Source organism: Cupriavidus oxalaticus (assembly GCF_004768545.1).
GTDB lineage: Bacteria > Pseudomonadota > Gammaproteobacteria > Burkholderiales > Burkholderiaceae > Cupriavidus > Cupriavidus oxalaticus_A.
This window is the reverse complement of sequence record NZ_CP038635.1, coordinates 791,976-903,833: the sequence shown is the minus strand read 5'-3', so window position 1 is coordinate 903,833 and position 111,858 is coordinate 791,976. Positions and strand designations below refer to the sequence as shown.

Here is a 111,858-nt window from a genome sequence, read left to right as displayed (position 1 = left end):
CCCGCATCTGTATCTGTAACCCGATGGCCTTCCGCGCCACGATGCCGCCATGGAATCCACCCCGCTCTACCGCCAGGTTGCCGGCCACTACCGCCGCGCCATCGAAGCCGGCACCCTGACCGCCGGCGACCGCATGCCCTCCGTGCGCGCGCTGATGGGACTGCACGGCGTCAGCCTGTCCACGGCGCTGCAGGCCTGCCGCCAGCTGGAGAGCGACGGCCTGCTCGAAGCCCGACCGCGCGCCGGCTATTTTGTTTCGGCGCCCCAGCGCGCGCCGCTCGCGCCGCTGACCGAGCCCGACGCAGCGCTGCCCGATCCCGCGCAGTACGTCGGCATCCACCAGCGCATTTCGGGGCTGCTGGCGCGCAGCCAGCACCAGCATGTCCATACCAACCTGGGCGGCGCCTACTGCGCGCCCTCGCTGTATCCCGCCGATGCGCTGCGCAGCGCCGCAGCGCGCGCCCTGCGCCGGCATCCGATGCTGTTCGCCGAGGCGGTCGAGCCGGAGGGCCATGCGCCGCTGCGCGGCGCCATCGCGCGCCAGGCGCTGCACGCGCGGATGCAGCTGGCGCCGGAGGAGATCGTCATCACGCACGGCTGTACCGAGGCGCTCAACCTGGCGCTGCGCGCGGTGGCCGGCCCGGGCGACGTGATCGCGGTGGAATCGCCCACCTACTACGGGCTGCTGCAGATCCTCGAAAGCCTCGGCATGCGCGCGCTGGAAATCCCGTGCAGCCCGCAGACCGGGATGTCGCTCGAAGCGCTCGAACTGGCGGCACAGCACTACGACAATATCCGCGCGGTGGCGGTGGTGCCCAACCTGCAGAACCCGCTCGGCTGCATCATGCCCGACGCGCACAAGGCGCGGCTGGTGCAGTGGTGCGAGGCGCGCGGCATCGCGCTGATCGAGGACGACTGCTTCTCCGCCACCGCCGACGGCGATACGCAGCCGGCGGCGGCCAAGGCCTGGGATAGCAGCGGCAACGTGATCCACTGCGCTTCGCTGCACAAGGTGCTGGCGCCGGGCATGCGGCTCGGCTGGATCGCCGCCGGCAAATGGCAGCCGCGCGTGGAAATGCTCAAGTTCGGGCTGTCGCGGCCCAACGAGATGCTGTCGCAGATGGCGGCGGCGGACTTCCTCGCCAGCGGCGCGCATGAACGGCACCTGCGCCGCCTGCGCACGCGGCTGCAGCTGCAGCGCGAATGGTTCGCCCAGGCGGTGGCGACCAGCTTCCCGGCCGGCACGCGGCTGGGCTCGCCGCGCGGCGGCATGCACCTGTGGGTGGAGATGCCCGCGCAGGTCTCGTCCGAGGCGGTTTTCGACCAGGCGCTGCAGGCCGGCATCCGCGTCATGCCCGGGGTGATGTTCTCCAACGCCGGGCGCTTCGACCATTGCCTGCGCATCAACTGCGGCACGCCGCGATCGGCGCAGATCGAGCGCGCGCTGGCCACACTCGCCGGCGTGGTCCAGAAGCTGGCGGGCTGAGCATCCGCTGCCGCTACGCATTTTTGCAGCACCGGCCCGATCCGCCCTTCCCGATCGACCGGCTTTTTTGCGCCGGTTTGTCCCCATTTGCCGCCGCCTCGCCTATCCTAGTGCGCTGGCGCGGCGGCCATGGCCCGGCTGGTCCCCGGTAACTTGCGAGCTCCGCCGCCAGACGGGAACAAGAACAAAGGAGAGTGGCCTTGAGCAGTCCATCCGCGGCATCGCGCAACCGCCCTGCCGGCACCGAGCCGGGCAACAGCTTCGACGATTACCAGACACTGTTCCAGCTCGCCCCGGTGTCACTGTGGCTGGAAGACTTCAGCGACGTGCGGGTGCACTTCGAACAGTTGCGCCGCGACGGGGTCACCGACCTGCGCGCCTACCTGCGCGCCAATCCGCACCAGGTGGCGCAATGCTCGTCGCTGATCCGCGTGATCGACGTCAACCAGCGCACGCTCGACCTGTTCCGCGCGGCCGACCTCGATGACCTCATCGCCAATCTCGAGACGGTCTTCCGCGACGACATGTTCGACCAGCATGTGGAAGAACTCGGCCAGCTCTGGGACGGCGGCAACCGCTTTGCCAGCCAGACCGTCAACTACACGCTGGACGGCGAACGCCTCGACATCCGGCTCGAAGCCACGGTGATGCCCGGCCATGAAGGCAGCTGGGAGCGCGTACTGCTGTCGATCGAGGACATCACCGCGCGCGTGCGCACCGAACGCGAGCTGCGCCGCAGCGAGCAATACGCCGTTGGCCTGTTCGAACACTCGCCGGTATCGCTGTGGGTGGAAGACTTCAGCGCGGTCAAGATGCTGCTCGATGAAGTGCGCGCAGCCGGCATCACCGACTTCCGCACTTTCCTCAACGTGCATCCAGACTTCGTCTCGCGCTGCATGCAGGAGATCCGCGTGCTCGACGTCAACCGGCAGACGCTGCTGATGTTTGGCGCCGAGTCCAAGGAGATCCTGCTGTCGCGCCTCGGCGACGTGTTCCGCGACGACATGCGCATCCACTTTGCCGAGCAGCTGATCGACCTCTGGCACGAGAAGCTGTGGCAGCAGCGCGAAGTCATCAACTACGCGCTCGATGGCCGCCAGGTCGACGTCTTCATGCAGTGGTCGGTCTTCCCCGGCTGCGAGGCCGACTGGGACCAGGTGCTGGTGTCGCTGACCGACATCACCGCGCGCAAGAAGGCCGAGGCCTATGTCGAATTCCTGGGCAAGCACGACGTGCTGACCAAGCTCTACAACCGCGCCTACTATGAAGACGAACTGGCTCGGCTCGGCCGCAAGGGACCATGGCCGGTCAGCGTGGTGGCGGTGGATTTGAACGGACTGAAGGTGGTCAACGACCAGTTCGGCCACGGGGACGGCGACGGCCTGCTGCGCCGCACCGGCGAGGTGCTGAAGAAAGCGGTGGGCGAGCAGGCCTGCGTGGCGCGCATCGGCGGCGACGAATTCATGGTGCTGCTGCCCGGCCGCGACGAGCGCGGCGCCGCCACGGTGGTCGAGCAGATCGAGAAGGTGGTCGAGCTGAACAACACCTTCTATCCCGGCGTGCGCCTGAGCTTCTCTATCGGCCACGCCACCTGCGTGCAGGGCGAGCGCCTGACCGACTCGGTCAAGGTGGCCGACAGCCGCATGTACGAAGCCAAGCGCGCGCACTACGAGGCGCTGGGCAACGAGCGCCGCCGCGAGAACTGAAGCAGCCCAGCGCAAAAGAGCCGGCTTGCGCCGGCTCTTTTGCTGATGACATCGCGTACTACAGGAAGATGACCAGGGCCACGCCCCCCACGATCAGGCCGAACTTGGCCACGTAGTACAGCTGGCGGTTCCACGCCTTGAAGCGGCGGCGATATTGCCCGCCCAGCCAGACAAAGCGGAACAGCTTGTTGATCATGCCGGTCTGGTCGTGCTCGTCATTGGGCGAGCTGGCCGCGGTCATGACCTTGCGGCCCATCCAGTGGTTGAACCTGGCGGCCCAGCCATAGCGCATCGGCCGCTCGATATCGCAGAACAGGATCAGCCGGTTGGCGTCGCTGCGGTTCTCGGCCCAGTGCAGGTAGGTTTCGTCGAACACCACGCCCTCGCCGTCGCGCCAGCTGTGGCGCTCGCCGTCGACCTCGATGAAGCAGCGGTCATCGTTGGGCGTGGCCAGGCCCAGGTGGTAGCGCAGCGAGCCCGCGAACGGGTCGCGGTGCGGATTGAGCTTGCCGCCCGGGGGCAGCTCGGCGAACATCGCGGCCTTCACGCTCGGCAGCTCGCGCAGCAGCGCCACGGTCTTGGGGCACAGCACTTCGGCGGACGGGTGCTGGGCCTCGTACCACTTCAGGTAGAAACGCTTCCAGCCGTACTTGAAGAAGGAATTGAAGCCGGCGTCGTCGTTCTTGTCCGCGGCCTTGATCTTGCGCATCGCGGCCAGCGCCAGGCCTTCGTCGCGGATCTCCGGCCACGCGGCGCGCAGCTTCTCCAGGTCGGGGAAATTTTTGACCGGAATATACGGCGTGCGCGGCACGCCCGAGAACGCGTACATAAAGCAGTTGATCGGCGCGACCAGCGCCGAATGGTCCAGCAGCTGGCGCCAGATCTTCAGCCTTACCTTGCCGCGGAAGTGCACATACAGGATGGCACCGAGGTAGCCCGCGACGATTATCCACTTGATCACCCGAAATCCTCCTGGTTGGCCGCCCTGGCGCGCATGATGACGGGCGCAGCGGGCAGTTGGGCGAAAACCGGCATTTTACCGAAATGGCCGCCACAGCGCAGCCAGTGGCGGCTGCAGCACATCGCAACGGAGCGGCTGTCAGGACTCGCGATCCGGGCCGCCGCGCGACTGGCGCGCGATCCGATCGATCAGCGCCTGGGCATCTTCGGGCATGCCCTGCAGCGTCAGCAGGCGGGCGTTAAGCACCAGGTTTTCCAGCACCAGCTTGGCGGTCGAGGCCCACATCGTGGCCAGCAGCGCTTCCATCGGCATGCCGGAGGCTTCCAGCTGCTCGGAGCGCTCGGCGATCAGCCGGCATGCCAGCTGGCGCAGCGCGCGGTCATCGAACGGCAGGTCGGCGTAGTCGATCGGGTCTTCCTTCTCGACCTCGGCCATCAATTGCAGCAGGGTGTCTTCTGTCATGGGCAGACTCCTGGCACAGCATGAACGCGATGGGCATCGCCAGTCACGCGGCGACGAACTACGTGCCATCGCGCTCGACCTGATCGGCGTAGCCATTGCCATAGCCTACCATCGCATGGCCTGTCGGGCCACGATGCCTGCCCGCCACCCGCGTGGGATTGTGCCTTCCGCTCGGCGCCACAGACGCGAGCAAATGCAGCGCGCCGGGGCCTGTGGACCGGCCGCGGCGGCGAGCGTGGCGCTATGTTCAGAGCGCCGGCGGCTGGCGGCGGAAGCCGACGCCGAAACGGTTCCACGCATTGATCATCGAGATCAGCAGCGTCAGGTCGGCAATTTCCTTTTCCGAGAACTGCTCGCGCACCGCGTTGTAGTCGGCGTCGGGCGCCTGGCTTTGCGGCAGCAGCGTCAGCGCCTCGGTCCAGGCCAGCGCGGCACGCTCGCGCGCGCTGAACCAGCTCACTTCGCGCCATGCCGGCAGCAGGCTCAGGCGGCGATCGCTCTCGCCGTGCTTGCGCGCGTCGGTCACATGCATATCCAGGCAGAAGGCACAGCCGTTGATCTGCGACGCACGGATCTTCACCAGTTCCTTCAGGCTGTTTTCCAGCCCGCAGCGGGCAATGTAGATCTCTACGCCGACCATGGCCTTGTAGGCATCAGGGGCCACGTCTTGCCAGTTCATACGTTCTTCCATGTCGATTCTCCAGGGATCCGGTTGAGTGATTGGCGGGCGCTGGCCCGCTGGACTCAAAGATAGCCGCCGCGATTGGCTCCGTACACAGCCAATTTCCGGCAAAATCGGTAGACCAATTCCACGCAACGACCATGGAGCTCCATCTCGCGCTGGACCACGCCGGCGACCTGACCGCGCAGATCGTCCACCAGATCCGCGACGCCATCCAGTCGGGGCGCCTGGAGGCCGGCGCACGCATGCCGCCCACGCGGCTGCTCGGCACGCAGCTGGGCGTCGCGCGCAAGACCGTGACCACGGCCTACGAGCGGCTGGTGGCGGAGGGCTGGCTGCACGCCCGCGTCGGCGATGGCACCTATGTCGCCGAGGGACTGGCGCGCAAGCCGGTGCGCATCGCCGCCGCGCCGGTGCTGCCGCCGGCAGTTCTGCGCTGGATGGCGGCCGAGGCGCCCTTCCTCGGGCCGGCCGGCGGCGCGCGCTACGCCTTCCAGCCAGGCCAGGCCGACACCGCGCGCTTTCCGCACGAAGCCTGGTCGCGCTGCGTGCGCGCGGCACTCGCGGCGGAGCGGCAACGCGCGCCCGGGCCCGCGGATCCCAGTGGCGAGATGCCGCTGCGGCAGGCCATTGCCACTCATATTGCCTTCACCCGCGGCGTGCAGGGCGCTCCCACCGATATCCTGGTCACCGCCGGCGCGCAGCAGGGCATCGACCTGGCCGCGCGGCTGCTGCTTGGGCCGGGCGCCGTGGTAGCCATGGAGAATCCCGGCTACCCGATGGCCCGCGCGTTGTTCCAGGGGCTGGGCGCGCGCGTGGTGCCGGTACCGGTGGACGGCGAAGGACTGGTGGTGGAGGCGCTGCCCGGCGAGGCGACGCTGGTCTTCGTCACGCCGTCGCACCAGTCGCCGCTGGGCGTGCCGATGAGCCTGGCGCGGCGGCAGGCGCTGCTCGACTGGGCCGCGCGCCGCCACGCGGTGATCCTGGAGGACGACTACGACAGCGAGTTCCGCTATGGCGGGCAGGCGCTGGACGCACTGCAGACGCTGGACCGCCACGGCCGCGTGGTGTACCTGGGGACGTTTTCCAAGACGCTGCTGGCCAACCTGCGCTGCGGCTATCTGGTGGTGCCGCCATGGCTGATGCCGGCGGCACGCAAGGTCAAGCACCTGATGGACTGGTACACCCCGACGCTGATCCAGCAGGCGCTGGCGCGCTTCATGTCGGAGGGACACCTGCTGCGCCATATCCGGCGCTCTCACGCGCGCCATGCGCAGCGGCGCGCGCGGCTGCTGGCGCGGCTGCACGGCGACCTGTCACCGTGGCTCGAAGCCCTGCCGGCAATGGCCGGGTTTCACCTGGCGGCGCGGCTGCGCGTGCCAATGGCTTCCGACGCGCTGGTGGCGATGGCACGGCTCGCGGACCTGGAACTGGCCACCCTCGACCCCTTCTACGCCACGCCGCCACCGACCTGCGCCGGCCTGCTGCTCGGCTTCGGCGCCATCGACCTGCTCGACATCGATCCGGCGCTCGACCGGCTGGCAATGGTACTCTCTGCCTTGGCCCCCGAGCCGGCGCGCGTCGTGTGACGCTGCCGCCATCCAGCAAAAGTGCCGGCCTCAGGGTACGCACCGAATGCGTAGTAGCGCACGCGCAGTCATACTGGCGTTCGCAAGCTTCCGTTGAACAAATCGGACCGGAAGCAGTCTTATTCGCACTTCCAACCACACCAGAGTCGCGTTCATGACCAAGCGTTTGTTGTCCGCCATGCGTCAGTACGCATGGTTTTCAGGGGTGAAGCATCATGTCGTGCAGGGCGTCGAAGCCCTGGCGGAGTTGCTCAAGTCCCCTTCCGCCGCGGCGCGTGCCGTCGCGGCCGTGATCGCCGAAACCGAACACGGCGTGCAGGTCTGGGTCTCGTATCTCGGCAAGCCGCTGGACCCGCACACCAACTACGTGCTGTGGCCGAACCGCGCCCTGCGGCCGGCACGGCGCCGCATCCAGCCCTCCCCCATCGAGCAGTTGCAGATGCGGCGACGGCGCGACGAATAGCCCGAACAGCCGCGCCCTCCGCTGCATCGACGCAGCGCCCCGCCGGTATCCCGGCGCCGGGCGCTGGCGGCGCTCAGGCGTCCGCCCAGCGGCGCAGCAGGTTGTGATAGACGCCGGTCAGGCCGATAACGGCTTCATGCGACTGACCGAGTTCCTGCGCGGTCTGGCGGATGCGCCCGTCCATCTCGAACAGCAGCGCACGCTGGCCGTCGTCGCGCACCATGCTCTGGATCCAGAAGAACGACGACACCCGCGCGCCGCGCGTGACCGGCGTCACGTGGTGGATGCTGGTGGCCGGGTACAGCACCATATGCCCGGCGGGCAGCTTCACGCGCTGCTGGCCGTAGGTGTCCTCGATCACCAGTTCGCCACCGTCGTACTGGTCCGGTCCGGTCAGGAACAGCGTTGCCGACAGGTCGCTGCGGATGCGGAAGCTGGTGCCGCGCAGGTAGCGGATCGCGTTGTCGACATGGTTGGCAAAGGTGTGCCCGCCCTCGTAGCGGTTGAACAGCGGCGGATATACCTTCAGCGGCAGTGCCGCCGAGAAGAACAACGCGTTGTTGCCCAGCGCATCCTGGATCAGGTCGCCAACCTGGCGCGCCGCGGGCGAGCCTTCGGGCAGCTGCAGGTTGCGCTTGGCCAGCGCCGACTGGTAGCCCGAGGTTTCATTGCCATCGGTCCACGGCGCGGCGTCGATGATCTGCCGCACCTGCGCCACCTGGTCCTTGGAAAGTACGTCTGGAATCTGCAGCAACATGGTGGCGACAACCTCTGGGCAAGAATGGGGAAAGCGCGCACGCCGGACGGACGCGTCGTGAACGCGTATTGTATGTGAACCCTGATGCCGCTCGAACAAGAATCATTATTGTTTGAGCTTGCGCAGGCGCCGGTTCCACTACAATGGTTTTTGTGTTCCCGTCATCGCCAAGGAGAAGACATGTCCGAACCGCTACACGACGAAGCGCTGGTCAATCTCTACCTGGAACGCATTTCAGCCCTGTCGGTGAGCGCCTTCGATGGTGCCGATGTCGGCGCCGAGCTCGATGCCGTGATGCGCGAAGCGGTGGCCAAGTGCCAGGCAGCAGGCGGTCCGCAGGCACAAGGCACGCTGGCGGTGCTGGCCAAGCGATTGCGGGAGCGCGCCGATGCAGCCGAGCGCGAAGACCAGTCGCTGGTGCGCAATACCTTCCTGCAGGCGGCGCAACGATTGCCGGCCTGACGACGAGCAAGCACCGAGCGCGATCATCGCGGAGGTTCGTAGTTCAGTTCGGAGCTGGGAATGAATCAGGCCGGACGGCCTTGAGAACAACACCTTGAAGAATTGCGGCGGACACCGCGAAAGGTGTTGGTTGCGGGGGCAGGACTTGAACCTGCGACCTTCGGGTTATGAGCCCGACGAGCTGCCAACTGCTCCACCCCGCGTCTGAAGAAATAAATTATGCAGCATTCGCGCGGATCTGGCAAGTCTTTTCTTGACCGGCTGCAAAAATCGCCAGCGTGCTCACACGCGATGCCTGGCGGTGTCACCACATCCAGCGTAGGAATGCCGGCCCGGATCAAAAATGATCCAGGTCAACGGCCACAGATCATGCCGTGATATATGCCATTGCGAACCGCGCAACGGCGCGCAAGTGGCGCGCGGGGGCATCACTCGGGCGGCGGCCCGAGCAGGCGGTCCACCAGCGCATAGCCAGCACCGAACGCCGCCACTTCCGCCGCATGGCGCGTAGCGAACTGTTGCGAGCCGCTCACCAGCACTTCGGTATCGCCCGCATCGGCGGGATCGACGCCTTCCTGGGCCACGCGCACTTCATAGCCCCATCGACCGATGCTTCCCTGGCCCTGCGGCGACACCTGGACGTAGACATCCATGTCGCGGTACTGCTCGACGCGCCAGTCGTTTTCCATGCCCATTGCTCCGGTTTGGCTTGTACTGCCCTTGAGTCGAGCCTAGGAGGCGGCAAGGACGCGCGCAAGCCGTGGCGCAGCAAAAACGCTGGCGGCGCGGGGACTACAAGCGATGCGAAAGACAGGGAGAGAGAGGCAGGAAAACAAAAAGGGCTTCCGTTTCCGGAAGCCCTTTTCTTACTGCATAGGTGGCGCGGCTGGCAGGATTCGAACCCACGACCCCTTGGTTCGTAGCCAAGTACTCTATCCAACTGAGCTACAGCCGCACTCGAGAAAAGAGATTATATCTGAGATTTCAGATTTGTGAACCCCCTTCTGCACTTTTTTCTCATCTTTTTGCGAGCGTGGGTCTGTCCGCAGCGTTTTTCTATAATGAGAACCCGAAGATGTGATCCGGACCATGAACAAGGCATTTGTCAAAGAGTCCTCTGGCGACGAGGACGACGACCTCCCCGAAGGCGCAACGCCGCTGCCACCCGGCACCAAGAACTACATCACCGCCGAAGGCTACCACCGCCTGCGCAATGAGCTGATGCAGCTGATCGACGTCGACCGGCCCGATGTGGTGCAGATCGTCTCGTGGGCGGCATCCAATGGCGACCGCTCCGAGAACGGCGACTATCTCTACGGCAAGAAGCGCCTGCGCGAGATCGACCGCCGCATCCGCTTCCTGACGCGCCGCCTGGACAAGGCCGAGGTGGTCGATCCCTCATTGCAGGGCGACAACGACCAGATCTTCTTCGGCGCCACCGTCACCTACGCCAACCGCGCCGGCGAAGAGACCACCATCACTATCGTGGGCATGGATGAAGTGGACCTGGACAGCAACTGCGTGAGCTGGATCTCGCCGATCGCCAAGGCACTGATCAAGGCGCGCGAAGGCGACACCGTGCCACTGCGCACGCCGGCCGGGATCGAGCAGATCGATATCCTGGAAGTGAGCTACCCGTCAAAGAAACAATAAGTGGGCATGTGCCCTGGCGCGGCGTGCGGCCGCAGACTGTACAAGTAGCACGGCAACAAGGCCGCACAACGACGCCAGGGCCGTCCTGAAACGCCCGCCTAGCCGTCGTTGCGGTCGCGGAAGATGCGGATGACGTCGGGGTTGCGGCGCAGCCCGCGCATCACGTTGGCCAGGTGCAGGCGGTTCTGCACCTGGATAATGAACTGCATGTAGGTGGCTTCCTGGTGGCTGCCGTCCTGCTGCTCCATCGCCACGTGCGCGACGTTGGCATCGGCGGCGGTCAGGTCCGCGGCGACGCGGGCGACGATGCCCTTGACGTTGCGCACCATCACTTTGATCGACACGTCGAAGGCACGCGTGGTTTTCTTGGCCCACATCACGTCGATCCAGTGCTCCGGATCCTTGCTGTGCAGGCGCTTGGCGATCTTGCAGTCCTGCACGTGGATCTGCAGCCCTTCGCCCTTGCCCAGGTAGCCCACGATCGAATCGCCGGGGATCGGACGGCAGCACGCCGAGAAGATTATCGACATGCCCTCGTCGCCGGTGATCGGCACCGCGGGCGCCTCTTCGCCGGCAAAGGTCTGCACCGCCGCCAGCAGCGCGCTGTCGACGTCGCCGGACAGCTCCTGCAGCAGGATCTCCATGCGCTTGGCCACCACCGCCGGCACGCGCCGGCCCAGCGCCAGGTCGGCGAAGATGTCTTCGCGCTGCTTGTTGCCGGTCCACTGGATCATGCGGTCCCACACCGACTGCGGCACCGCCTTCAGCTCGATGCCGAGCTGGCGCGCGGATTGTTCCAGCAACCGCTCGCCGAGCTGGATCGCTTCGTCCAGCTTGGTGGTCTTCAGGTAATGGCGAATCGCCGCGCGCGCCTTGCCGGTGCGCACGAACGACAGCCACGCCGGATTCGGCTTGGAGTACGGCGCCGTCACCACCTCGACGATATCGCCGCTCTTGAGTTCGGTGCGCAGCGGCAGCAGCTCGTTGTTGATCTTGACCGCGACGCACTGGTTGCCCAGGTCGCTGTGCACCGCGTAGGCAAAGTCCAGCGCGGTGGCGCCGCGCGGCAGCGCGCGGATATGGCCCTTGGGCGTGAACACGTAGACCGCATCCGGGAACAGGTCGATCTTGACGTGCTCGAGGAATTCCTGCGAATCGCCGGTCTGGCTCTGGATATCGAGCAGCGACTGCAGCCACTGGTGCGCCTGCTGCTGGATATCGTTGGCGTGGTCGGCCTGGTGCTTGTACATCCAGTGCGCGGCCACGCCGGCCTCGGCGATCTGGTGCATGTCGCGCGTGCGGATCTGGAACTCGACCGGCGTGCCGAACGGGCCCACCAGCGTGGTGTGCAGCGACTGGTAGCCGTTGATCTTGGGGATCGCGATATAGTCCTTGAACTTGCCGGGCATCGGCTTGTACAGACCGTGCAGCGCGCCCATCGCCATGTAGCAGTGCATCTGCGTTTCCACCACCACGCGGAAACCATACACGTCGAGCACCTGCGAGAACGACAGCTGCTTGTCGTGCATCTTGCGGTAGATGCTGTACAGCGTTTTCTCGCGGCCGGACAGTTCGGCCACGATGCCGGCATCGGCCAGCCCCTTCTGCGCCGCCTCGAGAATGCGCTTGACCACCTCGCGCCGGTTGCCGCGCGCGGCCTTGACCGCTTTTTCAAGCGTGGCGTAACGGAACGGCGAGCCGACCTTGAACGACAGTTCCTGCAGTTCGCGGTAGATGGTGTTGAGACCGAGACGGTGCGCGATCGGCGCATAGATCTCCATGGTCTCCAGCGCGATGCGGCGGCGCTTCTCCGGCGGCACGAAGTCGAGCGTGCGCATGTTGTGCGTACGGTCGGCCAGCTTCACCAGGATCACGCGCACGTCGCGCGCCATCGCCAGCAGCATCTTGCGGAAGCTTTCCGCCTGCGCCTGCTCGCGGCTCTGGAATTCGAGCTTGTCCAGCTTGGTCAGGCCATCGACCAGTTCGGCGACCTTGGGGCCGAATTTCTCGGCCAGTTCGCTCTTGGTGATGCCCTGGTCTTCCATCACGTCGTGCAGCAGCGCCGCCATGATGGACTGCACATCCAGCTTCCAGTCCGCGCACAGCTCCGCCACCGCCACCGGATGGGTGATGTAGGGCTCGCCGCTCTGGCGGTACTGGCCCAGGTGGGCCTCGTCGGAAAACTGGAAGGCTTCGCGTACGCGCGCCAGGTCGGGCGCCTTCAGGTACGCGAGCTTTTCCATCAGCCGGGTGATGGAAATGACCTGCTGGCGCGGCGGTACCGCCGGCTGCGAGGTCGGCCCGAAGAAGTGCCGGTATGACTGCGCCAGCACTGCATCGATAAACAGGCTGTCCGCCACCGGAGGCGTCGCTTCCTGCACTGCGGCCAGCTCATCCTGCAGCGCGGGCGCCCTCGCCTTGCCCGGCGCCAGCGCGGGCGCGACGGCACGCTCCCCGACGACATCGTCGCCGAGCGGATCGGGAAGATTGGGAGCGCCGGTGCGCGCGTTCACGGAAGACTGGCCCGGGATGGTGCGCTTACGCGCCGTGGGCGGTGCCGCATCGCCGTGCGCGCCCGCCGCGGGCGTCGACGGAGAGGAAGGCTGGGAGGGCGGTTGCGGCGAAGGCATGGCGGCGGCCCCTGGAATCCGGCTGGAGAGCCTGGAAATATGCTGGCACGTTGCGAGGATGAGCCATGGGCCGGCCGCTCGATCGGGTCGATCAGGTCGGGACCTTCTTCAGCATCTCGATGCCGACCTGGCCCGACGCGATCTCGCGCAGTGCCACCACGGTCGGCTTGTCCTTGGCCTCGACCTTGGGCGTGTGGCCCTGCACCAGCTGGCGCGCACGGTACGTGGCCGCCAGGGCGAGCTCGAAACGATTCGGGATGTGTTTCAGACAATCTTCGACGGTAATACGCGCCATATCAAATCCACCTTGGGACAAAACCTTGTGTTGGGTTGCTATTTTACAGCACGCGGCGGAAAACGCCGGCGGCGCCTGCGCTCGCGTGCCTCGGCTCAGTGGATGCCGAGCTCGATGAACAGCTCCGCGTGCCGTGCCTTTTGCGACGAAAAGCGCAGACGGGTGGCCCGAACCACGTTGCGCAGCTCTTCCAGCGCATCGTCGAAGACCTCGTTGATGATGACGTAGTCCGACTCCGACGCATGCGACATCTCGCTGCCCGCCGCCAGCAGCCGGCGCACGATCACGTTGGGCTCGTCCTGGCCGCGCTTCTTCAGGCGCTCTTCCAGCGCGGTCAGCGACGGCGGCAGGATAAAGATCTCGACCGCGTTGGAGAAGCGCTGGTGCACCTGCTGCGCGCCCTGCCAGTCGATCTCGAGCAGCACGTCGTTGCCTTGCGCCATCTGCTGCTCGATCCACACGCGCGAGGTCGCGTAGTAGTTGCCATGGACCTCGGCCCACTCCAGGAAATCGCCGCGGTCGCGCGCGGCGCGGAAGGCGTCGACGGTGACGAAGTGGTATTCGCGACCGTCCTGCTCGCCCGGGCGCGGCGCGCGCGTGGTGTGCGAGATCGACAGCCGGATGGCCGGGTCCTGCGCCAGCAGCGCGTTGACCAGCGTCGACTTGCCGGCTCCCGACGGCGCCACCACCATGAACAGGTTGCCCGGGTAGACGGTGTCGATGGGAGGATGCGGCGCGGTTTGAGACGTTTGGCTCATGATGATGATTCGGTGACTTCGGGGTGATTCTGGTTTTTTACTGCGTTATTCGAGGTTCTGGACCTGCTCGCGCATCTGCTCGATCAGCAGCTTGAGCTCCATCGAGGCATCGGCCAGTTCCTTGGCGGCGGCCTTGGAACCGAGCGTGTTGGCCTCGCGATTGAGCTCCTGCATCATGAAGTCGAGTCGCTTGCCGACCTGCCCACCCTTCTTCAGGATATGGCGGGTCTCGTTCAGGTGTGCCTGCAGCCGCGACAGCTCTTCCGCGATGTCGATGCGGATGCCGTAGACGGTGGCTTCCTGGCGGATGCGCTCGGCAATCTCGTCGCGGCTCATCGACGGCATGCCGGTGGGCGCGGCCAGGTTGAACGCTTCCTGCAGGCGCTCGGTCAGCTTCTGCTGGTGGTGCGCGATCAGCTGCGGGATCGCCGGCGTCAGGCGCTCGACGATCGCCAGCATGGCATCGACGCGCTCCATCAGCGCCGACTTGAGCGCCTCGCCCTCGCGGCGGCGCGCTTCCAGCAGCTGATCCAGTGCCTCGCGCGCGGCGCCGGTCACGGCTTCGCGCAGCGCGTCCTGCGACAGCTCGGGCTCGACCAGCACGCCCGGCCAGCGCAGGATCTCGCCCATGCGCAGCGTGCCGGCGCTGGGGAAGGTGCCGGCCACGGTGGTCTCCAGCGCGCGGATCTGCGACAGCAGGCTGTCGTTGAGCGCCAGCGTGGCGCCGCCCGAATCGGTGCGCTGCAGGTTGATGCGGCATTCCAGCTTGCCGCGCGACAGCTCGGCCATCAGCATCTCGCGCAGCGCCGGCTCAAAGGCGCGGCACTCTTCCGGGGCCCGGAACAACAGGTCGAGGAAACGCGAATTGACAGTGCGGAATTCCACCGAAACGGAGGCGGTGCGACCGCTCGGCTCGCCCTGTGCGTTGGTCAGTGGCGCCTGGCGCGTCGCCAGGCCATAGCCTGTCATGCTGTGGATCATTGGATGTTCTCGTGAGTGGAGGCGGCCCCGGGGGCGCTGGCGGCCCGCGGGCACCCTCCCCGAGCCTCCCGCAACCGGACCGGGAGCGCTCTCAAAACGTTGAAAGGAGGGCAACAATGCCCGTATTTGTGTTCTTTACAAGTGACCGATTAGCCCGGACAATCCGTTGGCAAATCTGCGGAGTCATCCGCGGAGGCAAATCCGGCCCCTATTCCCATGACAGAGTCCAAGGGCACGACACAACCGAAGAGTGCACCGCTGCCCGTCGGCACGCTGTTGTCCAACTATCGTATTGTAAAGAAGTTGGCCAGCGGGGGGTTCAGTTTCGTCTACCTGGCCACCGATGAAACCGGCGCGCCGGTCGCGATCAAGGAGTACCTGCCGTCGTCGCTGGCGCGGCGCAACCCGGGCGAACTGATCCCCGTGGTGCCCGAGGAAAACGCCGCGGCATTCCGCCTCGGCCTCAAGTACTTCTTTGAAGAAGGCCGCTCGCTGGCCCGCATTTCCCATCCGAGCGTGGTGCGCGTGGTGAATTTCTTCCGCGAGAACGCCACGGTCTACATGGTGATGAACTACGAGCTGGGCAAGACGCTGCAGGAGCACGTGCTGGCGGCCCGGCAGCAGGGCCGCGCCAAGGTGCTGCGCGAGCATTTCATGCGCAAGGTCTTCCACGACCTGATGAGCGGCCTGCGTGAAGTGCATATCCACAAGCTGCTGCACCTGGACATCAAGCCCGGCAACATCTACCTGCGCGAGGACGAGTCGCCGATCCTGCTGGATTTCGGCGCCGCGCGGCAGACGCTGACCATGGAAGCGGCGCGCTTCCAGCCGATGTACACGCCCGGCTTCGCCGCGCCCGAACTGTACGGCAAGCATTCCGACCTGGGGCCCTGGACCGATATCTACAGCCTGGGCGCCACGCTCTATGCCTGCATGGCCGGCATGCCGCCGCAGGAAGCCAACCAGCGCGAGAAGGAAGACCGCATGGGCGAGGCGCTGGTGCGGCTGCGCAGCAGCTATACCAACGGCCTGGTCGACCTGGTCGAATGGTGCCTGCGGCTGGTGCCGTCGGAGCGGCCGCAGAGCGTATTCAGGCTGCAGAAGGAACTGCGCGAGCAGACCAACGCGCTGAGCGGGCAGGCGCTGCTGGCGCCGCCGCCGGCCCCCGTCGAGCGCCCTGCCCCCGCTTCGCGCTTCCTTACGCTGCTGCGCCGCCGCGACGAGCCGGGCTCCGGCGCGAGCGTAGAATAAATCACAAATCGCGCCCATCGGGGCGCGGTGACCTTACTGAATTTCCGAAGCCAACATGCGATTCTCTGTCTACCAGGAAAGCAGGAAAGGCGGCCGCCGCGTCAACCAGGACCGCATGGGCTATTGCTTCACGCGCGACGCGCTGCTGATGGTGCTGGCCGACGGGCTCGGCGGCCATGCGCACGGTGAAGTCGCAGCGCAGCAGGCGCTGCAGACGCTGGCGCGGCAGTTCCAGGCCCAGGCCCGCCCGGCGATACGAAACCCCGCGGAGTTCCTGCAGGACACTATCATGCTGGCGCATCGCGAGATCCACCGCTATGCGGAAGCCAATCGCATGGCCGACGTGCCGCGCACCACGGTGGTCTGCTGCCTGGTCCAGCACGGCCAGGTCTACTGGGCCCATGCCGGCGATTCGCGCTACTACCTGTTGCGCAAGGGCCGGCTGCTGACGCGCACGCGCGACCATTCCAAGATCGAGAACCTGCTGCAGCAGGAACGCGTGCTGCCGATGCACGTGGCCAACCACCCCGAGCGCAACAAGCTCTACAACTGCCTGGGCTCGCCCAACCTGCCGCTGATCGACCTGGGCGGCCCGGTGCGGCTGGAGCCCGGCGATGTCGCCCTGCTCTGCTCCGACGGCCTGTGGGGGCCGCTGGACGACCAGGCGCTGGTCGACAAGCTGTCGCGGCTGTCGGTGGTGCAGGCGGTGCCGGCGCTGATCGAGCAGGCGCTGCAGAACGCCGGCGAAGGTGCCGACAACACCACCGGCATCGCCATGATGTGGGAGCTGGACAACAACACCACCGGGCCGGATTCGGTGATGACCGATACGCTGCCGCTGAACGCGTTCACCACGTCGATCCTGGACCGCACCGGCACGGACAGCGACCTGCTGTCCGAGGAAGAGATCGAGCGCTCGATCGCCGAGATCCGCGCCGCCATCGACAAGACCAGCAACCTGATGCGCTGACCCGGTTCGCGGGCGGCCTTTGCCCTTCACCGCGCGCCGGTATGCAGCGCGCGCGGGCCGGCGGCGGTAGAATCGCGGTCTCTCCCCCGATTCCGACCCGAACATTCCATGCGACCCAGCGGCCGCGCAGCCGATGCGCTGCGTTCCATCAGCCTTACCCGCCACTACACCCGCCACGCCGAGGGCTCAGTCCTCTGTGCCTTTGGCGATACCAAGGTGCTGTGCACCGCCAGCGTGCTCGCCAAGGTGCCGCCGCACAAGAAAGGCAGCGGCGAAGGCTGGGTGACGGCCGAGTACGGCATGCTGCCCCGCGCCACCCACACGCGCTCGGACCGCGAGGCCGCGCGCGGCAAGCAGACCGGCCGCACGCAGGAAATCCAGCGCCTGATCGGCCGTGCCATGCGCTCGGTGTTCGACCTGGCGGCGCTGGGCGAATACACCATCCACCTCGACTGCGACGTGCTGCAGGCCGACGGCGGCACCCGCACCGCGGCCATCACCGGCGCCTTCGTCGCCGCGCACGACGCGGTCGCCACCATGCTGCGCGATGGCCTGATTGCCGCCAGCCCGATCCGCGACCACGTGGCCGCGGTCTCGGTCGGCATGGTCGACGGCGTGCCGGTGCTCGACCTCGACTACGCCGAGGACAGCAGCTGCGACACCGACATGAACGTGGTCATGACCGGCAGCGGCGGCTTTGTGGAGGTGCAGGGCACTGCCGAAGGCGCGCCATTCAGCCGCGCCGACCTCGACGCCATGACGCGCCTGGCCGAAGCCGGCATCGCCCGCCTGGTGCGGCACCAGCGCGAAGCGCTCGGCCTGGCCTGAAGCGGGATCCGACCATGCAACGACTGGTACTGGCCTCCAACAATCCCGGCAAGCTGCGCGAGTTCGGCACGCTGCTGGCACCGCTCGGCTTCGACGTGGTGCCGCAGGGCGAACTGGGCATCCCGGAGGCCGAGGAGCCCTTCGTCACCTTTGTCGAGAATGCCCTGGCCAAGGCACGCCACGCCAGCCGGCTGTCCGGGCTGCCCGCGCTGGCCGATGACTCCGGCATCAGTGCGCGCGCGCTCGGCGGCGCGCCCGGCGTCTATTCGGCGCGCTATGCGCAGATGGCCGGCAAGCCCAGGTCGGATGCGGCCAACAACGCTTACCTGGTGTCGCAACTGGCCGGCAAGCTGGACCGCCATGCGCACTACTACTGCGTGCTGGTGTTCGTGCGCCATGCCGAGGATCCCTGCCCGCTGATCGCCGAAGGCGTGTGGCATGGCGAGGTCGTCGACGCGCCCCGCGGCGCGGGCGGCTTTGGCTACGATCCGCATTTCCTGCTGCCGGGGCTGGGCAGGACTGCCGCCGAGCTGTCGGCGGAAGAGAAGAACGCCGTCAGCCACCGCGCGCAAGCTCTGCGCGCACTGGTGGCCAGGCTGCAAGCCGACGCCGCGCAGCGCAACGGCCGATGATCCCGATCGTACCGGCCGGCAGCGCGCCGTCCGCCGCCTCCCCCGTCGACAGCAAGCAGCTGTGGCTCAAGCCCGGGCAGATCAGCCTGCCGGGGTCGCCGCCGCTGTCGCTGTACGTGCATATCCCGTGGTGCGTGCGAAAGTGCCCGTATTGCGATTTCAATTCGCACGCGGCGCCGGGCGCCGACAACCACGAGATCCCGGAAGAGATCTACCTGGACGCATTGCGCGCGGACCTCGAGCAATCGCTGCCGCTGGTGTGGGGCCGCCCTGTCCATACCGTCTTTATCGGCGGCGGCACGCCCAGCCTGCTGTCGGCCGCTGGCATGGACCGGCTGCTGTCCGATATCCGCGCCTTGCTGCCGCTCGATGCCGACGCCGAGATCACGATGGAAGCCAACCCCGGCACCTTCGAGTCCGACAAGTTTGCCAGCTACCGCGCCAGCGGCATCAACCGGCTGTCGATCGGCATCCAGAGCTTCAACGACCGGCACCTGCAGGCGCTCGGGCGCATCCATGGCGGCGCCGAGGCGCGCAAGGCGATCGATATCGCGCAGGCGAGCTTCGACAACATCAACCTCGACGTGATGTACGCCCTGCCCGGGCAGACGCTGGAAGAATGCCGGCAGGACCTGGAGACCGCGCTGTCGTACGGCACCACGCACCTGTCGCTGTATCACCTGACGCTGGAGCCGAACACGCTGTTCGCCAAGTTCCCGCCCGCGCTGCCGGACGACGACAGCGCGTACGAAATGCAGGACCTGATCGAGGCACGCACGGCCGAGGCGGGCTATCGCCACTACGAGACCTCGGCCTATGCCAGGCCGCATCGCGAGGCGCGCCATAACCTCAACTACTGGCGTTTCGGCGATTACCTCGGCATCGGCGCGGGCGCGCACGGCAAGCTGTCGTTCCCGCACCGCATCCTGCGCCAGATGCGGCACAAGCATCCCGCTACCTACATGGAGCAGGCGCTTGCCGGCAATGCCGTGCAGGAGGCGCGCGATGTTAGCGCCGACGAGTTGCCGTTCGAGTTCATGCTCAATGCGTTGCGTCTGACCGATGGCGTGCCGGCATCGAGCTTCCACGACTACACCGGGCTGCCGCTGCACACCATCAGCAAGCAACTCGCCGAAGCCGAGAAGAAGGGACTGCTGGAAGCGGACCTGACCACCATCCGGCCGACGGAGCTGGGGCGGCGCTTCCTGAATGACCTGCAGGAAATGTTCCTGAAGGACTGAGTTGTGGACGCTGCGGCGTCCCGGTAAGTCTCAACGAGAAAGGCCACGCAAGCGCGTGGCCTTCTGCTTTCCGACCGCCGTCAGCGTCAGTACGGCGTCGCCATATCGTTGGCCACGCGTGCGCGCATGCCCACTTGCAGGTTGCCCAGGTTCGACTGGGTCACCGTCGCGACGCGGCCGTCGTCCAGGCGCACGTTGACGCGATACGCGGTCTGCGTATTGCTGCCCGCACGCTTCTCGATCTGGTTGCCCGCTACCGCGCCGACCACGGCACCGCCGATGGTGGCCGCGGTCTGCCCGCGCCCGCCGCCGATCTGATGGCCCAGCAGGCCGCCGGCGGCACCGCCGATGACCGTGCCCAGCAGGCCAGAGCTGCCTTGCGTGGAGGTGATCGGCTCGATCGATTCCACACGGCCGTAGTACACCGAGCCGGCAGGCGCCTGCGTGGTGTTGGGGGTCTGGTAGCCCGGGGGCGGCGCCGTGTTGTAGCCGGTATTGCTGTAACCGCCGTTGTACGGCGCAGCACAACCGGCCAGCACCGCCACCGCGGTAGCTGCCGGCAGGATCAGCCATTTCTTGCTTTGCATTCGCATTTTGAGTTCTCCTCTGTTGCCAGTCGAAGCAGGGATTGCAGCACACACCGGCAGCAAACACCGGCGGCACACGCCGCGACCCCGTGCACTCCAATATGAGCAGCAGTCCCATGTGAAGGTTCCGCGGTGTCAGACAGACGCCGACAGCCGAGGCCAGCGGTGTGGCAGGAAGTTTACGCATGCCGCCTCGCCGCGCTGCAAGAGCACCCCGTTGCCCGCGTGGCCTTGTATAATGCGCGGCCTGACCTTCAGGTCGATGGCAACGCGGCGCCGAGGGACCCGCCCTTTCGCGCTACAATGCCCGCACTTTCCGGAAGCGTGGCCGAGTGGTTTAAGGCAGCAGTCTTGAAAACTGCCGATGGGGTGACCCATCCGTGAGTTCGAATCTCACCGCTTCCGCCAGACAGCAAGACGGCCCGCACCAGGCAACCGGTGCGGGCCCTTCTTATTTGGAAGTGGATTCGGGACTCTGCGTCAGCAACCGGTAGGCTTCCGCCTCAGAAATCTTCAGCCGGTACTTCTGAGCCAGCACGCGCGCAAAGGCGTGTGCCGAGTCCGGGTGACAGTACCGCAACTGCTCCCGGTACGCCTCCACTTCATAGCGCAGCCGCCAGCGTCGGCTGGCGAGATACAGCACGCCCATCAGCCCCCAGCTGCGCCAGAACTGGCGCACGTGGACCTTCTCGTGCTCGATCAGCGCGTCGCTGGCGCCGGGCCGCAGCAGGATCAGCGGCCCGGGCGTAAAGCCGTCAAACCCGCGCGGGATCAGCCAGCGGGTTTCGACGACGAGGCATAGCGGCGAGCGGCAGTAGCGGAGCATGTGTCAAGCATAGCCCGGATGCCCGCACTCTGCCGTGCGTTGCGCTCAGGCCGCCGCGCGCAGCGTCGCCGGCGCGGGAACCGCCGGCAGCGCCAGCGCCGACTGGCCGCGCGAGCGGCCGGAACTGAGGTAGCCCGCGATCGATTCCTGCGTCACTTCGCCCAGGTAGTCGCCGTCCGCGCCCATCACCGGCAGCCAGCTGGTGTTGTGCTGGTACATGCGCGACAGCACGATGCGCAGGTGCTCGTCGAACGCAGCGGTGACCGCGAACGGGCGCATCACGTCGCTGCACACGCCCTTGCCCGGGCGCGCGTCGCGGCGCGTGACATAGCCCAGCGCGCGCTGCGCATCGTCCACCACCGGCAGGTGGCGCACGTCGGCATCATCCATCACGCCCAGCGCCTCGGCCAGCGGCATGTCGGGGCGGCAGCTCGGCGGCATGGTGGCGGCGTCGCCGGCGCGCACCAGCAGCAGGCGCTTGAGCGTATTGTCGTGGCCGACAAAGGCCTGCACGAACTCATCGGCCGGGTGCGCCAGCAGCGCGTCGGGGTGGTCGAACTGCACCAGCTTGCCGCGGCGGAACACCGCCACCTTGTCGGCCAGCTTGATCGCCTCGTCGATATCGTGCGAGACCATGATCACGGTCTTGCCGAGCTGGCGCTGCATCTGCAGGAATTCGTTCTGGATGCTCTCGCGGTTGATCGGGTCGACCGCTCCGAACGGCTCGTCCATCAGCAACACCGGCGCATCGGCCGCCAGCGCTCGGATCACGCCGATGCGCTGCTGCTGCCCGCCAGACAGCTCGCGCGGGTAGCGGCCGAGCATCAGGTTGGGATCGAGCTGCACCATCGCCATCAGCTCGCGCGCGCGCTCGCGGCACTGCTTCTTGTCCCAGCCGAGCAGGCGCGGCACGACCATGATGTTCTCTTCGATGGTCATGTTGGGGAACAGGCCGATCTGCTGGATCACGTAGCCGATCTTGCGGCGCAGGGTCACGCCGTCGATGCCGCGCGTGTCCTCGCCCTCGATGCGCACCGTGCCGGAAGTGGGCTCGATCAGCCGGTTGATCATCTTCAGCGTGGTGGTCTTGCCGCAGCCCGACGGGCCCAGGAAGACGCAGATCTCGCCGCGCGGCACCGTCAGCGACACGGCGTCGACGGCACGCACTTCGGTGCCGTCTTTCTGCTGGAAGGACTTGGTGAGTTGGTCGAGTTCGATCATAGACGGATCCCCTTCGGCGTCAGCGCCCGCTGCAACCACTGCAGGAAAGCGTCCGCCACGATGGCAAGCAGGCTGACCAGGACCGCGCCCACGGCCAGCTTGCTCATGTTGCTCTGGCTGATCGCTTGCAGGATCAGCACCCCAAGGCCACCCGCGCCGATGATGGCGGCAATGGTGGCAACCCCGATATTCATCACCACGGCGGTACGCACGCCGCCGAGGATCACCGGCACCGCCAGCGGCAGGTCGACCAGCCGCATCCGTTGCCAGGTGGTCATGCCGATGCCGCGACCCGCTTCCTGGATGCCGGGGTCGACATTGGCCAGCGCGGTGTAGGTGTTGCGCATGATGGGCAGCAGCGAGTACAGGAACACCGCCGTCACCGCCGGCACGTAGCCGAGCGCATGGCCGAAGCGCGCGAAGATCGGGATCATCAGTCCGAACAGCGCGATCGACGGCAGCGTCAGCACGATGGTGGCCAGCGCCAGCAGCGGCGTGGCCAGCGCGCGGAAGCGCGTGATCACGATGCCCAGCGGCACCCCGATCAGGATCGCCAGCCCTACCGCCGAGCCGACCAGCGCGAGATGCTCGCCGGTCATTTTCAGCAGCGTGGGCCAGCTGTGCTGCAGGTAACCAAATATGTCCATTCGCAGGTCCATGCGGCCCTCCTCAGATCAGTCCGTGGCTGCGCAGGAAGTCCTCCGCGACCTTGTCCACCGGCTGCTGGCCGATGTCCACCTTGTAGTTCATGTCGGTCATGCTCTGGTTGTCGAGCTTGGCAGCGAGTGCATTGAGCAGGCCGGCTAGTTCCGGATGCTTGTCGAGCACCGGCTTGCGTACCACCGGCACCGCGTTGTAAGGAGGGAAGAAATGCAGATCGTCTTCCAGCAGCACGAGGTCGAAGCCCTTGACGCGGCCATCGGTGGCATAGACCAGGCCCAGCTCGACCTGGTTGTTCTTCAGCGCGGTGTAGACCAGGCCGGGGTCGAGCTGGATCACGTCGCGGCGCGAGAACGGCAGCTTGTACAGGTCCTTGAGCGGCTCCAGGCCATCCGGGCGGGCTGCGAATTCCATGTCGACCGCGAACGGATGGGTGGCGTCGGCGCCGGCCTTGCGCATCTGCTCGGCAAACGCCGACAGCGTAGTCACGCCTTTGCCGGCGCGTTCCTTCGGCATCGCCAGCGCGTAGGTGTTGTTGATGCCCGAGGCATCCAGCCACACCAGGCCGCGTGCGCCGTCCATCTGCCTGACGCGCTCATAGCTTTCCTTCGCGCCCAGCTTTTCCTGGACCTTGTTGAACACGATCAGCGCGGTGCCGGTGTAGTCCCAGACCACGTCGAGCTGGTTGCTCTCCATGGCCTGGCGCATCAGCGTGCTGCCCAGCCCGGCGGTCAGCTCGGTGGTGAGGCCCTTGGCGCGCAGGTACTTAGACGTCATCGACGACAGCAGCAGCTGCTCGGTAAAGTTCTTGCCGCCCACGCGGATCGGTGCTGCGGCAGCATCGGCGGCGTGCGCATCGGGCGCCGTTGCCAGCGCCAGCCCTGCCGCGAACGCGGTAACAGCCGCCACCAGCATCGCGGCGCGCCGCGCGCGGCGGCGGATAAATTGCATTGGATCTTTCATGTCGGCCCCTTTGTTCAGCGCACCAGCCCGCGGCGGCGCAGATACACCTGGCCGGCAGCGGCGAACAACGCGTCCAGTGCCAGTGCCAGCAGCGCGGTGGCGGCCGCGCCCAGCAGCAGCAGCGACTGGTTGTTCAGGTAGATGCCCGGGAAGATCAGTTCGCCCAGGCTGTTGGCACCGATCAGGAACGACAGCGGCACCGTGCCGACGTTGATCACCAGCGCAATGCGGATGCCGGCCAGCATCACCGGCAGCGCGTTGGGCAGTTCCACGCGCACCAGCCGCTGCACCGGGGTCATGCCGATGCCGCGCGCCGCTTCCAGCAGCGTGGGCGAAACGTTGCGCAGCCCCTCGTAGGTGTTGCGCACGATCGGCAGCAGCGAAGCCAGCCACAGCGCCAGGATCGCCGGGCGCTCGCCGATGCCGAGCACTGCCAGCGCGAGTGCCAGCACCGCCAGCGACGGCACCGTGTTGCCGACGTTGAAGACCTGCATCAGCCGGTCGGCCCAGCGGCGCATGCACGGGCGGCTCAGCGCGATGCCGGCCGGGATGCCGGTGGCTAGCGCCAGCGTCATCGAGATCGCGACCAGGCGCAGGTGGTCGGCAACGTCGTAAATCAGGCGTTCCTGATATTTCCGAATCACATCGACGCCGATCCACGCGACCAGTGCGGCGATCGCGGCAAGCGTCAGTCCTGCCCAGGCGAAAGACCGGGCCGATTCCTTTGACATACTCTCCCCTTTTCCGGCCGGAAAAGAGCGCAAGACGCCACTTCCAGATCGCGGAAAACAATATGGGCTGGTGGTTGCGGAGATGTAGGCGCCACCCGCCCGGTTCAGATTGCATTGCCGCCATGACCGGCACGATTGCCGGCGGACGGTCTGTGGGCCTTCCGCGTTGGCGGGGAGCCCGATTGACGGGATGCCGGCATGCGGCCGGACATTCCCTGAAGCGGCGCAACCGGCGACGCTTCAAGCGTGGCGACCAGTTGGCCTGTGGCAGCGCAGGTATTGAGGTTTTTCGACGCGCCGCCGATCCATCGGCCGTTGACTGGCAAGGGCTGGCGCGGAATCGGCCACCTTGCAACTCACATCAACGGATGACAATGAGAGCGCTATTATAGCGATCTTCTTTTATTTTGTCATCTTTCCGCCTTCCGGCGCCAAATTTGCGGCAATTTTATGCTTTTGGGAGGCGTTCAGGGCACCGGTTTTCCCGGGCTTGCGGCGCCGGGTGCGCCGTTCCAATTTTGATAGCGACTCCTTCGCGCTATGCCTATGAGTAGAACAATCTGTTCCCTTCCCGCCCTCTACTCTTTCCCAGCCAAACCACTAAATTGACGGGGTAGCAGAAACGACGGGACCGCGCGGCACCATCGCCGCGCCTCCCGCCCACAGGAGAAAGACATGGACACCCGTACCCCCTTCACCACCGTTCCCGCCACCGCCGCGGAAAGCGTGCAACGCTCGCGCACCGTGGACCGCGTCGTGCGGGGCATCGCCACGTCCGACGGCGCCGGCGTCAAGCTGACCCGCGTGCTGACACAGAACCTGCAGCGCCGGCTGGACCCGTTCCTGATGCTCGATGCCTTCGGCACCGACAGCAAGGACGACTACATCGGCGGCTTCCCCGATCACCCGCACCGCGGCTTCGAGACCATCACCTACATGCTGGCCGGCCGCATGCGCCATCGCGACAGCGCCGGCAACGAAGGCCTGCTGCAGAACGGCGGCGCCCAGTGGATGGTGGCCGGCGCCGGCGTGGTGCACTCGGAAATGCCCGAGCAGGAAGACGGCCGCATGGAAGGCTTCCAGCTCTGGCTGAACCTGCCGGCCGCGGACAAGATGACCGCGCCGTGGTACCGCGACATGCCGTCGGCCGAGATTCCGACGGTGGCACTGGACAATGGGGGCACGGTTCGCGTGCTGGCCGGCGCCAGCCATGGCGTGGCCGGCGCGGTGGCGCGCCCGGTGACCGAGCCGCTCTACCTCGACGTGCACCTGCCGGCAGGCCAGGTGTTCACGCAGGCGCTGCCGGCCGGGCATAACGCCTTTGTGTACGTGTACCAGGGCGAGGTGTCGATCGGCGACGAGGGCGACGACGGCGACCGCGCGGTGGTCGAGGCCCAGCGCATGGGCGTACTGGACAACGCCGGCACGGCTGACGGCGTGGTGGTGCGGGCCAACGCCGACGCGCGCTTCCTGCTGATCGCCGGCAAGCCGCTGAACGAGCCGATTGCGCAGTACGGCCCGTTCGTGATGAACACGCAGGAGCAGATCTACCAGACGCTGGCGGATTTCCGGGATGGGCGATTCGCGACCATCGCGGCTGGGAACGGTGCCTGAGGACGGGCTCCAGGCCGTCACCGCGCCGCCGGCTTGCGCCCCTCTCCCGCCCGCGGGAGAGGGGCGCAAGGGGAGAAAACAATCTCAAAGGCCGCCGCCTCCACCAGGAGGCCGCGGCTTTTTTTCGTGCCGCAACCGGCACGCGACTTGCAACCCGCCTGCAACCGTTGCAGGGACTGGACACTCGCCCGTTTCAAGCCTTCCATCCCCTGCTCACTTATATAATTCGTCACCTATATCGAGCATCACCAGTTCATGATGAATGCTGCAATGCGTCGCGGCGATCCTGCGCCACGCACTGCCGCGCTTTGACTCATCCGACGTTGCTGCCCTCACAACAACCCGAGCCGCCTCAGTGACATCACAAACCCCTCCCAGGCTGGCGCTTTCCCATATCAGCAAGCGCTATCCGGGCGTCGTCGCCAACGACGACGTCAGCCTTACCGTCGCACCCGGCGAGATCCACGCGGTCCTGGGCGAGAACGGCGCCGGCAAATCCACCCTGATGAAGATCATCTTCGGAGCCGTCCGGCCCGATGCCGGCGAGATGCACTTCAACGGGGCGCCGGTCACGATCAACAGCCCGCACGATGCCCGCAACCTGGGCATTGCCATGGTGTTCCAGCATTTCTCGCTGTTCGACACGCTGACCGTGACCGAGAACATTGCGCTCGGCCTGCCGGCCAGCCAGCAAGGCAACATGAAGCAGCTGGCCGAGCGCATCCGCGCCACCGCCGAACGCTACGGCCTGCCGCTGGAACCGAACCGCCACGTGCACACGCTGTCGGTCGGCGAGCGCCAGCGCGTGGAGATCGTGCGCGCGCTGCTGGCCAATCCGCAGCTGCTGATCCTGGACGAGCCCACTTCGGTGCTGACGCCGCAGGCGGTGGAGACGCTCTTCGTCACGCTGCGCCAGCTGGCCGGCGAAGGCACCAGCATCCTCTACATCAGCCACAAGCTCGACGAGATCCGCGCGCTGTGCCATCACGCCACCGTGATGCGCATGGGCAAGGTCACCGGCGTGTGCGATCCGCGGCAGGAAACCGCGGCGTCGCTGTCGCGGCTGATGATCGGCGGCGAACCGCCGCGCGAGGCGCGCGTGACTGCCTTCCGCGGTCCGGTGCAACTGAGCGTGCAGGAGCTGTCGCTGCCGCGCGCGCATGCCTTCGCCACCGAGCTGAGCCGGATTTCGCTGGACCTGCATGCGGGCGAGGTCGTCGGCATCGCCGGCGTCTCCGGCAACGGCCAGCAGGAGTTGTTGGCGGCGCTCTCGGGCGAGGACACGCGCGCGGCCAGCGCATCGGTGCAGATCGGCGGCAGGCCGGTGGGCAAGCTCGACGCGCGCCGGCGCCGCCGCGCCGGCCTCGCCTTCGTGCCGGAGGAACGCCTGGGCCGTGGTGCTGTGCCGGGCATGAGCCTGGCTACCAATGTCCTGTTGTCGCACCAGACGCGACCCTACGTGCGCAAGGGCATGATCTCGCCGAAGGCCGCCACCGGGCTGGCCACGGCGGTGATCGACCGCTTCCGCGTCAAGGCCAGCGGACCGGATGCGCTGGCGCGCAGCCTGTCCGGCGGCAACCTGCAGAAATTCATTGTCGGCCGCGAGATCGAAAGCGGCCCGAGGGTATTGATCGTGGCGCAACCGACCTGGGGCGTGGACGTGGGCGCCGCGGCGCAGATCCATAACGAGATCCTGGCGCTGAAGGCCACCGGCTGCGCCATCCTGGTGGTGTCGGAAGAACTCGACGAGCTGTTCGCGATCTGCGACCGGCTGCATGTTATCGCCAAGGGCCACCTGTCGCCGTCGGTGCCGACCGAAACTGCCACGCGCGAGCAGGTCGGCCTGTGGATGAGCGGCTTGTGGCAAGGCGGCCCCGCCAAGGCACACCCGGCGGAGGTGGCAAACCATGGCTGATGTGCGACGCCTCCTCCCCCGCTCCCCGCTAACGCTGGCACCGCGCGGGCTGCCGTCGCGCACCATGGCCTATGCCTCGCCGGTGGTTGCGCTGGCGCTGACGCTGCTGTTCGGCGCGCTGCTGTTCCTGGTGCTGGGCAAGGACCCGGTGGCCGCGCTCAAGGTCTTCCTGGCGGATCCGCTGCGCGACAAGCGCGCGATCGGCGAGGTGCTGCTGAAGACGGTGCCGCTGGTGCTGTGCGCGCTGGGGCTTTCGGTGTGCTACCGGGCCAACGTGTGGAACATCGGCGCCGACGGCCAGCTGATTGCCGGCGGCATCTGCGCCGGTGCCGTGGTGCTGTATTTCGACGTGCCGGGGCAGGCCCTGAACGGCACCGTGGTTCTGGTACTGGCCTCGCTCGCCGGCATCGCCGGCGGCATGGCGTGGGCTTCGCTCACGGCGCTGCTGAAAGACAGGTTCAACGCCAACGAGATCCTGGTCTCGCTGATGCTCACCTATATCGCGCAGCAGTTGCTGCTGTGGGTGGTCAACGGGCCGCTGAAGGATCCCAATGGCATGAACTTCCCGCAGTCCAAGGTGTTCTCGTCCGAGTTCCTGCTGCCCAACCTGATGTCGGGCTCGCGCCTGCACGCCGGCTTTGCGGTGATGCTGGTGTTGGTGGTGGTGATGACGGTGTTCGTGTTCCGCAGCTTTGCCGGCTATCGGCTGCAGGTCGGCGGTACCGCGCCGGCGGCGGCGCGCTACGCGGGCTTTTCGGCGCGCAGCGCGTTGTGGAGCGCGCTGCTGATCTCGGGCGCGACCGCGGGGCTGGCAGGCGCGTTTGAAGTGGTCGGACCGATCGGCCAGTTGCTGCCGTCGATCTCGCCGGGCTACGGCTTCACCGCGATCATCGTCGCGTTTATCGGCCGGCTGCACCCGGTCGGCACCGTCTTCGGCGGCATCATGATGTCGCTGTTCTATATCGGCGGCGAGATGGCGCAATCGCGCCTGGGCCTGCCGTCGGCCATAGGCTGGGTGTTCCAGGGCATGCTGCTGTTCTTCCTGCTGGCCTGCGACACGCTGATCGAAAACCGCCTGCGCTGGCGCGCCACCACGGCCTGAGCGGAGCAAGAGAAAACATGGAACAACTCGCTCCCCTCATTGCCACCGCCATCAACGCCGGCACGCCGCTGCTGCTGGCGGCGCTGGGCCTGCTGATCAACGAACGCTCGGGCGTGCTCAACCTGGGCGCCGAAGGCATGATGCTGGTCGCCGCGGTGGCCGGCTTCATGGTCGGCTACCAGACCCAGTCGCCGATGCTCGGCTTTGCCGCCGGCGCGCTGGCCGGCATGCTGATGGCCACGCTGTTCTCGTGGCTGGCGCTGGTGCTGGCCACCAACCAGGTCGCCACCGGCCTGGCGCTGTCGATCTTCGGCACCGGGCTGTCGGCCTTCATGGGCCAGCGCTTCGTCGGCTTCGCCATGCCGGCGCAGGCCAAGGCCGTGCCGGGACTGGCCAACCTGCCTTTCTTCGGTCCGGCGTTCTTCCAGCATCACTGGATGGTCTATTTCAGCCTGCTGCTGTGCCTTGCCATCATGTGGTTCCTGTTCCGCACGCGCGCCGGCCTGACGCTGCGCGCGATCGGCGAGTCGCCGGAATCCGCGCACGCGCTGGGCTATCCCGTGCGCACCATCCGCTTCGGCGCGCTGCTGTTCGGCGGCGCCTGCTGCGGGCTGGCGGGCGCCTACCTGTCGCTGGTCTATACCCCGATGTGGGTCGAGAACCTGGTCGCCGGCCGCGGCTGGATCGCGCTGGCGCTGACCACCTTCGCCACCTGGCGTCCGGGCCGCGTGCTGATCGGCGCGTGGCTGTTCGGCGGCGTGACCATCCTGCAGTTCTACCTGCAGGGCATCGGCGTATCGGTGCCCTCGCAGTTCCTGTCGATGCTGCCGTACGCGGCCACCATCGTGGTGCTGGCGCTGATCTCGCGCAACCCCGCGTGGATACGGCTGAACATGCCGGCATCGCTGGGGAAGCCGTTCCGGCCCGGCAATGCCTGATCGCCAGTATCTGATCGATTTTTTTGACGGAAATCCCCGAGCTACCAAACAATTCACACAAGGAGAAATCATGATCGTCACGCGCAGGAAGACCCTGGCGGCGCTGGCCGCCACCGCAGTGCTGGCCCTGGCCGGCTGTGGCAAGAAGGAAGCCGAGAAGCCTGCCGAGACCGCCGGCCCGGCCTCCGCGCCGGCTGCCGCTGCCGCGGGCGAACCGCTCAAGGTCGCCTTCGTCTATATCGGACCGGTCGGCGATGCCGGCTGGACCTACGCGCATGACAACGGCCGCAAGGCCGTGGAAGAAAAATTCGGCAGCAAGGTCAAGACCACCTTCGTCGAAAACGTGCCCGAATCCGCCGCCGACGCCGAGCGCGTGTTCCGCGACCTGGCCAGCCAGGGCAACAAGCTGATCTTCGGCACTACCTTCGGCTACATGGAGTCGATGCTCAAGGTCGCCAAGGAATTCCCGGACGTGAAGTTCGAGCACGCCACCGGCTTCAAGACCGCCGACAACCTGGCCCAGTACGACGTGCGCACCTATGAAGGCGCGTACCTGGCCGGCGTGGTCGCCGGCAAGATGAGCAAGACCGGCAAGATGGGCGTGGTCGCGTCGGTGCCCATCCCAGAAGTGATCCGCAATATCGACTCGTTCACGCTGGGCGCGCGCAGCGTCAATCCGAACGCCACGGTCAAGGTGGTGTGGGTCAACAAGTGGTTCGACCCGGGCAAGGAGCGCGAAGCCGCCACCACGCTGATCGGCCAGGGCGTCGACATGCTGATGCAGAACACCGACTCCGCCGCGGTGGTGCAGACCGCGCAGGAGAAGGGCGTGCATGCCTTCGGCTGGGACAGCGACATGACCAAGTTCGGCGACAAGGCCCACCTGGCCGCGTCGGTGATCTCGTGGGGCGTCTACTACAACAAGGTGGTGGAAGACGTGCTGAACAACCAGTGGAAGAACGGCACCACGTGGTGGGGCCTGAAGGAAGGCATGATCGACCTGAAGTCGTTCAACGCGGTCGTGCCCGAAGATGTGAAGAAGCTGGTCGAGGAGCGCAAGAAGGGCATTGCCGATGGCAGCGCGCCGATCTGGAAGGGTCCGATCAAGGACAACACCGGCAAGGAGCAGCTGGCGAAGGATCAGGTCGCGGATGACAAGTTCCTGCATGGCGTGAAGTTCTACGTCGAGGGTGTAGAAGGGAAGATTCCGGGCTGATCGGTGCACCAAAGCCGCCCGGACTAGCCTAAGCAAGGTGTTCTCCCTCTCCCGCGCGCGGGAGAGGGGAGACAACCGCAGGCATTGGCAGCCGCACCCCCACCGCCTCTCCCATCACATTGCCCCCGCGGAACTTGAAGCCGCCAACAACGGCCCAAGCTATCTGCGTATGCGCCAGTGTCAGGCGCGCGCCATGTGAAGGAGGCCTCTCATGTTGAAGCGATTTTCGGCCCTGTGGACGCTGGTACGCCGCGACGGGCGGCTGTTCTGGTACGCGCTGCGCCACCCGGATGCCCCGGCATGGCTGAAACCCGCGGCGATCGGGCTGCTGCTGTACGCGATTTCGCCGATCGACCTCGTGCCTGACGTGGTCGCCGGGCTTGGCATCATCGACGACGTGGTGCTGATCCCGCTGGCCGTCCACCTGATCCTGAAGCACCTGCCGCCGCATATCCTGCGCCAGGCGCAGGCGCGCGCCACAGCCACCACGGTCCGGCCGCACTGAAGCCGCCAAAGAAAAATCCCCGGGGCACTCGCTGCGCCGGGGATTTTTTATGCCTGAGCGGAACCGGATTCAGCGCGGCAGCAGGATGGTCGAGCCGGTGGTCTTGCGCGCTTCCAGGTCGCGGTGCGCCTGCGCCACTTCCGACAACGCATATTGCTGGCGGATATCGACCTTGACCTTGCCGGTCGTGACCGCATCGAACAGGTCGGCCACCATCGGCTCGAGCAGCTCGCGGTGCACCACGTAGGTCATCAGCGTCGGGCGCGTCAGCCGCAGCGAACCCTTGTTGCCGAGCACTGAGAGGTCGAACGGCGGCACCGGGCCCGAAGCATTGCCGAAGCTCACCATGGTGCCGCGCGGCGCCAGGCAGTCGAGCGAGCCCTGGAACGTGTCCTTGCCGATCGAGTCATAGACCGCCGGCACGCCCTTGCCGTTGGTGATTTCCTTGACGCGGTCGACGAACGACTCGCGCGTGTAGACGATGGTATGGGCGCAGCCGTTGGCGCGCGCCAGCTCTGCCTTCTCGTCCGTGCCGACGGTGCCGATCACGGTCACGCCAAGCGCCTTGAGCCACTGGCTGACGATCAGGCCCACACCGCCGGCAGCCGCGTGCAGCAGCACCGTGTCGCCCGGCTGCGCCTGGTAGCTGTCGCGGATCAGGTATTGCGCGGTCAGGCCCTGCAGCATCATGGCCGCGGCGGTGTCGAACGGGATCGCGTCCGGCAGCCGCACCACGATATCGGCCGGCATCACGCGCACCTGCGCATACGCGCCGGTCGGACGGCCGGCATAGGCGACGCGGTCGCCCACGCTCACGTGGCCGACGCCCTCCCCCACGGCCTCGACCACTCCCGCGCCTTCCATGCCCAGGCCGCCCGGCAGCGGCTGCTTGTACAGGCCGGTGCGGAAATAGACGTCGATGTAGTTCAGGCCCACCGCTTCGTGGCGCACGCGCACCTGGCCGGGGCCGGGCTCGCCCACTTCCACATCGACCCACTGCATGACTTCAGGACCGCCGGTCTGCTCGATCCGGATGGCTTTGCTCATCTGCGTCGCTCCTAATTGTGGTGTTGCATCGATCGGGGGAATTCAGCTTGCCTGCGCGCCGTCGGCCTCGTTGGCCAGGCCCGCGATCAACAGTTCGGCAGTAGCCACGTTGGTCGCGCACGGCACGTTGTGCACGTCGCACGCGCGCACCAGCGCGTTGATGTCGGGTTCATGCGGCTGCGGCGTCATCGGGTCGCGCAGGAACACCACGGCGCGCACGCGCCCTTCGGCCAGCTGCGCGCCGATCTGCAGGTCGCCGCCCCACGGCCCCGACAGCATGCGCGTCACTTCCAGTCCGACCTCGTCGATCAGGCGGCCGCCGGTCGTGCCGGTGGCCAGCAGCTCGCATTGCGAGAGGAACGCGCGATGGCGCGTGGCGAAGGCGACGATATCGTCCTTCTTGTGGTCGTGGGCGATCAGCGCGATGCGAGGGCGTGTCATCAGTAATTCCTGGTTGGGGTGGTGAGACTGCAGCAGGCTGGTGGAAATCAGAACGTGCCGGGGTAGGCGCCGCCGTCGATCAGCAGGTTCTGCCCGGTGATATAGGCAGCCTGGCGGCTGCACAGGAAGGCGCAGGCAGCGCCGAACTCGGCCGGCTCGCCGAAGCGGCGCGTCGGGTTCTGCGCGGCACGGCGCTGCGCCACTTCCTCGACGCTCAGGCCGGCCTTCTGGGCGCCGCCTTCCATGGTCTTGCGCAGGCGATCGGTATTGAACGGCCCGGGCAGCAGGTTGTTGATGGTCACGCCATGCTGCGCCACTTCGCGCGCCACGCCCGCGACAAAGCCGGTCAGGCCCGAGCGCGCGCCGTTGGACAGCCCCAGCACGTCGATCGGCGCCTTGACCGCGCCGCTGGTGATATTGATGATGCGGCCCCACTTGCGCGCGATCATGCCGTCGACGGTGGCCTTGATCAGCTCGATCGGGGTCAGCATGTTGGCGTCGAGCGCGGCGAGCCAGTCGCTGCGCTCCCAGTCGCGAAAGTTGCCCGGCGGCGGGCCGCCGGCGTTGTTGACCAGGATGTCGAGGTCGCCCAGCCTGGCGGCGGCGTCCAGCGCCGCCTTGCGGCCTTCGGGCGTGGTGATGTCGGTCGCCACCGCGATCACGCGGCGGCCATGGCGGGCGCGCAGGTCGGCGGCGGCCTTCTCCAGCGCCTCGGCGCCGCGCGCCACGATCACCACGTCAACGCCTTCCGCCGCGAGGGCGTCGGCGCAGGCCAGGCCAAGGCCCTTGCTGGCGCCGCACACCAGCGCATGCTTGCCACGCAATCCCATGTCCATGTGTTTCTCCTTTGTCTGTTGTGTTGGTACGGCCGGGAGCGCCCGGCCGATGCATCAATTTCTCTTTGCCGAGAGCAGGTACATGCCGCCCATCACCAGCGCGCCGCCGGCCAGCTGCACGCCGCTGATCGGCTCGCCCAGCAGCCAGTAGCCGAGCAACAGCGTCGATACCGGGCCGATCATGCCGGCCTGCGAGGCCAGCGGCGCACCGATGCGCGCCACCGCGACCATGGTCATCGACACGGGCAGCACCGTGCAGAACACCGCATTGACGAGTGACAGCCACATCACCGGCGCCGGCTGCGCCAGCTCGGCCACGGGCCGGCCCAGCGCCACATACTGGATCACGCAGCAGGCGGTGGACACGCACATCGCATAGGCCACCAGCCGCAGCGAGCCGATGCGCCGCACCAGCTCGCCGCTCAGGATCAGGTAGACAGCGTACGTCATGGCACTGCCCAGGACCAGCGCGCCGCCCAGCCACACCTGGCCGCCGCTGACGTCGAGGTCATGGGCAAAGACCAGTACGATGCCGGCATACGCCAGCAGCAGCGACAGCCACTGGCGCGAACTGATCGGCCGCCGGAACACCAGCGCGGTGGCCAGCAGCACGAACGACGGCGTCAGGAACAGGATCAGCCGCTCCAGCCCGGCGGTGATGTACTGCAGGCCGATGAAATCCAGGAAGCTCGACAGGTAATAGCCGATGAAGCCGAGGAACACCACGCGCCCGCGGTCCGCCCACGACAGCGGCGCCAGGCGGCGCGACTGCCACCAGCCGATCGCCATGAACAGCGGCACGGCGAACAGCATGCGCAGCGTCAGCACCATCACGGCATCGACGTTGTAGCGGTACATCAGCTTGGCGACGATCGCCTTGGCGGAGAACAGCACCGCGCCGACGGCGGCGATGGCAAGACCCGCGCGCTGCGGCGACGGCAGCGCGGCAGGCGCGGCGAGGGACTTCTGGGAGACGGACACGGGAATACGTGGAAAGCGGGCCGCAGGGCCGGCGCACCGGCCCCGCGCGGCCCCGCGAAGCGACCCGACGATTGTATTCGAAAAGACGCAACCGCATCGGCGGTGCCCCCGGCCCTGCCCTGCCTGCGGCCTATCCCCTACAATGGCCGCGCGCCGCCTGCGTCACGGCCGGCGCCACAATAACAACCCCAGGAGACTTCTCGCCATGCCAATCCACCCCGCACACGCCGGCCGCCGCGCGCTGCTGCTCGCTGCCCTGACCGGGGCCGCGGCGCTCGCCGCCAGCTTCAGCGCCGCCGCCGCGCCCGGCGACGGCTATCCGTCCCGTCCGATCCGCTTTGTCGTGCCCTACGCCGCCGGCGGCACCACCGACCTGGTGGCGCGCACGGTCGGCCAGCGCGTGGGCGAGAAGCTCGGCCAGCCGGTGGTGATCGAAAACCGCCCCGGCGCCGGCGGCAACGTAGGCATGGACGCGGTGGCCAAGGCCGCGCCGGACGGCTACACCATCGGCTTCGGCGCGATCTCCACCAACGCGCTCAACCCGCATATCTACAAGCAGGTGCCGTTCGACCCGCGCAAGGACTTCACCGCGATCAGCCTGCTCGGCACGTCGACCATCGTGCTGGAGGTCAGCCCGGCGCTGCCGGTGAAGACCGTCAAGGAACTGGTGGCCTACGCCAAGGCCAACCCGGGGCTGACCTATGCGACGGCGGGCACCGGCACCTCGATGCACCTGGCCGGCGCGATGTTCGCGCAGATGACGCAGACCAGCCTGACGCATGCGCCTTACAAGGGCAGCAGCCCGGCCATCAACGACATGCTGGGCGGCCATATCAGCGTGATGTTCGACAACCTGCCGGCATCGCTGCCGCATATCCAGGCGGGCAAGCTGCGTGCGCTGGCGGTGGCCGGCAAGCAGCGCTCGCCTTCGCTGCCCGACGTGCCGACGCTGGCCGAGGCGGGCTTGCAGGGCTATGCGGTCGAGCCATGGTTCGGGGTCTTTGGTCCGGCCAACCTGCCGGCGCCGGTGGTGCAGGCGCTGAACAGCGCCTTCGTCGAGGCGCTGGCCCGTCCCGATGTGCGCGAGAAGCTGGTGCAGGCGGGCTTCAATCCCAAGGGATCGAGCGCGGCCGAACTGCAGGCGCTGACGCAGTCGGAATACGAGCGCTTCGGCACGGTGGCGAAGACTGCCGGGATCACTGTGGAGTAGTAGCAGTAGCGGACCAGCAGGCAGCGGATATACTCGGGGCACGCTCATCCAACGCATCACCATCGACGTGCCCAACCCCTCCGCATCCTCCGCATCGTCAGCAGACCAGGCCGCCCCCGACTACGATTTCACCGAGCAGGTGGGCCACCTGCTGCGCCGCGCGTACCAGCGCCACGTGGCGATCTTCCAGCAGACCATCCCGGATTCGCAGCTCACCGCGGCGCAGTTCGTGGTGCTGTGCGCGGTCAGGGACCGGCAGCCGTGCTCGCTGAATGAAGTGGTGCGCGCCACGGCGATCGACCAGGCGACGGTGCGCGGCATCATCGAGCGGCTGAAGGCACGCAAGCTGATTGCGGTGTCGCATGACCCGAACGACCGGCGCAAGGTGGTGGTGACGGTGACCCCCGGGGGGCTGGCGTTGATCGACGAGACGGTGCCGTTTGCGAAGCAGATCTCGGAGCAGACGTTTGGCAGCCTGAATCCGGCGGAGCGAGTGGCGGTGACTTACCTGCTGCGGAAGATGAGCGAGATCGATGAGGGGAATGGCGGCGTGTAAGTGAGACCTCCACCATGCCGCCGGTTTGCTCCCTCTCCCGCTTGCGGGAGAGGGAGCAAACCACCAGTTGGTTAAGGGCGCTCGCTCCTTAGCGCCGCCAACACTGTCTCCGGCACGAACGGCGGCCGCCGCAGACGCACGCCGATCGCATCGAACAACGCATTGGCAATTGCCGGCGCCCCCGGCAGCGATGCCGACTCCCCTGCCCCCATCGGCGGCTCTTCCTGCCGCGGCATCAGCACCACCTCGATCGGCGGGATCTCCGGAAAGGTCAGCAACGGATAGCTGCCCCACTCGCGGCTGGCGACACCGTCGGCGTCGAAGCGCACCTGCTCCTTCAACACCCGGCTCAAGGCCTGCACCACGTTGCCGTGGATCTGGTGGCGCACGCCGTCCGGGTTGACCATCATGCCGGTGTCCTGCCCGACCACCAGTTTCTCCACGGCGATGCGGCCCGTTGCCGCCTCCACCGCCACGTCGACCACCCATGCCGCCCATGCCGCGCCGAAGCCTGGGAAGCGGCTGTGGATATAGCGCGCATAGGCAACGCCGCGCCCGCGCAGCATGCCGTCGTTGCCAGCCTTGCCACGCGAACCGTGCGCGCCCCGCTGCCAGCCCGCCGCGTCGGCCACCGCGCGCAGCAGTTCGGCTGCGCGCGTGTCCGGCAAATGACGCAGCCGGAAATCGATCGGATCGGCGCCGGCTTCGGCAGCCAGTTCATCGATCACGCATTCATGCGCGAACGAATTCGGCAGCGCCGATACGCCACGCAACCATGACGCGCGCACGATGGCGGGCGTGTCGTCGCAGCCGATGCGGCGCGCGCGGTAGTCATACGGCGGCACCGCGGTGCGGTCGCCCATTTCCAGCGTGCGCGGCGCGTTGGGCACGATGCCGGCGAGCACCAGCGCCAGCGTCGGCGCATCGTTGGACGGATAGCGGCTGGTGAAGTCATAGCCGAGCAGTTCGCCGTCGGCGCCCAGCGTTGCGCTGACATCCATCAGCTGGGCCGCGCCCTTGGGTTCCCACAGGTGCTCCTGCTCGCGCGACAGCTGCACGCGCACCGGATGGCCGACGGCGCGCGACAGCAGCGCGGCATCGGCGCAGACATCGTCCGCGCAATTGCGGCCGTAGCAGCCCGAGGCTTCCATGCGCACGATCTCGATGCGGTCCTCGCCCAGCCCGCACAGGCGTGCCAGGTCGATGCGCAGAACATGCGGATTCTGCGTGCCCGACCATACCGTCAGGCCATCCTCATGCCAGTCCGCAACCGCGCATGAGGGGCCGATCGAACCGTGCATCTGGTATGGCCAGACGTAATGGCGATCCAGCGTCTTGCCGGTACCGGCCGCAGGCATCTCGCCGTCATTCAGCAGTTCGCGCCGCGTTGCGGGGTTGGCGCGCAGCGCGGGTTCAGGGTCGGCGAGCGACGGCATCGGCGGCACGGGTTTCCACTGCACCCGCAGCTTGCGCGCGGCAAGCACCGCGTACTCTTCACGCTCGGCCACCACGCCGACGAAGTCGCCCTGCACCACCACGTCGACCAGTCCCGGCACATCGCGCACCGATTCGCGGTCGACCGCGAGCAGGCTGTTGCCGACGAAGCCGCCGCTGTCGCGCCCGGCGTAAGGTGGCCGCACCACGCGCCCATGCAGCATGCCGGGCACGCGCACGTCATGGACGAAAGTCAGCACGCCGCGTGCCTTGTCGGGGATATCGACGCGTCCGGCCGGGCGGCCGACGATGCGGTAGGACTCCACCGGCTTGATCGGCACGTCATCGGCCAACGGCAGCGCCACGTGCTCGCCTTGCACCAGCGCGCCATAGCCGATGGCGGCGCCGGACCCGCGCACGCGGAACTCGCCATCCTGCGCTTCGAGCTGGTCGGGCGCCACGCCGAGCTGTTGCGCGGCGCGCGCCAGCAGCCACGCGCGCGCCTGCGCCGCGGCGCGGCGCAGCGGGATGGCGGAAATCTGGATCGATGCGCTGGCGATGGTCGGGCCCTGGTTGGGCGTGGCCTCGGTATGGCCCAGCACCATGCGCACCTGCGGCAGCGGCACGTCGAGTTCTTCCGCCACGATCTGCGCCAGCGCCGTGCGGATGCCGGTGCCAAGGTCGACATGGCCGTTGAAGGCCAGCACCTCGCCACTGTCGCGCACGGCGATGAAGATATCGGGCAGCGCCGGCACGTAGTCCGACGCCGCGCCGGGCTGGCCGGGCGCGGGACGCGCCGCCGCCTGCGGCGCGCGCGTGACCAGCAGCACGCCGACGGCCTGCAGCAACGCCAGCCGCAGTGCGCGCGGCGTGGCGGGATCGGCCTGTGCCGCGGGTTGCAGCGTTGTTGCGGTCATCGTCTTCCCATCTCCTTCAACGGGGCCCCCGTTATACTGCCAGCCAACGGAGTCAGAGCCACCCAATCATCATGACGAACACCACCGCGGCGAAACCTGCCGCCAAGCAGGCTCCCAAGCGGGCTGCCCCAGGCACGCGGGCCAGGCAGGCGCAGGACAGCCGCGACCGCATCCTGAAAGCGGCGATCAAGGTCTTCGCCCAGCGCGGCTATGACGGCGGCCGCATCGAACGCATTTCGTCGCTGGCCAAGACCTATGACCGGATGATCTACTACTACTTCGGCAGCAAGGAAAAGCTGTTCGTCGAAGTGCTGGAGACCATCTACCTGCAGCTCAACGAAGCCGAGCAGCAGCTCGAGCAGGAACTCGACGCCGCCGACCCGGTGCGCGCGCTGTCGCAGCTGGTCGACTTCATCTGGCAGTACTACCTCGACCACCCCGAATTCGTCGCGATCCTGTCCAGCGAGAACATGAGCCAGGGCAAGCACGCGAAGAAGTCGGTCCGCCTCAAGGAAATCTCCAGCTACGCGCTGTCGGTGCTCGACGGGATCCTCACACGCGGCAAGTCCGCCGGGCTATTCCGTCCCGAGACCGGCGCGCGCGATGTCTACATGGTGATCGCCTCGCTCGGCTACTTCTACAACTCCAACCATCATACGCTCAGCGCCTTCCTGGGCGAGGCCATGATGAGCCCGCCCGCCTTGGCGCACTGGCGCGATGTGATCCAGCAGACAGTGCTGCGCACGGTGACGCTGCCCGGCGCCGTGCCGGAAGCCAGCGTGCCGCCGGCTACGCCGGCGCGCAAGGCCGCACGCAACAGGCGCGCGGCTGCAGGCTGAGACGCGGCGCCGGGTCGCCTCAGGCGGCGGCGCGGACGCCCTCACCCGCAATCCGCGCCAGCGCCTCGTCGCGCGCCAGCACGGTCGCGTACTTCTGCGCCATGTCGAACAGGTTGGCATCGTGCGGCCCGATGGCGCGGTCGCCCACGCAATCGGACACCACCAGCGGGCGGAAGCCCAGCGACATCGCATCGACCACGCTGGCGCGCACGCAGCCGCTGGTGACGCAGCCGGCCACCAGCAGCGTCTGCACGCCGCGCTGCGTCAGCCACGCCGCCAGCGAGGTGCCGAAGAACGCCGACGGCACCGTCTTGCGCACCACCAGCTCGCCCGGCGCGGGCACGAGCTCGGGCACGAGCTGGCTGTTGTGGCCATCTTCCTTCAGCGTCAGCATGCCGGGCACCTTCAGCGTGAAGATGTTGTGGTCACTGTCGTCGTCGGCGAACACGATGCGGCTGTGCGCCACCGGCCAGCCCTGCTCGCGCGCGGCGCGCAGCAGCGGCTGCGTGTTGCGGATTGCCTCGGGGATATTGCCGCCACCGAACACGGCCGGGTCGGCAAAGCCGTTGACGAAGTCGATGATCAGCAGCCCGTACGGCGCTTTCAATTCCATCGACGCGCCGAACCCTTGGCGCTGGTAGGTCTGCACTGCGTCATCCATGGCGCGAATCCTTGTAGAGCGATGCGGCGGGAGCATGGTGCCCGTCCATCACCTTGCCGCGCACCACCACCGGCTCGCCGTCGAGGCTGACCGTGCAGTGGCGCACCGGGATATCGATATGGCAGGCAGTGGTGCGGCTGCCGCCTGCCTCGTTGTTGGGGCCGAACGAGCACAGGAAATTGCCTTCATACGCACGCGCGTCCATGCCGATGGTGGCCTCGCGGTCGTACATCGCCAGCGCCGACCAGCTGGCGCGCGGCTGCAGGCCCCAGCCGATATGCGACATCGCATACGCTTCCGGGTCGTTGAACGAGGCCATGTAGTCGGCCAGCAGCTCGGCATCGACACCGCCTTCGATGCGGCGCACGTAGCCGGCCTCCACCGTGATGCGGATCGGCGCCTGCAGATAGGACTTCATCGGCAGCAGGATGTCGCCGCGGTCCAGCACGATGGTGCCGTTGGTGCCGCCCTCGTCCGGCCAGGTCAGCACGAAGCCGCTCGGCCAGTGGTCCCAGCGGCCGGGCTCGTCGACAAAGCCGTACTCGCTGATTGCCGGGAATTCACCCAGCCTGCAGCGCAGATCCATGCCCGCCTCGGACACGATATGCATCTCTCCCGCGCGGCCCAGCCGTTCAGTGGCAGCCTTGACGCGGGCGCGGTCGGCCTCGGTCGGCACCAACCGGGCCAGCACTTCGGGCGGCTCCACCGCCAGCAGGATCTTGGTGCCGCCGGACAGTATCTCGTGCTGCTCGGGCGAGAACAGCAGCGTCATCAGGTCCAGCACCAAATCGCTTGCTTTCAATGCGGCAATCGCCGCCGGATTGCCGGTCAGCGGCGTGGTGCCGAGATAGGCTAGTGCGTCGCGGCTGAGCGCCTTCTCGCCGTTAACCGGCGGCAGGTCGAGCCGGTTGACGATGGCGCCCATCGACTGCGCCGCCACCATCGCCGTACGCAGCGTCTGCGGATGCGTGGCCGCGCCGGTCAGCACGGTGACGGTCTGCCCCGGCTGCAGCTTCGACAGCGTCAGCACCTGCTTCCACGCTGCGGTCAGGTCGTAATCGCTTACGGGCATGTTCCCTCCTTGATCAGTTCAGCGCCGCGCCGAGGAAGTCGCCGAAGGCACGATAGAAGCCGGGCTCATCGTCCCACGGGATCATGTGGCCGGCATTGGCGACATGCGCGACCAGCAGCGCGGGCAGCAGCCTGCGCATTTCCTGCACGTCTTCCTCGCGGATCACGTCGCCGCGGCCCGCGGTCATCAGCAGGACCGGCACATCGACCTGCGGCAGGTCGGCGTGGATATCGTCTTCATGGAAGCCGTTGAAGCTGGCCAGGATCGCGCGCTCGTCGCAGGTATGCAGCCATTGCGCGCGCAGGCGCAGCTGGTCTTCAGTCCATGTGGGGCAGAAGCGGCGCATGCCTTCCGCGTCGATGCCCTGCTGTGCCAGCCGGATCGAATCGATGTACCACGGCAATTGCGCCGGATAGGCGCGGCGCCCCGGGCCCGACACCGGCGGATCGACCAGCACCAGCCGCGTCAGGCCAGCGGGCTTGCTATGCGCGGCGCGGATGCCGATGCGCGCGCCCATGGAATGGCCGACGATGGCGTAGCGCTGCAGCCCGAGCGCTTCGGCAAACGCGATCACGTCGGCGGCCTGCGCATCGAGGCTATAGTCCAGCTCCGCGCCGGCCTGCGACAGCCCGCGGCCGCGCACGTCGAGCACATAGGTATCGAACTGCCGCCCGAACTGCTCGCCGACGAAGCCCCACGTGACCGCCGGGCTGGTGATGCCGGGCACGATGATCAAGGCATCGCGCTGCGCGCGCGCGCCGTCCTGGCCGCCATAGCGCAGGTAGTGCTGCCGGATGCCGTTGGCATGGACGTTGCCGCCGTAAAGGAAAGTACTGGTCGCCATGGCCGGCTCCTTCAGTAGGCGCCGGACAGCAGCGCGCCCGCGCCCGGCACCACCGGCTCGAGGCCCAGGCGCTTGAGCATTGCATAGGTGGTGGCGATGGCGGCGGTGACCACCGGCTTGCCCGTCATTGCCTCGACCTTGGCCACCGCCGGCAGCGACGGCATCTGTACGCAGGCGGACAGCACGATCACGTCGGCATCGGCGAAATCCATCTGCGCGACGATCTCCGGCAGCCGCGACGGATCGTGGCGGCCGACGTCGAGGTTGTCGGGGATCTCCAGCGCGCGGTAGTCGACCACCTCGTAGCCCTCATTGCGGATGTAGTCGACCACCAGCTCGGTCAGCGGCTTCATGTACGGCGCCACCACGGCGATGCGCCTGGCGCCCATCACCTTGAGCGCATCGACCAGCGCGCCGGCGCTGGTGATCACCGGCGCGTCGCCGCCGTTCTCGGCGGTGTGCGCCTGCAGCCGCTGCTCGGAGACGCGGTGGTAGCCGTGGCCCATCGCCATGATCGCCACCAGGCAGGCATAGCCGAGCACGTCGACGCGGGCGTCGCTCAGCTCCACCGCGCAGCGGTCGGATTCGGCATCCATGGCCGCCAGTTCCTCCTTGACCACCTTCTTCATCCGCATGCGGCTGCCGTGGAAGGTGAAGCGCTCCGGACGCACCTGCTGGCGCGCGGCCAGCATCGCCGGGATCTCGGTTTCCATCGTGGTGTTGGAGCTCGGCACGATCTGGCCGATTCGGAAAACTTTCTGCACTGTCGACTCCGTTATCTGTTTGTCTGTCTACCCGCCTGCCCTGCCCGGATGGCCTTGCATGCTGCGAATCGATTGTAGTGTACACACTTTATATAGGCAAATAGAATCTGCGCCAAGCGCGATTCACTCGTTCAGTGCATACTTAATTAACCAATCCCTTGTTTAGCGCACAAATTCACCGTATTAAAGCATCGTGCGCAGACACTCATAAGATCATAAGGGTTTTCCATAGGACCCTCATTTTCTTCCTTGCCCTTGATATTTTGAGTGTGTACACTCGTTTTCAACGGTCGACCACATAGGTCGCCCAAGCCCCCATCGACCCATGTGTCATTGCCCCAGGAGAAATAACGTGCAAGGCAAACCGCGAATCGCAGTTGTCGGCGCCGGACTCGGAGGAACGGCCGCGGCCGCCCTGCTGCAGCGAGCCGGCTTCCAAGTCAGGCTGTATGAACAGGCACCGGCGTTCTCGCGCCTGGGAGCGGGCATCCACGTGGGGCCCAACGTGATGAAGATCATGCGGCGCATCGGCATCGAGGACGCGCTCAACAACATGGGCTGCCACCCCGACTTCTGGTACAGCCGCGACGGCCTGACCGGCGAAGTGATCGCGCAGATCCCGCTGGGCGACTACGCGGAGCGGCACTATGGCGCCAGCTACCTGACCGTGCACCGCGGCGACTTCCACAAGCTGCTGACCGACGCCGTGGCGCCGGGCACGCTGTTCTTCAACAAGAAGCTGGAAAGCGTCACCGACCGGGGCGACGTGGTCGAGCTGCGCTTCACCGATGGCACGCTGGACCAGGCGGATATCGTGATCGGCGCCGACGGTGTCAACTCCCGCATCCGCGAGACCCTGCTGGGCGCCGAGCCCCCCAAGTACACCGGCTACGTCGCGCACCGCGCGGTGTTCCCGATCTCGCGCGTCAAGGGCTTCACGCACGAGCGCTGCACCAAGTGGTGGACCGACGACCGCCACATGATGGTGTACTTCGACACCAGCAAGCTGGACGAGATCTACTACGTCACCGGCGTGCCCGAGCCCGAGTGGGACATGAGCAAAAGCTGGGTGCCGAGCAGCATCGAGGAAATGCGCACCGCGTTCGACGGCTGGCACGAAGGCGTGCAGTCGCTGATCGAAGGCACGGTCGAAGTGACCAAGTGGCCCCTGCTGGAGCGTGACCCGCTGCCGCTGTGGAGCCGCGGCCGCCTGGTGCTGCTGGGCGATGCCTGCCACCCGATGAAGCCGCACATGGCGCAAGGCGCCGCGATGGCGATCGAAGATGCCGCCATGCTGACGCGCTGCTTCACCGAGACCGGCCTGGACGACTACGCCGCCGCGTTTGCGCTGTATGAAGCCAACCGCGCCGAGCGCGCCGGCAAGGTCCAGCTGGTCTCGCACAACAACACGTGGCTGCGCAGCAACGAGAACCCGGACTGGTGTTTCGGCTACGATGTGTTCAACGTGCCGCTGGTGTCGGCCGGGCGTACGCCGCTGTCCGCGGCGGCGTAACACCGACCTTAGGCCTGACCTGAACCTGCACGCCGCAGCCCCTCGCACGAAGGGGCGCGGCGTGCCTGCCGCGTGATCTGCAACTTGCCGCCCCCGATGAACACGCCTCGCCCCCTGACGCTACAAGTCAACCACGCGGAGCACACGCTCAGCGTGGCGCCCGACACGCCGCTGCTCTATATCCTGCGCAACGACCTGGCCTGCAATGGCCCCAAGTACGGTTGCGGGCTGGGCCAGTGCGGCGCGTGCACGGTGCTGGTCGACGGCCTGGCCGCGCGCTCATGCGTGCTGCCGGTCAGGGCCGCGGTGGGCCACGCGGTCACCACGCTGGAAGGCCTGGGCACGGCGGAGCATCCCGACCCGGTGCAGCAGGCCTTTATCGACGAGCAGGCCGCACAATGCGGCTATTGCCTGAACGGCATGATCATGACCGCGAAGGCGCTGCTCGCGCAGAATCCCGATCCTGACGAAGCGCAGATCCGCGAGGCGCTGCGCTTCAACCTGTGCCGCTGCGGCACGCATGTGGAAATCGTGCGCGCAGTGCAGCGCGCCGCGGTGCTGATGCGGCAGGCTGGCGTGGGAGCGGCATCGTGAAGCAGGAACTCGTGCGACAGGCCGTGCAAACCGGCGCCCTGGCGAAACATGAGCCACCGCCGGCTTCCATGTGCCTCGTCGCCCATGTGCTGACGCCGCCAGGGCTGCGCTGGATCGACGGCAAGCCGTTGGTACCACGCCTGCTCGGCGCGGAGCGCGATGCCGCGCTGGCGTTGCCCGGCGTGCGCGCGGCCGTGGTGCGCAACCAGTTTGCGGGCGTGGCCGCGGAAAGCGATGCCTTGGCGGCCGACGCCGCCAGGGCCCTGCAGGCACGCTGGTCGGCGCCGCCTCGCGCGGATGAAGCTCCCGTACCGCGCCACGCCGTTGCGCGGCGCGGTGACGCCACCCGCGCGCTCGCCAGCGCCGCCACGCGCCACGCGCAGCACTACCAGTGGCCGCTGGCCGGCACCGGGACCGAAGCGTTCTGCACCGCGATCGCGGACTGGCGCGACGGCATGCTGTATGTGTGGCTGCCAAGCCTGCGCCACGGCGCACTGCGCGAAGAACTGGCCGCGCTGCTGGGCATTGCGCCGCAACAGGTCGCGCTGGCCGGGTGGCAGGCGGCCGCCGACGCCGGCGATCCGGCCCTGCTCGCCCACCACGCGGCCGCCGACGCCGCACTGCTGGCCCATGCCGCCGGCAAACCCGTGATGCGCCGGCTGTGCGCCGGCGATATCGGCCTGTCCGGTGCGCAGCTCGCCGTATGCATCGACAGCGCGCGCAGCGGCAATGCCATCGACGCCTACGCCGCAACACTGGCCGGCACGGCTCCGCCGCCGGTGCCGCTGGCACTTTGGCTCACGCATACGGCGTCGCCCGTGACGGACACCGGCGACAGCGGCAGCGCAGTCATGCCGCCCTACCGCATTCCCGATGTCGATGTCGGCAGCGCCGGCGCTGTAGCCGCTTTCGATGCCGCACCGCTTGCGGCGGCGCGCGCCCATGTCTTTGCGCGAGAATCCCATCTCGATGAAATCGCCGCCGCATCCGGCACCGACCCGGTCGCGCTGCGGCTTTCGCACCTCGACGACTCACGCGGCTCGGCCCTCGTCAGGCAGGTCAGCGAGCGCTCCGGCTGGACGCCATCCGTTCCGCATGCCGCCACATCGGCAGGCAATGTGCGGCGCGGGCGCGGTTTTGCCTATGCGCACACCGTCGACCACGACGCCGGCCAGAGCTGGTCGGCATGGGTGGCGGAAGTCGAAGTCGATGGCACCACCGGCGAGCTGGCCGTCACGCGCGTGACGGTGGGGCATGACAGCGAATCGCTGGCGCCCGCGCAAGCCACACCTGCTGCGCGCTCGCTGGAGCAGGCTGTTGCCGACGCTACCCTGCAATTGACCGCTGTCAGCCCGGCATTCGATACCTGGCCTGCCACGGAGGCTTCTGCCAACCAATCGCTCCCCGCCGTCGCAACCAGCGCAGTATTGCCGGAGGTCCACCTGGCTGGCACGCTCACCGAGCGTGACCAACTGGCCGCAGGCCCGGCCGATACGCTGCCCGCGGCTGCCGCCGTGGCCAACGCCATCTTCGACGCCACCGGCGTGCGCTTGCGCACGCCGCCCTTCAGCGCCGAACGCATCCGCCTGGCGCTGGCCGAGAGTGAGGACAAGCGCGCCGGCAAGCGCAGCAAGCGCGGCTGGATCGCCGCCGCTGCCGCGACCGCGGCCGGCCTGTGCGCAACGCTGATGCCGTGGCGCGCGCCGATCGCGCCGGTCGCACCGCCCGGGCCCGGCTTCTATTCCGCGGCCACGCTGGAACGCGGCCGCCTGGTGGCCGCGGCAGGTGACTGCGCGGTATGCCATACCGTCCCCGGCGGCGTGAAGAATGCGGGCGGCCTGCCGCTGGAAACGCCGTTTGGCACGGTCTATAGCACCAACATCACGCCCGATGTGCAGACCGGCATCGGCAACTGGTCGTTCGCCGCCTTCGAGCGCGCGATGCGCGAGGGCATCCACCGGGACGGACGGCGCCTGTATCCGGCCTTCCCCTACACCGCGTTCGCCAAGGTCAGCGATGCCGACATGCAGGCGCTGTATGCGTACCTGATGTCGGCCGAGCCGGTGAAGTCAGAGGTGCCGCAGACCCGGCTCACGTTCCCGTTCAACCTGCGTCCGCTGCTGGCGGGCTGGAACCTGCTGTTCCATCGCGACGCACCCTTCAAGCCCGACCCCGCGCGCTCCGCGCAGTGGAACCGCGGCGCGTATCTCGCCGAGGGGCTGGGCCATTGCAGCGCCTGCCATTCGCCGCGCAACGCGCTCGGCGGGGAACAAGGCGGGCGCAAGTACCTGACTGGCGGCAGTGCCGAAGGCTGGGAGGCACCGCCGCTGACATCGCTCTCCCACGCACCGGTGCCGTGGACCGAGGCGGCGCTGTTTACCTACTTGCGCGGCGGCTATGCACCGCATCACGGCGCCGCCGCAGGACCGATGGCGCCGGTGGTGGAAGAACTCGCGCAGTTGCCCGAATCGGATGTGCGCGCGATCGCGCATTACGTCGCGTCATTCGGCACGCCGCCGCCAGCGCCTTCCGTGCTCGACGCGCAGGCTGCCAGACTCGAACAACGCAGCGCACAGGCTGCACGCACCCTCGGCGGCCCCGGTGAACGCCTATACCAGAGCGCCTGCGCGGTGTGCCATCAATCAGACCAGGGCATCGCGCAGTTTGGCGTAAAGCCGTCGCTCGCACTCAACACCAACTTGCACAGCAAGCTGCCCGACAACGTGATCCAGGTGCTGCTGCAAGGCATGCCCGCGCCGCCCAACAGCGAGCTGGGCGCGATGCCGGCCTATGCCGACACCTTCGACGACCGGCAGATCGCGCAGCTGGCGCAGTACCTGCGCGCGCGCTTTGCCCCCGACCAACCCGCCTGGCAGGACCTGGAGAACACCGTCGCGCGGCTGCGCGCGGCGCCTGCCCACTGAAGACCAGCGGAGGGCCTTCGCGGCCGGCCCGCCGCGCCTTCGCATCCATCCTGACAGTATCCGTGCCGTGCCTGGCAGGGCGCTTTGCCACCGGGCAGGGAGGCCTGCGCCGACAGATCGGCGCACTGCGCGCCAGGCGCGGGAAAACCCCAAGGAGAGAAACCGCAGTTCGGCCTTGCCCGCCAGTTTCATGTAGCTTACGCTGAACGATCATGTAGTGCGCACTACATGAGTGCCGGCATCGATACCAAAAGCCGCGCCGCGGTGCCTCCCGGCACAAGGACGGCGCAAGAACCGCGCACACAAGCGGCAGACGAGACAACAAGACCACAAGATTGGCCCTTTACATCACCGGAAGCGCTGGCCCGGGGCTTGCGTAGTCCCTCGCCGTGCCGACCGGGAACCCGGGCCCGGACAACCAAGGGTAGACAACAAGGAGTGACTATGTCGTATCAGTACCAGGAAGGTGTTGCGAGAGGACTACCTGGCCAGGTCTGGCCTCGCTAGCTTGGGGTAGCCACAGGTTTCGCCGCATCGCGGTGCTTGGCTTCCGAATTCAAGAATCAGCCTATAAAGACAGGTAGACAAAATGTCGTCATCAATTTCCTCAATGGCAGCAACGACCATCCCCGAAGCGACGATCAGCGTGCCCCCGCAGTCAAGCGCGCGGGCATCGTCGTCCCAGACCATCACGATCGAGCAAGGCATCCGCGCAGCCGGTGTCGGCCGGTTCCAGTATCGGCTGTTCGGCATTTTCGGCCTGGTGTGGCTGGCCGACGCGATGCAGGTCCTGTCGATCGGATTCACCGCGCCTTCCATTGCCGCGACATTCGGCATCCCCGTGCCGAGCGCCTTGCAGACCGGGACGATGTTCTTCGTCGGCATGCTGATCGGCGCCTTCGCGTTCGGCCGGCTGGCGGACCGGATCGGCCGCCGGCCGGTGCTGATGATGGCGGTGATCCTTGACGCCATCTGTGGCGTCGCCTCCGCCTTCGCCCCGGATTTCCAGTGGCTCCTGCTGCTGCGCTTCCTGACCGGCATCGGCGTGGGCGGCACGTTGCCCGTCGACTACACCATGATGGCCGAGTTCCTGCCCTCTGACCGGCGCGGCCGCTGGCTGGTGCTGCTGGAGTCGTTCTGGGCCGTCGGCACGATCCTGCTCGCCGTCCTGGCGCTGGTCGCCGTCTCGCAAGGCAACGATGCCTGGCGCATGATCTTCTTTGTCACCGGCCTCCCTGCGCTGGTCGGCGTAGTGGTTCGGTTCTTTGTGCCAGAGTCGCCGCTCTACCTGAATAAATCGGGGCGCTCGGAAGAGGCCCGCGCTGTGCTGCAGCGCGTTGCCAAGGCCAATCGGGTTTCGGTCGAGATCGCCCCGCTGGAGCCGCAGAAGATGGAGCGCAAATCGGTGTTCGCGCTGTTCGCGGCCGGATGCCGGCGCCGCAGCATCTGCCTGCTTGCTGCGTGGATGCTGATCTCGATCGCCTATTACGGTGTCTTTGTCTATCTGCCGGTAAAGCTGGCCGGCCAGGGCTTTGGCTTCATGCGTGGCCAGGTCTTCCTGATCCTGCTCGCGCTGGTCCAGCTCCCCGGCTTCGCGCTCGCCGCGCACGGCGTGGAGCGCTGGGGTCGCAAGCCGACCCTGATCGGCTTCCTGCTGCTCAGCGCCGCGGGCTGCATGCTGTACAGCCTGGGCACGTCCACCGCGCTGATCGTCGGCTCCACCCTGTTGATGAGCTTCGCGCTGCTGGGCACCTGGGGCGCGCTCTACGCCTTCACGCCGGAGGTGTACCCGACGGACCTGCGGGCCAGCGGCATGGGCACCGCCGGTGCGATGGCACGATTCGGTGGCCTGTTCGCCCCTTCGATCATTGCGCCGATCATGGCCACCCAGTTCACGCTCGCGCTTGGGTTGCTTTCGTCGTTCCTGGCGGTGGCGGCGTTTGCCATCTTCATGGTGGATATCGAGTCTAAGGACCGCGCGCTGGACTGACGCGCGCCGGGTAAAGGCAGCTTGCCAGGGACCGGGCCGCAGCCGCGCTGCCGCCCGCTTCCATTACAATCCGGCTACAACGGCGCGGCGGCCGGGTCCACCCGATCCGGCCGCCCGCTCCCGCCGCTTGCCCCTATCCCCGCCGAGCCCTCGCCGCCAGCCATGAAACAAGATCCGCGCTTTCCCAACCTGTTTATCCTCGACCACCCGCTGATCCAGCACAAGCTCTCGCACATGCGCGACAAGGAAACGTCCACGCGCACCTTCCGCGAGCTGCTGCGCGAGATCACGCTGCTGATGGGCTATGAGATCACGCGCAACCTGCCGCTGACCACGCGCCGCATCGACACGCCGCTGGTGGAGCTGGATGCCCCGGTGATCGCCGGCAAGAAGCTGACCATCGTGCCGGTGCTGCGCGCCGGCGTGGGCATGAGCGATGGACTGGTCGAGCTGATCCCGTCGGCGCGCATCGGCCATATCGGCGTGTACCGCGACGAGCAGCACCGCCCGGTCGAATACCTGGTGCGGCTGCCAGACCTGGAAGACCGCAGCTTTATCCTGTGCGATCCGATGGTGGCGACCGGCTACTCGGCCGTGCATGCGGTGGAAGTGCTCAAGCGCCGCGGCGTCAAGGACGAGGCCATCACCTTCGTCGCGCTGGTGGCGGCGCCGGAAGGCGTGGAGGTGTTCCAGAAGGCGCATCCGGGCGTGAAGCTGTTCGTGGCCTCGCTGGACAGCCACCTGGATGCGGATGCGTACATCGTGCCGGGCCTCGGCGACGCGGGCGACCGGCTGTTCGGCACCAAGAACTGACGCGTGCCGGCGCGGCGCGGGCTTGACCAGCCTCAATAGCCCGCGCCGCCTGGCTCCCTAAACTGGCGACACCCGCTGGCGACACCCGCTGGCGGTTCTTCCGCCGGCACATGCCGCCAACCCGAGGGAGCCAACCATGGAAGCCATCAAGATTCTCTTCAGCACCAGCACCGGCCTGATGAGCCTGGGCGTGATCGTTTTCATCATCGGCATGGGCTGGTTCTTCGCCCGGATGTTCGCGCGCAAGATGCGCGAGGATGCGGCGGCCGCGAAGGCGCAGGCCGGACAGCGGCAATAGCGCGTCCTGCGAGCTGATCGTTTGCTCCCCTACCCCGCGAGCGGGAGAGATGAGCAAACCAGCGGCTTTTCAAGGGTTCAACTACTTCCTCTTCCCTAGCAAGCTGCCCAGCACGCCACGAATCAGCTCGCGGCCCACCTGCGAACCCACCGTGCGCGCGGCCGACTTTGCCATCGACTCCAGGATCGAATCGCCGCGCCCGCTCTTGCCGGTGCCCTTGGTCAGCGTGCCGAAGATATCGCCGGCAGTGCCAAGCCAGCCGCTGTCCTGTTCCGCTTCCGGCTTGGCTTCAGGTTTGGCGTCCGACGGCTTGCCCTTGCCATTGGCCACCGTCGGCACGCCGCCACGCAGCTTTTCGTAAGCCGATTCGCGATCCACGGCCGCTTCATAGGTCCCCGCGACCAGCGAATTCGCGATCAGTTGCCTGCGCTCCTCGTCGGTCGCCGGGCCGATGCGGCTACCCGGCGGCAGCACCCATGCGCGCTCGGTCACGCACGGCGTGCCCTTGGCATCCAGGAACGACACCAGCGCCTCGCCCACGCCCAGTTCGCCGATCGCGGTTTCCAGGTCCAGCTTCGGGTTGGCGCGCATGGTGGTGGCCGCCACCTTGACCGCCTTCTGGTCGCGCGGCGTGAACGCGCGCAGCGCGTGCTGCACGCGGTTGCCCAGCTGGCCGAGCACCGTGTCGGGGATGTCGACCGGATTCTGCGTGACGAAATACACGCCCACGCCCTTGGAGCGGATCAGCCGCACCACCTGCTCGATCTTGTCGAGCAGCGCCTTGGGCGCGTCGTTGAACAGCAGGTGGGCCTCGTCGAAGAAGAACACCAGCTTGGGCTTGTCGAGGTCGCCGGCCTCGGGCAGCTTCTCGAACAGCTCGGACAGCATCCACAGCAGGAAGGTCGCATACAGCCGCGGCGAGTTCATCAGCTTGTCCGCCGCCAGGATACTGACCACGCCCTGGCCCTTCTCGGTCTGGATGAAGTCTTCCAGGTTCAGCATCGGCTCGCCAAAGAAGACATCGCCGCCCTGCGACTCCAGCGCCAGCAGCCCGCGCTGGATCGCCCCGATCGAGGCGGCGGAGATATTGCCGTACTCGGTCGTGAACTGCGAGGCGTTGTCGCCCACGTACTGCAGCATTGCGCGCAGGTCCTTGGCGTCGAGCAGCAGCAGGCCGTTGGCATCGGCGATGCGGAACACCAGGTTGAGCACGCCCTGCTGGGTGTCGTTGAGCTCAAGCATCCGCGACAGCAGCAGCGGGCCCATGTGCGAGACCGTGGCGCGCACCGGGTGGCCCTTCTGGCCGAACACGTCCCACAACGTTGTCGGGCATCCGCCCCAGGCCGGCTCCGGCAGCCCCAGGTCGGCCAGGCGCTGCTTGAGCTTGTCGGACAACTGGCCGGATTGCGAAATGCCGGTCAGGTCACCTTTGACGTCGGCCATGAACACCGGCACGCCCAGGCGCGAAAAGCCCTGCGCCAGCGTCTGCAGCGTGACGGTTTTGCCGGTGCCGGTGGCGCCGGTGATCAGGCCGTGGCGGTTGCCCATCTGCGGCAGCAGCACCAGCTCGTGTTCGGCGTTCTTGCCGATAAGGATGGGGTCGGCCATGGTCTTCCTGGTAGCAAGTGCCGCGGGACTCGCCGCGGCAGCGGCGCGGGCAGGCCCGCGTGATAAAATCCTGGGCTGATTATAGCCAGCCGCCAGGCATATCCGTCACCTGGCGCCCGCGCCTGGCATCCCGCATTCCATCACCGCATAACACCTTTTCCGCCTCGGAGAGCATCATGGCCGGTCACTCGAAATGGGCCAATATCAAACACAAGAAAGCCGCAGCTGACGCCAAGCGCGGCAAGATCTGGACCCGCCTGATCAAGGAAATCACCGTTGCCGCCAAGCTCGGCGGCGGCGATGCCGACACCAACCCGCGCCTGCGCCTGTCGATCGACAAGGCCATGGACGCGAACATGCCCAAGGACAACATCCAGCGCGCGATCCAGCGCGGCGTGGGCGGCCTGGAAGGCGCCAACTACGAAGAGATCCGCTACGAAGGCTACGGCCTGGCCGGCGCGGCCATCATCGTCGACTGCCTGACCGACAATCGCACCCGTACCGTGGCCGAAGTGCGCCACGCGTTCTCCAAGCATGGCGGCAACATGGGCACCGAAGGCTCGGTGGCATTCATGTTCACGCACTGCGGCCAGTTCCTGTTCGCGCCCGGCACGCCGGAAGACAAGCTGATGGACGCCGCGCTGGAAGCCGGCGCCGACGACGTCGTCACCAATGACGACGGTTCGATCGAAGTGACCTGCCCGCCCAACGATTTCCCGGCGGTCAAGGCCGCGCTTGAAGCCGCCGGCTTCAAGGCCGAAGTCGCCGACGTGGTAATGAAGCCGCAGAACGAAATCAGCTTCGCCGGCGACGACGCGGCCAAAATGCAGAAGCTGCTCGACGCCCTGGAAAACCTCGACGACGTGCAGGAAGTCTTCACCAACGCGGTGATCGAAGACTAAGCTGAAGCAACAAGCCCCCCATGGCGGCGGCCCGGACTCAGACCAGGCCGCCGCCTTTTAGTATCTGTTTCTTTTCTGGCAGTGGATCATGAAAGTATTGGTTGTCGGCTCGGGTGGACGTGAACACGCGCTGGCCTGGAAATTGGCCCAATCCCCCAGGGTACAGGTGGTGTACGTGGCGCCGGGCAACGGCGGGACCGCGCTCGACAAGCGCCTGCAGAACGTTCCGCTGACGGATCCGGAGGTCATCGCCGCCTTTGCCGAGCGCGAAGGCGTGGCCTTTACCGTGGTCGGGCCGGAGGCACCGCTGGCGGCCGGCATCGTCGATATCTTCCGTGCCAAGGGCCTGCGCATCTTCGGGCCGAGCAAGGCGGCCGCGCAGCTGGAATCGTCCAAGGACTTCGCCAAGGCGTTCATGCAGCGCCATGGCATCCCGACCGCCGCCTACCAGACCTTCTCCGACGCCGCACAGGCGCATGCCTATATCGACGCGCAGGGCGCACCGATCGTGATCAAGGCCGATGGCCTGGCCGCGGGCAAGGGCGTGGTGGTGGCGATGTCGCTGGAAGAGGCCCACACCGCGGTCGATATGATGCTGGCCGACAACAAGCTGGGCGACGCCGGCGCGCGCGTGGTGATCGAGGAATTCCTGGAGGGCGAGGAAGCCAGCTTCATCGTGCTGGTCGACGGCAAGAACGTTCTGGCGCTGGCCACCAGCCAGGATCACAAGCGCCTGCTGGACGCCGACGCCGGCCCCAACACCGGCGGCATGGGCGCCTACTCCCCCGCCCCGGTGGTCACGCCCGCGCTGCACGCGCGCGCGCTGCGCGAGATCATCCTGCCGACCGTGCGCGGCATGGAGAAGGACGGCATCCCCTACACCGGCTTCCTGTACGCCGGCCTGATGATCGACAAGGACGGCAACCTGAAGACACTGGAATTCAACTGCCGCATGGGCGACCCGGAAACCCAGCCGATCCTGGCGCGCCTGAAGACCGACCTGGTCGACGTGATGGAGCACGCCGTCGACGGCAAGCTCGACGCGATCGAGCTGGACTGGGACCGCCGCACCGCGCTGGGCGTGGTGATGGCCGCCTACAACTACCCGGACAGTCCGCGCAAAGGCGATGTCATCACCGGCATCCCGGCCGAAACCGACGACAGCGTGACCTTCCACGCCGGCACCACGCTCAAGGACGGCACCCTGCTGACCTCGGGCGGGCGCGTGCTGTGCGTGGTCGGGCTGGCCGACACCGTCAAGGCCGCGCAGCGCGCCGCCTATGCCGCGGTCGAGCAGATCCGGTTCGACGGCATGCAGTACCGGACCGATATCGGTTATCGCGCCATCAAGCGCTGATTGGCCACCGGCTGGCCGCCGGCGCGGCCTCAGCGGGCTCTGGCGACCACCTGGCCGCCCCAGCCGGTACAATCGTGACAACGCTGTGACGCAGCCGGCAGCCCCAGGGCTGCCGGAATGCCATCAGCCCGGTCCATCCGGTCCATTCGTTTTCCGCCCACCATGATCGATTCCCAGGCAGTCCGTGCCTATCTGCTCGGCCTGCAAGACCGCATCACCGACGCCATCGGCGCCATCGACGGCCAGCCGTTCCTGACCGACGCCTGGGAGAAGCCGCCCACCGAACGCCTGCGCGGCAGTGGCCGCACCCGCATCCTGGAAGGCGGCGCGGTGATGGAGCGCGCCGGCGTGGGCTTCTCGCACGTCAGCGGCGATACCCTGCCGCCGTCGGCCAGCGCCAACCGGCCTGAACTCTCCGGGCGCAGCTTCGAGGCGATGGGCGTATCGCTGGTGTTCCACCCGCGCAACCCCTACGTGCCCACGGTCCACATGAACGTGCGCTGCTTCCTGGCGGTCAAGCCCGGCGCCGAGCCGGTCTGGTGGTTCGGCGGCGGCATGGACCTGACGCCCTACTACGGCAATGCCGGCGACTGCGCGCATTTCCACGGCACCTGCAAGCAGGCGCTTGCGCCATATGGCGACGAGCTGTATCCGCGCTTCAAGCAGTGGTGCGACGAGTATTTCTTCCTGAAGCACCGCAACGAGGCGCGCGGTGTGGGCGGGATCTTCTTCGACGACTTCTCGGCGCTGGGCTTCGAGCGCAGCTTCGCCATGATGCAATCGGTCGGCGACGCCTTCCTCGACGCCTACCTGCCCATCCTGCAGGCCCGCAAGGACACGCCCTACGGCGAACGCGAGCGCGGCTTCCAGGCCTACCGGCGCGGGCGTTATGTCGAATTCAACCTGGTGTTCGACCGCGGCACGCTGTTCGGCCTGCAGTCGGGCGGACGTGCCGAATCCATTCTGATGTCGATGCCGCCGCTGGTGACCTGGCGCTATGACTGGCAACCGGAAGCGGGCAGCCCTGAAGCGGCGCTGTACACCGACTTCCTGCCGGCACGCGACTGGGCCTGACGGCAGACCTATGGCCAATCCCGCGCAAAACCATATGCCCGCCGCCGATGCGGGCGACCTTCCCGCCCGCCCCTACCGACTGGGTATCCTCGGCGGCACCTTCGACCCGCCCCATGTCGGCCACCTGGCGCTGGCGCGGCTGTGCATCGACCACCTGGGCCTGGACGAACTGGTGTGGATCCCCACCGGCCAGTCGTGGCAGAAGGGCACTGATGTGACGCCTGCTGCGGACCGCCTGGCCATGACTGAACTGGCCGCCGCCGCCCTGGGCGACACCGGCGCCAAAGTCCGCGTCAGCCGCATGGAAGTCGACCGCGCCGGCCCCAGCTACACCATCGACACCGTGCGCCAGCTGCGCGACGACTACGGCCCGCAGGCCTCGCTGTGCTGGCTGATGGGCGCCGACCAGTTGCTGCGCCTGCACACCTGGCACGGCTGGCAGGAACTGTTCGCGCATGTCCACCTGTGCACCGCCACCCGCCCGCGCTTCGAGCTGGCCGCGCTGGAAGGCCCGGTGCTGGAAGCGCTGTCGCAGCGCCAGGCCGACACGACCCTGATACAATGCACGCCCTCCGGCCGGATGTGGATCGACCAGACGCTCGCCGTCGACCTGTCTTCCACCCGCCTGCGCCAGCGCCTGGCGGCCGGCCAACCCGCAGATGACCAACTGCCGCCGGGCGTGGCACACTACATCGCCAGCCACGGGCTGTACCGCGACGCCCCGGCCAGGGCCTGACCCCCGGTTGCCCGCAACCGGCGCCCACCACCCAACCGATCTCAGCTGAACAAGAAGACACCATGGATATTCGTAAACTGCAACGCGCCATCGTCGACGGCCTCGAGGATGTCAAAGCGCAGGACATCAAGGTGTACGACACCAGCCACCTGACCGAACTGTTCGACCGGGTGGTGATTGCCAGCGGGACGTCCAACCGCCAGACCAAGGCGCTGGCAGCGTCGGTGCGGGATACGGTGAAGGAAGCCGGCGGCCATATCGTGGCGGTCGAAGGCCTGGAGACGGGCGAATGGGTGCTGGTCGACTGCGGCGACGCCGTGGTCCACATCCTGCAGCCGCAGCTGCGCCTGTACTACAACCTGGAAGAAATCTGGGGCGACAAGCCGGTGCGCATGAAGCTGGCCACCGGTGCCCGCAGCCTGGCCAAGGCCAGCGAGCCGATGGACGAGGACGAGGACGAAGTCCCGGCCGCGCGCGGCACGCGCCGTGCCAGCAGCCTGCGCCCGGCGCTGGCCCGCCTGCCCGAAGGCATGAAGGAGCCGTCGCCGCCGATGGGCCACGAGGACACCGACCCGGACGCCATTGCCACGGTGCGCAAGCCGGCGCGCAAGACTGCCGCCAAGACTGGGACCAAGACGGCAGCCACCAAGACGGCAGCCACCAAGACCGCCGGCACCCGCGCCGCCGCGCCGCGCAAGACCGCCGCTGGCACCACGGCACGCAAGACTGCACCCCGGACGGCGACCAAGACCGCTGGCAAGACGGCAGGCAAGACCGCCACCAAGACCGCGGCGGCCAAGCCGGCCGCGCGCAAGCGCACCACCCGCTCGGCCTGATGCCGCGGCGCGCGGCCGCCTGACGGCCGCGCCGCCTGCACTGGCCTCCGCACTGCCGCCAATCCGCCCTCATGCAACTGGTAATCGTGGCCGTCGGCCACAAGATGCCCGCCTGGATCGAAACCGGCTTCAACGAGTATGCCAAGCGCATGCCGCCCGAGCTGCGCATCGAGCTGCGCGAGGTCAAGCCGGAGGCCCGCTCGTCCAGCAACAACGCCACCACCGTGATGCAGCGCGAAGCCGCGCGCATCGACGCCGTGCTGGGCTCGCTGTCCAGGCAGTGCCGCATCGTCGCGCTGGACGAACGCGGCCGCGACTTCACCACCGTGCAACTGGCTGCGCAGCTGACCGACTGGCAGCGCGAGGGCGGCGATGTCGCCTTCCTGATCGGCGGCGCCGACGGGCTCGACCCGGCGCTGAAGGCGCGCGCCAGTACGCTGATCCGCCTGTCCAGCCTGACGCTGCCGCACGGCATGGTGAGGGTGCTGCTGGCCGAGCAGTTGTACCGGGCCTGGTCGGTCACGCAGAACCACCCCTACCACCGCGCCTGACACGGAACCGCGCCGCCGCGGGCGTTACAATTCACGCCACTGCCGGCCCGCCGCCGGCAGGTCCATACTCCCGCCTGCCCCGCCTGCCGCGATGCACGACTACCTCTACCTCGCCTCCCAAAGCCCGCGCCGCCGCGAACTGCTGACCCAGCTGGGCGCGCGCTACGAGTTGCTCCTTGCCGATGACGACGAGGACGCCGAAGCGCTGGAAGCCGTCCTGCCCGGCGAAACGCCCGACGACTACGTGCAGCGCGTCTGCGCGCTGAAGGCCGAAGCCGCGCTGCGCCGCCGCGAGCGCCGGGCCCTGCCCGACGCGCCGGTGCTGACCTCCGACACCACCGTCTGCCTGGGCGGCCGCATCCTCGGCAAACCCGGGGACGCCGCCGATGCGCACGCCATGCTGGCCGCGCTGGCCGGTAGCACGCACCGCGTGCTCACTGCGGTCACGGTGGTTTCCACCCTGGGCATGCACCACGCGCTGTCGGTCTCCGAAGTGACCTTCCGCCCGATGCGGCCCGACGAGATCGCGCGCTACGTCGCCAGCGGCGAGCCGCTCGGCAAGGCCGGCGCGTACGGGATCCAGGGCCGCGCGGCCGAGTTCGTCGAGCGGATCGCGGGCAGCTATTCAGGTATCATGGGCTTGCCCTTGTTTGAGACGGCGGCGTTACTTCGCCAGGCCCGCCTGCAGTTCTGAGCCGCGGCCACGCCGCCGCCCAGGACAAGACCCGGCCGCGCCGGGCAACCCCAATACCGCCGGGCCACCGGCGACCGCGTTTCACCGCTATGACTGAAGACATCCTCGTCAACATCACGCCCCAGGAGACGCGCGTTGCCATCGTGCAGCAGGCTGCCGTCCAGGAACTGCACGTCGAACGCACGCTCACGCGCGGGCTGGTGGGTAATATTTACCTGGGCAAGGTGGTGCGCGTGCTGCCCGGCATGCAGTCGGCCTTCATCGACATCGGCCTGGAGCGCGCCGCGTTCCTGCACGTGGCCGATATCTGGCACCCGCGCGACAACGACCGCAACGGCGGCACCCCGCAACTGGCGATCGAGAAGACCCTGTTCGAAGGCCAGGCGCTGATGGTGCAGGTGATCAAGGACCCGATCGGCACCAAGGGCGCGCGCCTGTCCACGCAGGTGAGCATCGCCGGGCGCACGCTGGTGTACCTGCCGCAGGATCCGCATATCGGCATCTCGCAGCGCATCGAGGGCGAAGTGGACCGTGAAGCGCTGCGCAGCCGCGTGCAGGGCCTGGTGCCGGCCGACGAGCGTGGCGGCTTTATCGTGCGCACCATCGCCGAAGAAGCGACCGACGAGGAACTCGGCAACGACATCGCCTACCTGCGCAAGATCTGGGGCACGATCCGCCAGAACGCCACCACGCTGCCAGCGCCGGCGCTGCTCTACCAGGACCTGAACCTGGCCCAGCGCGTGCTGCGCGACTTCATCAACGACGCCACCGGCGTGATCCAGATCGATTCGCGCGAGAACTACCAGATGCTGGTGGAGTTCGCCAAGGAGTACACGCCGGCGGTGCTGTCGCGGCTGTCGCACTACACCGGCGAGCGGCCAATCTTCGACCTGTTCAATATCGATGCCGAGATCGAGAAGGCGCTGTCGCGCCGGGTCGACCTGAAGTCGGGCGGCTACCTGATGATCGACCAGACCGAGGCGATGACGACGATCGACGTCAACACCGGCGGTTATGTCGGCGCGCGCAATTTCGACGACACGATCTTCAAGACCAACCTGGAGGCGGCCCACACCATCGCGCGGCAACTGCGGCTGCGCAACCTCGGCGGCATCATCATCATCGATTTCATCGATATGGAGAATGCCGAACACCGCGAAGCGGTGCTGTCCGAACTCAAGCGCGCGCTGTCGCGCGACCGAACCCGCATTACCGTCAACAACTTCTCGCAGCTCGGGCTCGTAGAGATGACGCGCAAGCGCACGCGCGAATCGCTGGCGCACGTGCTGTGCGAGCAATGCCCGGTGTGCCACGGCAAGGGCCAGGTCAAGACGCCGCGCACGGCGTGCTACGACATCCTGCGCGAGATCATGCGCGAGTCGCGCCAGTTCAATCCGCGCGAATTCCGCATCCTGGCCTCGCAGGAAGTCATCGACCTGTTCCTGGAAGAAGAAAGCCAGCACCTGGCGATGCTCGGCGATTTCATCGGCAAGCCGATCTCCCTGCAGGTCGAATCGACCTTCCACCAGGAGCAGTACGACATCATCCTGATGTAGTCATTGCCTGACGCCATGCTGCGGGATGGTCCTACTCCTAATTCGTCTTCGATCCGCTATAACTAAGCGAAGGTCGAGGGTTGCGAGAAGGAGTCCAGCATGAACGCCACGAAACATGGGGCCTGCCTGCTGGCCGTCCTGGTGTGCTCCGCCTGCGTGCCGCTGCCGATCGCGCAGCGCCGGCCGCCCCCACCGCCCCCCGCCGCACCGGTTGCCGAAGCGCCGCCACCGAAGGCACGCGCGGCCCCGATCGCCCCCAAAACCATTACCATCGCCGGCGCATGCAAGCGCACCGAGGAAGACGGCTTCCGCGAGGACGCGCTGATGGACGTCACCGCCAACAAGGTGGAAGCGTTGAAATGGAAACTGTGGGTATCGCGGCGCGGCAGCTGCGAGTTCAACCTGATCCAGTTCCGCCAGGTACGCACGACGCCGCACATCGAACTGCAGGCCATCGACGGCAGCCAGTGCAAGCTGCTGGTGTGGCAGGACCCGCGCCGCGTGACGCTGGCGCATAACCGCTGCGAGAAATACTGCACGCCGGGCATCTACGAGCAGGCCTGGCCAGTGCTGTTCGACCCCAAGAGCGGAAATTGCGCCGAGGTGCGCTGAGCCTCCCCGGCGCGCCGGCTCTCGCTGGCTCTACTTCGCCTTGGGCACGCGGCCCATCAGGTAGAACTCGTCGTTCGGGCGCATGCTGATGGTGTTGGCCATCCGGTTCGACAGCCCGAAGAACGCGGTGATCGCGGCGATATCCCACGCGTCTTCGTCGGAGAACCCATGCTCGCGCAGCGCGGCAAAATCCGCGTCGCCGACGTCATGCGACGCCTCACACACCTTCATCGCAAAGTCGAGCATGGCCCGCTGGCGCGGGGGAATATCGGCCTTCAGGTAGTTCACCGCAACCTGGTCCGCTACCAGCGGCTTCTTCTCGTAGATGCGCAGGATCGCGCCATGCGCCACCACGCAATACAGGCACTGGTTGGCGCCGGAAGTCGCCACCACGATCATCTCGCGCTCGCCCTTGGTCAGGCCGCCCTCCTTGAGCATCAACGCGTCGTGGTAGGCGAAGAAGGCACGGAATTCGTCGGGGCGATGCGCCAGCGCCAGGAAGACATTAGGGACAAAGCCGGCCTTGTCCTGGACTTCCAGGATGCGGGTGCGGATGTCGTCGGGGAGGTCCTTGAGCGCGGGGACAGGGTAGCGGCTGATGGGGAAGGCTGTGGCGGGCATGGTTGTCTCCTGTTGGCGATATGTTCTCGTCGACCTTGTCGGCCCTGATGGTTATTGCCGGGTACTGCTTCAAAGTCTACCGGATCGCCGGGACAAGGCCGTGCACCATGTTGCTCATGCATCGCAAAACCAGATGCCTGCGGGATAAGGCATACTACGTCCCTTCCTGAACAAGGCGAGCGCCCCTGGCCGCATGCGCCAACCCTTCCCGATGAAACGTATTCTCATCGTCAAGCTGACCTCGCTGGGCGACATGGTATTCACGCTGCCGCTGGTCGCCGACCTGCAGCGCGCATTCCCCGGCGTGAAGATTGACTGGATCGCGGACTCCTACTGCGCCGACGTGCCGCGCTGGAACCCAAATATCGAGCGTGTCATCGCCGCGCCGCTGCGCAGCTTCAAGAAGGCACGCAGCTGGGCCGGGCTGCGGGAGATCTTCCGCGCACTGCGCGAATTGCGGCGCGAGAAGTACGATGCGGTGCTGGACGTCCATGGCGTGTACAAGAGCGCGATCGTGACTCGGCTGGCGCGCACACGGCACCGCTGGGGCTATCCGGTGGCGGAACTGGGCGAAAGCGGTGCGCGCTTCGGCTATAACCATGTGTTCCAGCCCGTGCTCGAAGAGGATTGCGCCAGGCAGCGCATGCGCCGCGCGGTCAGCCGCGCGTTCGGCTATGAACTCACCAAGGAAATGCACTACGGCCTCGAAATGTCCGGGGACACGCCCGCCCCCGCGGCGAAGGGCCCGTATGCGATGCTGTTCCACGCCACATCCAGCGAAGAGAAGAAGTGGCCGATCGCTGACTGGATTGCCGTGGGCAGCGCGATCTCCGCGCGCGGCCTGCGCGTACTGGTGCCTTGGGGCAACGATGCCGAACGCAAGGAAGCCGAGACGATCGCGGCAAGCGTGCCCGGTGCGGAAGTGATGCCGCGCCTGAGCATCACCGGGCTGGCGCAGGTGGTGGGCAAGTCGTCGCTGGTGGTGGGCATGGACACGGGCTTCGTGCATATCGCCGATGCGATGCGCCGCCCGACCGTGCTGCTTTTCACGACGACCTCGCGCGAACTGTATGGCGTCAACACGCCGGGCCGCGCGGTCTCGATGGGCGGGCATGGCGTGGTGCCGACGCGCGAGCAGGTGCTCGCCGCCATCGACGAAGTGATGGCACAGCAGCCGCCGGTGGCTTCGCCCAACTGAGCGGCTTCAACCGCAAACCCAAAAAAGAGGCCGGCACGATATCCGACGTGCCGGCCCTTTTTTCGTCATGGCCGCGGCAGGAGCGCCCTGCCGCGCCGCCGACCTTTACTGGGTCGCGAACTGGATCCGGTGCAGGCCGGCGTAGAGGCCGTTGGCCGCCAGCAGTTCGGCGTGGGTGCCCTGCTCCGCGACGCGCCCATGGTCGAGCACGGCGATACGATCGGCATTCTCGATGGTCGACAGCCGGTGCGCGATCACCAGCGTGGTCCGGCCCTTCATCAGCTCTTCCAGCGCCGCCTGCACCTGGCGCTCCGATTCCGAATCCAGCGCGGAGGTGGCCTCGTCCAGGATCAGGATCGGCGCGTCCTTGTACAGCGCACGGGCGATTGCCAGGCGCTGGCGCTGGCCACCGGATAGCTTCATGCCGTTGTCGCCGATATTGGTATCCAGCCCCTCAGGCAGGCCCTTGACGGTCTCGGTCAGGTACGCCGCCGCCAGCGCACGCTCCACGCGCGCCATGTCGATCTCGGTCTCGCCATGCGCGCCATACGCCACGTTGGCGGCGACCGTATCGTTGAACAGCACCACGTCCTGGCTGACAAAGGCGATCTGGTTGCGCAGGTCCTTCAAGGCCAGCTCGCCCAGCGGCGCGCCGTCCAGCAGGATTCGCCCTTCGGTCGGGTCGAAGAAGCGCGGCACCAGGTTGACCAGCGTGGTCTTGCCGCTGCCCGACGGCCCCACCAGCGCCACCACCTCGCCCGGGCTCACGCGCAGGTCGATCTGCTGCAGCGCAGGCCGCTGTGCCTCGCCATAGCGGAAGCCGACGCCCTCGAAGTCCAGTTCGCCGCGCGCGCGGCCGATGGCCTTGCCACCGTCCTGCGGCTCGATCGGCTCGTCGATCAGCCGGAAGATCATCTCGGCGGCGGTAATACCGCGCGTCAGCGGCTGGTTGATGTCGGTCAGGTGCTTCAGCGGCGAAATCAGCAGCAGCATTGCCATCACAAAACCGGTGAAGCCGCCGACCGTGGTCTGGTTGGCCTGCGCCTGCACCATTGCGATGGTAATGACCACCGACAATGCCAGCGCGGCCAGGAACGCCGTGACCGGCTGGTTCAGGCCGCCAGCCACCGCCATGCGCATCGAGTAATTCTTCAGCCGCTCCGCGACCATGCGGAAGCGCGACAGCTCGTACTGCTCGCCGCCGTGCAGCTTGACGACCTTGTAGCCCCCAACCGCCTCTTCCACCACGTAGGCGGCGTTGTTGGTGTAGGTCTGGTGGTCGCGGTTGAGCTTGCGCAGCCGGCGGTTGATCTTGGACATCAGGTAGCCGATCACCGGCAGGATCACCGCCACGATCAGCGTCAGGCGCCAGTTGGTGTAGAAGAGGTAGATCAGCAGCGCCACGACCGTCAGCGAATCGCGCACCAGCGTGATGAACACGCTGGTCAGGATCTGCAGCACCTGGTTGACCTCGAAAATCACCGCATTGATCAGCGATGCCGCCGTGTTGCGGTGGAAGAACCCCGCCGGCGCATGCAGCAGGCGCTCGAACATCTGCATGCGCATCTTCAGCAGCACGCGGTTCGAGATCAGGTTCAGCAGATAGCCGGAAGCGAACTGCGCAACACCCCGGATCAGCGCCACGCCGGTCAGGATGGCAGGCACATGCCACAGCGTGCCGGCGTAGTCGCCACCGAAACCCTTGTCGAGCAGGTCGTTGACGACCTTGGGGATCACCCCTTCGCTGGCCGCAACCACCGCCATGGCTATGATGGCGCCGACAAAAACGCGCAACTCGGGGCGCAGGTAAGACCAGAGCCGGCTGGACATGCTGGAGGGCACGGTGGAGCCGGGCGAGATGGGCGGTTTGGATGTGGTCACTGAATGTCTTTCTGTATGGGTGCGGCGGCAGGGCTTGATGGCACCTGGCCCGGCGGCTCCTCTATCCCGCCCGCTTCTGCCGCGCTACGCGCAGGAAGGGCCGGACGAAGACCTGGAACAGGAATCGCTGGTAGACGTAGCGGCGCAGATAATAGCCGATGCTGCGCCGCGCCTTGTCGCTGGCATCGAGATCGGCACGATGGCCTTCCAGCGCGGAATCCTGCGCCAGTTCGGTCAGCCCGATGCAATACGGGACCACGGCACGGACCGTGACCAGGCCCTGTTTCTCGAAGGCGGACCAGTAGTCGGCAGCACACCAGACCGGCTGGAGCCCCGCCAGCATGCGCTCGGCCGCGGCCCGCGTCACCACGTAGCCATGCGCCCGCCACCATTCGCCGTAGCGCCGCACCAGCTTGCGCCCGTGGCCAAGGGGTCGCGTGCCCCAGCGGGTGTACTTGTCGACGTGGGACAGCAGCACCACTTCCGCGCGGTCCGGGTCCAGACGGGCCTCCAGGTCAGCGAGCACCGCCGGCAGGTCATCGCCAAGCAAGGCGTCGTCCTCCAGCACCAGCGCAAACGCCGCGTCGTCTTCCAGCATCTGGCGACAGACGCCGAGGTGGCTCAGCGCGCACCCGACTTCGCCGCGGCTCATGGGCCGGTACCGCACCGCGGCGGCGGCCGCATCATAACGTCTCGCCACGTCGTGTTCGGGAAGCGCGCGCCCGTCCACGGCAGCGAAGACCTGGAACGGGACGCCGAGGCGTTCGAGCTGCGCGGAGATGCGTTGCCGGCGCGAGCCCGCGCTCGCCAGGTTGATGACGTAGGCGCCGATCATGCCGCCACCGCCTGTGCGTCCGGCCGCGCCGGCAGCTCCGGCGCCTTGCGCTGTGCGACCACGATGGCGAAGCACGTCGCGATCATCAGCGTGTAGAAGGCATTGGTCATGGCGATGAAGAACATCGCTTCGGTCAGTCCGAACAGCAGGAAGCCGATGCTGATGGCCAGCCCCATGGTGGCAGCGGTGCGCGTGACCATGTCACGGCTGCGCAGATGGCGCAGGAAAAAGCCTGCCGGCACCAGGTATAGCGCAAGTACCGCAAGCACCCCGGGAATCCCCTGCGTTGCCGCGATGTACAGCACGTCATTGTGCGAGTGCGCGAACTGGGTGGTTGCGGGCGTGATAAATCCGCTTGCTGCCATGGCCTTGAGGTTGGCCGCAAACCCGTCTGGCCCCACGCCTGTCATCGGATGCGTTTCCAGCATGCGCAGCGAGGCCTTCCACAGTTGCAGGCGCCAGCCCTCCGACGTATCCAGCCCTCGCTGCGTTACTACCGCCGCATCGATGCCCGGTGACGAGACCGCGGCATTGAGATTGGCGACCGCTTCGCCCACACGCTTCCTGACGATATCGCTGCAGTATCCGGCCACCGCCATGCCTCCCACCAGGACCGCGAGCAAAGCGGCACGGGCGCGGATCGTCCATTTGCGCATGACGGTGATCGCGATCAGCAGCAGCACCGGGATGGCGAGCCAGCCGCCACGTGTCGCACTGGCATACGACGTATAGACACCGGCCGCGCCGGCCAGCAGTTTGGGCGCCATCGAAAGCCACCGGCCGCGCCGGTCCCATCCAATCGAAATCAGCGCCAGCATTCCCATCAGCAGAGACAGGTTGGAAAAGGGAATGATGTTGTTGACGCCGACATGGTCCGGCCGGCCGCCAGCGGTTGCGGCGTATATCCAGACCGCAGAAACGATCGCACCCACCACCAGTCCCCACTGCACGGCCTGCAGCGCACGCCGGTCGAGCAGTGCGAGGCCCCAGGCCAGCAGCCCGAACAAGGCGAAGCGCAGGTAGAGATACGGCAGGTCCATGCCATCGCCGCTGACAACCTGGCGCAGCAGGAAGGCCGCCGGCAAGGCCGCCATCGCCGCCGCCACCGCCCAATGCTCGCGCAGCATCGTCCCCCAGGCGCACAGGCTGGCGCGGGGCTGCACGGACAGCGCGACTACGCACCACAGCAGCAGGAAGCTGAAACCAGCATTGGCCGCCGAAGGATAGGTGAGCAGCAGGATGGGAAAGGAGATCAGTGCGGCACATGCCACCAGGGAGAAAACTTTTTCCATCCCTGTGAATCGGGACAAATGTGCTCTTATCATCAAACTCGCAATTGGAGAAAACGGCGCCGGGGCATTTCCCGCGGGCTGGCGGCAACCACCAGGCGGCGCCGGGACCACTGAGCCGGTGCGGTAGAATACGCGATCTTCCATCAGCACTCGGCTGTTGGCGGCGCCGGCGGCTTGTCGGTCTGCCCGACAGGCGTGCCGCCCATATTCCATGAAAGTCTCGGCCGTCATCATTACCAGGAATGAAGCTCACAATATCGGGGCTTGCCTCGACAGCGTGTCCTGGTGCGAAGAGGCGATTATAGTGGATTGGGCCAGCTCGGATGACACCGTGGCCATTGCGCGTGCTGCCGGCGCCACTGTGATCCAGACCGAGGACTGGCCGGGCTTCGGCCCGCAAAAGAACCGCGCGGTCAGTGCCGCCAGGGGCGACTGGATTCTCAGCCTGGATGCCGACGAGCGTGTCACGCCTGCGCTGCGCGATGAAATCCTGCAGCAAATCGCCCGGCCTGGTGCCCAGGCCCTGGCACTGCCGCGCCTGTCCGCGTTCTGCGGCACCTTCGTGCGCCATGCCGGCTGGTATCCCGACTATGTCACGCGCGTGTTCCGCAACGGCCGCGGCCGCTTCACCGAAGACCTGGTCCATGAACACCTGAAGGTGGACGATCCTGTGACCCGCCTGCGCGAGCCGCTGATCCACTACAGCTACCGATCGTTATCGGACGTGCTGCGCAAGATCGACAGTTACTCCAGCGCCGGCGCGCAGCAAGCCTACGCGCGCGGCAAGCGCAGCTCGGTGGCGTCGGCCGCCGGCCACGGACTGTGGGCGTTCATCCGCACCTACCTGTTCAAGCGTGGCTTCCTTGACGGCGGCGCGGGCTTTGGCGTCGCGCTGATGAATGCGCAGGCCAGCTACTACAAGTACGCGAAGCTGGCGCAGCTGCACGCCGCGGACAGCGCACGGGTGCGCGGTGACGCCTGACGCCCCATACTCTCCTTGCATCCACCGATGAAAATTGGCATTTCCTGCAACCGCTTCGGCGCCGGCGGCGGCCTGGAGCGCTATGCGCTCGACATCAGCCAGGCCATGGCCGGCCGCGCGGGCACCGAGGTGTCGGTCTACGCGCGCCGCTTCGATGCCGGCGTGGCGGAAGCATCCGGCATCGAGCCGCAGCGGATCGTGGTGTCGTGGCTGCCGGGCAAGTTGCGCGACCGCTATTTCTCCTGGCGCCTGCAGGCGCGCCTGCCTGCCGATGCGGTGCTGATCGGCTGCAACCGCGTGCGGGGGTCCGACATCGCCATCTGCGGCGGCACCCATCGCGGCTACCTGGCCGCGCGCGGCACGCCGCCGCGCCGCTCCGATCGCTGGCAGATCGACCTCGAAAGCGCGCAGTACACCGGCGCGCATTGCGTGGTGGCGCACTCGGCGCTGATGCGGCGCGAAGTGGTCGAGTTGTACGGGATCCCGGAAAACCGGGTGCACTTGCTCTACCCGCCGGTCGACACGCAGCGCTTTGCGCCGGTCGACGACGCCACGCGCGCGTCGCTGCGCCGCGAGTTCGGTTTTGGCGACGATGAGGTCGTGTTCCTGTTTCCGTCGTCGGGACATGCCCGCAAGGGGTTCGACCTGCTGGCCGATTACTTCTCGAAATCCAGCCTGCCGATCACGCTTGCGGTGGCCGGCCGGCCGGTGGGACGCACCATCCCGCGCGTGCGCGAACTCGGCTACAGCAGCCGCATCGACGCGCTCTACCGCGCCGCGGACTTCACCATCCTGGCATCGGGCTATGAACCGTTCGGGCTGGTCGGGGTGGAATCCGTGCTGTGCGGCACGCCGCTGGTGTTTGCCGACAATATCGCCTGCCTGGAAGTGATCCGGCCGCAGGCCGTCCATGCGTTCGCTCGCGAACGCGCCGATACGCTCGACCAGGCCATCCGCGCCGCCGTGCAGGCCGCGCAGTCCGGCCAGGCGAGGCTGGCGCAGCCGATGACCATGCTGGACTACGATCCGCGCATCGGCACCCACGTCGATAGCCTGCTGGCGCTGGCGGCGCAGGCAATGGCCGCGCGGCGCGCCTGAGCACGCCGCCGCTGCGACGTTATTCGTAGACCGTATTCACGCTCTCCGCCGACAGCGCCTGGCGCAGCGCGCCCAGCGCCTCGTCGGACGGCACCACCTGCCACTCCGGCCCCAGCACGGCTTCGCACGACGCGGTCCGGGCCTGGTAGCCGATCCGCACCGGCAGACCCTGGGCACCCGTGGCGCGTGCCAGGTGCGGCATCAGCAGTTCGCGCAGCAACCCGGTCGAAGAATTGCCGTTCATCGCCAGCCGCACGGCCGTCGCAAAGCGGATCCGTGCCGCGGTCAGGTCCATCACCGACTCCGCGGTAAAGCGCACGCCGCCGGTAAAGGTATCGTGCCGCGCATTGCCGGTGGCGATCAGCAGTTCATCCTCGCGGAACATCTGCCGGTTGGCGTCGAAGACCTCGTTGAACACCGTCATCTCGACCAGGCCGGTGCCGTCGTCCAGCGTCACGATCAGCATCTTGCCGCGCTGGGTCATCTGGGTGCGGATGCCGGAGATCACGCCGGCGATGGTCTTGCCGCGCACGTCGCGGCCGAAGCCGCCGCCGTTGCCCTGCACTTCCTTTTCCAGCGAGGCCAGCGTGCCCTTGTTGAAGCGGCGCACCTCGTCGCGATAGGCGTCGAACAGGTGGCCGGAGAAGTAGTAGCCGAGCGCCTGCTTTTCTTCCTGCAGCGTGCGCTTGGGGCTCCAGCGCGGTTCGTCGAGCAGTTCGGGGCGGTGCGCTTCGCCGGCATCGCCCATCAGGTCGAACAGCGACACCTGGTTGGCGGACTCGGCCTTCTGCTCCGCGGCTTCCATGGCGATCGGCACCGAGGCCAGCAGCTGGGCGCGGTTGTCGTTCAGGCTGTCGAAGGCGCCGGCGCGGATCAGCGCTTCCATGGTGCGGCGGTTGACCTGGCGGCGGTCGACGCGCTCGCAGAAGTCGAACAGGTCCTTGAACGCCCCGCCCTCTTCGCGCGCGCGCAGGATGTCTTCGATCGCGCCCTGCCCGCTGCCCTTGATGCCGCCCAGGCCATAGCGGATGGTCTTGGGGTCGGTCGGCGCGAAGCGGTACTCGCTGGCGTTGACGTCAGGCGGCAGCACCGCGATCTTGTTGAGCTTGCAGTCCTCGTAGAGGATCTTGACCTTGTCGGTGTCGTCCATGGCCAGCGACATGTTGGCTGCCATGAATTCGGCCGGATGGTGGGCCTTGAGCCAGGCGGTGTAGTACGCCAGCAGCGCATACGCGGCCGCGTGCGACTTGTTGAAGCCGTAGCCCGCGAACTTCTCCATCAGGTCGAAAATGTCGTCGGCCTGCTGCGCGTTGAGGCCGTTCTTGTCCGCCCCCTCGCGGAACATGACGCGATGCTGCGCCATCTCCTCGGGCTTCTTCTTGCCCATCGCGCGGCGCAGCAGGTCGGCGCCGCCAAGCGAGTAGCCGCCGATGATCTGCGCCATCTGCATCACCTGCTCCTGGTAGACCATGATGCCGTAGGTCTCTTTCAGGACGGGTTCGACGCGCGGATCGGGATACTCCACCTTCTCGCGGCCGTGCTTGCGCGCGCAGAAGCTGGGGATCAGGTCCATCGGGCCCGGGCGGTAGAGCGCCACCAGCGCGATGATGTCCTCGAAGCGGTCAGGCTTGGCGTCCTTCAGCATGCCCTGCATGCCGCGGCTTTCCAGCTGGAACACGGCGACCGTGTTGGCGGTCTTGAGGATGTCGAAGGCGGGGCCGTCGTCGAGCGGGATCTGGCTGCAGTTCCAGTCGGCCTTGCTCGGGTCGAGGCGGCGGATATAGCGCTCGGCCCAGTCCAGGATGGTGAGCGTGGTCAGGCCCAGGAAGTCGAACTTGACCAGGCCGGCGGCCTCGACGTCGTCCTTGTCGTACTGGCTGACGACGCCGCTCATGCCGTCGTTCTGCGCGCCCTGCGTGTACAGCGGGCAGAAATCGGTCAGCCTGCCGGGCGCGATCAGCACGCCGCCGGCGTGCATGCCGACGTTGCGCGTCATGCCTTCGACGCGCTGCGCCAGCTCCAGCAGCTGGCGCACTTCTTCCTCGTTGTTCTCGCGCTCGGTCAGTAGCGGCTCTTCTTTCTTCGCTTCCTCGATGGTGACCAGCTTGCCCGGCTTGAACGGGATCAGCTTGGCGATGCCGTCGACAAAGCCATAGCCCAGGTCGAGCACGCGGCCCACGTCGCGCACCGCGGCCTTGGCGGCCATGGTGCCGAAGGTGGCGATCTGCGACACCGCGTCCTTGCCGTACTTCTCCTTCACGTACGTGATCACGCGATCGCGGCCGTGCTGGCAGAAGTCGATATCGAAGTCGGGCATCGATACCCGTTCCGGGTTCAGGAAACGCTCGAACAGCAGCGCGTACTTGAGCGGATCGAGGTCGGTAATGCCCAGCGCATACGCGACCAGCGAACCGGCACCGGAACCCCGGCCGGGCCCGACCGGCACGCCGTTGTTCTTGGCCCAGTTGATAAAGTCCGCCACGATCAGGAAGTAGCCGGGAAAGCCCATCTTGATGATGGTGCCGGTCTCGAACTCCAGCCGTGCGTAATATTCCGGGCGCTTCGCTTCGCGTACCGCTTCGTCCGGAAACAGCACCGCCATGCGCTTCTCGAGGCCGTCCTTGGCCATGAAGACGAGGTAGTCGTCCAGCGACATGCCGTCCGGCGTCGGGAACAGCGGCAGGCGCGGCTTGCCCAGTTCCAGCGTCAGGTTGCAGCGGCGCGCGATCTCGACCGCGTTCTCCAGCGCCGAGGGGATATCCGCGAACAGCGCGCACATCTCGTCCTGGGTCTTGAAGTACTGGTCGGTGGTAAAGCGCCGCGTGCGGCGCGGGTTGGCCAGCAGCTCGCCCTCGGCGATACACACGCGCGCCTCGTGCGCGGTGTAGTCGTCCGGCGTCATGAACTGCACCGGATGCGTGGCGACCACCGGCAACTGCAGTTCGGCCGCCAGTTGCACGGCCTGCTGCACGTAGGCATCGGTGCCGGCATGGCCGGCGCGCTGCAGTTCGATATAGAAGCGCTGTGCGAACACCGATGCCCAGTGCTGCGCGGCACGGCGCGCGCCGTCGGCATTGCCGTTGGCCAGCGCCATGCCGATATCGCCGCCCATTGCGCCGGACAGCGCGATCAGGCCGGTGGCGAGCGGCATGTCGTCTTCGCCCGGCTCCAGGAACCACGACGGATCGATCTCGGCGCGGCCACGGTGCTGGTTGCCCAGCCACGCGCGCGACAGCAGCATGCACAGGTTCAGATAGCCGCGCCGGTCCTGCACTAGCAGCAGCAGGCGTGCGGGCTTGTCGCGGTCTTCGGCATTGGTCAGCCAGACATCGGCCCCGACCACCGGCTTCACGCCCTTGCCGCGCGCTTCCTTGTAATAGCGGATCAGCCCGAAGGCGTTGGCAAGATCCGTCAGGGCGAGCGCGCCCATGCCATCGGCGGCGGCGGCCTTGACGGCGTCGTCGAGGCGGACGATGCCGTCCACGACGGAGTATTCGGAATGCAGGCGGAGGTGGACGAAGCGGGGTGCGGACATGGGCGACATTGTACCGGCTCGACCCGCCTGCCGGCCTCCAATATTGCGTGCAGGCGACGCGTGCCGGCCGCTGCGCAAAGCTGATCGGGGTGCTTGGGAATGAGCGGCAGAAGCGCCCGCTCGCGTTATAATTTCGCCTTTCCTATCAGGCAGTTATCGCAAGCCGCCAACGCCCTTCCCGCCCTCCCGGGTGCGGCCGTGCAGGCGCCGTCCCTCATGCAGATCGTAAATATTTCCGCTTACAAGTTCGTCTCGCTGGACGACATCGAGACCCTGCGCCCGGCCATGCGCGAGCGCTGCGAAGCGGCCGGCCTGAAAGGCACGATCCTGCTCGCGCCCGAGGGCATCAACATGTTCCTGGCCGGCCCGCGCGAAGCCATCGACGGCTTCATGGTGTGGCTGCATGCCGACGCGCGCTTCGCCGATATCGCGCCCAAGGAAAGCCTGTCGGAGAACCAGCCCTTCAAGCGCATGCTGGTGCGTGCCAAGAAGGAGATCATCACCATGAAGATGCCGCTGATCCGCCCCGAAGACGGCCGCGCGCCGTCGGTGCGACCGGTGGACCTGAAGCGCTGGCTGGACCAGGGGCATGACGACGAAGGCCGCCCGGTGGTGATGCTCGATACGCGCAATGACTTCGAGGTCGCGGTCGGCACCTTCGCCGATGCGGTCGAGTACGACATCGCCAAGTTCAGCGAATTCCCCGAGGCTGTCGCCGCGCACAAGGCAGAGCTGGAAGGCAAGACCGTGGTGTCGTTCTGCACCGGCGGCATCCGCTGCGAGAAGGCGGCGATCCACATGCAGGAAGTCGGCGTCGAGCGCGTATACCAGCTCGAGGGTGGCATCCTGAAGTATTTCGAGGAAGTCGGCGGCAGCCACTATCGCGGCGACTGCTTCGTCTTCGACTACCGCACCGCGCTAAACCCGAACCTGGAGCCCGCCGGACCCAAGCAGTGCTTCGCCTGCCGTGCCGTGGTCACGCCGGAAGAACAGCAGAGCCCGCACTACGTGATCGGCAAGAGCTGCCCGCACTGCATCGGCACGAAACAGGCCGCAGCCTGACAGAACGCCGGCGGCGGCCGCTCAGGCCGCCAGCAGGTGGTAGAGATTGCGCAGCATGCCCGCGGTGGCGCCCCAGATAAAGCGGTGGCCGCCGCTCTCGCGCGGATAGGGCATGGCGTAGAACAGGCGTTCGCCGTCGACCCAGCGGAACAGGCGCCGCTCATGGTGTAACGGGTTCATCAGGAAGGCGAGCGGCACTTCGAAGACATCGGCCACTTCCGAGGCATCCGGGCGCAGCGTGAATCCATCGCGCACCAGGCCGACCACCGGACTGACGTGGAATCCCGTGCCAGTGATGTAGTCAGGCAGTGCGCCCAGCACTTCCACGTAGTCGCGCGCCAGACCCACCTCTTCTTCCGTCTCACGCAGCGCCGTGTCGATACGGTTCTTGTCCCACTGCTCCTGCCTGCCGCCCGGGAAGCTGATCTGCCCCGCATGCGCACTCAGGTTGGCATTGCGCTGGGTCAGCAGCACGGTCAGGCCATCGCGGCGTTCCACCAGCGGCACCAGCACGGCGGCATCGCGCAGGCCGCGGCTGCGGTCGTAGACGCGCGATTCGTCGGTCAGCTCCGGCGCCCAGGCCGGCGGCACCTCGAAGCGGTGGCGGATGAAGTCGACCTGCAGGCGCGGCTCGCTCAATGGCGCATTGCGCAGGTCGGTGTCGACGACGGGAAGGGATTCGGGATCGAAGGCGGGACGCATAGCAACCGCAAGTATGACAGAAGCGCGCGATTCGGCGCCGCAGCAAAATCGGATGTTGCCCGAACGCCAATGCAGCATGCAAAAAGGGCACCCATGGGGTGCCCTTCCTGGGGAAACGCTGGCCGGGTCGCCCCGGCCGGCATGTCCGGCTTACTCCGCAGCCTTGGCAGCGGCGGCAGCCTTCGACACCAGCTTTTCCTTGATACGTGCGGACTTGCCCGAACGCTGGCGCAGGTAGTACAGCTTCGCGCGACGCACGTCGCCGCGACGCTTCACTTCGATGGCAGCGATCAGCGGCGAGTACAGCTGGAACGTACGTTCCACGCCTTCACCCGACGAGATCTTGCGCACGATGAAGGACGAGTTCAGGCCGCGGTTACGCTTGGCGATCACTACGCCTTCGTAGGCCTGCACGCGCTTGCGGTTACCTTCCACCACGTTCACGCTGACGATCACGGTGTCGCCGGGTGCGAATGCGGGGATGGTCTTGCTCGCGGTCAGACGCGCGATCTCTTCCTTCTCGATCTGCTCGATGAGGTTCATCGTTTTTTCTCCGTAACCATCGTGCCGGCGTTGTATGCCCCAGGCATGTCCCGGGCCCCGGCAGAGGATGGGGTTTTACCTGGCGGGAGTTGCCTCCCGCCCTTCCTTCGCCGCCCATTCCGACAAGAATTTCTCGTCGGCGCGGGACAGCAAACCTTGTTCGCGAGCCGCCTCGATCAGGTCGGGGCGCTTTCTCGCGGTATTGGCCAGCGCCTGCTGGCGCCGCCATTTCTCGATCTCGGCGTGATGGCCCCCGAGCAATATCTCGGGCACCCGCACGCCTTCATATTCTTCCGGCCGCGTGTAGTGCGGACAATCCAGCAGGCCGTTGACGAAGCTGTCCTGCACCGCGGACTGCGCGTCGCCCAGCACGCCGGGCAGGTGGCGCACCACCGCGTCGATCAGCGCCATCGCAGGCAGTTCGCCGCCTGACAGCACGAAGTCGCCGAGGCTGATTTCCTCGTCCACGCGGCGGTCGATCAGCCGCTGGTCGATGGCCTCATAGCGGCCGCACAGCAGGACCAGGCCCGGCCGTTCGGCCAGTTCCATCACCTTGGCGTGCGACAGCGTCTTGCCTTGCGGCGACATCAGCACCACGTGCGGCTGCGGCACGCCGGCCTGCGCCTGCGCCGCCACTGCGGCATCGATCGCATCGTCCAGCGGCTTGGCCAGCATCACCATGCCGGGGCCGCCGCCATAGGGGCGATCGTCGATGGTGCGGTAATTGTCGACCGTGAAATCGCGTGGATTCCAGCTGCGCAACGCATACCGCTGTTGCTTGGCTGCCCGGCTGGTAATGCCCCAGTCGGTCAGCGCGCGGAACATCTCGGGAAACAGCGTGATCACATCGAACTGCATCCGCTCTCCCCCTCCTGGGCACAATGCCGGGCCTGGCGCCGGGCTCAGTAATCGAGTCCCCAGTCCACCACGATGCGCTTGCCGGCGGTATCGACCGTGCGCAGGAACGCATCGACAAACGGGATCAGCCGTTCGCCGGCCTTGCCGTCCGGCAGCGCGTACGCGACCTGCAGGATCTGGTGGGCACCGTTATCGATCAGGCCGGATACTTCGCCCAGCAACTCGCCTTGCTCGTTGCTGACGCTGCAGCCGATCAGGTCGACCCAGTAAAACTCATCTTCTTCCGGCGCCGGAAAATCCGCACGCCGGATCCACACGCGACGGCCCCGGAGCGCTTCCGCAAGATTGCGGTCGGCAACGCCGGCGGCATTCGCCACCACCGTACCGCTGTGCTCGCGCGACTGCGCGATCTTCACGCAGACCGGCTGGGCCTGCTGCGCCCCGGCGGCAACCAGCCCCGCCTGCGGCGGCGCCAGCAACCACCAGCGACGCGCATGCAACAGGGCGGATGCGTCATTGGCATGCGGCTGGACCTTGATCCAGCCACGGATGCCGTAGGCCGCGCCGACATAGCCGACTTCCACCAGGTCTTCCGGCAGGGCGTCGGCATACAGCAGCGCCGTGGGCATCTTGGGGGCCTCACCCTGCGGGCCCTGCGGCCGGTTCAGCGGCCGCTGCTTGCGTTCAGTCACGTGCGCAACGAAGAACGTGCCCTTGCGGGCACGCTATAGTTCGCTCAGTCCGATGGACCGGCGGCAATCAGGCAGCAGCCTTGGTGCCTTGCTTGACCAGGCGGGCAACGGTCGGCGACAGCTGGGCGCCAACGCCTTGCCAGTAGGCCAGGCGGTCTTGCGCCAGGCGCAGGCCTTCTTCGCCTTCCGAAGCCAGCGGGTTGTAGAAGCCAACGCGCTCGATGAAACGGCCATCGCGACGGTTGCGCGAATCGGTAGCGACGATGTTGAAGAACGGGCGCTTCTTGCTGCCGCCGCGAGCCAGACGGATAACGACCATGGGATGATTCCTCAGAAAACGGGTGTCCGGGTGTTCAAACGAACACGAAACGCAAGAGTATAGCCCAGTTTCCGAGGCCAAACAAACACTTAGGTGATTGACGTGCCGGTGCCGTGCAGGCATCGTGGCAAAAACCGCGACGGGAGGCCTGCCATGCGTCCGCATCTGCACTTCTTGCTTCGTACTGCAAGGCAGTCCGCCCTGCTCGCCGTGGTTCTGCTGGCAGGCAGCGCGGCGGCGGCGCTGCCGCTCGAGCAGATCAAGCTGCCGGCCGGCTTCCGCATCGACGTGTTAACGCAGGAGGTGCCGGGCGCGCGCGCCATGGCGCTGTCGCCGTCGGGCACGCTCTTCGTGGGTTCGTTGCGCGAGGGCAAGGTCTACGCGGTCACCGACGCGCTCGGCGGCCGACCGCGCGTGCGCACTGTTGCCAGCGGGCTGCGCATGCCGGCCGGGGTGGCGCTGCGCGATGGCAGCCTGTACGCCTCGTCGGTGTCCAGGATCGTGCGCATCGACAATATCGAAGCGCGGCTGGACAACCCGCCGGCACCGGTGGTGGTAAGCGACCGCTTTCCGTCAGACGATCACCACGGCTGGAAATTCATCGCCTTCGGGCCGGACGGCTACCTGTACGTCCCGGTCGGCGCGCCCTGCAATATCTGCGCGCCCGACGAGAACCGCTACGCCAACATCATGAAGATGAAGCCCGATGGTAGCGACCTGCAGGTGGCGGCCCGCGGGGTGCGCAATACCGTCGGCTTCGACTGGCACCCGGCCACGCGCGAGCTGTGGTTCACCGACAACGGCCGCGACCGCATGGGCGACGATGTTCCCGACGACGAGCTGAACCGCGCGACGGCGAACAACCAGCATTTCGGCTATCCGTATTGCCACGCCGGCAACGTCGCCGACCCGGAATACGGCAGCAAGCGCCCCTGCTCGGAATTTGTCCCGCCGGTGGCGCGGCTGGGCGCGCACGTGGCCGCGCTCGGCATGCGCTTCTATACCGGCAGCCAGTTTCCGGCGGCATACCGTAACAATGTCTTCATTGCCGAGCATGGCAGCTGGGACCGTAGCCAGCCATCCGGCTACCGCGTGGTGCGCGTGGTGCTGGACGAGTCCGGCAAGGCCGTCCGGCAGGAGGTGTTTGCCCAGGGCTGGCTGCGCGGCAGGCCGTGGGGCCGCCCGGTCGACGTGCTCGTCGCCCCTGACGGCTCGCTGCTGGTCAGCGACGACCTGGCTGGCGCGATCTACCGGATCCGCTACGCACCGTAGCTGGAGACGGCACAAGCGCAGCCCGCAAAGAGCCGCCAAAACACCAGGAATGGCAAGGCCATGTGTCCGAAACAATCCGTTACACCGGTAACTCGCTTGGCATAGCGCGACCTGATGGCCGATGCGTACCATGAACCCATCTTCCAACAGCAACTTAGCGCGACAGGAACCTGGGAATCCGCATGATCACCCGCTCTCTCCTGCGCGACCTGGTGGCTGGTATCCTGGTGGCCTCGGGCCTGGTCGGCGCGGTAGCCGCCAGTCATGCCCAGGTCGCGTTCTGGCAACAAAGCCGTGCTGATGCCCGGCCGGTGCGGCTGCAGGCTGGCGATGGCTGGCAGGTCGCCAGCGTGCGCGCCGAAAGCCGCGACCACGTACAGGCGCAGATCGACCGCATGGAAGCTCGCGCCCGCGCAGACGACCGCCTGAGTGGCCGCCGCGCCGCCGCGATGCAGGGCGCTCGCGACGACAACCGTGTGCGCGCCCAGGATCAGCGCAGCAACCCTTCCGACGCCCGCAACGACTCGCGCCCCACCAGCGTCGGTCCCGGCTGGCAGGCACACGGCCGCGACAACGGCGGACGCTGAATCCCCATGCGGCTGGCGCTCGCGTGGCGCCGGCGCCCTGGGAAGCGCGCCGAGGAACTCGCTGCGGAACTCGCCCCGCGCCCCCATTGTCTTTATCTGAGTGTGTGCCCCACTTTCCGGGTGCCACACACAGGCTGCCGCCCGGCGCTGCCCGGGGCTCACAGCGTGCCGTCCAGTGCAGACGGCAATCGAACTGACCTGCCTCTGCCCGACACCTCCTGTCGGACCCGATCACGACAGCTCGGGCGCAGCCTCCAGAACGACAATAATTCCGTGAGGTTTGTCATGTCACCCCTTCTAAGCGACCTGGTCGAACACGCCGGCCAGTTATCGCTGTCCGTCCTGTTCATGGGTATCCTTACCCTGGTCCTTTACGGCGAAACGCATATCAGCGAACACGCCGCCACCTTTATCAAGAGCCTGCTTACGGGCGGCTGGCATTAGCGTCGCCCTGCGCGTCTGCTGATGCACTTCCACTCCCTGGCCGTGACCGCCGGCGTACAATGACTGCCGGCTGGCACGCGTGTGCCGCCGTTTTTCCCGAACCGCCACGCACGCCCCTACGCCATGCCTGCCGCCACGCCAGCCAGTCCCGCAACCACTCGCGCCACCACCACCCCGGCACGCGGCAAGTCCAAGCTGCTGACGGTCGCGCTGGCGTTCCTGTTCGGCAGCCTCGGGGCGCACCGCTTCTACCTGGGCGGGCTGCGCGACGTGTACGGCTGGGTTCACCTGCTGGGGCTGCTGGCCGGCGTCGTCGGCATTGCCTCGATGGCGACCGATGCCGGGACGCCCGCGCTCAACTGGACGTTCGCCGTTGCCGGCGGAGTCTCGGTCATCAGCGCCTTCCTTGGCGCCATCGTCTATGGCCTGCGCCCGGACGACAAGTGGGACGCGCGCTTCAATCCCCATGGCAAGCCCACGCGCTCCGGGTGGCCGGTCGTGATCCTGGTGATCCTGTCGCTGCTGATCGGCACCGGCCTGCTGATGGCGGGGCTGGCCATCAGCTTCCAGACCTTCTTCGAATCGCAGGTCGAGGCGGCGCGCGAGCTGTCGCAATAGCCGCGCCGGCGGCATTCACTGCGACCTGATCGACCACGTACGCGGCAACCTGCGGGCGGATGATGGCAGGTGATCCGCGATGCCCACCCTGCCGGCATTCGCTTGAGCACCGCGGCGGGCGCCAAAAGCTGCCTGCATTTGCGCGTGGTCAATGCGGCCGCAATCGGCAATTCCCCTTTCGCGCAAATCGCCCATACTGGAAAGACCGTCCGATCCTGGCGGCGACATGCGCGGCAGAGCGTGGCTCTGGCGGCGCAAAGGAGCACCAATCGACATGCCAACGTATGACGAAGGACGCCTGGCAGCCATCGCCGTCAGGCTGGCGCTGTCCTCCGGACTGCCGCCATCGAGCGCGAAGGCCGCGCTGGACCTGGCCAGCCGCATGATCGGCGACCAGCAGGCCACTGAAGCAGCTCAGAACAAGGAGCCTTGCGGATCGTCCTTGCCGCGTGGTCCCGCGGGCGGCCGGAATCGCGAAGTATCCAGTTCGAACCGGTTATAGCGGAAGCCGAGCCGGTCGGCGGCCTTGTAGAAGCGCTGACGTAGCAAGTCCGCCCACACGCCCGTGCCCCGCATGCGCGTGGCAAAGCTGGCATCGTAGGCTTTGCCTTCGCGCATGTCGCGAACGCGGTTCATGACCCGCTCGGCGCGATCGGGGAAATGCGCCAGCAGCCATTCCTCGAACAGCGGCCGCACCTCCCAGGGCAGCCGCAGCACGATGTAGTTCGCATAGACGGCGCCCGCCTCTCGCGCCGCTTCCAGCACACGCTCAAGGTCAGGCTCGGTGATGAACGGGATTACCGGGGCAATGCTTACGCCTACCGGAATGCCGGCGTCGGTCAGCGTGCGGATGGTACGCAGTCGGCGTGACGGCGTCGCCGCGCGTGGCTCGAGCGTGCGCGCGATGTCCGCATCCAGCGTGGTGATGGTGACCGCCGCCACCGCGAGCCGCTTGGCGGCCATCGGCGCCAGCAGGTCGATATCACGCTCGATCAGTGAAGACTTGGTGATCAGTGCGACCGGATGGTCGTGTTCGCTCAGCACCTCGAGGATGCCGCGGGTAATGCGCTGCTCGCGCTCGATCGGCTGGTAAGCGTCGGTGTTGACGCCCAGCGCGATGGTCTCGCAGCGGTACGAGGGCCGCGCCAGCGCCTCGCGCAGCTTCTCGGCAGCGTTGGACTTGGCGAACAGCCGGGTCTCGAAGTCGAGCCCCGGCGACAGGTCAAGGTAGGCGTGCGTGGGCCGCGCAAAGCAGTAGATGCAGCCGTGCTCGCAGCCGCGGTACGGGTTCAGCGACACGTCGAACGGGATATCCGGCGACGCGTTGCGGGTCAGGATCGTGCGCGCGCGTTCGATGCGTACCTGCGTACGCAGCGGCGGCAATGGCGCTTGCGGTGACGGAGTGGTGTTGGAGGCAGCCTCCGGATGCGCCTGCCCGACGGCAGTCGCCGGCTCTTCCATTGCCGGACTACCCCAGCCGTCGTCGAAGGTCTCGCGCTGGTCTCGCTCGAAACGTCCCTGCAGGTTGCTGACCGCGCCGCGTCCCTTGCGCGCGACGGGCGCCCGCGGGCCCGCCTGCGTATCGGCGGCGGCGGTGGACGTGTCTTTGAAGGGATTGGCGGGGCGCTTCATGATTGCCCGGCTTCGTTGGCCTGGCGTGGGTGGTCAGGTCGGCTGGCTCTTGTCCTCGACCGAGATTGCAAGCGTTTCCTTGATTTCTTCCATGACGACATAGCTTTTCGACTGCGCGGCACCGGGCAGTTGCAACAGGATGTCGCCCAGCAGCCGCCGGTATTCGCCGATCTCGCGGATGCGCGCTTTGATCAGGTAGTCGAAATCGCCCGACACGAGGTGACACTCCAGCACTTCCGGGATGCGCAGCACCTCGCGCCGGAACTGCTCGAACATATTGCCCGATTTATTGCCGAGCGAGATCTCCACGAACACTAGCAGTGCACTGCCCAGCAGGGTCGGATTCAGCCGCGCGTAGTAGCCCATGATGACACCATCGCGCTCCAGGCGCTTGACCCGCTCGATGCACGGCGTGATGGTCAGGCCGACCGCCTCCGCCAGGTCTTTCATCGAGATCCTGCCGTCTGCCTGCAGCAGCGTCAGGATCCTGCGGTCGAGCCGGTCGAGCGTGCGTACGGGCTGGCGGCTGGTTCTCATTAGTTTTTCCTGTTTTACTGAGAAATTCGGTAACTATGACTGGATTGTATTCAATAGTATAGAGACAAATCCTTCTTCAACCTGAGATCGTAGTTGGGAGCCCCCGAAATGCGTGTTCTCGTACTTGGCAGTGGCGTCATCGGCGTCACCAGTGCGTGGTATCTGGCCAAGGCCGGTCATGAAGTGACCGTCGTCGATCGCGAAGCCGGACCCGCGCTGGGCACAAGCTTTGCCAACGCGGGGCAGATCTCCCCGGGCTACGCGTCGCCGTGGGCGGCGCCCGGCGTGCCGCTGAAGGCGATCAAGTGGATGTTCCAGGACCACGCTCCGCTGTCCATCCGTCCGGACGGCACGCTGTTCCAGCTGCAATGGATGTGGCAGATGCTGCTGAACTGCAGTGCCGAGCGCTATGCCGTGAACAAGGAGCGCATGGTGCGGCTGGCCGAATACAGCCGCGACTGCATCCGCGCATTGCGCGCGGAAACCGGCATCGCTTATGAAGGCCGCCAGCAAGGCACGCTGCAGGTGTTCCGCACCGACGAGCAGCTGCAAGGCGCGGCCAAGGACATCGCCGTGCTGGAAGAAGCCGGCGTGCCCTACCAGTTGCTTTCGCGCGAAGAACTCGCCGCGAGCGAACCGGCGCTGGCCGCTGTCAGCCACAAGCTGAGCGGCGGCCTGCGCCTTCCCAACGATGAAACCGGCGACTGCCAGTTGTTCACGACGCGGCTTTCGCAGATGGCCGAGCTGCTGGGCGTCAGGTTCCTGTACAACCGTTCGATCGACAGCCTGCTGACGCGGGGCGATGCCGTCACCGGCGCCATCGTCAACGGCGAGCCGATCTCCGCCGACCTGGTGGTCGTGGCGCTGGGCAGCTGGTCGACGCAGCTGGTGAAGCCGTTCCTGTCGGGCATGTCCAACCTGCCGGTGTACCCGCTCAAGGGCTTCTCGATCACGGTGCCGCTCAGCGACGCCTCGCGCAGCCCGGTGTCGACGGTGCTGGATGAAACCTACAAGGTCGCCATCACCCGCTTCGACGACCGCATCCGCGTCGGCGGCATGGCGCAGATCGTCGGCTATGACCGCAGCCTCGACCCGGCCAAGCGCCGCACGCTCGAACACGTGGTCACCGACCTGTTCCCCGGTGCCGGCGATGTCAGCCAGGCCACCTTCTGGACCGGCCTGCGCCCGATGACGCCGGACGGCACGCCGATCGTCGGCCCGACGCAGGTACGCGGCCTGTGGCTGAACACCGGACACGGCACGCTCGGCTGGACCATGGCCTGCGGCTCCGGCAAGCTGCTGTCGGACCTGGTCTCCGGGACTTCGCCGGCGATCCGTGCCGATGACCTGTCGGTGGGACGCTATCTCAAGCCCACGCGCCATCACCTGGCACCGCGGCCGGCGCATGCCTGACAACGGCGACGCACAGGCAATACAAGGGCGGCCCTACAGGCCGCCCTTTTTGCTTGCTGATATCGCCTACCCCCGTAGCTATCAATAGACGCAAAAAAGCCGTTCGCGGGAGATCCCGGGAACGGCTCCTTTTGCGAACATGGCCGGCCGTATCATCCACCTCACGGCCGGCAAGCTGACGGCATCAGCCCAGCGCGGCCACCAGTTCCGGCACCACGGTATTCAGATCGCCCACCAGGCCGTAGTCGGCCACGGAGAAGATCGGGGCCTCGGCATCCTTGTTGATCGCGACGATCACCTTGGAGTCCTTCATGCCGGCCAGGTGCTGGATCGCGCCGGAGATACCGACGGCGATGTACAGCTGCGGCGCGACGATCTTGCCGGTCTGGCCGACCTGGTAGTCGTTCGGCACGAAGCCGGCGTCAACGGCGGCGCGCGAGGCACCCAGCGCGGCGCCCAGCTTGTCGGCCAGCGGCGTCAGCACCTTGGTGTAGTTCTCGCCCGAACCCACGCCACGGCCACCCGAGACGATGATCTTGGCGGCGGTCAGTTCCGGACGGTCGCTCTTGGCCACTTCGCGCGAAACGAACTGCGAAACGCCCGCGTCGGCCACAGCCGGCAGGGTCTCGACGGCGGCCGAGCCACCTTCGGCAGCGGCGGCGTCAAACGCGGTGCCGCGCACGGTGATCACCTTGATCTTGTCTTCCGACTTGACCGTGGCGATGGCGTTGCCGGCGTAGATCGGACGCTCGAAGGTGTCCGGGGCGTCGACCTTGGAGATTTCCGAGATCTGGGCCACGTCCAGCTTGGCGGCCACGCGCGGCAGGATGTTCTTGCCGTACGGGGTGGCCGGAGCCAGGATGTGCGAGTAGTCGTTGGCGATGGCCAGCGCCTGCTCGGCCACGTTTTCGGCCAGGCCGTCGCCGAAGTAGGCGGCGTCGGCCAGCAGGACCTTGGTCACGCCGGCGATCTTGGCGGCGGCGTCAGCCGCGGCCTTGGCGTTGGAACCGGCCACCAGCACGTGCACGTCGCCGCCGCATTGGGCTGCGGCGGTCACGGTGTTCAGCGTGGCGCCCTTGATCGATTGATTGTCGTGTTCAGCAATGACGAGTGCAGTCATGTTCTATCTCCCCGGCGCTCAGATAACCTTGGCTTCGTTCTTCAGCTTCTGCACCAGCGTCGCGACGTCCGGCACCATCACACCAGCGCTGCGCTTGGCAGGCTCGACCACCTTCAGGGTCGACAGGCGCGGCTTCACGTCGACGCCGAGGTCTTCCGGCTTGACGGTATCCAGCGGCTTCTTCTTCGCCTTCATGATGTTCGGCAGCGTGACGTAGCGCGGCTCGTTCAGGCGCAGGTCGGTCGTCACCACGGCCGGCAGCTTCAGCGATAGCGTTTCCAGGCCGCCGTCGACTTCACGGGTCACCGACGCCTTGCCGTCGGCAACCACCACCTTCGAGGCGAACGTGGCTTGCGGCAGGCCGGCCAGCGCGGCCACCATCTGGCCGGTCTGGTTGGAGTCATCGTCGATCGCCTGCTTGCCCAGGATCACCAGCTGCGGCTGTTCCTTGTCGATCAGCGCCTTCAGCAGCTTGGCCACGGCCAGCGGTTGCAGGTCTTCGTTCGACTCCACCAGGATGCCGCGGTCGGCACCGATGGCCATCGCGGTGCGCAGGGTTTCCTGGCACTGCGTGACACCGCACGACACGGCGACGACTTCGGTGACGACGCCGGCTTCCTTCAGGCGCACGGCCTCTTCCACGGCGATTTCGTCGAACGGGTTCATGCTCATCTTGACGTTGGCCAGATCGACGCCCGTGCCGTCCGCCTTGACGCGGACCTTGACGTTGTAATCCACCACCCGCTTGACTGCGACGAGTACTTTCATGCGCTCACTCCACTGATAGCTGATAGTCAGAAATTTTGTTCGCTCGTCATTATAACCACCGGGTTGGCGGCTCTCCTGTTTTTCGAACGATCGTACTATTTTATCGGCAAAATGATGCCGGGCATAGCCCGGCAGCCACCAGCCGTCAGGAGATTGTGCCGGAAATTGAGGCTTACGCGCATCGTCTGATTGGACGGAAGCCTCAAAGTGACCGGTACATAACCGCGATTGCCAAGGATTACCAGGCGGTGATCACGGATTCCTTGAAGGTCGAATTCACGTATTGCTTGATTTCGGGCGAGTGGTACGCCTTCACCAGCTTGGCCACCCACGGCTTGCCCTTGTCGGCCTCGCGGATCGCGATCAGGTTGGCGTACGGACCCTTCGGACCTTCCATGGCGATCGCATCCTTGGTCGGCGACAGGCCGGCCGATTCCGCGTAGTTGCCGTTGATCGCGGCGGCATCCAGATCATCCAGCGAGCGCGGCAGCTGCGCGGCGTCCAGCTCGACGATGCGGATCTTCTTCGGATTCTCGGCGATGTCCAGCGGGGTCGCCTTCAGGCCGGCGTTAGGCTTGAGCTTGATCACGCCCTTGCTCTGCAGCAGCAGCAGGCCGCGGCCGCCGTTGGTCGGATCGTTGGGCACGCCCACGCGCGCGCCCTGCTTGAGCTGGTCGAGCGACTTGATCTTCTTGGAGTACACGCCCATCGGGAAGGTCACGGTGTAGGCGATGTGCGTGAACTTGTAGCCGCGGTCCTTGATCTGGGCTTCCAGGTAAGGCAGGTGCTGGTAGCTGTTGGCATCCAGGTCGCCGGCGGCCAGCGCGGCGTTGGGCTGGATGTAGTCGCTGAACTCGACTACCTGGATGTTCAGGCCGTCCTTGGCGGCGACCTTCTTCACCTGTTCCATGATCTGCGCGTGCGGGCCGCCGGTGACGCCGATCTTGATCGGTTTCTCCTGGGCGATCGCGCCGGTGGCCAGCGAGGCGCCGAGCGCGGCGCCGAGAATCCATTGCAGCAGGTTGCGACGTTGCATGATGTACGTTCCTATTTCTAGAAGTAGTTTGGTTCAGCGGTGGCTGATGCGCCGGACCAGCCAGTCGCCGAAGCTCTGCACGGCCTGCACGAAGATGATCAGGATCACCACCACCGCCGCCATCACCTCGGTGATGTAGCGCTGGTAGCCATAGCGGATGCCCAGGTCGCCCAGGCCGCCGCCGCCGATCGCACCGGCCATGGCCGAGTAGCCGACCAGGCTGACGAAGGTGATGGTCAGGCCGGCGACGATGCCAGGCATGGCCTCCGGCAGCAGCACCTTCCACACGATCTGGCCGGTCGTCGCACCCATCGACTGGGCGGCCTCGACCAGGCCCTTGTCGACCTCGCGCAGCGCGCTTTCGACCAGGCGGGCAATAAAGGGAATCGCCGCGATGGTCAGCGGGACGATCGCTGCAGTGGTACCGATCGACGAACCCACGATAAAGCGCGTGAACGGGATCACCACCACCAGCAGGATGATGAACGGGATCGAACGCACCGCGTTGACCACCACGCCGATGGTGCGGTTGAACAGCGGGTGCGACAGCACGCCACCGCGATTGGTCAGGTGCAGCAGCACGCCCAGCGGCACGCCCAGCAGCGAGCCGACCACGCCGGAGATCGCCACCATCAGCAGGGTCTCGTTGAACGAGGTCAGGAACAGGTCAAACATTTCAGACCACATGCTCGAACTCCTCCACCACGACGCCTTGCGCCTGCAGGTATTCCATTGCTGCCTTCACGTCGGCCAGCTCGCCAGTGGCCATGATCGCCAGCGAGCCGAAGGCCTGGCCCTGGATCTCGTCGATGTGGCCGTGCAGGATGTTGAAATCCAGCCCGTAGCGGCGGATCGCCTGCGCCAGTACCGGCTGGTCGACGCCCTCGCCGGTGAAGGCGAGGCGGTAGACGTGGTCGCGGCCATTGCCGAGCCGGCTTTCGACGCGCTTGAGCACGCTCGCCGGCAGCTCCTGCGAAATGACATCGCCGATCATGGCGCGCGTGACGTCGTGCTGCGGACGCAGGAACACGTCGATCACGCGGCCCTGCTCGACCACCTGGCCGGCCTCGAGCACGGCGACGCGGTCGCACACCTGCTTGATGACCTCCATCTGGTGCGTGATCATCACGATGGTCAGGCCCAGTTCGCGATTGATCTGCCTGAGCAGTTCCAGGATGGAACGCGTGGTTTCCGGATCCAGCGCCGAAGTGGCTTCGTCCGACAGCAGCACCTTGGGCTTGCTCGCCAGCGCGCGCGCGATACCCACGCGCTGCTTCTGCCCGCCGCTGATCTGCGCCGGGTGGCGGTCCTTCAGCGCCGACAGGCCGACCAGCTCCAGCAGCGGCAGCACGGTTGCGGCGATTTCCGCCTTGGGCTTGCCCGCCAGTTCCAGCGGCAGCGCCACATTGTCATAGACGGTGCGCGACGACAGCAGGTTGAAATGCTGGAAGATCATGCCGATCTCGCGCCGGGCCAGGCGCAGCGCGCCGTTGTCCAGCGCGGTCAGGTCCTGGCCGTCGACGACGACGCGGCCGCTGCTGGGCCGGTTCAGCAGGTTGATGGCGCGAACCAGCGTGCTCTTGCCGGCGCCGCTGCGGCCGATGATGCCGAAGACTTCGCCCGCTGCAATCGACAGGCTGACGTCCCGCAATGCATGCACGTCGCCAGACGCGCCCGGGAAGCGCTGCGACAGTCCTTGCAGTTCGATCATGTAAAGGTGACCAAAAGAAAACGGCAACAGGCGAGTTTGTCTCGAGCGCTGTTGCCGCACTTATTTTTGTGAAGCCGGTATTTTATGCGATTCGCTTCATACCATAAACGAATTTTTATCGATGTCTTTATGCACACCCAGCATAAAGAACCACAATAAGTCGACTATCCGCCACGCCACGACGGCGTGCGCTTGTCGAGAAAGGCCTGCACGCCTTCCAGCGCCGAGTCATCCATCATGTTGCAGGCCATGGTCTGGCCGGCGAGCTGGTAGGCGGCCTCGATACCCATTTCAAGCTGGCGGTAGAACAGCCCCTTGCCGGCGGCGACGGCCGCTGCCGGCTTGGCGCAGATACTGGCGGCCAGCCGCGCCACCTCGTCGTCCAGTGCGGCGGCCGGCACCACGCGGTTGACCAGCCCGCGCTCGCGCGCGGTGGCGGCATCGATCATATCGCCGGTCAGCAGCATTTCCATGGCCTGCTTGCGGTGCAGGTTGCGAGACAGCGCCACGCCCGGCGTCGAGCAGAACAGGCCGAGGTTGACGCCGGACACCGCAAAACGCGCGTCGTCGGCGGCGACCGCGAGGTCGCACATCGCCACCAGCTGGCAGCCGGCCGCGGTGGCGATACCTTGTACCCGCGCAATCACTGGCTGCGGCATCTTCTGGATCGCCATCATCACGCGCGTGCAGCGGTCGAACAGGCGCCGGTAGTAGTCGTGCGACGGCGTCGCGCGCATCTCGCGCAGGTCATGGCCGGCGCAGAAGGCCTTGCCCGCACCGGCCAGCACCACCACGCGCACGGCGTCGTCGGCGGCTAGCCGGCGGAAGGTCTCGGCCAGCGCGTCCAGCAGGCCTTCGGACAAGGCGTTGAAGGCCTGGGGCCGGTTCATGGTCACCCGCACCACGCCGGCGGCATCGCGCGTTTCGGTCAGCAGCGGCGCGTCCACGCGCGCATCGTTCTCGGCCATGGCGGATGCCTCCTATCGTTCCAGCAGGACTTTCAGGTGGGCCAGTACGCTGCGGCCGAGCGCGCTCAGGTTATAGCCGCCTTCCAGGCAGCTGACGATACGCCCCTGCGCGTGCGTGCGCGCCACGTCGACAAGCTGGCCGGTGATCCACGCATAGTCCTGCTCCACCAGGCCCATCTGCCCGAGGTCATCCTCGCGGTGCGCGTCGAAGCCGGCCGAGATAAACAGCATCTGCGGGCGGAACTCGTGCAGGCGCGGCAGCCAGATGGTCTCGACCACCTCGCGCACGGCCATGCCGTTGGTGTAGGCCGGCAGCGGGATGTTTGCCATATTAGCCGCCAGGTGCTCGGTGCCGCTGTACGGGTAGAACGGGTGCTGGAAGAAACTGCACATGAGCACATGCTCGTCGCCGCGGAAAGCCGCCTCGGTGCCGTTGCCGTGGTGGACATCGAAATCGATGATGGCGACGCGCTCCAGCCCATGCGCCTGCAGCGCGTGGCGTGCGGCAATGGCCACGTTGTTGAAGAAGCAAAAGCCCATGGCGCGGTCCGGCTCGGCATGGTGGCCAGGCGGGCGCACGCAGCAGAAAGCGTTCTCGAACTCGCCCGAGATCACCGCATCGGTCGCTGCCACCGCGGCGCCGGCGGCCAGCTTGGCCGCGCTCAGGGTGTGGGCGTTCATCGATGTATCCGGGTCGATCGGGTAGTAGCCGCTGGCCGGGCTGGTGCTTTCCAGCGAATCGACATAGTCGGGCCGGTGCACGCGCTCGATCTGCTCGCGCGTGGCCGGCGTGGGCTCGCGGCGCTCCAGCAGCCCGTCCAGGCCGTGCGAAATCAGGTGATCCTCGATCGCCTGCAGGCGTTCCGGACACTCGGGATGAAAATGACCCATCTCGTGCCGCTGGAACTCGGGGTGCGTGTAATAGCCTGTCGGCATCTCTTATCGTCGCTCGGTTGTCTCCATTCGCTACGTTAGCACAGGGCGGGCCTTGCCACCCAATGCGCGTCCTCGCTGGCGAGCCCGGGTTAGCCGGTTCGCGCGCCGGGTCGCGCAAGCTGGCGCCGGGTTGCTGCAGTGGCATCCGCTATACTCGGTGCGACTTGCAAAGGACACCATGACCGACCCCCAGCGCTCACTGCGACGCCCCCTGCTGGGCGCCGCGCTTTCCGCTGCCGCACTCGGACTCTGCGGCCTCTCCCCCAGCCTTCTCGCCGCCGGCAAGCGCCGCGTCAGCGTGCGTGAAGAAGAAATCGAACCCGGCCGCTACCGCGACAACCCGCAAACCCGCGCCTTTATCGATGAAATGGTGGCGCGCCACAGCTTCGACCGCGGCGCGCTGCAGGACTGGTTCGGCCAGGCGGTCTATTCCTCGACCGTGGTGCGGCTGATCATGCCGCCCGCCACCACCGGGCGCAAAAGCTGGCGCGCCTACCGCTCGCGCTTTATCGAGCCGATCCGCATCAATGCCGGCGTGCGTTTCTGGCAGGACAACCGCGACACGCTGCGCCGCGCCGAGGCCGAATTCGGCGTGCCGGCATCGGTGATCGTCGGCATCATCGGCGTGGAGACCATTTATGGGCGCGACATGGGCACGTTCCGCGTACTCGATTCGCTGTCGACGCTGGCCTTCGACTATCCCGACACGCCGAACCGCGCCGCGCGCTCCACGCTGTTCCGCAACCAGCTGGCCGACTACCTGCTGTGGTGCCGCGATACGCGCACCGATGTGTACTCGGTGCTGGGCTCATACGCCGGCGCGATCGGCATCCCGCAGTTCATGCCGACCAGCCTGCGCGAATACGCCATCGACTACGACAACAATGGCCGCATCGACCTGCGCAACAGCCCGACCGATGCGATCGGCAGCGTGGCGCGTTTCCTGCAGCTGCATGGCTGGGAACCGGGCCGGCCGGTGGTATGGCGCATTGCCGGCGACAGCGGTAGCCTTGGCGTCGCCACCGCGGCCGCGGATGGCGAACCGTGGCCGACGCGCACGCTCAACCAGCTGACCCGCGCCGGCCTGCGCGTGGACGAGCCCATCGACACGGCGCGCGAAGGCGAGACCGGCGTGCTGGTGGTGGACCTGCCCACGCCGGACCAGCCGACCGAGTACCTGCTGGGCCTGCGCAACTTCTATGTGCTGACGCGCTACAACCGCAGCTTCTTCTACGCACTGGCGGTGTACCAGCTGGGCGAAGCGGTCAAGGCGGCAATGGGCTGAGCCACGCCTGACACCCAGACGCAAAAAAACCTCGCTTGCGCGAGGCTTTCTTGTCTGCGGCCGCCGCCCGGATCAGGCCCGGATCAGGCCCGGATCAGGCCCGGATCAGGCCGGGAGCAGGCGGGAACATCAGGCCGGAAACACGCCGGTCGACAGGTAGCGGTCGCCGCGATCGCACACCACGAAGACGATGGTGGCGTTCTCCACTTCCTCGGCGATCCGCAACGCCACGCACAATGCGCCGGCCGCCGAGATGCCGCAGAAGATACCCTCCTCAGCCGCCATGCGGCGTGCCATGTGCTCGGCATCGGCCTGGCTCACCGGCTCGGTGCGGTCGATATGCGCGGGATCATAGATCTTGGGCAGGTAGGCTTCCGGCCACTTGCGGATGCCCGGGATGCGCGAGCCTTCGGCCGGCTGGGCGCCAATGACCTGGATCGCCGGGTTCTGCTCCTTCAAATAGCGCGACACGCCGGTGATGGTGCCGGTCGTGCCCATCGCCGAAACAAAATGGGTGACACGCCCGTCGGTATCGCGCCAGATCTCGGGGCCGGTGCCTTCGTAGTGGGCTTGCGGGTTGTCGGGGTTGGCGAACTGGTCGAGGATCACGCCCTTGCCTTCGCGCTCCATCGCGTCCGCCAGGTCGCGGGCGTATTCCATGCCGCCCTTCACCGGCGTCAGGACAATCTCCGCACCGTAGGCCGCCATGCTCTGCCGCCGCTCCAGGCTCAGGTCCTCGGGCATGATCAGCACCATCTTGTAGCCGCGGATGGCGGCCGCCATGGCCAGCGCAATGCCGGTATTGCCCGAAGTGGCCTCGATCAGCGTATCGCCCGGCTTGATGCGGCCCCGCGCCTCGGCGCGGGCAATCATCGATACCGCCGGGCGGTCCTTGACCGACCCGGCGGGGTTGTTGCCTTCCAGCTTGCCGAGAATCACATTGCCGCGCGCGTCGTTGGCGGCACCGGGAATGCGCTGCAGTCTGACCAGCGGCGTATTGCCGATGGTGTCTTCAATTGTCTTGTAAGCCATGGGGGAGGGGGTGGGCGATGGTAGGTCAGGTTCGCCGGCCATTGTAATCCAGTCACCTTTCCCTCGCCGACAGGCGGGATTTGCGCAAACGCGCCCCGCCTCGCTCCCCTTCCCTGCGCTACTCAGTCGGCCTCGTGGTTGCCTTCGCCCAGCAGGTGGTACAGCAGGATGCAGCCAAAGGTTGCGGTACCGATGCCACCCAGCGTCATGCCGCCCAGCTTCAGCGTCAGGTCGCCGGCGGCCACCGTCAAGGTGGCGCCGACCGTGATCAGGTTGCGCGAGCTGGAGAAGTCCACCTTGTTCTGCACCCAGATCCGGCCCGCGGTCGCGGCGATCAGGCCGAACACCACGATGGTCAGCCCGCCGATCACCGGCCCCGGGATGGTCAGGATCAGCGCACCGAACTTGGGCGAAAAGCCCAGCAGGATGGCCACCGCCGCCGCCACCACGAAGATCAGCGTGGAGTAGATCTTGGTGACCGCCATCACGCCCATGTTCTCGGCATAGGTGGTCACGCCAGTGCCGCCGCCGCTGGCCGACAGCATGGTCGCGATGCCGTCGCCGATAAACGCGCGGCCGATATACGGATCGAGGTTGCGGCCCGTCATCACGCCAATCGCCTTGATGTGGCCAAGGTTCTCAGCCACCAGCACGATCGCCACCGGCGCGATCAGCAGCATGGCGCTGACCTCGAACACCGGCGCGCTGAACGCAGGCAGGCCGAACCAGCTCGCCGCGGCAACGCCGGAGAAGTCGATCGGCTTGCCGAGGCCCATCACGCTGGTGCCCACGTAGTAGGCAAGGTACCCCGCCAGTCCGCCGATCAGTACCGGCAGGCGGCCAAGCATGCCCGGCGCGCGCACCGCAACCAGGCCCACGGCAAGCACCGTCAGCAGGCCCACCCAGGTATCGAGCGACGAGCCGCTGACCGCCTTGACCGCAACCGGGGCCAGGTTCAGCCCGATGGCCGCGACGATCGCGCCGGTGACCACCGGCGGCATCAGCTTTTCCACCCAGGCGTAGCCCACTGCCTGCACCACCAGGCCGATCACTGTGTAGAGCGCGCCCGCTGCAATGATGCCGCCCAGTGCCACCGGGATATTGGGGTTGGGGCCGCTGCCGGCATAGCCGGTGGCGGCGATCACCACGGCGATAAAGGCAAAGCTGGAGCCGAGATAGCTGGGCACCCGGCCACGCACGCACAGGAAAAAGATCAGCGTGCCGATACCGGAAAACAGGATGGCGATATTGGGATTGAAGCCCATCAGGATCGGCGCGATGGCGGTCGAGCCGAACATCGCCACCACGTGCTGGATGCCGGCCAGCAGCGTCTGGCCGGCCGGCAGCCGTTCGTCGGGCCCGATTACCCCTTCGGTCTTGAGCCGCCATTTCGGCAGGAAACCCGCGTCCTCGCCATTCGCCATATGTTGTGCTCCCTGTGTCCGGGCGGGCCGCTGCGTCAGCGGCCGCCGCGATTGTGGTTGGTGATCGCCGCCAACCGGCTGCATATTGCCGGCCGGCGCGCGCGCGCGGCAGATCCTGCCGGCGCGGCGTCCGCATGATACTCCGCAGCCGGATGGCTGCGAAGCCGCACAGGTGTAGCACGAGACGTACCAGCAACGACGAGCCCGGACGCATCCGGAGCCGGCACAGGGAGACAGGCTCCGGTTGAAGCTTCAGCGCGCTGCCTTGGCGGCACCGGCTGGCGGCGCGGCAGCCGCCTTGGCGGGCTTGGCAGCGGGAGCCGAGGGTGCCGGTGCAGCAGCGGCGGCGGCGCCGAATACCAGCCCCCCTTCCTGCAACCTGGCCACGGACTTCGGCCCTACGCCGCTGACACGCTCGGCAAGATCGGCGGCATCCTTGTACGGACCGCGCTTGTTGCGCTCGTTGACGATATTGCGTGCGGTGGCGGGGCCGACGCCCTTGACCGACGTCAGCGCGGCCTCGTCGGCCGTATTGACGTCGATGGCGGCATGCGCCGCGCCGCCCGCGCACAGGCACATCGCAGCCAGCAGGGAAAAACGACGGACGAGTTGCCAGACCCAATGCTTGAACATGAAAGCTCCTTTGCTGTGGATGGTGTGAAGTACCACCCCGCCATCGCGGCGAGGCCAGCTCAGGATAGGTTCAGCGCGCCACGACGGCGCATACGGCAACACAAGTTGACACCGGCCGCACGAAAACGTGTCGGCCGGTCATCGGGATCGAGGAAATGCTGGATGCGGTCGTCAGCCGTTGCGCCCGATCAGCCAGCGGCAGTAGCGCGCCACGCCTTCCTCGACCGTCAGAAAGGCCTCACCGTAGCCGGCGCCGCGCAGCTTCGACACATCGGACTGCGTAAAGCACTGGTACTTGCCGCGCAGCGCGTCGGGGAACTTGACGTACTCGACCAGGCCTTCCTGTACCAGCTCTTCCAGCGACAGGCTCGGCTTGCCTTCCGCCTCGCGCAGCGTATTGACCACGGTGACGGCGATGTCGTTGAACGGCTGCGCCCGGCCGGTGCCCAGGTTGAAGATGCCGGACTTCTCGGGATGGTCAAGGAAGTACAGGTTGACCTTGACCACGTCCTCGACCGAGATGAAGTCGCGGCTCTGCATGCCGGGACCATACCCGCCGTAGTCGCCGAACAGCTTCACGGTACCGTCGGCGCGGAACTGGTTGAAATTGTGGAAAGCCACCGACGCCATGCGGCCCTTGTGGTTCTCGCGCGGGCCATACACGTTGAAATAGCGGAAGCCGACGATCTGCGACAGTGCAGACGGCAGCCTGCGCCGCACAATCTGGTCGAACAGGAACTTGGAGTAGCCGTACACGTTCAGCGGACGCTCGAACTCGCGGTCCTCGCGGAACACCTGCGAGGCGCCGTAGGTCGCGGCCGACGAAGCATAGAGGAACTGCGCGCCCTGCTCCAGGCAACTCTCCATCAGCGACACCGTGTAGCGGTAGTTGTTCTCCATCATGTAGCGCCCGTCGCTCTCCATGGTGTCGGAGCAGGCGCCTTCGTGGAACACCGCGCGGACCTTGCCGAACTGTCCCTTTGCAAAGCGCTCGAGGAAGTCCTCCTTGTCCAGGTAGTCGGAGATCTCGCAGTCGACGAGGTTGTGGAACTTGTCGGCGCGGGTCAGGTTGTCGACGGCGATGACATTGGTCTCGCCCCGTTCGTTCAGGCCCTTGACGAGGTTGCTGCCGATAAAGCCGGCGGCGCCGGTCACGATGATGGTCATGGTTGCTTCAGTAATGGGCGCCGCGCGTCACGGGGCGGTGCCGAACAATTCAGGGTAGGTAACGACGGCGGTGCCGAGCTTGCCGACCACGATGCCGCCGGCGCGGTTGGCATGCTGCACGGCTTCCTTGAGCGTCACGCCCGCGCCCAGCATGGTCGCCAGCGTGGCGATCACGGTATCGCCGGCACCCGATACATCATAGACCTCGCGCGCCTGGGCCGAGACGTGCAGCACTTCGGCTTCCGTGTAGAGCGTCATGCCCTCCTCCGAGCGCGTCAGCAGCAGCGCCTCCAGTTGCAGTTCGCGGCGCAGGTTCTGCGCGCGGATGGTGAGGTCGGCCTCGGTCTTCCAGGCGCCGACCACGGCACGCATCTCGGAGCGGTTGGGGGTGATCAGCGTGGCGCCGCGGTAGCGCGAGTAGTCGTCGCCCTTGGGGTCGATCAGCACCTTGCGGCCGGCTGCGCGGCCGGCGTCGATCATGCGGGAAACGTGCGTCAGGCCGCCCTTGCCGTAGTCGGACAGCACCAGCACCTGGTAGTCGTTGATCAGGCCCTGGAACCGGTCCTGTACCGCGGCCAGCACTTCGTGCGCCGGGGCGTTTTCGAAGTCCACGCGCAGCAGTTGCTGCTGGTGGGCGACTACGCGCAGCTTGATAGTGGTATTTAGCTTGGAGTCGCGGTGCAGGTAGGGCTCGACGTGGCTCTCGGCGAGCAGCGCCTCGAGCGTGCGCGCCGGCTCGTCGTCGCCGACGACGCCCAGCATGCCCACGCGCGCGCCCAGCGCAGCGGCGTTGCGCGCCACGTTGGCGGCGCCGCCCAGGCGCTCGTCGCTGCGCTTGACCTGCACCACCGGCACCGGGGCTTCCGGCGAGATGCGTTCGACGTCGCCGAACCAGTAGCGGTCCAGCATCATGTCGCCGACCACCAGGATATGGGACTGCCGGATCTGTTCCTGCGGGATGGTCTTGTTCATGAAGATCCTTGGCGATTGCGAGGCAGCCAGCGCCGCCTCGTCAGCATGTCGTTGATCAGTCGTTGACCCGTGCACGCTCTATTTGTTCGCGGAATCGTGCGCCGCCTGTTGTCCGGGCCGGGCCGCGCGGCCGATGGCGTGGTACTCGACGCCGCTCTCGGCCATCGCCTGGGGCTCGTACAGGTTGCGCCCGTCGAAGATCACCGGCGTCTTCAGCCGCCGCTTGATCTGGCCGAAATCCGGGCTGCGGAATACCTTCCATTCGGTCACGATGGCCAGCGCGTCGGCACCGTCCAGCGCATCCATCTGGTTGTCGTGGAAGCTGACGCGCGCCATCGCGTCCGGCAGGTCGGACAGGTCGGACTCCAGTGCGCGGCGTGCTTCAACCATCGACACCGGGTCGTGCACGCGCAGCGCAGCGCCGCGCGACACCAGCTCCCGCGCCAGGACCCGCGACGGCGCCTCGCGCATATCGTCGGTATTGGGCTTGAAGGCCAGCCCCCACATGGCAAAGGTGCGGCCGGCAAGGTCGTCGCCGAAGCGGCGCACGATCTTCTCGCCCAGCACGCGCTTCTGCGCACCGTTGACCGCTTCCACCGCCTCGAGCACGCGCATGGACTTGCCATGGTCGGCCGCGGTGCGCATCAGCGCCTGCACGTCCTTGGGAAAGCACGAACCGCCGTAGCCCGCGCCGGCATACAGGAAACTGTAGCCGATGCGGGGATCCGAGCCGATACCCATGCGCACAAGTTCGATATCGGCGCCGACCTCGTCGGCCAGGTTCGCCAGTTCGTTCATGAACGAGATCCGCGTGGCCAGCATCGAATTGGCGGCGTACTTGGTGAACTCGGCGGAACGCACATCCATGTAGAACGTGCGCTCATGGTGCCGGTTGAACGGCGCGTACAGCGTGCGCATGGTGGCCTGCGCATGGCGGCCGGCGGCGTCCGGGTTACAGCCCAGCACGATGCGGTCGGGGCGCATGAAGTCCTCGACGGCGGCGCCCTCCTTCAGGAACTCGGGGTTCGACACCACCGAGAACTGCAGGTCTTCCAGCCCGCGCGCGGCCAGTTCCTCGCGGATCGCGGCCGTGACGCGGTCGCCCGTGCCCACCGGCACGGTGGATTTGTCGACCACGACCTTGAAGCCGGTCATGTGCCGACCGATATTGTGCGCCGCGGCCAGCACGTACTTGAGGTCCGCCGAGCCGTCTTCGTCCGGCGGCGTGCCGACGGCGATGAACTGCACGTCGGCATGCTCGACGCTGGCGGCGACGTCGGTGGAAAAAACCAGGCGGCCGGCGGCGCGGTTGCGCTGGATCAGCTCCTGCAGGCCCGGCTCGTAGATCGGCACGCCGCCCGCATTGAGCAGCGCGATCTTCTTTTCGTCCAGGTCGAGGCAGAACACATCGTTGCCCAGCTCCGCCAGGCAAGCGCCGGTGACGAGGCCGACGTAGCCGCTGCCGATAATGGTGACTTTCATGGCTTCAGGTCAGATTCTGTGGTGCTGCGCGCCGGGCTCAGCCGAGCGTCTCGGAACGCCGCGGGGCGTAGGTTTCCCAGCGGTTGCAACCCGGGCATTGCCAGTAGAACAGGCGGGCGCGGAAACCGCATTCGCGGCAGGTGTAGCGCGCCAGGTTGCGCGTGCGCGCCTGCAGCAGGTCGCGGATCGCGCCGGTTTCCTGATCGCGCTCGCTGGCGCCGTCCTCGGCGGGGGCTTCGGCACCTGCCGGCACTTCGGCCGAGGTGACGGCGGCCTGCGCCTCAAAGTACTTTGTCAGCGCCAGCAGCGTGGGCTGGCGCCGCAATTGCTCGCGCATCAGGCGCGCCGCGGCCTCGGGGCCGTTCGTTTCGAGCTCGGCCTTGTAGGCAGTGTCGAGCAGTTCCGGTGCGAGCTTGCCCTTGAGCAGGCCGTGCAGCCACTCCAGCGCCGTACCTTCCTGCTGCAGGCTGGCGTAGGCCTTGACCACGCGGTCGGCGACCAGCGGCAGATAAGAGGCGTCCTGTCGTTCGATGCCCAGCCAGTGGCCGAGCGCGGCACGGGCGTCGCCAGCGGCGGCCGCCACGTCGCCCAGCAGGATGGGCGCGCGCACATTGGCCGGATTTTCTTCGATGGCCTGGTTCAGCCACTTCACCGCATCTTCGGGACGCTTGCGCTGCAGCGCATCCTGCGCCAGTTCGCAGCAGAACTGGGCGATCTGCAGGCTGTAGCTCTTCTGCTCCAGCGTCTGCAGTTCGCGCGCGGCGTCGATGGCCTTCTGCCACTCTTTCTCGACCTCGTACAGCTCGAGCAGCACGCGCTTGGCCGAGGCTGCGTACGGGCCGGACATCAGCCGGCGCAGCGACTCTTCGGCGCGGTCCAGCAGGCCGGCGCGCAGGAAGTCTTGGCCCAGTTCGTAGAGCGCATGTTCGCGCTCCGGCTCGGGCAGGTCGGGACGGGTTGCCAGGTTCTGGTGCACGCGGATGGCGCGCTCGGTTTCGCCGCGGCGGCGGAACAGCGCGCCAAGGGCAAAGTGAAGTTCGGTGGTCTCGGGATCAAGGCGGGCCACCTCGATAAAGGCGTCGATGGCCTTGTCGGGTTGCTCGTTGAGCAGGAAGTTGAGGCCCTTGAAATACGAACGCGGCAGCGCGCCCTGCTCGCTGATAAGCTGCCGCACGTCGAAGCGCGCCGCCATCCAGCCGAGGCCAAAGACAAGTGGCAGCGCCAGCAACCACCAGGTTTCAAACATCATGGATCAGACTTTCGGGCCGACTACGTTGTAAGGGACCGGCTTGGCGTCGCGCGGCGTGGCCGTGCTTGCAGCGGCCGGCTGCGGCGATGCTGAAGCGGCGGCCGCCTGCACCTGCGTCAGCGCGCGGCGCAGCTTGGCGACCTCCATGCGCTGGCGCATCAGGCCGGGCGCCACCGAGGCCAGCGCCGCGACCGCGCCAAGCACGAAGGCGGCGAACAGGATCAGGATCAGCGGGGCGTGCCAGACGGCGTTGAAGAACAGCTGCAGCGAAGCGTCGGCGGTATTGCGCAGCGCCAGCACGAACAGCAGCACGAATACGACGATACGGACGATCCAGGCGAACAGTTTCATGCAGGTAGGCAGCTTGGCAGCGTGACGTTTAAGCGGCGCCGGCGCTTGCGCGCGGGCCGGCAATGACCCCGGCATTGTAGCGGAATCACTTCCTCGATTCGGTAACGCGGCGGTTACGGGAGGCTAACGCGCGTGGCTCTGCGGGCGCTGACACGTATTGCGCGGCGATGCCTCATCGGGCGCGAGCAGCAGGCATAGCGCTGCAGAATAAAAAAAGCGCCCTTTGGGGCGCTTTTTTTGACTTGCCAGACAACTGGGCAGGCAGCCGATGCTCAGGGCCGGACCAGGTTCAGTCCGCCCTCGTGCAGCGGCGCTGCAGCGGCGCCAGTGCTTGCCTTGCCCGGCACGGCCTGGGCCGTACCGACGGAATGGCCGTTGCCATTGACGCCCGCAGGCGCCGGCTGGCTGCGGTCAACCCGTTCGCGCAACTCCTTGCCCGCCTTGAAGTGCGGCACCCGTTTTTCAGGTACCAGCACCCGCTCGCCGGACTTGGGATTGCGCCCCACGCGAGGCGGACGCTTGTTCAGACCAAAACTGCCGAATCCGCGGATCTCGATGCGATGGCCATCGGCCAGCGCCTCGGACATCGCGTCGAGTATCGTTTTGACCGAGATGTCCGCATCCCGCAGCAGCAGCTGCGGGAAGCGGGCAGCCAGTTTTTCGACGAGCTCCGACTTGGTCATGGGCATACGCGCAAGCGCGGGGGCCTGCGATTACTGGTTGTCCTGGCCGAGCTTGGCCTTCAGCAGGGCGCCGAGGTTGGTCGTGCCAGCCGTGCCGGTGTCAGCCTGGAACTTCTGCATCGCTTCTTGCTGCTCTGCGCTGTCCTTGGCCTTGATCGACAGGTTGATATTGCGCGACTTGCGGTCGACGTTCACCACCAGGGCGGTGATCTGCTCGCCTTCCTTCAGCACGTTGCGGGCGTCTTCCACACGGTCAGCGGAGATTTCCGAAGCACGCAGGTAGCCTTCCACGTCGTCAGCCAGCTGGACCACGGCGCCCTTGGCGTCAACGGCCTTGATGGTGCCGGTAACGATCGAGCCCTTGTCGTTGGCCGAGATGAAGTTGTTGAACGGATCGCCCGACAGCTGCTTGATGCCCAGCGAGATGCGCTCCTTGTCGACGTCGATGCCCAGAACCACGGCTTCGACTTCGTCGCCCTTCTTGTACTTGCGCACGGCGTCTTCGCCGGACTCTTGCCAGGACAGGTCGGACAGGTGCACCAGGCCATCGATGCCACCAGGCAGGCCGATGAACACGCCGAAGTCGGTGATCGACTTGATCTGGCCGCTCAGCTTGTCGCCCTTCTTGTGGTTGCGCGAGAAATCGTCCCACGGGTTGGCCTTGCACTGCTTCATGCCCAGGCTGATACGACGCTTGTCTTCGTCGATATCCAGGACCATGACTTCCACTTCGTCGCCCAGCTGGACAACCTTCGACGGAGCCACGTTCTTGTTGGTCCAGTCCATTTCCGACACGTGCACCAGGCCTTCGATGCCGGCTTCGATCTCGACGAACGCGCCGTAGTCGGTCAGGTTGGTCACCTTGCCGAACAGGCGGGTGCCTTGCGGGTAGCGGCGCGAGATGCCGACCCACGGATCTTCGCCCAGCTGCTTCACGCCCAGCGAGACGCGGTTCTTTTCCTGGTCGAACTTGAGGATCTTGGCGGTGATTTCCTGGCCAACCGACAGCACTTCGCTCGGGTGGCGGACACGGCGCCAGGCCAGGTCGGTGATGTGCAGCAGGCCGTCGATGCCGCCCAGGTCAACGAACGCACCGTAGTCGGTGATGTTCTTGACGATACCGTTGACGATGGCGCCTTCCTTCAGGGTTTCCATCAGCTTCTGGCGCTCTTCGCCCAGGGTCGCTTCGACCACGGCGCGGCGCGACAGCACAACGTTGTTGCGCTTGCGGTCCAGCTTGATGACCTTGAATTCCAGGGTCTTGCCTTCGTACGGGGTGGTGTCCTTGATCGGACGCACGTCAACCAGCGAGCCCGGCAGGAACGCGCGGATGCCGTTGACCATGACCGTCAGGCCGCCCTTGACCTTGCCGGTCACGGTACCCGAGATGATCTCGCCGTCTTCCAGCGCCTTCTCGAGGTTCAGCCACGATGCCAGACGCTTGGCCTTGTCGCGGGACAGGATGGTGTCGCCATAGCCGTTCTCGAGTGCGTCGATGGCCACGGAGACGTAGTCGCCGGCCTGCACTTCGAGTTCGCCCTGGTCGTTCAGGAACTCCTCCACCGGCACAAATGCCTCGGACTTGAGGCCGGCATTGACGACCACGAAGTTGTGGTCGATGCGCACGACTTCAGCGGAGATCACTTCGCCAGCCTTCATATTGGAGCGGGCGATCGATTCCTCGAACAGTGCGGCAAAGGATTCGTTAGTTTGCAGGTCGGACATAAACGTAAGGTGAAATCCGCAGTACGCTGGCCGGCGCGACTATCGCGCTCAGTCTGCCAGTGCAGCGGGGTCAGGTTTTACACAAGCCAGCGTCGGGCCGATCAGGCATGTCCGGGCTGGCCCCATCTGGTGCGGGCGAGGTCCGTTCGCTTGTCATGCGTCCGATGCATTCATGCACCGGACCGCACAGCGGCAAACCACTCCAGCACCTGCGCCACTGCCTGATCCACCGTCATGTCGGAGGTATCCAGCAGCTTTGCATCCTCGGCGGGACGCAGCGGTGCGGCGGCGCGGTTGCGATCCCGCGCGTCGCGCGCCTCGAGGTCACGCAAAAGGTCTTCGATATTAGCAGAAATTCCCTTATCAATCAATTGTTTATAGCGCCTGCGAGCACGCGCTTCAACACTTGCCGTGAGGAACACTTTCAACTGGGCGTCCGGAAAGATCACGGTGCCCATGTCCCGGCCGTCGGCGACCAGGCCTGGCAGCTTGCGGAAGTCGCGCTGCAGCTGGGTCAGCGCGTCGCGCACCGGCTGGTGCACGGCGATGGCCGAGGCGCGGTTGCCGATGGCCTCCGCACGGATCGCCAGGCTGACTTCCTCTCCCTGCAGCCAGACCCGGTCCGGGCCGAACTTCACTTCAAGGCGCGAGGCGACCTTTGCCAGGGTGTCCACGTCGGCCAGGTCAACGCCGGCGCGATCGCTGGCCAACGCCACCAGCCGGTACAGGGCCCCGCTGTCGAGCAGATGGAATCCCACCGCGTCGGCGACCTTGTGTGCGACCGTTCCCTTGCCCGAGGCGGTCGGCCCGTCAATGGTGATGACGCTGACAATAGTCATTGGTTATGAAACTCAAAGAAACGATTTATTGTTAAACCAACTGAGAATCATTATCATTTGATTCATGGCGCTTCGCCGCAATCGCGGCCAGCACCCTCCAGTTTTCAGTTGCGAGGCAATCTACCATGGCAAAAACCCTGACGTTCGGCATCATGCACCTCGGCATCGCTTTCAGCGTGACGTATGCGCTGACCGGCAGCCTTGCCATCAGCGGTGCCATCACTTTCATCGAACCGGCCGTCAATACCGTGGCGCACTACTTCTTCGATCGCTACTGGGAACGGCGCGAGCGCCGCCAGGCTCCTGCCAGCGGCGAAGCAACCAGGACCCGCGCCACGACCGGCGACCTGGTCAGCGCGTAACGCCGGCAAATACGCTGAAGTAGTCCGGGAACGTCTTCGCCACGCAACCCGGGTCGTTGATCCGCACCGGCAGCGGCCCGAATGCGGCCAGCGAGAAACACATCGCCATGCGATGGTCATCATAGGTGCCAATGCCGTCCGCCGGGGTCTGCCAGGCGGGCGGCGGCGTCACACGCAGATAGTCCGCCCCTTCTTCCACGACTGCGCCCAGCTTGCGCAGTTCCGTTGCCATCGCGGCGATCCGGTCGGTTTCCTTGACGCGCCAACTGGCGATATTGGTCAGGGTCGTGGTGCCTTCGGCAAACAGCGCCGCCACCGCCAGCGTCATGGCCGCGTCGGGGATGTGGTTGCAGTCGAGCTCGATGCCGTGCAGCCGGCCATCGTCGCGTTCCGTACCGCGCACTTCGATCCAGTTGTCGCCCGCCATGATGTTGGCGCCCATGCGGTTGAGCGCATCGGCAAAACGCACGTCGCCCTGGATGCTGGTCATGCCCACGCCCTCGACCCGCACCGGCCCGCCGCCGATCGCCCCGGCCGCCAGGAAATACGATGCCGAGGACGCATCGCCCTCCACATAGATCTCGCCGGGTGACTGGTAGGCCGCGCCGGCCGGCAGCACGAAGCGTTCCCAGCCCTGCCGCTCGACCTGGATGCCGAAACGCGCCAGCAGGTTCAGCGTGATCTCGATATAGGGCTTGGAAATCAGCTCGCCCACCACCTCGATCTCGATCCGTCCGCTGTCGCTCTGCGCCATCGGCAGGCTCATCAGCAGCGCGGTCAGGAACTGGCTCGACACATCGCCGCGCACGCGGATCGGCGCGTCGATGCGGATGCCGGCGGGCTGGATATGCAGCGGCGGGAAACCTTCATTGCCAAGGTAGTCGATCACCGCGCCGACCTGGCGCAGGCCGTCGACCAGGTCGCCGATCGGCCGCTCGTGCATGCGCGGCACGCCCGATAGCTTGTAGCTGCCGCCCTGCAGCGCCAGCGCGGCCGTCAGCGGGCGGATCGCCGTGCCGGCGTTGCCCATGAACAGCTCGGCCGACTTGTTCGGGAAATTGCCGCCGGCGCCGGCCACGATGTAATCGGCGCCGTCCTGCCGCCACGCCACGCCCAGCGTGCGCAGCGCCTGCAGCATCACGCGGGTGTCGTCGGAATCGAGCAGGTCGCGCACGCGGGTTTCGCCGGTGGCCAGCGCGGCCAGCAGCAGCACGCGGTTGGAGATGCTCTTCGAGCCCGGCAGCCGCACGGTGCCGGTGGCGCGAGTCAGGGGGCCAAGCGTCAGGTGTTCCATGGTCTCGGTAGGCGCCGGGGCGCCTCGGGGTTCGTATTACGGTTCGATATGGTTGTTGCCCGCGGCGCGTTCGGCGCCCCAGGCCAGCCGGGTCTTGCTGGCGCGCGTGAAGATGCGTTCAAGCGCGTCGCCGTCGCCCTTCTCGATCTGCGTCTTCAGGTGCGCAAGCACCGACTGGTAGGTGCCCAGTTCACGCAGCAGCGCCTCGCGGTTGGCTACGCAGATGTCGCGCCACATTTCCGGCGACGAGGCCGCGATGCGCGTGAAATCGCGGAACCCGCCACCGGCAAAATCCAGCTTCAGCGCAGCGTCTTCGGCATTGGCCACTTGCGCCACCAGCGCGTACGACAGCACGTGCGGCAGGTGGCTGACCGACGCGAACACCGCGTCGTGCTGCACCGCCGACATCACGTGGCATTGCGCGCCGGCTTGCTCCCACATTGCGCGGACCGCCGCGACATCGGCGCGCGAATTCTCCTGCAACGGGCACAGCACGGTTTTCTTGCCGACATACAGGTCGGCGAGCGCGGCTTCCACGCCGTTGAGCTCGCGCCCGGCGATCGGATGCGCCGGCACGAACTGCGCGACCTTGTCGCCCAGCGCGGTCTTGGCCGCCATGATCACGTCGGACTTGGTGCTGCCCGCATCGGTGACGATGGTGCCGGGCTGCAGGTGCGGCTCCAGCGCATGCAGCAGCGCAAAGTTCTGCGCCACCGGCGCGCACAGCACGATTACGCTGGCGCCGCGCGCGGCATCGGCGAGCGTCGCCGCCTCGTCGATCACGCCAAGGTCCAGCGCCTTCTGCAGCGACGCGGGCGAGCGGCCCACGCCGACCACCGTGCCCGCCACGCCGGCACGCTTGAGCGCCAGCGCGAGCGAGCCGCCGATCAGGCCGACGCCGACAATGACAACACGGGAAAAATGCAAAGCACTCACGATTTCAGGCCCGACGGGCAGTGGCTCGGCCGGGCCGAGCGATAGCAAAAAGGCACGGCGCCGGGCACAGCGGCCCGGCGCGAATCGCCGCGATTGTAGCGGGGCTTACGCCAGCGCCCGCTCCAGTGCCGCAATGAAGGCCGCGTTTTCCTCGGGCAGGCCGATGGTCACGCGCAGCCAGCGCGGCAGGTTGTAGTTGCCCACCGGGCGCACGATCACGCCCTGCTTGAGCAAGGCCAGGTTGACACGTGCACCGGCACCGTCGTCGTCGCCGACGCGGACCAGCACGAAGTTGCCCGACGACGGCACGTATTCGAGCCCGAGACGATCGCAGGCCTCGATCAGCTGCGCCTTGCCCGCACGGTTCAGCTCCGCGCTACGGCGCAGGAACTCGGCATCGCCCAGCGCCGCGATCGCCGCGGCCTGCGCCACGCTGTTGACATTGAACGGCTGGCGGATGCGGTTAAGCAGATCGGTCAGCGCCGGCTGTGCCACTGCATAGCCGATGCGCAGCCCCGCCAGGCCATACGCCTTGGAGAAGGTGCGCGACACCATCAGGTTGGGATAGCGGCGCACCCACTCGATCGAATCGTATTGCTGGTGGGCATCCAGGTATTCGTTGTAGGCCTCGTCCAGCACCACCACCACGTTCGGCGGCACCGAGCGCAGGAAGGCCTCGACCTGCGCAGCCGGCAGGAAGGTGCCGGTGGGATTGTTGGGGTTGGCGATAAAGACCAGCCGCGTATCCGGCGCGATCGCCGCGCCCATGGCATCGAGATCGTGGCCGAAATCGCGCGCCGGTACTTCGATGGCCCGGGCGCCGATCTCCTGTGTCGCCAGCGCATAGACCGCGAACGAGTACTCGGCATAGACGATCGACTGGCCGGGCTCGACCAGCGCATGTGCGGCCAGCTCAAGGATGTCGTTGCTGCCGTTGCCGAGCGTGAGCCAGTCCTCCGGCACGCCGAAACGCGCCGACAAAGCGGCCTTCAGCGCAAAGCAGTTTGAATCAGGGTAGCGCCCCAGGTCGGCGACGGCGGCAGCCACGGCGCGCTGCGCCGACGCCGGCATGCCCAGCGGATTCTCATTGGAGGCGAGCTTGACGATGCCGGCCTCGTCCAGGCCGAACTCGCGCGCGACTTCGGAAATCGGCTTGCCGGCCACGTACGGCGAGATCGCCCGCACATAGTCCGGTCCGAACACCGTGCCGCCATGCTTACCCTGTTCTGCCATCTTGTCTCCTTGCTCCGGTTGCGCTGGCCTTGGTTATTCACCTTACTTGCTCGACGGATACGAGCCCAGCACCTTCAGATAGGCCGCGTTGCGGCGCAGTTCGTCGATCGCGCGTGCCACCGCCGGCTCATGCTGGTGCCCTTCGACGTCGACGTAGAAGTAATACTCCCACGCACCGCTGCGCGCCGGACGCGATTCGAAGCGGCACATCGACACGCCGTTCTCGGCCAGCGGCGCCAGCAGCTGGTACACCGCGCCGGCCTTGTTCGGCACCGACAGGATCATCGAGGTCTGATCGCTGCCCGACGGCTCGGTCTCGTAGCGGCCGATCACGGCGAAACGCGTGCGGTTGTGCGGATCGTCCTGGATATGCGTGCGCACCAAGTGCAGGTGGTAGCGGTTCGCAGCCGATTCGCCGGCGATCGCCGCGACGGTGGGGTCCTCGCTGGCCATGCGCGCGGCTTCGGCATTGCTCGACACCGCCTGGCGCTCCAGGTGCGGATAGTTGGCCGTCAGCCAGTGCTGGCACTGCGCCAGCGCCTGCGCGTGCGCGCACACCACGGTCACGCCCTTCATGTCGGGCGTCGACGCCATCAGGTTGTGATGCACCTTCAGCGCGATCTCGCCGCTGATCTTCAGCGACGTCTGCAGGAACAGGTCGAGCGTGCGCGACACCGCGCCCTCGGTCGAGTTTTCCACCGGCACCACGCCGTATTCGACAGTGCCTGCCTCGACCGCGCGGAACACTTCGTCGATGCTGGGGCAAGGCACGCCGCTCACCTCATGGCCGAAGTGCGCATACAGCGCCTGCTCCGAGAACGTGCCGGCCGGGCCCAGGAAAGCGACTTCCAGCGGCTTCTCCAGCCCGCGGCAGGCGGACATCACCTCGCGCCAGATCGCGGCCACGCTCTCGCCCAGCAGCGGACCCGGATTGGCACCCTGCACCTTGCGGATGACCTGCAGCTCGCGCTCCGGGCGGAACACGGGCGCGCCATACTTCTTCTTGACCTCGCCAACCGCGAGCGCGAGCTTGGCCCGCTGGTTCAGCATGGCCAGCAGTTCGCGGTCCACCGTGTCGATCTGCTCTCGCAGCGGCGCCAGCTCGACCGACAGGTTGCGTTCGGCCTCGCTCAGGTGGTTGCCGTTGGGCTGCGTCTCCTCGTGCGCAGGGGTGCTGTCTTGACTTGTCATTGTATGAATCCGGTGGGCCGCCGGGGCGCGGCGGCCGGGGAAAAACCTGTCCGCGCCAGCCCGCGCGCGCGATGGCGCGTGGGCTGTGTCGCGGACACGCGCCTCAGGCCGAGGTGCGTTCGAACTCGCGCATGAAATCGATCAGCGCCGTCACACCTTCCAGCGGCATCGCGTTGTAGATGCTGGCGCGCATGCCGCCCACGGTCTTGTGTCCCTTGAGTTGCACCAGGCCATTGGCGCGTGCCTGCGCCAGGAAGGCATCGTTGCGGGATTCGTCGCCGAGGAAAAACGGCACGTTCATGCGCGAACGGCAGCCCGGAGCGATCTCGTTGCGGTAGAAGTCGCTCTGGTCCAGGAAGTCGTACAGCGCCGTAGCCTTGGCGATATTGCGCTGTTCGATCGCCGGCACGCCGCCCTGGCGCTTGAGCCATTTGAAGACCAGTCCGGCGATGTAGATGGCGTACGTCGGCGGCGTGTTGTACATCGAATTGTTCTCGGCCACCTGGCGCCAGTTGAATGCCGACGGGCACAGCGGATGCGCGTGGCCCAGCAGGTCCTCGCGCACGATCACGATGGTGACGCCGGCCGGGCCGATATTCTTCTGCGCGCCGCCGTAGACCACCTGCACGCGCGACCAGTCGATCGGGCGCGACAGGATATGGCTGGAAGCATCGGCCACCACCACGCGCTTGCCCTTGACCTGGCCGATATCGGGAATGTCCTGGAACTCGACGCCAACAATGGTCTCGTTGGTGCACAGGTGCACGTAGGCGGCGTCATCCGACAGCTTCCAGTCGGCAACAGCGGGAATGCGGTGGAATTTTTCCGCCTCGTTGGACGCGGCGATATTGACCGTACCGTAGCGGCGCGCTTCCTGCTCGGTCTTGATCGACCAGGTGCCGGTGACGACGAAGTCGGCCTTGGGCTGCTCGGCATTGCGCAGGCGCATCAGGTTCAGCGGCACGATGCCGTTTTCGCCAATGGCCCCGCCCTGCAGGAACAGCACGCGGAAATTGTCGGGGATATGCAGCAGCTCGCGCAGGTCGGCGATGGCCTCGTTGTGGATGCCCTCGAACTCGCGGCTGCGATGGCTCATCTCCATCACCGAAACCCCGGTCCCGCGCCATGACAGCATTTCCTCGGCAGCCTGTTGCAGCACTTCGGCCGGCAGCATGGCCGGGCCCGGGGAGAAGTTGTAGACGCGTTCGGCCAATGCACGCTGCATCATGCCGGCAAGAGCGGGATTCTGGGGATCGTTCATGAGACGGGGAAAGGAAAAATGGCTGCCGGAGTTACCCAAGCAGCCATTATCCCTCAAACCCGTGCCCGGTTGGGCGCCCGGGGTTGGACCCCGGTGCAGCGCCGGCCCGCGCGAGGCGGCCTTAGCGACACATTACGGCGCATTGCGGCGCAATGCCTCAGGCCCCTGCGGCGAAGATCACTTCGACGCGGCGGTGATTTCCTTCTCGGCCGCGTCGCGCATCGACTTGCCGACCTGCGGGCCGTACTTCTGCATCATCGAGCCCCAGATCTCCTGGGTCGCCTTGCCCTGGTTGGCCATGAACTTCTGGCCGGTCGGCGACTTCAGGAACGTGGTCAGATCCTTCAGTTCCTGCGTGGAGTAGTACTTGCCGAAGGCGTCGTAGTGGGCCTGGATGGCGTCCTTGCGGAAACCATCGGTGTTGAATGCCGTGCCGGCGCCGTCAACCATGCGCTGGACCGCGCCGTTCTTCTTCAGCTTTTCAACCGCGGCCTGCTTCTGCTTGTCGCTCAGGGTCTTGTTCTCGACCAGAACCTGCTCCAGCACCAGCGGGGCTTCCTGCTTGGCGCCTTGTTGCCAGTTTTCTGCCTGGCCCTTGACGGCCTGGTCAGCCTGCATGACGGAAAGCAGTTCCTTGATGGCTGCCGTCTTTTCCGCGTCCTGTGCATGGGCATGCTGCGCCACCATGAAGGTCGGAACGAAAGCGGCCAGAACAGCGATACGTCGATAGGTTTTGAGCATTGTGACTCCCTGGTAAATACGTCCGTTTTAGTCCGGACAGCCGCAAGTCGAGTTCCGGCTGACGTCCTGTTGTTGCAACAATTTACGTTTTAACGCGCGATGGGGGCAATTGGTTACGAATTGGCGTCGGCATCGGCGTTACCGCCCGCCTCTTCCGTCTCTTCCGGGCCGGCGCCATTGTCGGCGTCGCTCTCGACGATGCGCTGCAGGCCGGACAGCTTGGTACCCTCGTCGACGTTGATCAGCGTGACGCCCTGCGTGGCCCGGCCCATTTCACGGATTTCACCGACGCGGGTACGGATCAGCACACCGCCGGTGGTGATCAGCATGATTTCGTCTTCCGGCGAAACCAGCGCCGCCGCCACGACGCGGCCGTTGCGCTCGCTGGTCTGGATCGCGATCATGCCCTTGGTGCCGCGGCCGTGTCGAGTGTACTCGGCGATCGGCGTGCGCTTGCCGTAACCGTTCTCGGTCGCGGTCAGAACGCTGCCACGCCCGCCCGCCTCCGCTTCCTCGGCGGATTCGGCGGGCGCAACCAGCATGGCGATCACGGCCTGGCCGTCCTCCAGGTTCATGCCGCGCACGCCTCGTGCCTGGCGGCCCATGGGGCGCACGTCGTTTTCGTCGAAACGCACCGCCTTGCCGGCATCCGAGAACAGCATCACGTCATGCTGGCCGTCGGTCACGGCAGCACCGATCAGGTAGTCGCCCTCGTCCAGGTCGACGGCAATGATGCCGGCCTTGCGCGGGTTGGAGAACTCGGTCAGCGCGGTCTTCTTGACCGTGCCGCGTGCGGTGGTCATGAAGATAAAGTGCTCGGCGTCGAACTGGCGCACCGGCAGGATCACGTTGATCTTTTCGCCGTCAGACAGCGGGAACATGTTGACGATCGGACGCCCGCGCGAGTTGCGGGAACCCTGCGGCACTTCATAGACCTTCAGCCAGTACAGCCGGCCGCGGTTCGAGAAGCACAGGATGTAGTCGTGGGTATTGGCCACGAACAGGGTGTCGATCCAGTCGTCTTCCTTGGTTGCCGTCGCCTGCTTGCCGCGCCCGCCGCGCTTCTGCGCGCGATACTCGGAGATCGGCTGGCTCTTCATATAGCCGCTGTGCGACAGGGTGACCACCATGTCCTGCGGCGTGATCAGGTCCTCGGTGTCCAGCTCGGTCGCGTTCAGTTCGATCTGCGAACGGCGGTCATCGCCGAACTCGGCGCGGATAGCGGTGAGTTCATCGGTGATGATTGCAGTAATGCGCTCGGGACGGGCCAGGATATCCAGCAGATCGGCGATTTCCGCCATGATGTCGCGGTATTCCTGGACGATCTTGTCCTGCTCCAGCCCGGTGAGGCGTTGCAGGCGCATTTGCAGGATTTCCTGCGCCTGGCCGTCTGACAGCTTGTAGAGGCCGTCGGCCTGCATGCCGAACACCGCCGGCAGGCCGTCCGGCCGGTACGATGCGCGCCCCCCGGGGGTCTCGCTCTCGGCACGTGCAAGCATCTCGCGCACCAGGCCGGAATCCCAGGCCTTGGACATCAGCTCCTGCTTGGCGATCGGCGGCGTGGGCGCGGCCTTGATGATGGCGATGAACTCG

At 66.7% G+C, this 111,858-nt stretch carries 108 protein-coding genes and 3 tRNA genes (1 of these 111 cut by a window edge); 47 read left to right on the top strand and 64 right to left on the bottom strand.

From position 1 onward, the window contains the following. Positions 1-49: 49 nt before the first annotated feature. Both E0W60_RS14990 and E0W60_RS14985 read left to right on the top strand, forming a co-directional pair. On the top strand, positions 50-1,486 hold the full coding sequence (locus E0W60_RS14990) for a PLP-dependent aminotransferase family protein (protein WP_135704827.1): 1,437 nt from the start codon (positions 50-52) through the stop codon (positions 1,484-1,486). 200 nt (positions 1,487-1,686) lie between these two features. Beyond that, positions 1,687-3,192 (top strand): sensor domain-containing diguanylate cyclase, encoded by a 1,506-nt coding sequence (locus tag E0W60_RS14985; RefSeq protein ID WP_205751648.1) that lies wholly within the window; start codon positions 1,687-1,689, stop codon positions 3,190-3,192. Between the two features lie 58 nt (positions 3,193-3,250). Here E0W60_RS14985 and lpxO read toward each other — a convergent pair whose 3' ends face one another. The 3 genes from lpxO to E0W60_RS14970 form a co-directional block, all read right to left on the bottom strand. Beyond that, positions 3,251-4,153: a lipid A hydroxylase LpxO gene (gene lpxO, locus E0W60_RS14980; RefSeq protein ID WP_133094091.1), complete on the bottom strand. Its 903-nt coding sequence runs from the start codon at positions 4,151-4,153 to the stop codon at positions 3,251-3,253. A gap of 138 nt (positions 4,154-4,291) precedes the next feature. Further along, complete coding sequence (locus E0W60_RS14975) at positions 4,292-4,615, bottom strand: hypothetical protein (RefSeq protein WP_133094090.1); 324 nt, start codon at positions 4,613-4,615, stop codon at positions 4,292-4,294. A gap of 247 nt (positions 4,616-4,862) precedes the next feature. Next, a complete protein-coding gene (locus E0W60_RS14970; protein ID WP_133094089.1) occupies positions 4,863-5,306 on the bottom strand; it encodes a carboxymuconolactone decarboxylase family protein in 444 nt (147 codons plus the stop codon). A gap of 131 nt (positions 5,307-5,437) precedes the next feature. Between E0W60_RS14970 and E0W60_RS14965 the strand changes: the two genes are divergently transcribed. Further along, positions 5,438-6,886, top strand: a complete 1,449-nt coding sequence (locus tag E0W60_RS14965) for a PLP-dependent aminotransferase family protein (protein WP_133094088.1) — start codon at positions 5,438-5,440, stop codon at positions 6,884-6,886. Positions 6,887-7,040: 154 nt separating this feature from the next. Continuing rightward, positions 7,041-7,349 (top strand): hypothetical protein, encoded by a 309-nt coding sequence (locus E0W60_RS14960; protein ID WP_116317469.1) that lies wholly within the window; start codon positions 7,041-7,043, stop codon positions 7,347-7,349. A gap of 73 nt (positions 7,350-7,422) precedes the next feature. On the opposite strand, the gene E0W60_RS14955 is transcribed toward E0W60_RS14960, so the two are convergent. After that, complete coding sequence (locus tag E0W60_RS14955; protein WP_135704826.1) at positions 7,423-8,106, bottom strand: Fe2+-dependent dioxygenase; 684 nt, start codon at positions 8,104-8,106, stop codon at positions 7,423-7,425. 180 nt (positions 8,107-8,286) lie between these two features. Between E0W60_RS14955 and E0W60_RS14950 the strand changes: the two genes are divergently transcribed. Beyond that, on the top strand, positions 8,287-8,568 hold the full coding sequence (locus E0W60_RS14950; protein WP_133094086.1) for a hypothetical protein: 282 nt from the start codon (positions 8,287-8,289) through the stop codon (positions 8,566-8,568). A 127-nt stretch (positions 8,569-8,695) separates the two neighbouring features. Here E0W60_RS14950 and E0W60_RS14945 read toward each other — a convergent pair. The 3 genes from E0W60_RS14945 to E0W60_RS14935 form a co-directional block, all read right to left on the bottom strand. After that, positions 8,696-8,771, bottom strand: a tRNA-Met gene (locus E0W60_RS14945). 225 nt (positions 8,772-8,996) lie between these two features. Continuing rightward, entirely contained in the window at positions 8,997-9,257 is a 261-nt protein-coding gene (locus E0W60_RS14940; RefSeq protein WP_063237150.1) for a hypothetical protein, read from the bottom strand. Between the two features lie 189 nt (positions 9,258-9,446). Next, positions 9,447-9,523: transfer RNA gene (locus tag E0W60_RS14935), tRNA-Arg, on the bottom strand. Between the two features lie 134 nt (positions 9,524-9,657). On the opposite strand from E0W60_RS14935, the gene greB reads away from it, so the two are divergent. Continuing rightward, positions 9,658-10,221 (top strand): transcription elongation factor GreB, encoded by a 564-nt coding sequence (greB, locus tag E0W60_RS14930; RefSeq protein WP_133094085.1) that lies wholly within the window; start codon positions 9,658-9,660, stop codon positions 10,219-10,221. A gap of 98 nt (positions 10,222-10,319) precedes the next feature. Here the strand turns inward: greB and E0W60_RS14925 are convergent, their stop codons facing one another. The 4 genes from E0W60_RS14925 to E0W60_RS14910 form a co-directional block, all read right to left on the bottom strand. Then, on the bottom strand, positions 10,320-12,851 hold the full coding sequence (locus E0W60_RS14925) for a RelA/SpoT family protein (RefSeq protein ID WP_218959574.1): 2,532 nt from the start codon (positions 12,849-12,851) through the stop codon (positions 10,320-10,322). Positions 12,852-12,942: 91 nt separating this feature from the next. Beyond that, positions 12,943-13,146: a DNA-directed RNA polymerase subunit omega gene (gene rpoZ, locus E0W60_RS14920; protein WP_006578656.1), complete on the bottom strand. Its 204-nt coding sequence runs from the start codon at positions 13,144-13,146 to the stop codon at positions 12,943-12,945. A gap of 95 nt (positions 13,147-13,241) precedes the next feature. After that, complete coding sequence (gene gmk, locus E0W60_RS14915) at positions 13,242-13,904, bottom strand: guanylate kinase (protein ID WP_133094084.1); 663 nt, start codon at positions 13,902-13,904, stop codon at positions 13,242-13,244. 45 nt (positions 13,905-13,949) lie between these two features. Next, positions 13,950-14,885 (bottom strand): YicC/YloC family endoribonuclease, encoded by a 936-nt coding sequence (locus E0W60_RS14910; RefSeq protein WP_135704825.1) that lies wholly within the window; start codon positions 14,883-14,885, stop codon positions 13,950-13,952. Between the two features lie 216 nt (positions 14,886-15,101). On the opposite strand from E0W60_RS14910, the gene E0W60_RS14905 reads away from it, so the two are divergent. The 5 genes from E0W60_RS14905 (at position 15,102) to hemW (ending at position 19,807) form a co-directional block, all read left to right on the top strand. Next, complete coding sequence (locus E0W60_RS14905) at positions 15,102-16,136, top strand: serine/threonine protein kinase (protein ID WP_135704824.1); 1,035 nt, start codon at positions 15,102-15,104, stop codon at positions 16,134-16,136. A gap of 55 nt (positions 16,137-16,191) precedes the next feature. After that, complete coding sequence (locus E0W60_RS14900; protein ID WP_133094081.1) at positions 16,192-17,106, top strand: PP2C family protein-serine/threonine phosphatase; 915 nt, start codon at positions 16,192-16,194, stop codon at positions 17,104-17,106. A gap of 108 nt (positions 17,107-17,214) precedes the next feature. After that, positions 17,215-17,934 carry a ribonuclease PH gene (rph, locus tag E0W60_RS14895; RefSeq protein ID WP_133094080.1) on the top strand — a complete coding sequence of 240 codons (720 nt, stop codon included), beginning with the start codon at positions 17,215-17,217 and terminating at the stop codon, positions 17,932-17,934. A gap of 14 nt (positions 17,935-17,948) precedes the next feature. After that, complete coding sequence (gene rdgB / locus E0W60_RS14890) at positions 17,949-18,566, top strand: RdgB/HAM1 family non-canonical purine NTP pyrophosphatase (protein ID WP_133094079.1); 618 nt, start codon at positions 17,949-17,951, stop codon at positions 18,564-18,566. Beyond that, positions 18,563-19,807: a radical SAM family heme chaperone HemW gene (gene hemW / locus E0W60_RS14885; RefSeq protein ID WP_133094078.1), complete on the top strand. Its 1,245-nt coding sequence runs from the start codon at positions 18,563-18,565 to the stop codon at positions 19,805-19,807. Before rdgB ends, hemW begins: the two co-directional genes overlap by 4 nt. An 86-nt stretch (positions 19,808-19,893) precedes the next feature. Here hemW and E0W60_RS14880 read toward each other — a convergent pair whose 3' ends face one another. Then, positions 19,894-20,400 carry a glycine zipper 2TM domain-containing protein gene (locus E0W60_RS14880; RefSeq protein WP_133094077.1) on the bottom strand — a complete coding sequence of 169 codons (507 nt, stop codon included), beginning with the start codon at positions 20,398-20,400 and terminating at the stop codon, positions 19,894-19,896. 312 nt (positions 20,401-20,712) lie between these two features. Between E0W60_RS14880 and E0W60_RS14875 the strand changes: the two genes are divergently transcribed. After that, positions 20,713-20,802: transfer RNA gene (locus E0W60_RS14875), tRNA-Ser, on the top strand. 43 nt (positions 20,803-20,845) lie between these two features. Here E0W60_RS14875 and E0W60_RS14870 read toward each other — a convergent pair. Genes E0W60_RS14870 through E0W60_RS14850 form a run of 5 tightly spaced genes read right to left on the bottom strand, consistent with a single transcriptional unit; the run spans position 20,846 to position 24,795 of the window. After that, on the bottom strand, positions 20,846-21,220 hold the full coding sequence (locus tag E0W60_RS14870; RefSeq protein WP_135704823.1) for a hypothetical protein: 375 nt from the start codon (positions 21,218-21,220) through the stop codon (positions 20,846-20,848). Positions 21,221-21,265: 45 nt separating this feature from the next. Continuing rightward, positions 21,266-22,441 carry an osmoprotectant ABC transporter ATP-binding protein OsmV gene (locus E0W60_RS14865; protein WP_135704822.1) on the bottom strand — a complete coding sequence of 392 codons (1,176 nt, stop codon included), beginning with the start codon at positions 22,439-22,441 and terminating at the stop codon, positions 21,266-21,268. Then, on the bottom strand, positions 22,438-23,088 hold the full coding sequence (locus E0W60_RS14860) for an ABC transporter permease (protein WP_133094239.1): 651 nt from the start codon (positions 23,086-23,088) through the stop codon (positions 22,438-22,440). The genes E0W60_RS14865 and E0W60_RS14860 overlap by 4 nt, the downstream gene beginning before the upstream one ends. 22 nt (positions 23,089-23,110) lie before the next feature. Then, positions 23,111-24,052 carry a glycine betaine ABC transporter substrate-binding protein gene (locus tag E0W60_RS14855; RefSeq protein WP_135704821.1) on the bottom strand — a complete coding sequence of 314 codons (942 nt, stop codon included), beginning with the start codon at positions 24,050-24,052 and terminating at the stop codon, positions 23,111-23,113. Positions 24,053-24,078: 26 nt separating this feature from the next. After that, positions 24,079-24,795, bottom strand: coding sequence for an ABC transporter permease (locus E0W60_RS14850; RefSeq protein ID WP_135704820.1), 717 nt, complete (start codon positions 24,793-24,795; stop codon positions 24,079-24,081). Between the two features lie 675 nt (positions 24,796-25,470). Here E0W60_RS14850 and E0W60_RS14845 point away from each other — a divergent pair. The 6 genes from E0W60_RS14845 to E0W60_RS14820 all read left to right on the top strand — a co-directional run bounded on the left by E0W60_RS14845 (position 25,471) and on the right by E0W60_RS14820 (position 32,085). Then, positions 25,471-26,409: a pirin family protein gene (locus E0W60_RS14845; protein WP_135704819.1), complete on the top strand. Its 939-nt coding sequence runs from the start codon at positions 25,471-25,473 to the stop codon at positions 26,407-26,409. Positions 26,410-26,764: 355 nt separating this feature from the next. Beyond that, complete coding sequence (locus E0W60_RS14840; protein WP_133094071.1) at positions 26,765-28,324, top strand: ABC transporter ATP-binding protein; 1,560 nt, start codon at positions 26,765-26,767, stop codon at positions 28,322-28,324. After that, a complete protein-coding gene (locus E0W60_RS14835) occupies positions 28,317-29,426 on the top strand; it encodes an ABC transporter permease (protein ID WP_135704818.1) in 1,110 nt (369 codons plus the stop codon). The genes E0W60_RS14840 and E0W60_RS14835 overlap by 8 nt, the downstream gene beginning before the upstream one ends. A gap of 17 nt (positions 29,427-29,443) precedes the next feature. Beyond that, on the top strand, positions 29,444-30,364 hold the full coding sequence (locus tag E0W60_RS14830) for an ABC transporter permease (RefSeq protein ID WP_133094069.1): 921 nt from the start codon (positions 29,444-29,446) through the stop codon (positions 30,362-30,364). Positions 30,365-30,434: 70 nt separating this feature from the next. Continuing rightward, a complete protein-coding gene (locus E0W60_RS14825) occupies positions 30,435-31,580 on the top strand; it encodes a BMP family ABC transporter substrate-binding protein (RefSeq protein ID WP_135704817.1) in 1,146 nt (381 codons plus the stop codon). Between the two features lie 211 nt (positions 31,581-31,791). Next, the gene (locus E0W60_RS14820; protein WP_135704816.1) at positions 31,792-32,085 is read left to right on the top strand and encodes a YkvA family protein; all 294 of its coding nucleotides are present in this window, start codon (positions 31,792-31,794) and stop codon (positions 32,083-32,085) included. 69 nt (positions 32,086-32,154) lie between these two features. Here the strand turns inward: E0W60_RS14820 and E0W60_RS14815 are convergent, their stop codons facing one another. From E0W60_RS14815 to E0W60_RS14800, 4 genes are read right to left on the bottom strand one after another with little or no spacing between them, the layout of a single operon-like run. After that, positions 32,155-33,132 carry a quinone oxidoreductase family protein gene (locus E0W60_RS14815; RefSeq protein ID WP_133094067.1) on the bottom strand — a complete coding sequence of 326 codons (978 nt, stop codon included), beginning with the start codon at positions 33,130-33,132 and terminating at the stop codon, positions 32,155-32,157. A gap of 42 nt (positions 33,133-33,174) precedes the next feature. Then, positions 33,175-33,576, bottom strand: coding sequence for a methylglyoxal synthase (locus tag E0W60_RS14810; protein WP_195428350.1), 402 nt, complete (start codon positions 33,574-33,576; stop codon positions 33,175-33,177). Positions 33,577-33,620: 44 nt separating this feature from the next. Next, positions 33,621-34,409 carry an SDR family oxidoreductase gene (locus E0W60_RS14805; RefSeq protein WP_133094065.1) on the bottom strand — a complete coding sequence of 263 codons (789 nt, stop codon included), beginning with the start codon at positions 34,407-34,409 and terminating at the stop codon, positions 33,621-33,623. Positions 34,410-34,463: 54 nt separating this feature from the next. Beyond that, positions 34,464-35,351: a DMT family transporter gene (locus E0W60_RS14800; protein ID WP_133094238.1), complete on the bottom strand. Its 888-nt coding sequence runs from the start codon at positions 35,349-35,351 to the stop codon at positions 34,464-34,466. Positions 35,352-35,595: 244 nt separating this feature from the next. On the opposite strand from E0W60_RS14800, the gene E0W60_RS14795 reads away from it, so the two are divergent. Together E0W60_RS14795 and E0W60_RS14790 are read left to right on the top strand one after the other, a co-directional pair. Next, positions 35,596-36,600, top strand: coding sequence for a Bug family tripartite tricarboxylate transporter substrate binding protein (locus tag E0W60_RS14795; RefSeq protein ID WP_135704815.1), 1,005 nt, complete (start codon positions 35,596-35,598; stop codon positions 36,598-36,600). Between the two features lie 67 nt (positions 36,601-36,667). Further along, a complete protein-coding gene (locus E0W60_RS14790; RefSeq protein WP_133094063.1) occupies positions 36,668-37,156 on the top strand; it encodes a MarR family winged helix-turn-helix transcriptional regulator in 489 nt (162 codons plus the stop codon). A gap of 71 nt (positions 37,157-37,227) precedes the next feature. Here the strand turns inward: E0W60_RS14790 and E0W60_RS14785 are convergent, their stop codons facing one another. Next, positions 37,228-39,507, bottom strand: coding sequence for a xanthine dehydrogenase family protein molybdopterin-binding subunit (locus E0W60_RS14785; RefSeq protein ID WP_135704814.1), 2,280 nt, complete (start codon positions 39,505-39,507; stop codon positions 37,228-37,230). A 71-nt stretch (positions 39,508-39,578) separates the two neighbouring features. Between E0W60_RS14785 and E0W60_RS14780 the strand changes: the two genes are divergently transcribed. Beyond that, a complete protein-coding gene (locus tag E0W60_RS14780; protein WP_135704813.1) occupies positions 39,579-40,346 on the top strand; it encodes a TetR/AcrR family transcriptional regulator in 768 nt (255 codons plus the stop codon). Positions 40,347-40,365: 19 nt separating this feature from the next. Here E0W60_RS14780 and E0W60_RS14775 read toward each other — a convergent pair whose 3' ends face one another. The 4 genes from E0W60_RS14775 to E0W60_RS14760 are packed head-to-tail and all read right to left on the bottom strand — an operon-like array spanning position 40,366 to position 43,687. After that, positions 40,366-41,007 carry an N-carbamoylsarcosine amidohydrolase gene (locus tag E0W60_RS14775; RefSeq protein ID WP_133094060.1) on the bottom strand — a complete coding sequence of 214 codons (642 nt, stop codon included), beginning with the start codon at positions 41,005-41,007 and terminating at the stop codon, positions 40,366-40,368. Then, on the bottom strand, positions 41,000-42,079 hold the full coding sequence (locus E0W60_RS14770) for a 2,5-dihydroxypyridine 5,6-dioxygenase (protein WP_135704812.1): 1,080 nt from the start codon (positions 42,077-42,079) through the stop codon (positions 41,000-41,002). The genes E0W60_RS14775 and E0W60_RS14770 overlap by 8 nt, the downstream gene beginning before the upstream one ends. Before the next feature lie 13 nt (positions 42,080-42,092). Further along, on the bottom strand, positions 42,093-42,923 hold the full coding sequence (locus E0W60_RS14765) for an alpha/beta fold hydrolase (RefSeq protein WP_133094058.1): 831 nt from the start codon (positions 42,921-42,923) through the stop codon (positions 42,093-42,095). Positions 42,924-42,934: 11 nt separating this feature from the next. Continuing rightward, positions 42,935-43,687: a maleate cis-trans isomerase family protein gene (locus E0W60_RS14760; RefSeq protein WP_135704811.1), complete on the bottom strand. Its 753-nt coding sequence runs from the start codon at positions 43,685-43,687 to the stop codon at positions 42,935-42,937. A 352-nt stretch (positions 43,688-44,039) separates the two neighbouring features. Here E0W60_RS14760 and E0W60_RS14755 point away from each other — a divergent pair, with 352 nt between their 5' ends. The 6 genes from E0W60_RS14755 (at position 44,040) to E0W60_RS14730 (ending at position 51,819) form a co-directional block, all read left to right on the top strand. Beyond that, positions 44,040-45,200: an FAD-dependent monooxygenase gene (locus tag E0W60_RS14755; RefSeq protein WP_135704810.1), complete on the top strand. Its 1,161-nt coding sequence runs from the start codon at positions 44,040-44,042 to the stop codon at positions 45,198-45,200. A 96-nt stretch (positions 45,201-45,296) separates the two neighbouring features. Next, positions 45,297-45,794, top strand: a complete 498-nt coding sequence (locus E0W60_RS14750) for a (2Fe-2S)-binding protein (protein WP_135704809.1) — start codon at positions 45,297-45,299, stop codon at positions 45,792-45,794. A 68-nt stretch (positions 45,795-45,862) separates the two neighbouring features. Next, positions 45,863-48,718, top strand: coding sequence for a c-type cytochrome (locus E0W60_RS14745; protein ID WP_135706223.1), 2,856 nt, complete (start codon positions 45,863-45,865; stop codon positions 48,716-48,718). Positions 48,719-49,307: 589 nt separating this feature from the next. After that, positions 49,308-50,708 (top strand): MFS transporter, encoded by a 1,401-nt coding sequence (locus E0W60_RS14740; RefSeq protein WP_218959576.1) that lies wholly within the window; start codon positions 49,308-49,310, stop codon positions 50,706-50,708. Between the two features lie 162 nt (positions 50,709-50,870). Then, complete coding sequence (gene upp, locus E0W60_RS14735) at positions 50,871-51,521, top strand: uracil phosphoribosyltransferase (RefSeq protein ID WP_116317432.1); 651 nt, start codon at positions 50,871-50,873, stop codon at positions 51,519-51,521. A gap of 136 nt (positions 51,522-51,657) precedes the next feature. Then, positions 51,658-51,819: a DUF3149 domain-containing protein gene (locus E0W60_RS14730; RefSeq protein WP_133094054.1), complete on the top strand. Its 162-nt coding sequence runs from the start codon at positions 51,658-51,660 to the stop codon at positions 51,817-51,819. A gap of 81 nt (positions 51,820-51,900) precedes the next feature. Here E0W60_RS14730 and E0W60_RS14725 read toward each other — a convergent pair whose 3' ends face one another. Then, on the bottom strand, positions 51,901-53,427 hold the full coding sequence (locus tag E0W60_RS14725; protein ID WP_135704808.1) for a helicase HerA-like C-terminal domain-containing protein: 1,527 nt from the start codon (positions 53,425-53,427) through the stop codon (positions 51,901-51,903). A gap of 176 nt (positions 53,428-53,603) precedes the next feature. Here E0W60_RS14725 and E0W60_RS14720 point away from each other — a divergent pair, with 176 nt between their 5' ends. The 9 genes from E0W60_RS14720 (at position 53,604) to E0W60_RS14680 (ending at position 61,745) form a co-directional block, all read left to right on the top strand. Further along, a complete protein-coding gene (locus tag E0W60_RS14720) occupies positions 53,604-54,329 on the top strand; it encodes a YebC/PmpR family DNA-binding transcriptional regulator (protein WP_133094052.1) in 726 nt (241 codons plus the stop codon). A gap of 88 nt (positions 54,330-54,417) precedes the next feature. Further along, a complete protein-coding gene (gene purD / locus E0W60_RS14715) occupies positions 54,418-55,686 on the top strand; it encodes a phosphoribosylamine--glycine ligase (RefSeq protein WP_133094051.1) in 1,269 nt (422 codons plus the stop codon). Positions 55,687-55,848: 162 nt separating this feature from the next. Then, on the top strand, positions 55,849-56,760 hold the full coding sequence (hemF, locus tag E0W60_RS14710; RefSeq protein WP_133094050.1) for an oxygen-dependent coproporphyrinogen oxidase: 912 nt from the start codon (positions 55,849-55,851) through the stop codon (positions 56,758-56,760). A 10-nt stretch (positions 56,761-56,770) separates the two neighbouring features. Continuing rightward, on the top strand, positions 56,771-57,496 hold the full coding sequence (locus E0W60_RS14705; RefSeq protein ID WP_135704807.1) for a nicotinate-nucleotide adenylyltransferase: 726 nt from the start codon (positions 56,771-56,773) through the stop codon (positions 57,494-57,496). Between the two features lie 62 nt (positions 57,497-57,558). Continuing rightward, positions 57,559-58,332 carry a ribosome silencing factor gene (rsfS, locus tag E0W60_RS14700; protein WP_135704806.1) on the top strand — a complete coding sequence of 258 codons (774 nt, stop codon included), beginning with the start codon at positions 57,559-57,561 and terminating at the stop codon, positions 58,330-58,332. A 71-nt stretch (positions 58,333-58,403) separates the two neighbouring features. After that, complete coding sequence (rlmH, locus tag E0W60_RS14695) at positions 58,404-58,883, top strand: 23S rRNA (pseudouridine(1915)-N(3))-methyltransferase RlmH (protein ID WP_133094047.1); 480 nt, start codon at positions 58,404-58,406, stop codon at positions 58,881-58,883. A gap of 91 nt (positions 58,884-58,974) precedes the next feature. Then, positions 58,975-59,577, top strand: a complete 603-nt coding sequence (locus tag E0W60_RS14690) for a Maf family protein (RefSeq protein WP_135704805.1) — start codon at positions 58,975-58,977, stop codon at positions 59,575-59,577. Between the two features lie 89 nt (positions 59,578-59,666). Further along, positions 59,667-61,133 carry a ribonuclease G gene (gene rng / locus E0W60_RS14685; RefSeq protein WP_133094045.1) on the top strand — a complete coding sequence of 489 codons (1,467 nt, stop codon included), beginning with the start codon at positions 59,667-59,669 and terminating at the stop codon, positions 61,131-61,133. A gap of 99 nt (positions 61,134-61,232) precedes the next feature. Further along, complete coding sequence (locus E0W60_RS14680) at positions 61,233-61,745, top strand: hypothetical protein (protein WP_133094044.1); 513 nt, start codon at positions 61,233-61,235, stop codon at positions 61,743-61,745. Positions 61,746-61,775: 30 nt separating this feature from the next. Here E0W60_RS14680 and E0W60_RS14675 read toward each other — a convergent pair whose 3' ends face one another. Then, positions 61,776-62,366, bottom strand: coding sequence for a peroxidase-related enzyme (locus E0W60_RS14675; RefSeq protein WP_135704804.1), 591 nt, complete (start codon positions 62,364-62,366; stop codon positions 61,776-61,778). Positions 62,367-62,577: 211 nt separating this feature from the next. Between E0W60_RS14675 and waaC the strand changes: the two genes are divergently transcribed. Beyond that, complete coding sequence (gene waaC, locus E0W60_RS14670; protein WP_133094042.1) at positions 62,578-63,564, top strand: lipopolysaccharide heptosyltransferase I; 987 nt, start codon at positions 62,578-62,580, stop codon at positions 63,562-63,564. A 105-nt stretch (positions 63,565-63,669) separates the two neighbouring features. On the opposite strand, the gene msbA is transcribed toward waaC, so the two are convergent. The 3 genes from msbA to E0W60_RS14655 all read right to left on the bottom strand — a co-directional run bounded on the left by msbA (position 63,670) and on the right by E0W60_RS14655 (position 67,572). Then, positions 63,670-65,394, bottom strand: a complete 1,725-nt coding sequence (msbA, locus tag E0W60_RS14665) for a lipid A export permease/ATP-binding protein MsbA (RefSeq protein WP_205751659.1) — start codon at positions 65,392-65,394, stop codon at positions 63,670-63,672. Positions 65,395-65,506: 112 nt separating this feature from the next. Continuing rightward, on the bottom strand, positions 65,507-66,280 hold the full coding sequence (locus tag E0W60_RS14660) for a glycosyltransferase family 25 protein (RefSeq protein ID WP_133094040.1): 774 nt from the start codon (positions 66,278-66,280) through the stop codon (positions 65,507-65,509). Further along, the gene (locus tag E0W60_RS14655) at positions 66,277-67,572 is read right to left on the bottom strand and encodes an O-antigen ligase family protein (protein ID WP_240745933.1); all 1,296 of its coding nucleotides are present in this window, start codon (positions 67,570-67,572) and stop codon (positions 66,277-66,279) included. The genes E0W60_RS14660 and E0W60_RS14655 overlap by 4 nt, the downstream gene beginning before the upstream one ends. A gap of 211 nt (positions 67,573-67,783) precedes the next feature. Here E0W60_RS14655 and E0W60_RS14650 point away from each other — a divergent pair, with 211 nt between their 5' ends. Continuing rightward, entirely contained in the window at positions 67,784-68,554 is a 771-nt protein-coding gene (locus E0W60_RS14650; RefSeq protein WP_133094038.1) for a glycosyltransferase family 2 protein, read from the top strand. Between the two features lie 27 nt (positions 68,555-68,581). Further along, the gene (locus tag E0W60_RS14645) at positions 68,582-69,652 is read left to right on the top strand and encodes a glycosyltransferase family 4 protein (RefSeq protein ID WP_135704803.1); all 1,071 of its coding nucleotides are present in this window, start codon (positions 68,582-68,584) and stop codon (positions 69,650-69,652) included. Between the two features lie 19 nt (positions 69,653-69,671). Here E0W60_RS14645 and dnaE read toward each other — a convergent pair whose 3' ends face one another. Further along, on the bottom strand, positions 69,672-73,187 hold the full coding sequence (dnaE, locus tag E0W60_RS14640) for a DNA polymerase III subunit alpha (protein WP_135704802.1): 3,516 nt from the start codon (positions 73,185-73,187) through the stop codon (positions 69,672-69,674). Positions 73,188-73,403: 216 nt separating this feature from the next. Between dnaE and E0W60_RS14635 the strand changes: the two genes are divergently transcribed. Beyond that, the gene (locus tag E0W60_RS14635) at positions 73,404-74,249 is read left to right on the top strand and encodes a sulfurtransferase (RefSeq protein WP_135704801.1); all 846 of its coding nucleotides are present in this window, start codon (positions 73,404-73,406) and stop codon (positions 74,247-74,249) included. 21 nt (positions 74,250-74,270) lie between these two features. Here the strand turns inward: E0W60_RS14635 and E0W60_RS14630 are convergent, their stop codons facing one another. The 5 genes from E0W60_RS14630 to rpsP all read right to left on the bottom strand — a co-directional run bounded on the left by E0W60_RS14630 (position 74,271) and on the right by rpsP (position 77,363). Beyond that, on the bottom strand, positions 74,271-74,951 hold the full coding sequence (locus E0W60_RS14630; protein WP_133094034.1) for a CoA pyrophosphatase: 681 nt from the start codon (positions 74,949-74,951) through the stop codon (positions 74,271-74,273). A 150-nt stretch (positions 74,952-75,101) separates the two neighbouring features. Further along, the gene (gene rplS / locus E0W60_RS14625) at positions 75,102-75,494 is read right to left on the bottom strand and encodes a 50S ribosomal protein L19 (protein WP_135704800.1); all 393 of its coding nucleotides are present in this window, start codon (positions 75,492-75,494) and stop codon (positions 75,102-75,104) included. A 75-nt stretch (positions 75,495-75,569) separates the two neighbouring features. After that, positions 75,570-76,352, bottom strand: coding sequence for a tRNA (guanosine(37)-N1)-methyltransferase TrmD (gene trmD / locus E0W60_RS14620; RefSeq protein ID WP_133094032.1), 783 nt, complete (start codon positions 76,350-76,352; stop codon positions 75,570-75,572). Positions 76,353-76,396: 44 nt separating this feature from the next. Then, entirely contained in the window at positions 76,397-76,981 is a 585-nt protein-coding gene (gene rimM / locus E0W60_RS14615) for a ribosome maturation factor RimM (protein ID WP_133094235.1), read from the bottom strand. A 130-nt stretch (positions 76,982-77,111) separates the two neighbouring features. Continuing rightward, positions 77,112-77,363, bottom strand: a complete 252-nt coding sequence (gene rpsP / locus E0W60_RS14610) for a 30S ribosomal protein S16 (RefSeq protein ID WP_133094031.1) — start codon at positions 77,361-77,363, stop codon at positions 77,112-77,114. A gap of 153 nt (positions 77,364-77,516) precedes the next feature. Here rpsP and E0W60_RS14605 point away from each other — a divergent pair, with 153 nt between their 5' ends. From E0W60_RS14605 to E0W60_RS14595, 4 genes are all read left to right on the top strand, one after another. Further along, on the top strand, positions 77,517-78,635 hold the full coding sequence (locus E0W60_RS14605; RefSeq protein ID WP_135704799.1) for a PQQ-dependent sugar dehydrogenase: 1,119 nt from the start codon (positions 77,517-77,519) through the stop codon (positions 78,633-78,635). A 182-nt stretch (positions 78,636-78,817) separates the two neighbouring features. After that, positions 78,818-79,222: a hypothetical protein gene (locus tag E0W60_RS14600; protein WP_135704797.1), complete on the top strand. Its 405-nt coding sequence runs from the start codon at positions 78,818-78,820 to the stop codon at positions 79,220-79,222. 285 nt (positions 79,223-79,507) lie between these two features. Further along, entirely contained in the window at positions 79,508-79,666 is a 159-nt protein-coding gene (locus E0W60_RS37020; RefSeq protein ID WP_165971452.1) for a hypothetical protein, read from the top strand. A gap of 123 nt (positions 79,667-79,789) precedes the next feature. Then, positions 79,790-80,284 carry a TM2 domain-containing protein gene (locus E0W60_RS14595; RefSeq protein WP_135706221.1) on the top strand — a complete coding sequence of 165 codons (495 nt, stop codon included), beginning with the start codon at positions 79,790-79,792 and terminating at the stop codon, positions 80,282-80,284. Between the two features lie 414 nt (positions 80,285-80,698). On the opposite strand, the gene E0W60_RS14590 is transcribed toward E0W60_RS14595, so the two are convergent. Beyond that, positions 80,699-81,916, bottom strand: a complete 1,218-nt coding sequence (locus tag E0W60_RS14590) for a PA0069 family radical SAM protein (RefSeq protein WP_240745932.1) — start codon at positions 81,914-81,916, stop codon at positions 80,699-80,701. A 33-nt stretch (positions 81,917-81,949) separates the two neighbouring features. Beyond that, positions 81,950-82,453, bottom strand: a complete 504-nt coding sequence (locus tag E0W60_RS14585; protein WP_133094028.1) for an Lrp/AsnC ligand binding domain-containing protein — start codon at positions 82,451-82,453, stop codon at positions 81,950-81,952. A 108-nt stretch (positions 82,454-82,561) separates the two neighbouring features. On the opposite strand from E0W60_RS14585, the gene E0W60_RS14580 reads away from it, so the two are divergent. Then, entirely contained in the window at positions 82,562-83,866 is a 1,305-nt protein-coding gene (locus tag E0W60_RS14580; protein WP_133094027.1) for a D-amino acid dehydrogenase, read from the top strand. Positions 83,867-84,050: 184 nt separating this feature from the next. Here the strand turns inward: E0W60_RS14580 and E0W60_RS14575 are convergent, their stop codons facing one another. The 7 genes from E0W60_RS14575 to E0W60_RS14545 all read right to left on the bottom strand — a co-directional run bounded on the left by E0W60_RS14575 (position 84,051) and on the right by E0W60_RS14545 (position 90,405). Next, positions 84,051-84,986: an electron transfer flavoprotein subunit alpha/FixB family protein gene (locus tag E0W60_RS14575; RefSeq protein ID WP_029045693.1), complete on the bottom strand. Its 936-nt coding sequence runs from the start codon at positions 84,984-84,986 to the stop codon at positions 84,051-84,053. A gap of 18 nt (positions 84,987-85,004) precedes the next feature. After that, positions 85,005-85,754 (bottom strand): electron transfer flavoprotein subunit beta/FixA family protein, encoded by a 750-nt coding sequence (locus tag E0W60_RS14570; protein WP_029045694.1) that lies wholly within the window; start codon positions 85,752-85,754, stop codon positions 85,005-85,007. A 238-nt stretch (positions 85,755-85,992) separates the two neighbouring features. After that, positions 85,993-86,790, bottom strand: coding sequence for a MetQ/NlpA family ABC transporter substrate-binding protein (locus E0W60_RS14565; protein ID WP_135704794.1), 798 nt, complete (start codon positions 86,788-86,790; stop codon positions 85,993-85,995). Positions 86,791-86,823: 33 nt separating this feature from the next. Continuing rightward, positions 86,824-87,477 carry a methionine ABC transporter permease gene (locus E0W60_RS14560; protein WP_135704792.1) on the bottom strand — a complete coding sequence of 218 codons (654 nt, stop codon included), beginning with the start codon at positions 87,475-87,477 and terminating at the stop codon, positions 86,824-86,826. Then, positions 87,467-88,501 carry a methionine ABC transporter ATP-binding protein gene (locus E0W60_RS14555; RefSeq protein ID WP_133094023.1) on the bottom strand — a complete coding sequence of 345 codons (1,035 nt, stop codon included), beginning with the start codon at positions 88,499-88,501 and terminating at the stop codon, positions 87,467-87,469. The genes E0W60_RS14560 and E0W60_RS14555 overlap by 11 nt, the downstream gene beginning before the upstream one ends. 164 nt (positions 88,502-88,665) lie before the next feature. Then, positions 88,666-89,469, bottom strand: coding sequence for an enoyl-CoA hydratase (locus E0W60_RS14550; RefSeq protein WP_133094022.1), 804 nt, complete (start codon positions 89,467-89,469; stop codon positions 88,666-88,668). 12 nt (positions 89,470-89,481) lie between these two features. Then, entirely contained in the window at positions 89,482-90,405 is a 924-nt protein-coding gene (locus E0W60_RS14545) for a histone deacetylase family protein (RefSeq protein WP_135704790.1), read from the bottom strand. A 178-nt stretch (positions 90,406-90,583) separates the two neighbouring features. On the opposite strand from E0W60_RS14545, the gene mltB reads away from it, so the two are divergent. Continuing rightward, a complete protein-coding gene (gene mltB, locus E0W60_RS14540; protein ID WP_133094020.1) occupies positions 90,584-91,690 on the top strand; it encodes a lytic murein transglycosylase B in 1,107 nt (368 codons plus the stop codon). Between the two features lie 129 nt (positions 91,691-91,819). Here the strand turns inward: mltB and cysM are convergent, their stop codons facing one another. The 11 genes from cysM to cmk form a co-directional block, all read right to left on the bottom strand. Beyond that, complete coding sequence (gene cysM / locus E0W60_RS14535; RefSeq protein WP_133094019.1) at positions 91,820-92,722, bottom strand: cysteine synthase CysM; 903 nt, start codon at positions 92,720-92,722, stop codon at positions 91,820-91,822. Positions 92,723-92,844: 122 nt separating this feature from the next. Beyond that, positions 92,845-94,146 carry a solute carrier family 23 protein gene (locus E0W60_RS14530; protein WP_133094018.1) on the bottom strand — a complete coding sequence of 434 codons (1,302 nt, stop codon included), beginning with the start codon at positions 94,144-94,146 and terminating at the stop codon, positions 92,845-92,847. A 252-nt stretch (positions 94,147-94,398) separates the two neighbouring features. Continuing rightward, on the bottom strand, positions 94,399-94,779 hold the full coding sequence (locus E0W60_RS14525) for a ComEA family DNA-binding protein (protein ID WP_135704788.1): 381 nt from the start codon (positions 94,777-94,779) through the stop codon (positions 94,399-94,401). Between the two features lie 171 nt (positions 94,780-94,950). Beyond that, positions 94,951-95,946, bottom strand: a complete 996-nt coding sequence (gene rfaD / locus E0W60_RS14520; RefSeq protein ID WP_135704786.1) for an ADP-glyceromanno-heptose 6-epimerase — start codon at positions 95,944-95,946, stop codon at positions 94,951-94,953. A gap of 27 nt (positions 95,947-95,973) precedes the next feature. Next, positions 95,974-96,918: a D-glycero-beta-D-manno-heptose-7-phosphate kinase gene (gene rfaE1, locus E0W60_RS14515; protein WP_133094015.1), complete on the bottom strand. Its 945-nt coding sequence runs from the start codon at positions 96,916-96,918 to the stop codon at positions 95,974-95,976. Between the two features lie 78 nt (positions 96,919-96,996). After that, positions 96,997-98,400, bottom strand: coding sequence for a UDP-glucose dehydrogenase family protein (locus tag E0W60_RS14510; protein WP_133094014.1), 1,404 nt, complete (start codon positions 98,398-98,400; stop codon positions 96,997-96,999). 37 nt (positions 98,401-98,437) lie between these two features. Further along, positions 98,438-99,649: a lipopolysaccharide assembly protein LapB gene (lapB, locus tag E0W60_RS14505; protein ID WP_135704784.1), complete on the bottom strand. Its 1,212-nt coding sequence runs from the start codon at positions 99,647-99,649 to the stop codon at positions 98,438-98,440. A gap of 3 nt (positions 99,650-99,652) precedes the next feature. After that, positions 99,653-100,000, bottom strand: coding sequence for a LapA family protein (locus tag E0W60_RS14500; RefSeq protein WP_133094012.1), 348 nt, complete (start codon positions 99,998-100,000; stop codon positions 99,653-99,655). Positions 100,001-100,272: 272 nt separating this feature from the next. Continuing rightward, positions 100,273-100,683, bottom strand: a complete 411-nt coding sequence (locus E0W60_RS14495) for an integration host factor subunit beta (RefSeq protein WP_135704782.1) — start codon at positions 100,681-100,683, stop codon at positions 100,273-100,275. 30 nt (positions 100,684-100,713) lie between these two features. Continuing rightward, positions 100,714-102,408: a 30S ribosomal protein S1 gene (gene rpsA / locus E0W60_RS14490; protein ID WP_133094010.1), complete on the bottom strand. Its 1,695-nt coding sequence runs from the start codon at positions 102,406-102,408 to the stop codon at positions 100,714-100,716. A 170-nt stretch (positions 102,409-102,578) separates the two neighbouring features. Next, on the bottom strand, positions 102,579-103,247 hold the full coding sequence (cmk, locus tag E0W60_RS14485; protein WP_135704780.1) for a (d)CMP kinase: 669 nt from the start codon (positions 103,245-103,247) through the stop codon (positions 102,579-102,581). 125 nt (positions 103,248-103,372) lie between these two features. Here cmk and E0W60_RS14480 point away from each other — a divergent pair, with 125 nt between their 5' ends. Further along, on the top strand, positions 103,373-103,609 hold the full coding sequence (locus E0W60_RS14480) for a DUF2061 domain-containing protein (protein WP_133094009.1): 237 nt from the start codon (positions 103,373-103,375) through the stop codon (positions 103,607-103,609). Here the strand turns inward: E0W60_RS14480 and aroA are convergent. The 7 genes from aroA to gyrA all read right to left on the bottom strand — a co-directional run. Continuing rightward, a complete protein-coding gene (gene aroA / locus E0W60_RS14475) occupies positions 103,599-104,903 on the bottom strand; it encodes a 3-phosphoshikimate 1-carboxyvinyltransferase (protein WP_133094008.1) in 1,305 nt (434 codons plus the stop codon). The two genes, E0W60_RS14480 and aroA, sit on opposite strands and share 11 nt — an antisense overlap. A 36-nt stretch (positions 104,904-104,939) precedes the next feature. After that, complete coding sequence (locus E0W60_RS14470) at positions 104,940-105,839, bottom strand: prephenate dehydrogenase (RefSeq protein WP_133094007.1); 900 nt, start codon at positions 105,837-105,839, stop codon at positions 104,940-104,942. 105 nt (positions 105,840-105,944) lie between these two features. Continuing rightward, complete coding sequence (gene hisC / locus E0W60_RS14465; protein WP_135704778.1) at positions 105,945-107,072, bottom strand: histidinol-phosphate transaminase; 1,128 nt, start codon at positions 107,070-107,072, stop codon at positions 105,945-105,947. Between the two features lie 42 nt (positions 107,073-107,114). Beyond that, positions 107,115-108,263 (bottom strand): prephenate dehydratase, encoded by a 1,149-nt coding sequence (gene pheA / locus E0W60_RS14460; RefSeq protein ID WP_135704776.1) that lies wholly within the window; start codon positions 108,261-108,263, stop codon positions 107,115-107,117. A 103-nt stretch (positions 108,264-108,366) separates the two neighbouring features. Continuing rightward, positions 108,367-109,524 (bottom strand): 3-phosphoserine/phosphohydroxythreonine transaminase, encoded by a 1,158-nt coding sequence (serC, locus tag E0W60_RS14455; RefSeq protein ID WP_133094004.1) that lies wholly within the window; start codon positions 109,522-109,524, stop codon positions 108,367-108,369. A gap of 177 nt (positions 109,525-109,701) precedes the next feature. Next, the gene (locus tag E0W60_RS14450) at positions 109,702-110,265 is read right to left on the bottom strand and encodes a DUF2059 domain-containing protein (protein WP_029045717.1); all 564 of its coding nucleotides are present in this window, start codon (positions 110,263-110,265) and stop codon (positions 109,702-109,704) included. Positions 110,266-110,378: 113 nt separating this feature from the next. Continuing rightward, positions 110,379-111,858, bottom strand: the 3' portion of a protein-coding gene (gene gyrA / locus E0W60_RS14445) for a DNA gyrase subunit A (RefSeq protein ID WP_133094003.1). The gene runs 1,172 nt beyond the window's last position; only the last 1,480 of its 2,652 coding nucleotides appear in the window; the start codon falls outside the window, past its right edge; its stop codon occupies positions 110,379-110,381.

Excerpts from the sequence above, each read along its gene's own strand:
- E0W60_RS14910 (WP_135704825.1), bottom strand. The coding sequence starts at position 14,885 with ATGATCCACAGCATGACAGGCTATGGCCTGGCGACGCGCCAGGCGCCA.
- upp (WP_116317432.1), top strand. The coding sequence starts at position 50,871 with ATGAAACAAGATCCGCGCTTTCCCAACCTGTTTATCCTCGACCACCCG.
- E0W60_RS14560 (WP_135704792.1), bottom strand. The coding sequence starts at position 87,477 with ATGTGGTCTGAAATGTTTGACCTGTTCCTGACCTCGTTCAACGAGACC.
- E0W60_RS14785 (WP_135704814.1), bottom strand. The coding sequence starts at position 39,507 with ATGACCGCAACAACGCTGCAACCCGCGGCACAGGCCGATCCCGCCACG.
- E0W60_RS14600 (WP_135704797.1), top strand. The coding sequence starts at position 78,818 with ATGATCACCCGCTCTCTCCTGCGCGACCTGGTGGCTGGTATCCTGGTG.
- E0W60_RS14725 (WP_135704808.1), bottom strand. The coding sequence starts at position 53,427 with ATGGCCGACCCCATCCTTATCGGCAAGAACGCCGAACACGAGCTGGTG.
- rplS (WP_135704800.1), bottom strand. The coding sequence starts at position 75,494 with ATGAACCTCATCGAGCAGATCGAGAAGGAAGAGATCGCGCGTCTGACC.
- E0W60_RS14580 (WP_133094027.1), top strand. The coding sequence starts at position 82,562 with ATGCGTGTTCTCGTACTTGGCAGTGGCGTCATCGGCGTCACCAGTGCG.
- rph (WP_133094080.1), top strand. The coding sequence starts at position 17,215 with ATGCGACCCAGCGGCCGCGCAGCCGATGCGCTGCGTTCCATCAGCCTT.
- greB (WP_133094085.1), top strand. The coding sequence starts at position 9,658 with ATGAACAAGGCATTTGTCAAAGAGTCCTCTGGCGACGAGGACGACGAC.
- E0W60_RS14765 (WP_133094058.1), bottom strand. The coding sequence starts at position 42,923 with ATGGCGACCAGTACTTTCCTTTACGGCGGCAACGTCCATGCCAACGGC.
- E0W60_RS14605 (WP_135704799.1), top strand. The coding sequence starts at position 77,517 with ATGCGTCCGCATCTGCACTTCTTGCTTCGTACTGCAAGGCAGTCCGCC.
- E0W60_RS14925 (WP_218959574.1), bottom strand. The coding sequence starts at position 12,851 with ATGCCTTCGCCGCAACCGCCCTCCCAGCCTTCCTCTCCGTCGACGCCC.
- hemW (WP_133094078.1), top strand. The coding sequence starts at position 18,563 with ATGATCCCGATCGTACCGGCCGGCAGCGCGCCGTCCGCCGCCTCCCCC.
- E0W60_RS14635 (WP_135704801.1), top strand. The coding sequence starts at position 73,404 with ATGCAGATCGTAAATATTTCCGCTTACAAGTTCGTCTCGCTGGACGAC.
- E0W60_RS37020 (WP_165971452.1), top strand. The coding sequence starts at position 79,508 with ATGTCACCCCTTCTAAGCGACCTGGTCGAACACGCCGGCCAGTTATCG.
- cysM (WP_133094019.1), bottom strand. The coding sequence starts at position 92,722 with ATGGCTTACAAGACAATTGAAGACACCATCGGCAATACGCCGCTGGTC.
- E0W60_RS14745 (WP_135706223.1), top strand. The coding sequence starts at position 45,863 with ATGTGCCTCGTCGCCCATGTGCTGACGCCGCCAGGGCTGCGCTGGATC.
- E0W60_RS14585 (WP_133094028.1), bottom strand. The coding sequence starts at position 82,453 with ATGAGAACCAGCCGCCAGCCCGTACGCACGCTCGACCGGCTCGACCGC.
- E0W60_RS14500 (WP_133094012.1), bottom strand. The coding sequence starts at position 100,000 with ATGAAACTGTTCGCCTGGATCGTCCGTATCGTCGTATTCGTGCTGCTG.
- E0W60_RS14525 (WP_135704788.1), bottom strand. The coding sequence starts at position 94,779 with ATGTTCAAGCATTGGGTCTGGCAACTCGTCCGTCGTTTTTCCCTGCTG.
- rpsA (WP_133094010.1), bottom strand. The coding sequence starts at position 102,408 with ATGTCCGACCTGCAAACTAACGAATCCTTTGCCGCACTGTTCGAGGAA.
- purD (WP_133094051.1), top strand. The coding sequence starts at position 54,418 with ATGAAAGTATTGGTTGTCGGCTCGGGTGGACGTGAACACGCGCTGGCC.
- E0W60_RS14770 (WP_135704812.1), bottom strand. The coding sequence starts at position 42,079 with ATGCCCGTAAGCGATTACGACCTGACCGCAGCGTGGAAGCAGGTGCTG.
- rdgB (WP_133094079.1), top strand. The coding sequence starts at position 17,949 with ATGCAACGACTGGTACTGGCCTCCAACAATCCCGGCAAGCTGCGCGAG.
- rpoZ (WP_006578656.1), bottom strand. The coding sequence starts at position 13,146 with ATGGCGCGTATTACCGTCGAAGATTGTCTGAAACACATCCCGAATCGT.
- E0W60_RS14830 (WP_133094069.1), top strand. The coding sequence starts at position 29,444 with ATGGAACAACTCGCTCCCCTCATTGCCACCGCCATCAACGCCGGCACG.
- E0W60_RS14970 (WP_133094089.1), bottom strand. The coding sequence starts at position 5,306 with ATGGAAGAACGTATGAACTGGCAAGACGTGGCCCCTGATGCCTACAAG.
- aroA (WP_133094008.1), bottom strand. The coding sequence starts at position 104,903 with ATGGAACACCTGACGCTTGGCCCCCTGACTCGCGCCACCGGCACCGTG.
- E0W60_RS14900 (WP_133094081.1), top strand. The coding sequence starts at position 16,192 with ATGCGATTCTCTGTCTACCAGGAAAGCAGGAAAGGCGGCCGCCGCGTC.
- E0W60_RS14905 (WP_135704824.1), top strand. The coding sequence starts at position 15,102 with ATGACAGAGTCCAAGGGCACGACACAACCGAAGAGTGCACCGCTGCCC.
- E0W60_RS14530 (WP_133094018.1), bottom strand. The coding sequence starts at position 94,146 with ATGGCGAATGGCGAGGACGCGGGTTTCCTGCCGAAATGGCGGCTCAAG.
- E0W60_RS14990 (WP_135704827.1), top strand. The coding sequence starts at position 50 with ATGGAATCCACCCCGCTCTACCGCCAGGTTGCCGGCCACTACCGCCGC.
- E0W60_RS14690 (WP_135704805.1), top strand. The coding sequence starts at position 58,975 with ATGCACGACTACCTCTACCTCGCCTCCCAAAGCCCGCGCCGCCGCGAA.
- E0W60_RS14965 (WP_133094088.1), top strand. The coding sequence starts at position 5,438 with ATGGAGCTCCATCTCGCGCTGGACCACGCCGGCGACCTGACCGCGCAG.
- E0W60_RS14450 (WP_029045717.1), bottom strand. The coding sequence starts at position 110,265 with ATGCTCAAAACCTATCGACGTATCGCTGTTCTGGCCGCTTTCGTTCCG.
- E0W60_RS14850 (WP_135704820.1), bottom strand. The coding sequence starts at position 24,795 with ATGTCAAAGGAATCGGCCCGGTCTTTCGCCTGGGCAGGACTGACGCTT.
- E0W60_RS14740 (WP_218959576.1), top strand. The coding sequence starts at position 49,308 with ATGTCGTCATCAATTTCCTCAATGGCAGCAACGACCATCCCCGAAGCG.
- rng (WP_133094045.1), top strand. The coding sequence starts at position 59,667 with ATGACTGAAGACATCCTCGTCAACATCACGCCCCAGGAGACGCGCGTT.
- rfaD (WP_135704786.1), bottom strand. The coding sequence starts at position 95,946 with ATGACCATCATCGTGACCGGCGCCGCCGGCTTTATCGGCAGCAACCTC.
- E0W60_RS14975 (WP_133094090.1), bottom strand. The coding sequence starts at position 4,615 with ATGACAGAAGACACCCTGCTGCAATTGATGGCCGAGGTCGAGAAGGAA.
- E0W60_RS14950 (WP_133094086.1), top strand. The coding sequence starts at position 8,287 with ATGTCCGAACCGCTACACGACGAAGCGCTGGTCAATCTCTACCTGGAA.
- E0W60_RS14675 (WP_135704804.1), bottom strand. The coding sequence starts at position 62,366 with ATGCCCGCCACAGCCTTCCCCATCAGCCGCTACCCTGTCCCCGCGCTC.
- E0W60_RS14550 (WP_133094022.1), bottom strand. The coding sequence starts at position 89,469 with ATGGCCGAGAACGATGCGCGCGTGGACGCGCCGCTGCTGACCGAAACG.
- lapB (WP_135704784.1), bottom strand. The coding sequence starts at position 99,649 with ATGATGTTTGAAACCTGGTGGTTGCTGGCGCTGCCACTTGTCTTTGGC.
- E0W60_RS14510 (WP_133094014.1), bottom strand. The coding sequence starts at position 98,400 with ATGAAAGTCACCATTATCGGCAGCGGCTACGTCGGCCTCGTCACCGGC.
- E0W60_RS14880 (WP_133094077.1), bottom strand. The coding sequence starts at position 20,400 with ATGCGAATGCAAAGCAAGAAATGGCTGATCCTGCCGGCAGCTACCGCG.
- rimM (WP_133094235.1), bottom strand. The coding sequence starts at position 76,981 with ATGCCCACGGCGCTGCTGTATGCCGACGCCCTGCCGGAAGACCTGGTG.
- E0W60_RS14495 (WP_135704782.1), bottom strand. The coding sequence starts at position 100,683 with ATGACCAAGTCGGAGCTCGTCGAAAAACTGGCTGCCCGCTTCCCGCAG.
- trmD (WP_133094032.1), bottom strand. The coding sequence starts at position 76,352 with ATGCAGTTCGATGTGATCACGCTGTTTCCCGAGATGTTCCGCGCGCTG.
- hisC (WP_135704778.1), bottom strand. The coding sequence starts at position 107,072 with ATGGCAGAACAGGGTAAGCATGGCGGCACGGTGTTCGGACCGGACTAT.
- cmk (WP_135704780.1), bottom strand. The coding sequence starts at position 103,247 with ATGACTATTGTCAGCGTCATCACCATTGACGGGCCGACCGCCTCGGGC.
- E0W60_RS14940 (WP_063237150.1), bottom strand. The coding sequence starts at position 9,257 with ATGGAAAACGACTGGCGCGTCGAGCAGTACCGCGACATGGATGTCTAC.
- rsfS (WP_135704806.1), top strand. The coding sequence starts at position 57,559 with ATGGATATTCGTAAACTGCAACGCGCCATCGTCGACGGCCTCGAGGAT.
- rpsP (WP_133094031.1), bottom strand. The coding sequence starts at position 77,363 with ATGGTCGTTATCCGTCTGGCTCGCGGCGGCAGCAAGAAGCGCCCGTTC.
- E0W60_RS14555 (WP_133094023.1), bottom strand. The coding sequence starts at position 88,501 with ATGATCGAACTGCAAGGACTGTCGCAGCGCTTCCCGGGCGCGTCTGGC.
- E0W60_RS14815 (WP_133094067.1), bottom strand. The coding sequence starts at position 33,132 with ATGAGCAAAGCCATCCGGATCGAGCAGACCGGCGGTCCTGAAGTCATG.
- E0W60_RS14845 (WP_135704819.1), top strand. The coding sequence starts at position 25,471 with ATGGACACCCGTACCCCCTTCACCACCGTTCCCGCCACCGCCGCGGAA.
- E0W60_RS14870 (WP_135704823.1), bottom strand. The coding sequence starts at position 21,220 with ATGCTCCGCTACTGCCGCTCGCCGCTATGCCTCGTCGTCGAAACCCGC.
- E0W60_RS14575 (WP_029045693.1), bottom strand. The coding sequence starts at position 84,986 with ATGACTGCACTCGTCATTGCTGAACACGACAATCAATCGATCAAGGGC.
- E0W60_RS14660 (WP_133094040.1), bottom strand. The coding sequence starts at position 66,280 with ATGATCGGCGCCTACGTCATCAACCTGGCGAGCGCGGGCTCGCGCCGG.
- E0W60_RS14820 (WP_135704816.1), top strand. The coding sequence starts at position 31,792 with ATGTTGAAGCGATTTTCGGCCCTGTGGACGCTGGTACGCCGCGACGGG.
- E0W60_RS14750 (WP_135704809.1), top strand. The coding sequence starts at position 45,297 with ATGAACACGCCTCGCCCCCTGACGCTACAAGTCAACCACGCGGAGCAC.
- E0W60_RS14795 (WP_135704815.1), top strand. The coding sequence starts at position 35,596 with ATGCCAATCCACCCCGCACACGCCGGCCGCCGCGCGCTGCTGCTCGCT.
- E0W60_RS14775 (WP_133094060.1), bottom strand. The coding sequence starts at position 41,007 with ATGGATGACGCAGTGCAGACCTACCAGCGCCAAGGGTTCGGCGCGTCG.
- E0W60_RS14730 (WP_133094054.1), top strand. The coding sequence starts at position 51,658 with ATGGAAGCCATCAAGATTCTCTTCAGCACCAGCACCGGCCTGATGAGC.
- E0W60_RS14590 (WP_240745932.1), bottom strand. The coding sequence starts at position 81,916 with ATGAAGCGCCCCGCCAATCCCTTCAAAGACACGTCCACCGCCGCCGCC.
- E0W60_RS14570 (WP_029045694.1), bottom strand. The coding sequence starts at position 85,754 with ATGAAAGTACTCGTCGCAGTCAAGCGGGTGGTGGATTACAACGTCAAG.
- serC (WP_133094004.1), bottom strand. The coding sequence starts at position 109,524 with ATGAACGATCCCCAGAATCCCGCTCTTGCCGGCATGATGCAGCGTGCA.
- E0W60_RS14680 (WP_133094044.1), top strand. The coding sequence starts at position 61,233 with ATGAACGCCACGAAACATGGGGCCTGCCTGCTGGCCGTCCTGGTGTGC.
- waaC (WP_133094042.1), top strand. The coding sequence starts at position 62,578 with ATGAAACGTATTCTCATCGTCAAGCTGACCTCGCTGGGCGACATGGTA.
- E0W60_RS14655 (WP_240745933.1), bottom strand. The coding sequence starts at position 67,572 with ATGGAAAAAGTTTTCTCCCTGGTGGCATGTGCCGCACTGATCTCCTTT.
- E0W60_RS14650 (WP_133094038.1), top strand. The coding sequence starts at position 67,784 with ATGAAAGTCTCGGCCGTCATCATTACCAGGAATGAAGCTCACAATATC.
- rfaE1 (WP_133094015.1), bottom strand. The coding sequence starts at position 96,918 with ATGAACAAGACCATCCCGCAGGAACAGATCCGGCAGTCCCATATCCTG.
- mltB (WP_133094020.1), top strand. The coding sequence starts at position 90,584 with ATGACCGACCCCCAGCGCTCACTGCGACGCCCCCTGCTGGGCGCCGCG.
- E0W60_RS14825 (WP_135704817.1), top strand. The coding sequence starts at position 30,435 with ATGATCGTCACGCGCAGGAAGACCCTGGCGGCGCTGGCCGCCACCGCA.
- msbA (WP_205751659.1), bottom strand. The coding sequence starts at position 65,394 with ATGTCCAGCCGGCTCTGGTCTTACCTGCGCCCCGAGTTGCGCGTTTTT.
- E0W60_RS14645 (WP_135704803.1), top strand. The coding sequence starts at position 68,582 with ATGAAAATTGGCATTTCCTGCAACCGCTTCGGCGCCGGCGGCGGCCTG.
- E0W60_RS14835 (WP_135704818.1), top strand. The coding sequence starts at position 28,317 with ATGGCTGATGTGCGACGCCTCCTCCCCCGCTCCCCGCTAACGCTGGCA.
- E0W60_RS14705 (WP_135704807.1), top strand. The coding sequence starts at position 56,771 with ATGGCCAATCCCGCGCAAAACCATATGCCCGCCGCCGATGCGGGCGAC.
- E0W60_RS14865 (WP_135704822.1), bottom strand. The coding sequence starts at position 22,441 with ATGATCGAACTCGACCAACTCACCAAGTCCTTCCAGCAGAAAGACGGC.
- hemF (WP_133094050.1), top strand. The coding sequence starts at position 55,849 with ATGATCGATTCCCAGGCAGTCCGTGCCTATCTGCTCGGCCTGCAAGAC.
- E0W60_RS14480 (WP_133094009.1), top strand. The coding sequence starts at position 103,373 with ATGGCAAAAACCCTGACGTTCGGCATCATGCACCTCGGCATCGCTTTC.
- E0W60_RS14860 (WP_133094239.1), bottom strand. The coding sequence starts at position 23,088 with ATGGACATATTTGGTTACCTGCAGCACAGCTGGCCCACGCTGCTGAAA.
- dnaE (WP_135704802.1), bottom strand. The coding sequence starts at position 73,187 with ATGTCCGCACCCCGCTTCGTCCACCTCCGCCTGCATTCCGAATACTCC.
- E0W60_RS14630 (WP_133094034.1), bottom strand. The coding sequence starts at position 74,951 with ATGCGTCCCGCCTTCGATCCCGAATCCCTTCCCGTCGTCGACACCGAC.
- E0W60_RS14955 (WP_135704826.1), bottom strand. The coding sequence starts at position 8,106 with ATGTTGCTGCAGATTCCAGACGTACTTTCCAAGGACCAGGTGGCGCAG.
- rlmH (WP_133094047.1), top strand. The coding sequence starts at position 58,404 with ATGCAACTGGTAATCGTGGCCGTCGGCCACAAGATGCCCGCCTGGATC.
- E0W60_RS14780 (WP_135704813.1), top strand. The coding sequence starts at position 39,579 with ATGACGAACACCACCGCGGCGAAACCTGCCGCCAAGCAGGCTCCCAAG.
- E0W60_RS14595 (WP_135706221.1), top strand. The coding sequence starts at position 79,790 with ATGCCTGCCGCCACGCCAGCCAGTCCCGCAACCACTCGCGCCACCACC.
- E0W60_RS14565 (WP_135704794.1), bottom strand. The coding sequence starts at position 86,790 with ATGCAACGTCGCAACCTGCTGCAATGGATTCTCGGCGCCGCGCTCGGC.
- E0W60_RS14545 (WP_135704790.1), bottom strand. The coding sequence starts at position 90,405 with ATGCCGACAGGCTATTACACGCACCCCGAGTTCCAGCGGCACGAGATG.
- pheA (WP_135704776.1), bottom strand. The coding sequence starts at position 108,263 with ATGACAAGTCAAGACAGCACCCCTGCGCACGAGGAGACGCAGCCCAAC.
- E0W60_RS14720 (WP_133094052.1), top strand. The coding sequence starts at position 53,604 with ATGGCCGGTCACTCGAAATGGGCCAATATCAAACACAAGAAAGCCGCA.
- gmk (WP_133094084.1), bottom strand. The coding sequence starts at position 13,904 with ATGAGCCAAACGTCTCAAACCGCGCCGCATCCTCCCATCGACACCGTC.
- E0W60_RS14805 (WP_133094065.1), bottom strand. The coding sequence starts at position 34,409 with ATGGACATGGGATTGCGTGGCAAGCATGCGCTGGTGTGCGGCGCCAGC.
- E0W60_RS14855 (WP_135704821.1), bottom strand. The coding sequence starts at position 24,052 with ATGCAATTTATCCGCCGCCGCGCGCGGCGCGCCGCGATGCTGGTGGCG.
- E0W60_RS14960 (WP_116317469.1), top strand. The coding sequence starts at position 7,041 with ATGACCAAGCGTTTGTTGTCCGCCATGCGTCAGTACGCATGGTTTTCA.